At 66.8% G+C, this 99,712-nt stretch carries 96 protein-coding genes, 1 tRNA gene and 1 pseudogene; 32 read left to right on the top strand and 66 right to left on the bottom strand.

Features of this window, described 5'->3' with window-relative positions:
* Positions 1-110 precede the first annotated feature (110 nt).
* The 3 genes from LOC57_RS01740 to LOC57_RS01750 form a co-directional block, all read right to left on the bottom strand.
* On the bottom strand, positions 111-2,006 hold the full coding sequence (locus LOC57_RS01740) for a DEAD/DEAH box helicase (protein WP_269439668.1): 1,896 nt from the start codon (positions 2,004-2,006) through the stop codon (positions 111-113).
* Between the two features lie 365 nt (positions 2,007-2,371).
* Complete coding sequence (locus tag LOC57_RS01745; RefSeq protein ID WP_229957718.1) at positions 2,372-3,058, bottom strand: MOSC domain-containing protein; 687 nt, start codon at positions 3,056-3,058, stop codon at positions 2,372-2,374.
* Positions 3,059-3,067: 9 nt separating this feature from the next.
* Positions 3,068-4,357: a glycosyltransferase 87 family protein gene (locus LOC57_RS01750; RefSeq protein ID WP_227912750.1), complete on the bottom strand. Its 1,290-nt coding sequence runs from the start codon at positions 4,355-4,357 to the stop codon at positions 3,068-3,070.
* 155 nt (positions 4,358-4,512) lie between these two features.
* Between LOC57_RS01750 and LOC57_RS01755 the strand changes: the two genes are divergently transcribed.
* Both LOC57_RS01755 and LOC57_RS01760 read left to right on the top strand, forming a co-directional pair.
* On the top strand, positions 4,513-5,691 hold the full coding sequence (locus tag LOC57_RS01755) for an amidohydrolase (RefSeq protein ID WP_229957719.1): 1,179 nt from the start codon (positions 4,513-4,515) through the stop codon (positions 5,689-5,691).
* Positions 5,691-6,143 (top strand): hypothetical protein, encoded by a 453-nt coding sequence (locus LOC57_RS01760; protein ID WP_229957721.1) that lies wholly within the window; start codon positions 5,691-5,693, stop codon positions 6,141-6,143. The genes LOC57_RS01755 and LOC57_RS01760 overlap by 1 nt, the downstream gene beginning before the upstream one ends.
* A gap of 30 nt (positions 6,144-6,173) precedes the next feature.
* On the opposite strand, the gene LOC57_RS01765 is transcribed toward LOC57_RS01760, so the two are convergent.
* The gene (locus LOC57_RS01765) at positions 6,174-7,319 is read right to left on the bottom strand and encodes a cystathionine gamma-synthase (protein WP_227912747.1); all 1,146 of its coding nucleotides are present in this window, start codon (positions 7,317-7,319) and stop codon (positions 6,174-6,176) included.
* 64 nt (positions 7,320-7,383) lie between these two features.
* Complete coding sequence (locus tag LOC57_RS01770) at positions 7,384-8,763, bottom strand: cystathionine beta-synthase (protein WP_229957723.1); 1,380 nt, start codon at positions 8,761-8,763, stop codon at positions 7,384-7,386.
* A gap of 176 nt (positions 8,764-8,939) precedes the next feature.
* On the opposite strand from LOC57_RS01770, the gene LOC57_RS01775 reads away from it, so the two are divergent.
* Positions 8,940-9,920 (top strand): DNA-3-methyladenine glycosylase family protein, encoded by a 981-nt coding sequence (locus tag LOC57_RS01775; RefSeq protein ID WP_229957725.1) that lies wholly within the window; start codon positions 8,940-8,942, stop codon positions 9,918-9,920.
* A gap of 73 nt (positions 9,921-9,993) precedes the next feature.
* Positions 9,994-10,281 carry a putative quinol monooxygenase gene (locus tag LOC57_RS01780; protein ID WP_227912744.1) on the top strand — a complete coding sequence of 96 codons (288 nt, stop codon included), beginning with the start codon at positions 9,994-9,996 and terminating at the stop codon, positions 10,279-10,281.
* On the opposite strand, the gene amt is transcribed toward LOC57_RS01780, so the two are convergent.
* From amt to LOC57_RS01810, 6 genes are all read right to left on the bottom strand, one after another.
* Positions 10,278-11,870, bottom strand: a complete 1,593-nt coding sequence (gene amt / locus LOC57_RS01785; RefSeq protein WP_227912743.1) for an ammonium transporter — start codon at positions 11,868-11,870, stop codon at positions 10,278-10,280. The two genes, LOC57_RS01780 and amt, sit on opposite strands and share 4 nt — an antisense overlap.
* Before the next feature lie 266 nt (positions 11,871-12,136).
* Positions 12,137-13,360 (bottom strand): formaldehyde dehydrogenase, glutathione-independent, encoded by a 1,224-nt coding sequence (gene fdhA, locus LOC57_RS01790; protein WP_227912742.1) that lies wholly within the window; start codon positions 13,358-13,360, stop codon positions 12,137-12,139.
* A 207-nt stretch (positions 13,361-13,567) separates the two neighbouring features.
* Entirely contained in the window at positions 13,568-13,969 is a 402-nt protein-coding gene (gene trxA / locus LOC57_RS01795) for a thioredoxin (protein WP_227912741.1), read from the bottom strand.
* Between the two features lie 79 nt (positions 13,970-14,048).
* Positions 14,049-14,486: a MarR family winged helix-turn-helix transcriptional regulator gene (locus tag LOC57_RS01800; RefSeq protein ID WP_227912740.1), complete on the bottom strand. Its 438-nt coding sequence runs from the start codon at positions 14,484-14,486 to the stop codon at positions 14,049-14,051.
* 120 nt (positions 14,487-14,606) lie between these two features.
* Positions 14,607-14,688, bottom strand: a tRNA-Tyr gene (locus LOC57_RS01805).
* A gap of 138 nt (positions 14,689-14,826) precedes the next feature.
* Positions 14,827-15,159, bottom strand: a complete 333-nt coding sequence (locus tag LOC57_RS01810) for a hypothetical protein (protein WP_227925141.1) — start codon at positions 15,157-15,159, stop codon at positions 14,827-14,829.
* A gap of 133 nt (positions 15,160-15,292) precedes the next feature.
* Between LOC57_RS01810 and LOC57_RS01815 the strand changes: the two genes are divergently transcribed.
* Entirely contained in the window at positions 15,293-15,784 is a 492-nt protein-coding gene (locus tag LOC57_RS01815; RefSeq protein WP_227925144.1) for a YajQ family cyclic di-GMP-binding protein, read from the top strand.
* Positions 15,785-15,933: 149 nt separating this feature from the next.
* On the opposite strand, the gene LOC57_RS01820 is transcribed toward LOC57_RS01815, so the two are convergent.
* From LOC57_RS01820 to LOC57_RS01830, 3 genes are all read right to left on the bottom strand, one after another.
* A complete protein-coding gene (locus tag LOC57_RS01820) occupies positions 15,934-16,611 on the bottom strand; it encodes a histidine phosphatase family protein (protein WP_229957727.1) in 678 nt (225 codons plus the stop codon).
* 76 nt (positions 16,612-16,687) lie between these two features.
* A complete protein-coding gene (gene htpX, locus LOC57_RS01825; protein ID WP_229957729.1) occupies positions 16,688-17,560 on the bottom strand; it encodes a zinc metalloprotease HtpX in 873 nt (290 codons plus the stop codon).
* Positions 17,561-17,704: 144 nt separating this feature from the next.
* On the bottom strand, positions 17,705-18,976 hold the full coding sequence (locus tag LOC57_RS01830; protein ID WP_227925158.1) for an MFS transporter: 1,272 nt from the start codon (positions 18,974-18,976) through the stop codon (positions 17,705-17,707).
* A gap of 114 nt (positions 18,977-19,090) precedes the next feature.
* Between LOC57_RS01830 and LOC57_RS01835 the strand changes: the two genes are divergently transcribed.
* Positions 19,091-19,834 (top strand): MBL fold metallo-hydrolase, encoded by a 744-nt coding sequence (locus LOC57_RS01835; protein WP_229957732.1) that lies wholly within the window; start codon positions 19,091-19,093, stop codon positions 19,832-19,834.
* 85 nt (positions 19,835-19,919) lie between these two features.
* Here LOC57_RS01835 and LOC57_RS01840 read toward each other — a convergent pair whose 3' ends face one another.
* Together LOC57_RS01840 and LOC57_RS01845 are read right to left on the bottom strand one after the other, a co-directional pair.
* Positions 19,920-20,702 carry an esterase/lipase family protein gene (locus LOC57_RS01840; protein WP_229957734.1) on the bottom strand — a complete coding sequence of 261 codons (783 nt, stop codon included), beginning with the start codon at positions 20,700-20,702 and terminating at the stop codon, positions 19,920-19,922.
* Positions 20,699-21,490: an alpha/beta fold hydrolase gene (locus LOC57_RS01845; protein WP_229957736.1), complete on the bottom strand. Its 792-nt coding sequence runs from the start codon at positions 21,488-21,490 to the stop codon at positions 20,699-20,701. Before LOC57_RS01845 ends, LOC57_RS01840 begins: the two co-directional genes overlap by 4 nt.
* 158 nt (positions 21,491-21,648) lie before the next feature.
* Here LOC57_RS01845 and LOC57_RS01850 point away from each other — a divergent pair, with 158 nt between their 5' ends.
* Together LOC57_RS01850 and LOC57_RS01855 are read left to right on the top strand one after the other, a co-directional pair.
* Entirely contained in the window at positions 21,649-22,101 is a 453-nt protein-coding gene (locus LOC57_RS01850) for a Fur family transcriptional regulator (protein WP_227925162.1), read from the top strand.
* Between the two features lie 52 nt (positions 22,102-22,153).
* Positions 22,154-23,644 carry a catalase gene (locus LOC57_RS01855; protein WP_227912732.1) on the top strand — a complete coding sequence of 497 codons (1,491 nt, stop codon included), beginning with the start codon at positions 22,154-22,156 and terminating at the stop codon, positions 23,642-23,644.
* Positions 23,645-23,800: 156 nt separating this feature from the next.
* Here the strand turns inward: LOC57_RS01855 and LOC57_RS01860 are convergent, their stop codons facing one another.
* Genes LOC57_RS01860 through LOC57_RS01885 form a run of 6 tightly spaced genes read right to left on the bottom strand, consistent with a single transcriptional unit; the run spans position 23,801 to position 29,235 of the window.
* Entirely contained in the window at positions 23,801-24,691 is an 891-nt protein-coding gene (locus tag LOC57_RS01860; protein WP_331460625.1) for a prenyltransferase, read from the bottom strand.
* A complete protein-coding gene (locus tag LOC57_RS01865) occupies positions 24,688-25,122 on the bottom strand; it encodes a lycopene cyclase domain-containing protein (RefSeq protein WP_229957738.1) in 435 nt (144 codons plus the stop codon). Before LOC57_RS01865 ends, LOC57_RS01860 begins: the two co-directional genes overlap by 4 nt.
* Entirely contained in the window at positions 25,119-25,562 is a 444-nt protein-coding gene (locus LOC57_RS01870; protein ID WP_227912729.1) for a lycopene cyclase domain-containing protein, read from the bottom strand. The genes LOC57_RS01865 and LOC57_RS01870 overlap by 4 nt, the downstream gene beginning before the upstream one ends.
* Positions 25,562-27,253, bottom strand: coding sequence for a phytoene desaturase family protein (gene crtI / locus LOC57_RS01875; protein WP_229957740.1), 1,692 nt, complete (start codon positions 27,251-27,253; stop codon positions 25,562-25,564). Before crtI ends, LOC57_RS01870 begins: the two co-directional genes overlap by 1 nt.
* A complete protein-coding gene (locus LOC57_RS01880; protein WP_227912727.1) occupies positions 27,250-28,164 on the bottom strand; it encodes a phytoene/squalene synthase family protein in 915 nt (304 codons plus the stop codon). The genes crtI and LOC57_RS01880 overlap by 4 nt, the downstream gene beginning before the upstream one ends.
* 3 nt (positions 28,165-28,167) lie before the next feature.
* On the bottom strand, positions 28,168-29,235 hold the full coding sequence (locus LOC57_RS01885; protein ID WP_227912726.1) for a polyprenyl synthetase family protein: 1,068 nt from the start codon (positions 29,233-29,235) through the stop codon (positions 28,168-28,170).
* A 35-nt stretch (positions 29,236-29,270) separates the two neighbouring features.
* On the opposite strand from LOC57_RS01885, the gene idi reads away from it, so the two are divergent.
* Complete coding sequence (gene idi, locus LOC57_RS01890) at positions 29,271-29,792, top strand: isopentenyl-diphosphate Delta-isomerase (RefSeq protein ID WP_229957801.1); 522 nt, start codon at positions 29,271-29,273, stop codon at positions 29,790-29,792.
* Between the two features lie 89 nt (positions 29,793-29,881).
* Here idi and LOC57_RS01895 read toward each other — a convergent pair whose 3' ends face one another.
* A complete protein-coding gene (locus tag LOC57_RS01895) occupies positions 29,882-30,688 on the bottom strand; it encodes a glycosyltransferase family A protein (RefSeq protein WP_229957742.1) in 807 nt (268 codons plus the stop codon).
* Between the two features lie 92 nt (positions 30,689-30,780).
* Here LOC57_RS01895 and LOC57_RS01900 point away from each other — a divergent pair, with 92 nt between their 5' ends.
* Positions 30,781-31,422 (top strand): hypothetical protein, encoded by a 642-nt coding sequence (locus LOC57_RS01900; protein ID WP_227912724.1) that lies wholly within the window; start codon positions 30,781-30,783, stop codon positions 31,420-31,422.
* Positions 31,423-31,622: 200 nt separating this feature from the next.
* On the opposite strand, the gene LOC57_RS01905 is transcribed toward LOC57_RS01900, so the two are convergent.
* The 8 genes from LOC57_RS01905 to LOC57_RS01940 form a co-directional block, all read right to left on the bottom strand.
* Positions 31,623-32,813: a TerC family protein gene (locus tag LOC57_RS01905; protein ID WP_227912723.1), complete on the bottom strand. Its 1,191-nt coding sequence runs from the start codon at positions 32,811-32,813 to the stop codon at positions 31,623-31,625.
* 143 nt (positions 32,814-32,956) lie between these two features.
* Positions 32,957-33,583 carry a nucleotidyltransferase family protein gene (locus LOC57_RS01910; RefSeq protein ID WP_229957744.1) on the bottom strand — a complete coding sequence of 209 codons (627 nt, stop codon included), beginning with the start codon at positions 33,581-33,583 and terminating at the stop codon, positions 32,957-32,959.
* Positions 33,584-33,665: 82 nt separating this feature from the next.
* On the bottom strand, positions 33,666-33,968 hold the full coding sequence (locus LOC57_RS01915; protein ID WP_227912721.1) for a DUF4193 domain-containing protein: 303 nt from the start codon (positions 33,966-33,968) through the stop codon (positions 33,666-33,668).
* Between the two features lie 269 nt (positions 33,969-34,237).
* Positions 34,238-34,609 carry a YtxH domain-containing protein gene (locus tag LOC57_RS01920; protein WP_229957746.1) on the bottom strand — a complete coding sequence of 124 codons (372 nt, stop codon included), beginning with the start codon at positions 34,607-34,609 and terminating at the stop codon, positions 34,238-34,240.
* A gap of 103 nt (positions 34,610-34,712) precedes the next feature.
* Entirely contained in the window at positions 34,713-35,108 is a 396-nt protein-coding gene (locus tag LOC57_RS01925) for a DUF779 domain-containing protein (RefSeq protein WP_227912719.1), read from the bottom strand.
* A gap of 137 nt (positions 35,109-35,245) precedes the next feature.
* Entirely contained in the window at positions 35,246-36,769 is a 1,524-nt protein-coding gene (exaC, locus tag LOC57_RS01930) for an acetaldehyde dehydrogenase ExaC (protein ID WP_227912718.1), read from the bottom strand.
* A 138-nt stretch (positions 36,770-36,907) separates the two neighbouring features.
* Positions 36,908-38,353 carry a transcriptional regulator gene (locus tag LOC57_RS01935; RefSeq protein ID WP_229957748.1) on the bottom strand — a complete coding sequence of 482 codons (1,446 nt, stop codon included), beginning with the start codon at positions 38,351-38,353 and terminating at the stop codon, positions 36,908-36,910.
* 397 nt (positions 38,354-38,750) lie between these two features.
* Complete coding sequence (locus tag LOC57_RS01940) at positions 38,751-40,172, bottom strand: FAD-dependent oxidoreductase (protein WP_229957750.1); 1,422 nt, start codon at positions 40,170-40,172, stop codon at positions 38,751-38,753.
* A gap of 144 nt (positions 40,173-40,316) precedes the next feature.
* On the opposite strand from LOC57_RS01940, the gene rarD reads away from it, so the two are divergent.
* Positions 40,317-41,342, top strand: coding sequence for an EamA family transporter RarD (gene rarD, locus LOC57_RS01945; RefSeq protein WP_442860700.1), 1,026 nt, complete (start codon positions 40,317-40,319; stop codon positions 41,340-41,342).
* A gap of 170 nt (positions 41,343-41,512) precedes the next feature.
* Positions 41,513-43,054: an HNH endonuclease signature motif containing protein gene (locus LOC57_RS01950; protein WP_229957752.1), complete on the top strand. Its 1,542-nt coding sequence runs from the start codon at positions 41,513-41,515 to the stop codon at positions 43,052-43,054.
* Between the two features lie 126 nt (positions 43,055-43,180).
* On the opposite strand, the gene LOC57_RS01955 is transcribed toward LOC57_RS01950, so the two are convergent.
* The 3 genes from LOC57_RS01955 to LOC57_RS01965 are packed head-to-tail and all read right to left on the bottom strand — an operon-like array spanning position 43,181 to position 47,101.
* The gene (locus tag LOC57_RS01955) at positions 43,181-44,734 is read right to left on the bottom strand and encodes an APC family permease (RefSeq protein WP_229957754.1); all 1,554 of its coding nucleotides are present in this window, start codon (positions 44,732-44,734) and stop codon (positions 43,181-43,183) included.
* Entirely contained in the window at positions 44,731-45,627 is an 897-nt protein-coding gene (locus LOC57_RS01960) for a universal stress protein (protein WP_229957756.1), read from the bottom strand. Before LOC57_RS01960 ends, LOC57_RS01955 begins: the two co-directional genes overlap by 4 nt.
* 13 nt (positions 45,628-45,640) lie before the next feature.
* Positions 45,641-47,101 (bottom strand): flavin monoamine oxidase family protein, encoded by a 1,461-nt coding sequence (locus LOC57_RS01965; RefSeq protein ID WP_229957758.1) that lies wholly within the window; start codon positions 47,099-47,101, stop codon positions 45,641-45,643.
* Positions 47,102-47,495: 394 nt separating this feature from the next.
* Here LOC57_RS01965 and LOC57_RS01970 point away from each other — a divergent pair, with 394 nt between their 5' ends.
* Positions 47,496-48,173, top strand: coding sequence for a TetR/AcrR family transcriptional regulator (locus LOC57_RS01970; RefSeq protein ID WP_229957760.1), 678 nt, complete (start codon positions 47,496-47,498; stop codon positions 48,171-48,173).
* Between the two features lie 4 nt (positions 48,174-48,177).
* Here LOC57_RS01970 and gabT read toward each other — a convergent pair whose 3' ends face one another.
* Both gabT and LOC57_RS01980 read right to left on the bottom strand, forming a co-directional pair.
* Complete coding sequence (gabT, locus tag LOC57_RS01975; protein WP_229957762.1) at positions 48,178-49,533, bottom strand: 4-aminobutyrate--2-oxoglutarate transaminase; 1,356 nt, start codon at positions 49,531-49,533, stop codon at positions 48,178-48,180.
* Positions 49,534-49,579: 46 nt separating this feature from the next.
* Positions 49,580-51,010 (bottom strand): gamma-aminobutyraldehyde dehydrogenase, encoded by a 1,431-nt coding sequence (locus LOC57_RS01980; protein WP_229957764.1) that lies wholly within the window; start codon positions 51,008-51,010, stop codon positions 49,580-49,582.
* A gap of 148 nt (positions 51,011-51,158) precedes the next feature.
* On the opposite strand from LOC57_RS01980, the gene LOC57_RS01985 reads away from it, so the two are divergent.
* From LOC57_RS01985 to LOC57_RS02000, 4 genes are all read left to right on the top strand, one after another.
* A complete protein-coding gene (locus LOC57_RS01985) occupies positions 51,159-52,568 on the top strand; it encodes a PucR family transcriptional regulator (protein WP_229957765.1) in 1,410 nt (469 codons plus the stop codon).
* 78 nt (positions 52,569-52,646) lie between these two features.
* The gene (locus LOC57_RS01990; protein WP_229957766.1) at positions 52,647-53,276 is read left to right on the top strand and encodes a putative glycolipid-binding domain-containing protein; all 630 of its coding nucleotides are present in this window, start codon (positions 52,647-52,649) and stop codon (positions 53,274-53,276) included.
* A gap of 75 nt (positions 53,277-53,351) precedes the next feature.
* Complete coding sequence (locus tag LOC57_RS01995; RefSeq protein WP_227912706.1) at positions 53,352-53,780, top strand: hypothetical protein; 429 nt, start codon at positions 53,352-53,354, stop codon at positions 53,778-53,780.
* 7 nt (positions 53,781-53,787) lie between these two features.
* The gene (locus LOC57_RS02000; RefSeq protein ID WP_227912705.1) at positions 53,788-54,276 is read left to right on the top strand and encodes an HIT family protein; all 489 of its coding nucleotides are present in this window, start codon (positions 53,788-53,790) and stop codon (positions 54,274-54,276) included.
* A gap of 42 nt (positions 54,277-54,318) precedes the next feature.
* Here LOC57_RS02000 and LOC57_RS02005 read toward each other — a convergent pair whose 3' ends face one another.
* From LOC57_RS02005 to arsB, 5 genes are all read right to left on the bottom strand, one after another.
* On the bottom strand, positions 54,319-55,443 hold the full coding sequence (locus LOC57_RS02005; protein WP_229957768.1) for an ArsO family NAD(P)H-dependent flavin-containing monooxygenase: 1,125 nt from the start codon (positions 55,441-55,443) through the stop codon (positions 54,319-54,321).
* A 6-nt stretch (positions 55,444-55,449) separates the two neighbouring features.
* Positions 55,450-55,872, bottom strand: coding sequence for an arsenate-mycothiol transferase ArsC (locus LOC57_RS02010; protein WP_229957770.1), 423 nt, complete (start codon positions 55,870-55,872; stop codon positions 55,450-55,452).
* Positions 55,873-57,441: an FAD-dependent oxidoreductase gene (locus LOC57_RS02015; RefSeq protein ID WP_229957805.1), complete on the bottom strand. Its 1,569-nt coding sequence runs from the start codon at positions 57,439-57,441 to the stop codon at positions 55,873-55,875.
* Positions 57,442-57,503: 62 nt separating this feature from the next.
* A complete protein-coding gene (locus tag LOC57_RS02020) occupies positions 57,504-57,929 on the bottom strand; it encodes an arsenate reductase ArsC (protein ID WP_229957772.1) in 426 nt (141 codons plus the stop codon).
* Positions 57,926-58,984, bottom strand: a complete 1,059-nt coding sequence (gene arsB, locus LOC57_RS02025) for an ACR3 family arsenite efflux transporter (protein ID WP_229957806.1) — start codon at positions 58,982-58,984, stop codon at positions 57,926-57,928. The genes LOC57_RS02020 and arsB overlap by 4 nt, the downstream gene beginning before the upstream one ends.
* A gap of 164 nt (positions 58,985-59,148) precedes the next feature.
* Here arsB and LOC57_RS02030 point away from each other — a divergent pair, with 164 nt between their 5' ends.
* Positions 59,149-59,544 (top strand): ArsR/SmtB family transcription factor, encoded by a 396-nt coding sequence (locus LOC57_RS02030; RefSeq protein ID WP_229957774.1) that lies wholly within the window; start codon positions 59,149-59,151, stop codon positions 59,542-59,544.
* Positions 59,545-59,839: 295 nt separating this feature from the next.
* Here LOC57_RS02030 and LOC57_RS02035 read toward each other — a convergent pair whose 3' ends face one another.
* The 3 genes from LOC57_RS02035 to LOC57_RS02045 form a co-directional block, all read right to left on the bottom strand.
* Entirely contained in the window at positions 59,840-60,793 is a 954-nt protein-coding gene (locus tag LOC57_RS02035) for a polyprenyl synthetase family protein (protein ID WP_227912948.1), read from the bottom strand.
* 151 nt (positions 60,794-60,944) lie between these two features.
* On the bottom strand, positions 60,945-62,267 hold the full coding sequence (locus LOC57_RS02040) for a geranylgeranyl reductase family protein (RefSeq protein ID WP_229957776.1): 1,323 nt from the start codon (positions 62,265-62,267) through the stop codon (positions 60,945-60,947).
* Positions 62,264-62,986 (bottom strand): demethylmenaquinone methyltransferase, encoded by a 723-nt coding sequence (locus tag LOC57_RS02045; RefSeq protein WP_229957778.1) that lies wholly within the window; start codon positions 62,984-62,986, stop codon positions 62,264-62,266. Before LOC57_RS02045 ends, LOC57_RS02040 begins: the two co-directional genes overlap by 4 nt.
* 121 nt (positions 62,987-63,107) lie before the next feature.
* Between LOC57_RS02045 and LOC57_RS02050 the strand changes: the two genes are divergently transcribed.
* The 5 genes from LOC57_RS02050 to LOC57_RS02070 all read left to right on the top strand — a co-directional run bounded on the left by LOC57_RS02050 (position 63,108) and on the right by LOC57_RS02070 (position 68,022).
* A complete protein-coding gene (locus LOC57_RS02050) occupies positions 63,108-64,457 on the top strand; it encodes an isochorismate synthase (protein WP_227912699.1) in 1,350 nt (449 codons plus the stop codon).
* Positions 64,458-64,650: 193 nt separating this feature from the next.
* Complete coding sequence (locus LOC57_RS02055) at positions 64,651-65,430, top strand: basic amino acid ABC transporter substrate-binding protein (RefSeq protein WP_229957780.1); 780 nt, start codon at positions 64,651-64,653, stop codon at positions 65,428-65,430.
* Between the two features lie 154 nt (positions 65,431-65,584).
* A complete protein-coding gene (locus LOC57_RS02060) occupies positions 65,585-66,382 on the top strand; it encodes a basic amino acid ABC transporter substrate-binding protein (protein ID WP_227912697.1) in 798 nt (265 codons plus the stop codon).
* A gap of 81 nt (positions 66,383-66,463) precedes the next feature.
* Positions 66,464-67,249 carry an amino acid ABC transporter permease gene (locus LOC57_RS02065; RefSeq protein ID WP_227912696.1) on the top strand — a complete coding sequence of 262 codons (786 nt, stop codon included), beginning with the start codon at positions 66,464-66,466 and terminating at the stop codon, positions 67,247-67,249.
* 5 nt (positions 67,250-67,254) lie between these two features.
* Positions 67,255-68,022 (top strand): amino acid ABC transporter ATP-binding protein, encoded by a 768-nt coding sequence (locus LOC57_RS02070; protein ID WP_227912695.1) that lies wholly within the window; start codon positions 67,255-67,257, stop codon positions 68,020-68,022.
* Between the two features lie 156 nt (positions 68,023-68,178).
* Here LOC57_RS02070 and menD read toward each other — a convergent pair whose 3' ends face one another.
* The gene (gene menD, locus LOC57_RS02075; RefSeq protein ID WP_229957782.1) at positions 68,179-69,909 is read right to left on the bottom strand and encodes a 2-succinyl-5-enolpyruvyl-6-hydroxy-3-cyclohexene-1-carboxylic-acid synthase; all 1,731 of its coding nucleotides are present in this window, start codon (positions 69,907-69,909) and stop codon (positions 68,179-68,181) included.
* 153 nt (positions 69,910-70,062) lie between these two features.
* Between menD and LOC57_RS02080 the strand changes: the two genes are divergently transcribed.
* The 3 genes from LOC57_RS02080 (at position 70,063) to LOC57_RS02090 (ending at position 72,134) form a co-directional block, all read left to right on the top strand.
* Positions 70,063-70,353 carry an FmdB family zinc ribbon protein gene (locus LOC57_RS02080; protein ID WP_227912694.1) on the top strand — a complete coding sequence of 97 codons (291 nt, stop codon included), beginning with the start codon at positions 70,063-70,065 and terminating at the stop codon, positions 70,351-70,353.
* A 28-nt stretch (positions 70,354-70,381) separates the two neighbouring features.
* Positions 70,382-71,638 (top strand): formamidase, encoded by a 1,257-nt coding sequence (gene fmdA / locus LOC57_RS02085; RefSeq protein WP_227912693.1) that lies wholly within the window; start codon positions 70,382-70,384, stop codon positions 71,636-71,638.
* Between the two features lie 85 nt (positions 71,639-71,723).
* Entirely contained in the window at positions 71,724-72,134 is a 411-nt protein-coding gene (locus LOC57_RS02090) for an ACT domain-containing protein (RefSeq protein WP_227912692.1), read from the top strand.
* On the opposite strand, the gene LOC57_RS02095 is transcribed toward LOC57_RS02090, so the two are convergent.
* Positions 72,131-72,919: an SDR family NAD(P)-dependent oxidoreductase gene (locus LOC57_RS02095; protein ID WP_227912691.1), complete on the bottom strand. Its 789-nt coding sequence runs from the start codon at positions 72,917-72,919 to the stop codon at positions 72,131-72,133. The genes LOC57_RS02090 and LOC57_RS02095 overlap by 4 nt on opposite strands.
* 86 nt (positions 72,920-73,005) lie before the next feature.
* Between LOC57_RS02095 and LOC57_RS02100 the strand changes: the two genes are divergently transcribed.
* Positions 73,006-73,854, top strand: coding sequence for a helix-turn-helix transcriptional regulator (locus LOC57_RS02100; protein WP_227912690.1), 849 nt, complete (start codon positions 73,006-73,008; stop codon positions 73,852-73,854).
* Between the two features lie 109 nt (positions 73,855-73,963).
* On the opposite strand, the gene LOC57_RS02105 is transcribed toward LOC57_RS02100, so the two are convergent.
* Entirely contained in the window at positions 73,964-74,953 is a 990-nt protein-coding gene (locus tag LOC57_RS02105; protein WP_227912689.1) for an o-succinylbenzoate synthase, read from the bottom strand.
* 100 nt (positions 74,954-75,053) lie between these two features.
* Here LOC57_RS02105 and LOC57_RS02110 point away from each other — a divergent pair, with 100 nt between their 5' ends.
* A complete protein-coding gene (locus LOC57_RS02110; protein WP_227912688.1) occupies positions 75,054-75,962 on the top strand; it encodes a phosphatase PAP2 family protein in 909 nt (302 codons plus the stop codon).
* On the opposite strand, the gene LOC57_RS02115 is transcribed toward LOC57_RS02110, so the two are convergent.
* From LOC57_RS02115 to pdhA, 5 genes are all read right to left on the bottom strand, one after another.
* Positions 75,928-77,196 (bottom strand): MFS transporter, encoded by a 1,269-nt coding sequence (locus LOC57_RS02115; protein ID WP_229957784.1) that lies wholly within the window; start codon positions 77,194-77,196, stop codon positions 75,928-75,930. The genes LOC57_RS02110 and LOC57_RS02115 overlap by 35 nt on opposite strands.
* A gap of 40 nt (positions 77,197-77,236) precedes the next feature.
* A complete protein-coding gene (locus tag LOC57_RS02120) occupies positions 77,237-78,097 on the bottom strand; it encodes an MBL fold metallo-hydrolase (RefSeq protein WP_227912686.1) in 861 nt (286 codons plus the stop codon).
* 130 nt (positions 78,098-78,227) lie between these two features.
* The gene (locus LOC57_RS02125) at positions 78,228-79,973 is read right to left on the bottom strand and encodes a dihydrolipoamide acetyltransferase family protein (RefSeq protein ID WP_227912685.1); all 1,746 of its coding nucleotides are present in this window, start codon (positions 79,971-79,973) and stop codon (positions 78,228-78,230) included.
* Entirely contained in the window at positions 79,970-81,109 is a 1,140-nt protein-coding gene (locus tag LOC57_RS02130; protein ID WP_269440243.1) for an alpha-ketoacid dehydrogenase subunit beta, read from the bottom strand. The genes LOC57_RS02125 and LOC57_RS02130 overlap by 4 nt, the downstream gene beginning before the upstream one ends.
* A gap of 16 nt (positions 81,110-81,125) precedes the next feature.
* Positions 81,126-82,274, bottom strand: coding sequence for a pyruvate dehydrogenase (acetyl-transferring) E1 component subunit alpha (pdhA, locus tag LOC57_RS02135; RefSeq protein ID WP_227912683.1), 1,149 nt, complete (start codon positions 82,272-82,274; stop codon positions 81,126-81,128).
* A gap of 187 nt (positions 82,275-82,461) precedes the next feature.
* On the opposite strand from pdhA, the gene LOC57_RS02140 reads away from it, so the two are divergent.
* Both LOC57_RS02140 and LOC57_RS02145 read left to right on the top strand, forming a co-directional pair.
* On the top strand, positions 82,462-82,938 hold the full coding sequence (locus LOC57_RS02140; protein ID WP_227912682.1) for an Lrp/AsnC family transcriptional regulator: 477 nt from the start codon (positions 82,462-82,464) through the stop codon (positions 82,936-82,938).
* A gap of 39 nt (positions 82,939-82,977) precedes the next feature.
* The gene (locus LOC57_RS02145; RefSeq protein ID WP_227912681.1) at positions 82,978-83,835 is read left to right on the top strand and encodes an SDR family oxidoreductase; all 858 of its coding nucleotides are present in this window, start codon (positions 82,978-82,980) and stop codon (positions 83,833-83,835) included.
* 359 nt (positions 83,836-84,194) lie between these two features.
* Here the strand turns inward: LOC57_RS02145 and LOC57_RS02150 are convergent, their stop codons facing one another.
* The 7 genes and pseudogenes from LOC57_RS02150 to paaA all read right to left on the bottom strand — a co-directional run bounded on the left by LOC57_RS02150 (position 84,195) and on the right by paaA (position 89,397).
* Positions 84,195-84,443, bottom strand: coding sequence for a DUF6480 family protein (locus LOC57_RS02150; RefSeq protein WP_227912680.1), 249 nt, complete (start codon positions 84,441-84,443; stop codon positions 84,195-84,197).
* 155 nt (positions 84,444-84,598) lie between these two features.
* The gene (locus LOC57_RS02155) at positions 84,599-85,366 is read right to left on the bottom strand and encodes an enoyl-CoA hydratase/isomerase family protein (RefSeq protein WP_227912679.1); all 768 of its coding nucleotides are present in this window, start codon (positions 85,364-85,366) and stop codon (positions 84,599-84,601) included.
* Positions 85,367-85,375: 9 nt separating this feature from the next.
* The gene (paaE, locus tag LOC57_RS02160) at positions 85,376-86,545 is read right to left on the bottom strand and encodes a 1,2-phenylacetyl-CoA epoxidase subunit PaaE (protein ID WP_229957786.1); all 1,170 of its coding nucleotides are present in this window, start codon (positions 86,543-86,545) and stop codon (positions 85,376-85,378) included.
* Positions 86,546-86,547: 2 nt separating this feature from the next.
* Positions 86,548-87,051, bottom strand: coding sequence for a 1,2-phenylacetyl-CoA epoxidase subunit PaaD (paaD, locus tag LOC57_RS02165; protein WP_229957810.1), 504 nt, complete (start codon positions 87,049-87,051; stop codon positions 86,548-86,550).
* Positions 87,052-87,056: 5 nt separating this feature from the next.
* The gene (gene paaC, locus LOC57_RS02170; protein ID WP_229957788.1) at positions 87,057-87,875 is read right to left on the bottom strand and encodes a 1,2-phenylacetyl-CoA epoxidase subunit PaaC; all 819 of its coding nucleotides are present in this window, start codon (positions 87,873-87,875) and stop codon (positions 87,057-87,059) included.
* Positions 87,872-88,147: pseudogene (gene paaB, locus LOC57_RS02175) on the bottom strand (1,2-phenylacetyl-CoA epoxidase subunit PaaB); the annotation flags it as partial. The pseudogene paaB and the gene paaC, both read right to left, overlap by 4 nt.
* Before the next feature lie 260 nt (positions 88,148-88,407).
* Complete coding sequence (gene paaA, locus LOC57_RS02180) at positions 88,408-89,397, bottom strand: 1,2-phenylacetyl-CoA epoxidase subunit PaaA (protein ID WP_229957812.1); 990 nt, start codon at positions 89,395-89,397, stop codon at positions 88,408-88,410.
* Between the two features lie 230 nt (positions 89,398-89,627).
* Between paaA and LOC57_RS02185 the strand changes: the two genes are divergently transcribed.
* Positions 89,628-90,284, top strand: a complete 657-nt coding sequence (locus LOC57_RS02185) for a hypothetical protein (RefSeq protein WP_229957789.1) — start codon at positions 89,628-89,630, stop codon at positions 90,282-90,284.
* On the opposite strand, the gene LOC57_RS02190 is transcribed toward LOC57_RS02185, so the two are convergent.
* Positions 90,281-90,475, bottom strand: coding sequence for a helix-turn-helix transcriptional regulator (locus LOC57_RS02190; RefSeq protein ID WP_227912673.1), 195 nt, complete (start codon positions 90,473-90,475; stop codon positions 90,281-90,283). The genes LOC57_RS02185 and LOC57_RS02190 overlap by 4 nt on opposite strands.
* A gap of 2 nt (positions 90,476-90,477) precedes the next feature.
* Positions 90,478-90,900, bottom strand: a complete 423-nt coding sequence (locus LOC57_RS02195) for a hypothetical protein (protein ID WP_229957790.1) — start codon at positions 90,898-90,900, stop codon at positions 90,478-90,480.
* A 146-nt stretch (positions 90,901-91,046) separates the two neighbouring features.
* On the opposite strand from LOC57_RS02195, the gene LOC57_RS02200 reads away from it, so the two are divergent.
* The gene (locus tag LOC57_RS02200; protein ID WP_229957791.1) at positions 91,047-93,224 is read left to right on the top strand and encodes a S9 family peptidase; all 2,178 of its coding nucleotides are present in this window, start codon (positions 91,047-91,049) and stop codon (positions 93,222-93,224) included.
* Here the strand turns inward: LOC57_RS02200 and LOC57_RS02205 are convergent.
* The 5 genes from LOC57_RS02205 to LOC57_RS02225 form a co-directional block, all read right to left on the bottom strand.
* On the bottom strand, positions 93,221-94,273 hold the full coding sequence (locus LOC57_RS02205; protein WP_229957792.1) for a LacI family DNA-binding transcriptional regulator: 1,053 nt from the start codon (positions 94,271-94,273) through the stop codon (positions 93,221-93,223). The two genes, LOC57_RS02200 and LOC57_RS02205, sit on opposite strands and share 4 nt — an antisense overlap.
* Positions 94,270-95,730, bottom strand: a complete 1,461-nt coding sequence (locus tag LOC57_RS02210; RefSeq protein WP_227925245.1) for a GH1 family beta-glucosidase — start codon at positions 95,728-95,730, stop codon at positions 94,270-94,272. The genes LOC57_RS02205 and LOC57_RS02210 overlap by 4 nt, the downstream gene beginning before the upstream one ends.
* Positions 95,727-96,674 carry a carbohydrate ABC transporter permease gene (locus tag LOC57_RS02215; RefSeq protein WP_229957795.1) on the bottom strand — a complete coding sequence of 316 codons (948 nt, stop codon included), beginning with the start codon at positions 96,672-96,674 and terminating at the stop codon, positions 95,727-95,729. The genes LOC57_RS02210 and LOC57_RS02215 overlap by 4 nt, the downstream gene beginning before the upstream one ends.
* Positions 96,671-97,630 carry a carbohydrate ABC transporter permease gene (locus LOC57_RS02220; RefSeq protein WP_229957797.1) on the bottom strand — a complete coding sequence of 320 codons (960 nt, stop codon included), beginning with the start codon at positions 97,628-97,630 and terminating at the stop codon, positions 96,671-96,673. The genes LOC57_RS02215 and LOC57_RS02220 overlap by 4 nt, the downstream gene beginning before the upstream one ends.
* 104 nt (positions 97,631-97,734) lie before the next feature.
* On the bottom strand, positions 97,735-99,033 hold the full coding sequence (locus tag LOC57_RS02225; protein WP_227912666.1) for an ABC transporter substrate-binding protein: 1,299 nt from the start codon (positions 99,031-99,033) through the stop codon (positions 97,735-97,737).
* Positions 99,034-99,712 lie beyond the last annotated feature (679 nt).

Genomic DNA, 99,712 nt, shown 5'->3' on the forward strand with positions numbered 1-99,712 from the left:
CTCATCCGCCACCCCCCGCCCGCCCGCCCCCCTCCGGGGGGGCCCCCCTTCCTTGTGTTGCCCGGACCTAGTGCCCGGGCCGGCGCCGGAGTTCCGGCGCCGGGTGTTTCCTAGTCGCGGAAACGGGGCTTGCGGGCGCCGGTAGCGGCACTGTCCCGGAAGCCGCCTTCGCGCTTCTTGAACGGGCGGTCGCTGCCGCGGTCACCGAAGGACCGCTCGCCGTCGCGCTTCTTGAAATCCTTCTTGAAGCCGCCGCGGTCGGCACGGTCGTTGAAGCTGCCGCCTTCACGCTCGCGGGCCGGCTTGCGTCCCTTGTCCAGTTCCAGGTGGATCAGCTCGCCGCCGATCCGGGTGCGGGACAGGGCGCGCAGCTGGTCCTTGGACAGGTCTGCGGGCAGTTCCACCAGCGTGTGGTCGGCGCGGATGTCAATGCCGCCGATCTGTGCGGAGGACAGGCCGCCTTCGTTGGCGATGGCGCCGACGATGGAACCGGGAAGCACGCGCTGGCGGCGGCCGACGGCGATGCGGTACGTTGCATTGCCTTCGGTCAGCGGGCGCGTCGGGCCGCGGGAGCCGAAGCCGTCATTGCGGCCTTCGGAGCGCTCGCGCTGGCGGGCCGGGGCCACCGGGATTTCCTTCAGAAGCAGGTCGCGGCCGCCCTGGGCCATGACGGCCAGGGCTGCGGCAACGTCTTCGGCGGGAACGTCATGCTCGGCCAGGTACTTGGTCACCAAGCCGCGGAACACCGAGATGTCCTCGGAACCGAGGGTTTCGGTGATCTTTTCGGAGAACTTGGCCAGGCGCTTTTCGTTGACTACGTCAACGCTGGGCAGCTGCATGTGCTCAACCGGCTGGCGGGTGGCCTTTTCAATGGCCCGCAGCAGGTACTTCTCGCGCGGGGTCATGAACAGGATCGCGTCGCCGGTGCGGCCTGCACGGCCGGTACGGCCAATGCGGTGCACGTAGGACTCGGTGTCGTGCGGGATGTCGTAGTTGACGACGTGGCTGATGCGCTCGACGTCGAGGCCGCGGGCGGCAACATCCGTGGCAACCAGGATGTCGATCTTGCCGTCGCGCAGGGCCTCAACCGTACGCTCGCGCTGCTGCTGCGGGATGTCGCCGTTGATGGCGGCGGCGCTGTAGCCGCGGTCCTTCAGCTTGTCCGCCAGATCCTCCGTGGCAGCCTTGGTGCGGACGAACGCGATGACGCCGTCGAACTCTTCGGTTTCCAGGATGCGGGTCATGGCGTCCAGCTTGTGCGGGCCCATGACCTGCACGTAGCGCTGGCGGGTGTTGGCACCGGTGGTGGTCTTGGACTTGACCGTGACCTCGGCGGCGTTGTTCAGGTACTTCTTGGCAATCTTGCGGATGGCCGGCGGCATGGTGGCGGAGAAGAGGGCAACCTGCTTCTCGGCCGGAGTGGAGGAAAGGATCTGCTCCACATCTTCGGCGAAGCCCATGCGGAGCATTTCGTCGGCCTCGTCCAGCACCAGGTATTCCAGGTTGGACAGGTCCAGGGAACCCTTGGCGATGTGGTCGATAACGCGTCCCGGGGTACCTACGACAACCTGAGCGCCGCGGCGCAGGCCGGCCAGCTGGGGTCCGTAAGCGGATCCGCCGTAGACGGGCAGCACGGTGATGCCGTCCATGTGGACTGCGTAGGAGGTGAAGGCTTCAGCGGACTGCAGGGCCAGTTCACGGGTGGGGGCCAGGACCAGCACCTGGGTGTCCTTGGTGGCCGGGCGGCCGGCCAGCAGGGACAGGGCGGGGACGGCGAATGCGGCGGTCTTGCCGGTACCGGTCTGGGCCAGGCCCACGACGTCGCGGCCTTCAAGCAGCAGGGGGATGGTGGCTGCCTGGATGGGGGACGGCTTGACGTAGCCGACATCCTTCAGGGCTGACAGGACGCGCTCGTCCAGTCCGAAGTCACTGAACATCACTGTGTTCTCTTCGGCTTCGGGAGCGGCATTTTCAACGGTGCTGTTATCCAGCGGTGCTTCAGACAAGAGGGAATCCTCATTCAATCGGGGAACCACGCAACCAGGAGGCTGCAGGACGTAAGTCCGGCGCTGTTGCAATCCCAGGCAGGACTTTCCGTCACAGCTGTGGGCCGATTTCACTGGATTGTGTCTACGACCGGTGTGACGATTTCTTTGCCGGCGCTCCCCAAAAGATGAATCTGCCCGCAATTGAATGCGGGCCCCAACACAACGTACCTTGCGGTTTCGGTTCAAAACTCGATGATCCGCAGGAAAATAAGGGAATACCGGAGTGGGGGATGTTTTCCAGTGTACGGCATAACGGCTGCCGCTGCTTCGCAGGGGGCGGTGAGCTTGGGCACACGCTCCTGACGGAAGCTTTAGCCGCGCGGCTAGATAGCAGCCGGCACGGCCTGCACCCGATCCTTAGCTGCGGACTTCGCCGCCATGGTCCGCAGGACCTTCTGGATTTCGGGCGACAGTCTGATTTCACCTGCGATGCGGGAGGCCTCCAGCGCTTCAGCCTGCTGTTGGTCCAGGCCCCGGAAGACGTCCCGGACAGTGACGCCGTGCGCCGGCCTGGTCAGGACTTCGATCGGGTCTCCGGCGGCGATGCTGCCGCGGCGGCGGACCTGCAGGTATGTTCCCACCAGGCCTGCTTCGGTAAAGCGGTGCACCCAGTTAGGCACCTGCATGCGCTGCTGGAAATTCCGGCACGGGGTGCGGGGACAGGTTACTTCCACTTCCACGTCCGCACCGATCCGCCACCGTTCGCCAATCAGCGCGTCCGTGGCATCCAGTCCGGCGATGCGCAGGTTTTCCCCGAACAGCCCCGGCTCAATGCTGCGGCCCAGTTCCTGTTCCCAGTACTCGGCGTCGGCCTGCGAATAGGCGTAGAGGGCCTTCGACTCGCCGCCGTGGTGTTTCCTGCTGGCCTGCAGGTCCCCGGTCAGGCCCAGGGGATGGACCTTTACCGGCCCCTCCACGGCACGCTTGTCAATGGCGGTGACGCCGGTGGCGTCTTTAGTGGGCAGGAGGCCGTGCACCAGGCAAACGGCGAGCAGGGAACCGGTGGTCATGCCTGCAGTCTAGGGCTGCGGCTCCGTGGCACGCAGCAACTGCGGCGGGTCGTTGCGCCACCAGTTCCGGGACCGGCTCCCCCAGTAAGCGGCGAACCACCAGATCATCAGCCCCGCACCCCAGAACACGCCGGCACTGGAAGCCATCAGCCACGGTTCCGGCAGTTGGGAATCCAGGTTGGGGGAATCAAAGAGCTCACCGATGGTTTTGGGTGAGTACACGAAGATCACCAGCGAGCTCACCAGCAGCATCACGCCCGTGACCCGCAGCTTCCGGTGCCCCGGCCCCAGGTCCAGCAGGTTCCGGCCCAAAACCGGAATGAAAAGTGCCACCCATACCCAGTGGTGGGACCAGGACACCGGGGACATCAGCAGCATCAGCAGTGCCGTGGCCGCCAGGGCCGTGAACGTCTGCCCGCGGTTGCCGGCCATGCGGATGATGACTGCCGCGGCAGCGACGGCCAGGAGGGTGAGGATCAGCCAGGGCAGGTCCACGGGGAAGTCCGGGCCGCCGAAGTGCAGGATGGCGCCCTTGATGGAGAGGTTGTCCACATAGCCGGCGCCGCCGATCCGGGAGGTATCCGGCAGCAGCTCCAGCCAATACGTTTTGGATTCCCGGGGCAGAATGAGGAAGCCCAGGCCGAACGTTGCAAGGAAGCCGTAGGTCATGTTGCGCAGGCCCCGCCAGTCCCCACGAGCCAGGAAGTACAGGCCGAAGACCAGCGGGGTGAGCTTCAATCCGGCGGCCACGCCGGTCAGCAGCCCAGTGGGCCAGCCTTCCCGCTTGACCACGAAGTCGGCCATGATCAGCCCGAACAGAAGGATGTTGATCTGCCCGAAGGCCTGGGTTTCCCGCCAGGGACCGAGCAGCACGATGAACCCCGCCGCGAGCGTGGCAAGCGGACGCAGCCAGGGATGGCGCAGGACATCCATGGCGCCGGCCCGGTCGAAGACGTACCGGACGCCCCAGAGCGCGGTTGCCGCGGCTATGGCGATGGAGATGCCGGTAAAGATGTTCAGGCCGATGCCTTGCCCGAACGGAGCCAGCACCGCAAAAACCAGCGCCGCAAAAGGCGGATACGTAAAGAGGAGACTGCTGTCGGCGTCGTACTGCAGCGCCTTGGTGTACAGCTCGCCGCCGGCGTCCAGCACACTCTGTCCGCCGGTGAGGTAAACGCGGAAATCCAGTCCGTGGCGCGGCGAAACATCAAAAGCTGTCCATACGAGCAGCCCGGCTAGTGCCAGCGCCCCCAGGGTCGCAACGGTCCGCACGAAGGCGGATCGGTGGATCTGGCCCATTGTTCTCCTGTAAGCACTGCCGTCCGCGCTCGTGGCGCCGCATAGCGATATGGCGATATTGACTTATCCCAGTCTACCGGGCAACCCCTTCGGCCTGCCCCTGCCGGGGCAGGCGCTAGGCTGGCCGGAGAAGATTGAAGAGCGAAAGGTCCCCCATGTCTGACGCGTTGCTAGCCCTCACAAATGCCCATGTGGTACCGGTCACCGGGGATCCCTTTGACGGCACGGTGCTCGTTGAAGGCAGCCGGATCCGCGAGCTGGGCCCGGACGTCCGGGTGCCGGAGTCGGCGCAGGTGCTCGACGCCGGCGGGCAGTGGCTGCTGCCGGGGCTGGTGGACGCCCACACGCATCTGGGGGTCCACGAGGAGGGTGAAGGCTGGGCCGGCAATGACTCCAACGAAATGACGGACCCGGTGATGGCCGGCGTGCGCGCCCTCGATGCCGTTAACCCGTTCGACACCGGGTTCGACGACGCCCTGGCCGGCGGCGTGACCACCGCCAACATCAACCCCGGTTCGGGCAATCCGATCGGCGGGCAGGCCGTGGCCCTGCACACGCACGGGCGTTACCTGGAGGAAATGGTCCTGCGCGCGCCCAGCGGGTTGAAGTCCGCCCTGGGCGAGAACCCCAAGCGGATCTACAGCGAGAAGAAGCAGACCCCCTCTACGCGGCTGGGTACCGCCATGGTGATCCGGCAGGCGTTTATGGACGCGCAAAACTACATGGGCAAAGCGGACCCGGATGCCCGCGATCCGCACATGGAAGCCCTGGCCATGGTGCTCCGGAGGGAAATCCCGTGGCGGCAGCACGCGCACCGCGCCGACGATATCGGCACTGCCCTGCGGCTCGCGGACGAATTCGGCTACGACCTGGTGCTGGACCACGGAACGGAAGCGCATCTGCTGGCCGATGTCCTGGCCGAGCGCGGGGTGCCGGTGCTGATCGGTCCCCTGTTCACCACCAGGTCCAAGGTGGAGCTGCGCGGACGCAGCATGGCCAACCCGGGCAAGCTGGCCGCCGCCGGAGTGGAAATCTCCATCATCACCGACCACCCGGTGGTGCCCGTCAACTTCCTGATCTACCAGGCGGCGCTCGCGGTCAAGGAGGGGCTGGAGCGGAAGGAAGCACTGCGTTCGGTCACCATCAACCCCGCCCGGGTGCTTGGCCTGGCGGACCGGCTTGGCTCGCTGGAGCCCGGCAAGGACGCCGATCTGGTCCTCTGGAGCGGTGATCCGCTGGATGTGATGCAGCGTGCCATGCGAGTGTGGATTGGCGGCCGCGAGGTGTACCGCTACGATGCCGCAACCCGCGTACAGATTGTGGCGCCGCGCTGATGCGTCCCGGCAACACCCCTGCAGCGCCCGGCCCCCCCGGTGCATCACCCCGGACGCCCCCGCCGTCGATCATCCGCATTGCCGCCGCAGCCTGGCTGGGGGCGGCGGTCCTGCTGGCCGCGGCAGGGGTTTCCTTTGTTGTATCCGCCCGCACCCAGCACCAGGACAGCACGGCACTGACCATGCTGGGGATCCTTGTCCTGGCCCTGGCAGCGCTCAGCGCGTACAGCGTTCTCCGGCTGCGGGCAGGCAAGCGGAGCGCCCGTGAAACCCTCACCAGCATCGCTGCCATCGGCGGGTTCCCGCTGCTCTTCCGCGGCCCGGCTCTGGTGGCCGTGGGTCTGGTCCTGCTGGCCTGCGCCGGGCTGCTCTGGCTGCCCGCCAGCAACCGTTTCTTCCGGCTCCGGGACCCGAAGAAGCGCGGGCCCAAAGGCAGCCGGCCCCGCACCTGACGCCGGGCAGCGGCTAACCACCGACCGCGGCTACAGCCGCCCGAACGCCGAATCCAGGTCCGCGATGAGGTCCTCTGCGTCCTCGATGCCCACGGACAAACGCAGCAGGTTCTCCGGCACCGCCAGCTCGGTCCCCTTCACCGAGGCATGGGTCATTTCCGACGGGTAATTCATCAGGGATTCCACCCCGCCCAGCGACTCGGCCAGCAGGAACAGGCGCGTGGATTCGGCGACCGTCCGGGCGGCAGCCTCGCCGCCCTTGAAAGACACCGACACCATGCCGCCGAAGTCCTTCATCTGTGCCTTGGCCAGGTCATGGCCGGGATGTTCTTCGAGGCCCGGATACAGCACGTTTTCCACCGCCGGCTGGTCCCGGAGCCATTTCGCCACGGCCATGGCGTTGGCGGAGTGCCGGTCCATGCGCACGGCCAGGGTCTTCAGCCCGCGCGTGGTCAGCCAGGCCTCCATGGGTGCGGACACCGCTCCAACGGCAAACTGGATGAACCCGACCTTCTCCGCCATCGCGTCGTCGTTGAGGACCACCGCGCCGCCCACGGCGTCGGAATGCCCGCCGATGTACTTGGTGGTGGAGTGCACCACGACGTCGGCGCCCAGTGAGAGCGGCTGCTGCAGATAGGGGGAGGCAAAAGTGTTGTCGACAACCAGCAGCGCCCCGGCGTCGTGCGCCGCCTGGGCGGTGGCGGCAATATCGGAAATCTTCATCATCGGGTTCGACGGCGTTTCCAGCCACACGATTTTCGTGTTGCCTGCGGCGACGGCGGCCTGCACGGCAACGGCGTCGGACATGTCCACCGCCGCACTGGTGATTCCCCAGGCCCCCAGCACCTTGGTGATCAGGCGGTAGGTGCCGCCGTAGGCGTCGTTGCCCAGCACAATGTGGTCCCCGGGGGCCAGCAGCCCCCGGATCAGGGCGTCCTCGGCGGCTAGGCCGGAGCTGAAGGAAAACGCGTGCTTCCCGCCCTCCAGCGCCGCCAGCTGCTCCTGCAGCGAGTCCCGGGTGGGGTTGGTGCCGCGGCCGTACTCATAACCGTTCCGCAGCCCCCCGATGCCGTCCTGGGCGTAAGTGGTGCTCTGGTACAGCGGCGGAATGACTGCCCCCGTGGTGGGATCCGGGGCCTGCCCCGCATGGACGGCGCGGGTGCTGAAGCTGGTCATTGATTCCTCCTGTGCCGGCATGCCGGCGGGTTGGTGCGGAAAACCGCCGTCCGGCGGCGGCCGGTCAGAGGCTCAGGTACGAAAGCAGGTCGTGCCGGGTCAGCATGCCGATGGGCGCGCCGTCGGACGCCACCATCACGGCGTCGTCGTCCTGCAGTTTGGCGCGGGCCGAAGCCACTGAGTCTCCGGCGCCGACCAGGGCCGGGCGCGGACCCATGTGTTCGCTGATCCGGTCCGTGGGCTTGGCTTCACCACGGAAGAGTTTCTCCGTCAGCGAGCGCTCGTCCACGGAGCCGAGGACCTCGCCGAGCACCACCGGGGGTTCCTGCGAAAGCACCGGCAGGCAGGAGACCGCGTACTCATTGAGGATGGCAATCACGTCACGCACGGTCTCGTTCGGATGCGTGTGCACCAGGGCGGGCAGCGACCCGTCCTTCATCTCCATCACGTCCCGCACGGAGGCCTGCTCGCCGCCGTCCTGGAGGAACCCGTAGGAACGCATCCACTCATCGTTGAAGATCTTGCCCATGTAGCCCCGGCCGCTGTCCGGCAGCAGGACCACCACGACGTCGTCGGGTCCCAGGCCGCGGGCAGCCTGCAGTGCCGCGGTCACGGCCATGCCGGAGGACCCGCCCACCAGCAGGCCTTCCTCCCGGGCCAGGCGGCGGGTCATGGCGAAGGAGTCCGCGTCCGGCACGGCAACCACCTCATCGGGCACGGACCGGTCGTAGTTCGCCGGCCACATGTCCTCCCCCACCCCCTCCACAAAATAGGGGCGTCCGCTGCCGCCGGAGTAGACCGACCCTTCCGGGTCTGCGGCGATCACGCGCACCGGGCCGGAGGGCCGGTCCGCGGAGATTTCCTTGAGGTAGCGCCCGGTGCCGGTGATGGTGCCGCCGGTGCCTGCGCCGGCCACGAAATGGGTGACCCGGCCCTCGGTGTCCGCCCATATTTCCGGCCCCGTGGATTCGAAGTGGCTGGCCGGGGCGGACGGGTTGGAGAACTGGTCCGGTTTGTACGCCCCGTCGATTTCGCGCACCAGGCGGTCCGAGACGCCGTAGTAGGAGTCTGGACTGTCCGGGGCCACCGACGTCGGGGTCACCACCACTTCGGCGCCGTACGCCCGCAGCACGTCCCGCTTCTCCACACCCACCTTGTCCGGGGTGACGAAGATGCACCGGTAGCCCTTTTGCTGCGCCACCAGCGCCAGCCCGACGCCGGTGTTGCCACTGGTGGGTTCGATCACCGTTCCGCCGGGGCGCAGCTTGCCCTCCTGCTCCGCGGTGTCGATCATCTTCACCGCAATCCGGTCCTTCACGGACCCGCCCGGGTTCAGGTACTCCAGTTTCACCAGGACGGTGGCGCGGATCCCTTCGGTGACATTGTTCAGCTTCACCAGGGGCGTATTGCCGATCAGGTCCAGGACTGTGTTGGCGTACTTCATGTGACCCACGTTACTTCCAAACCTCCCGCTGTCCACCGGAGGCTACATACGGCGCCGCAAAACCCGGACAACGGTTCCCGGCCGGACGCAGGGCACGCGGCCTAGTAGCTAACACCACACCGCCGGGGCCCCGGAAGCAGCGCCGGAACGGGGGCGGTGCGTGCGACCATAGGGGCATGTCCTTCACTGCCGCTGCCGCGCCGCTGCAGTCGGTTCCCGCCGGCCCGGTGCGTTACTGGGACTCCCCCGCCCCGTACTGCCTGCATACCTCGCTGCGGATCCTGGTCCGGGGCAAGGGCGATCCCACCATCCGGCTCGCGCCCGGTTCGGCTTGGCTTGCGTTCCTCACCCCGGAGGGGCCGGCCACCCTGAACCTGCGCGAAGAACCCGCCCCCGCGCCGGGTGCACGCGTACGGGCCCAGGCCTGGGGCCCGGGCGCGGGATGGGCACTGGACTCGGTGCCCGCCCTGCTGGGCGAGCACGATGACTGGACGGAATTCGACGACGACGCCTTCTGCGCCACGCTGCCGCGCATGGTCACCGAGACCCGGCGCCGCAACCGCTCGCTGCGCCTGCCCAGCACCGGCCGCATCATGGACTCCCTGATCCCCGTGGTGCTGGAACAAAAAGTAACCGTGATCGAGGCTTACTACGCCTGGCGCTACCTGGTGAGCCGGTACGGCACCGACGCGCCCGGACCGGCACCGGCCGGAATGAAGGCCGCCCCCGCACCCGAGACCTGGCGGCGGATCCCCAGCTGGGACTGGCACAAGGCCCGGGTGGATCTATCCCGCTCCAGCACCATCCTGCGCGCCTGTTCACTGGCCTCCGGACTGGAGCGGCTGGCCGATGCCCCGCTGGGCGATGACCTGACCGCAAGGCTCTGCTCGGTTCCGGGCGTCGGAGTGTGGAGCGCGGCGGAGATTACCCAGCGCACCCACGGAGCACCGGACTCGGTCTCCGTGGGCGACTACCATCTGGCCGCCTATGTGGGTGCCGCACTGACGGGCCGCCGCACGGACGACGCCGGCATGCTGGAACTGCTCGAACCATGGCGCGGACACCGGCAGCGGGTGGTTCGGATGATCATGCTCAGCGGGTACCGCAAACCTGCCTACGGCCCGAAGCTTGCCCCCATGGACCACCGCCGGCGCTAGGAAAGTTCTGCCCGCTGCGAAGGCACCGCCTGCGCACCGGGCGCACGGCGCCGCGTCGGCTTAGGGTAGGGACATGACTGAAGCCAATGCCCCCATCAACCTCCGCGCCACCATGGTCCCCAATCCCGGTGAATACAACCGGGTGAAACTGGCGCTGGAGATCGCCATTGAGCAGGTCCGCACCGAACCGGGCTGCCTGCGCTACGAGATTGTTGAAGACTCCGAAGCGGCCATTGTGCTGGCCGAACAGTGGGCCACCCAGGAAGACCTGCAGCGCCACGCCCGCGGCGCCGCGCTGCAGGATCTGCAGGAATCCCTCAGCGCACTGCTGGCCGAGCCGCTGAAGGTGGAGCAGGTCTAGTACGGTGTGATGGCCAGCCGGTAGATCGAATCCGGCTCAGCGCCGAAACGTTTCAGGACTGCCACCACCGCTTCTTCGTGCTCCTCGTCCACAGCCGCCTGCACCCGCATCCGGTCGGCGAAATCGATCCGCCGCTTCTCGCTGCGGAAGGCTTCGGTACGGACCTTCCCGGTGTAGACGGCGGCGTCGGAGAGCTCGAGGGAGCGGGCACCGGCCATCAGCAGCGCGTCCCGCAGGCCGTCGATCCGGTCGGTGCTCACTACCGCGCTCACCAGGTGGTTGGGTACGGACTTGCGGGCGTCGACGGCGTTGCCGCCGTTCGCTGCGGCCCGTCCGGCAGTTGTGGGCCGGGTCGTGATGCCGCTGAGCGAGTACCCCGAGGCACCCTGCTGGACGCGGTCCAGGTCCTCCTGCTCCGGCCCGGGCTCGCGCAGCCCCATGGTGCGCGAAATGACCGCGGCGATGATCCAGCTGAGCACAAACGAGAACAGCACCACGCATACAATCGCCACCACCTGGTGCCACAGCAGGTTCCCGCCTCCGCCGGAAAACACGCCGTCCACGCCTGCCGGGTTTACTGAGTTGTCCCCGAAGAAACCCAGCAGGACCGAGCCGAGCACACCGCCCACAAAATGCACGGCGATCACGTCCAAGGCGTCGTCGTAACGCAGCAGGCGCTTGAGTTGAACGGCGAGCGCGCAGACCAAGCCGGCAATCAGCCCGATCAGCAGGGCCGCCCCGGTGCCGACAAACCCGGCACAGGGGGTAATGGTCGCCAGGCCGGCCACCGCGCCGGAGACGGCGCCCACCAAGGTGGAATGCCCGTCCCGCAGCCGTTCCACCACCAGCCAGGTCAGCATGGCCGCGGACCCGGCTATATGTGTGTTCATCAGGGCCTGAGCGGCAACATCATTTGCCTGCAAGCCGTCCCCGGCGTTGAAGCCGAACCAACCGAACCAGAGGATCCCGGCGCCCACCAGCATCAGGGGAAGGTTGTTGGGCGACGTTTTCAGGTTCGGCCACCCTCGCCTCCGGCCCACCACCAGCAGCACCGCGACGGCGGCAGCCCCGGCGGAAGAATGCACCACGATTCCGCCGGCCCAGTCCTGGGCACCGAGCTGGGCCAGCCAGCCCTTCGGGTGCCATAGCCACCGCGCCACCTGGGGGTAGACCAGGATCGACCATGCAGCCAGGAACACCACCCAGCCTGCAAAGCGCAGCCTGCCGGCGGTGGCACCGGTCAACAGCGCCGGCGTGATGATGGCAAACATCATCTGGTAGGCCACGAAGGCCAGCGCGGGAATGGTCACCCCCGCGGCCACCGTGTGGAACTGCGGAGTGTCGACGTCGATCAGCGCGAACGCATCAAACTCCCCCACGAGCGAATTGCCCTGGTTACTGAACGCCAGGGTGTATCCCACCAGCACCCACGTGAGACTAATGACCCCGAGGGGGATGATGTTCTGCATCATCATGGTCAGGACGTTGCGCACCGGCACCATCCCGCCGTAGAACAGCGCCAGCCCGGGGGTCATAAACAGCACCAGCCCGGCGCAGATCAGCACCCAGGCGGTATCAGCCCCGTTCACGTCCGGCTCCGGGAGGAGGTGTTATTGAGGGTTCCTCTGCAACGGCACATGACATCTCCGCTTCCAACTCGTGTACAGCCGTGGGCAAATGCGAGTGGTGGGGACCGGTTCGGCGTGGTGCCGAACCCGGGGCCTTTGGACCAAACGAGCGTACCGCCGGGCAGGGAAGCACCAGAAGGGCAGGAGACGCAAAAAGGAGCCGGCAGGCCTAATTGGCGCTGCCGGTTCCTTTCCCCGGGCTGTAAGCCCGCCTTTGCCTTCCTCGACTAGCTGTGCGAGCCCACCATGCCGTTGGGGTCGATGACGTACTTGCGGGCTGCACCGGAGTCGAACTCGCGGTAGGACTCCGGTGCCTGGTCCAGGCTGATGGGCGTGGCGTTGACCGCCTTGGCGATCTGGACCCTGTCATGGAGGATCGCCATCATCAGTTCCCGGTTGTACTTCATCACCGGACACTGCCCGGTGGTGAAGGACAGGGACTTGGCCCAGCCGGTGCCCAGGTCCAGGCTCAGGGACCCCTTCTGCGCCGCTTCGTCGATACCGCCCGGGTCACCGGTGACGTAGAGGCCTGGAATGCCCAGGGCACCGCCGGCCGCGGTGATGTCCATCAGGGCATTCAGGACGGTGGCCGGGGCTTCGGTGTCCGATCCGGAGCCGTGTCCGCGGGCTTCGAAGCCCACGGCATCCACGCCGCAGTCCACCTCCGGCACGCCGAGGATCTGCTCGATTTGGTCCTTGGGATCGCCCTGCGAAATATCCACCGTCTCGCAGCCGAAGCTGCGGGCCTGTGCCAGCCGCTCCTGGTTCAGGTCACCCACAATGACGGCCGCGGCTCCCAGCAGCTGGGCGGAGGCGGCAGCTGCCAGTCCCACCGGCCCGGCACCGGCAATGTATACGGTGGACCCAACCCCCACACCTGCGCTGACGGCACCGTGGTACCCGGTGGGGAAAATGTCCGAGAGCATGGTCAGGTCCATGATTTTCTCCATGGCCTGGTCCTTGTCCGGGAACCGCAGCAGGTTCCAGTCCGCGTAGGGAACCAGGGCGTACTCGGCCTGTCCGCCGACCCAGCCGCCCATGTCCACGTATCCATAGGCACTGCCGGGGCGCTCCGGGTTCACGTTCAGGCAGATCCCGGTCTTGCGTTCCTTGCAGTTGCGGCAGCGGCCGCAGGAAATATTGAACGGCACCGAGACCAGGTCTCCAACGTTGATGAATTCGACATCCGGTCCGGTTTCCACCACTTCGCCGGTGATCTCGTGGCCGAGAATAAGGTTGGGCGGAGCCGTGGTCCGGCCGCGGACCATGTGCTGGTCCGAGCCGCAGATGTTGGTGGTGACCACTTTCAGGATGGCCGCGTGCGGCAGTTTCCGGCCGATGTTGGCGGGATTCACCCCCGGCCCGTCTTTCAGTTCGAAGGTGGGATAGTCAATGTCCTGGACTTCCACTACCCCGGGTTCAATGTAGGCAACTCCCCGATTGGAACTCATGGCGGCCTCGCTGTCTTTCGTCGTCTCTGACTGGTTGCAGGACGTGCCTCCCCCGGGGCCTGCGCCCTTGGCAGCGAGGGTACAGCGGGCAGCACGACGGCGGTAGACAGTAGCAGTTGTGGATCTTTGCCTCAGCCTGCGGCGGGCGTTAAACGCTTAGCAGGCAGGCACCCTGACCGGGTACCTGCCTGCTGAAAACGGTGGGGACTAGCCCTGGGTGGGCTGCCCGTTGGAGCCGGCCGCTGCCTCGCGCTCCTGTGCGGCGATCTGCTCGTGCACGGCCTTCATGTCCAGGCCCTTCACGGCATCCACCAGTTCGCTGAACTGGCTCGCATTGAGTGCGCCGGGCTGGGAGAACACCAGCACCTTCTCGCGGAACGCCATAAGCGTGGGGATGGAGGTAATGCCTGCGGCGGCGGCCAGGCCCTGCTCCGCCTCGGTGTCCACCTTCGCAAAGGTAATGTCCTCGTGCTTCTGCGAAACCGAGTCGTACACGGGTGCAAACTGCTTGCACGGTCCGCACCAGTCCGCCCAGAAGTCCACGAAGACGATGTCGTTTTCCTCGATGGTTTCGGGGAAGGTTGCTTCGGTGATGTCGATAGTAGCCATACGCTCAACGCTAGCGGGGCGCTGGGACATTGTCTCTACTGTTCGCTGAACGGTGAAGGCCGTTCGGTGAAGGCCGCGGCTAGGCCCCGGGCAGTTTGCTCAGCCGCCGGATCACCGGCAGCGCTTGGGCCAGGGCGTTGCGTTCTTCCCCGCTGAGCTGCTCGAGGAGTGTTGCCATCAACGCGGTCCGGCTGCCGTTGGCTTCCCGCAGCTCCTTCGCTCCGACCGGGGTAAGGATGACCCGGACGCCGCGCGAATCGTGCGGGTCCGGGCTGCGTACCACCAGGCCCGCACCTTCAAGCCGGATGATCTGCTCCGTGGCGCTGGGCACCTTGACGCCCAGGTTCCGGGCAATTTCGCTCACCCGCAGGCCGTCACCGGCCGCCATTTTCAGGATGCTGACCTGCGTGGCGCTGAGGTTCGTCTCCGCATCCATGTTGCGGGCAATGTACAGTGCCAGCCGGAGGGACTCACGGAATTCGTCCGCAAGATCGTCCAGGGCGGGATCGGTCGTCATAGTTAGGTAGCCTAATATCTTGGGGAGCCGGATGCAAGGCCCGCCCCGTGGCACTGAGCATACAACGCGCACCCACAGAAAAACCCGCCCCCACCGTGACGGTGAGGACGGGTTAGTCGGTGGCAGATGAGGGATTCGAACCCCCGTAGGCGTTGCCAGCTGATTTACAGTCAGCCCCCTTTGGCCGCTCGGGTAATCTGCCGAACGTCTTCAAGTGAAGACTTTGTCCGCAGTATCTGCGGGCAAGACAACTTTACCGAAGATTCTCCGAAGTTACGAATCGGGCCAAAAATGCCGCTGAAACAGGGCCCTGCGGCGGTTCCCGCCCCTCGGCTCACGGCTACAGTCCGCGCAGGATCCTGGCCTCGAGCTGTGCATAGAATCCGTCCGCCTGTGTCTGGGTCACCGACCCCCACTGCACTGCGTTGAGCAGGTCCGCACGGATGCCGGCCAAACGCTCCTGCGTTCCCTGCGCGTGTGCGGTCCGGGGGTTGCCGGCGTCGGGGGTGGTGACGGGACTACTCTCCGCGGCCCGCGCGGGCGGGGCACCCGCCGTGCCGAGACCGGCAGCAGAAGCGGCCGCGAGGAAAGAGCCGGCCGCGGCGGTGCGGATCCGGACGGAGGCGGGACGGCGGAGGAACTGGCCGGAATAGGCCGTCGGTTTCTTTTCCACCCCCTCACCGTTCCGCACTTCAATGGGACAACACCGGGGATTGGCTGGATGATCGCTGGGAACCGAGCGCCCGAACCGCGGCGACCTACTACGCTAAGACACAGGAAAAGAGTCACCGACCCAAGGAGTTCCCATGGCAAGCGAGTCTACGTTCGACGTCGTCAGCAAGATCGATAAGCAGGAAGTGGCCAACGCGCTGAACCAGGCGCAGAAGGAAATTGTCCAGCGCTACGACTTCAAGGGCGTCGGCGCCGAGGTGGACTTCAGCGGCGAGAAGATCCTGATGAAGGCCAACTCCGAGGACCGCGTGAAGGCTGTCCTGGACGTGCTGCAGTCCAAACTGGTCAAGCGCGGCATTTCGCTGAAGTCCCTGGACGCCGGAGAGCCCTTCGCCTCCGGCAAGGAGTACCGGATCGAGGCCTCCATGAAGGAAGGCATCGCCCAGGACCAGGCGAAGAAGATCAACAAGCTGATCCGCGACGAGGGCCCCAAGGGCGTCAAGTCGCAGATCCAGGGCGACGAGCTGCGCGTCAGCTCCAAGTCCCGCGATGACCTCCAGGCCACCATGGCACTGCTCAAGGGCGCGGACCTCGACGTGGACCTGCAGTTCATCAACTTCCGCTAAAGCTCCAGGCAGTCCCGGATCCGGCCGGCACAGCGACGGCGCCTCCCCCTCTGCGGGGACGGCGCCGTCTGCGTTCCAGGGCTCCTGTGTTCCAGAACTCCTGTGCCCCAGAGCCTTACGCCCGTGTTCCAGAGCCTTACGCCCGTGTTCTAGAGCCTTACGTCTTCGGCGGCAGGACCGTCGTCGCCGTAGTCCTCCACAGATTCCCCGCCCACGGGCTCACCCATCCAGGTCAGCAGCTGCCACGGGCCCACGCCGCCGACGGCGGGCTCCGGCGCTTCCAGCACGGCGATGCCGGTGTTGCTCAGGGCGTTGCGGACAATGAAGTCCGGTCCCACGTTCTGCGCCCGGGCGGTGACCCACGTCCGGATCATCGCGCCGTGGCTGAAGATTACCGGCGCCCGCAGCCCGGCGGCGGCCAGTTCGCCGACGACGCCGTCAAAACGCGCCAAGGTGCCCGCGCCGTCCGGCCCGCCGGGCATCCGGGCCTCCGTCTCCCCGTTGACCCAGCGGTACACGGTTTTGAGGTAGGCGATGATCGAATCCCGGTCATTGCGCATCTCGAGGTCGCCGGCGGAAATTTCCCGCAGCCCGTCCCTGATCTCCACCGGCAGCCCCAGCGCGGCAGCCAGCGGCGCAGCGGTGAGCTGGGTGCGCACCAGGTTGGACGCGAAGACCCCGTCGATGGGCTCGTGCCCGAGCGCTTCCGGGAGCGCCGCGGCCTGCTCGAGCCCCAGCTCGGTGAGTCCGGGACCGGGGACGGCAGTGTCCAGGTAATGCTCCACATTGGACGGGGTCTGGCCGTGGCGGATCAGTATCAGGCGCATGCTCGAAGCCTACTTCGTCACTGGGTTGGGCTGGGCCGGGAGCCGGCAGGTTCAGGAACCGGCAGGCCGGGACCGGTCAGGAGCCCAGCGCGCGGCCGGCCATCCGTTCCAGGCGCTCAATCCGCTGATCCATCGGCGGATGCGTGGCCAGGAGGCCGCGGACGCCGGCGCGGAACGGGTTGGCAATCATCAGGTGGGCGGTGTTGGCCAGCTTCTGGTCATTGGCCGGCAACGGGGCGCGCTGGGTTCCGCTCTCCAGTTTGCGCAGGGCCGAGGCGAGCGCCAGCGGATCGTCCGTGAGCTTGGCACCGTCTTCGTCGGCGTCGTACTCCCTGGTCCGGCCGATGGCCATCTGGATCAGGGACGCGGCAAACGGGGCCAGAATGGCCATGGCGATGGCTGCCAGCGGGTTCGAGTTGCGGCGGTCGCCGCCGCCGAAGAAGAGCAGGAACTGGCCCAGCGAGGTGATGACGCCGGCAATCGCGGCGGCGACCGAGGAGGTGAGGATGTCGCGGTTGTAGACGTGCATCAACTCGTGGCCGAGCACACCGCGCAGTTCACGCTCGTTCAGCAGGGCCAGGATGCCCTGGGTGCAGCACACCGCGGCGTGCTGCGGGTTGCGCCCGGTGGCAAAGGCGTTGGGCGCCATGGTCGGGGAAACATACAACCGCGGCATGGGCTGGCCGGCCTTCGAGGAGAGCTCCCGGACAATCCGGTACATTTCCGGCGCCTGTGCCTCGGTCACCGGCACGGCGCGCATGGCCCGGATGGCGAGCTTGTCGCTGTTCCAATAGCTGTAGGCGGTGGTGGCCAGGCCGATGGCCAGGAAGATCCAGATGTACGCGGGGCTTCCCGTACCCGAGGACAGGATCGCCCCGATTCCCAGCAGCACGGCAAACAGCACACCGAACAGTGCGGCAGTCTTGAGGCCGTTGAAATGGTGATGCACGGGTACACAGTCCTTTCAACGCAGGCCGCTGCCGGCCTGCAGCTTCTACGGTAGGTCCGTTTAGTTCAACGCAGAACCATCCCGGACTGTTCCGCGCCGTTCTGCGTAGAACACGCCCCGGGCACCTGGGCGGGAGGAGCCGGCTCAGGGCTCGGGATGCAGGGCGTCGTAGCGGGCAAACCGCGGCTGGGTACGGGCCAGCACCCCCACCAGCGCCAGGCAGATCAATCCGCCGAGCACCGCGGCCCAGCCCTCCCCCAGGAAGGAAGCATCCACGCCGGCCACCAGGTCCCCCAGCCGGGGACCGCCGGCCACCACCACCACGAACACACCCTGCAGCCGTCCGCGCATCGCGTCGGGGGTGGCGGCCTGCAGGATGGTGGAGCGGAAGACGCTGCTGATCGAATCCGCTATCCCGGCGCACGCCATGGCAGCGGCCGCCGGGATCAGCCAGCGGGACGGGACCGCGCCGTCGTTGTGTCCGGCCAGGACCACCACGGCGCCGAAGGCCGATACGGACAGTGCCCACGCCGCCACGGACCACAGCACCGCCAGCCCCTGCCTGCGGACCAGCCCCAGCGGACCGGAGAACAAACCGGCCAGGAAGGCACCCACTGCCGTCGCGGCCAGCAGCACGCCCACCGTCGTCGCGCCGCCGCCGAGCGCCAGCGCCCCGATGGCCGGCAGCAGGGCCCGCGGCTGCGAGAAGACCATGGCGCACAGGTCCACCACAAACGTCATCCGGATGTTGGGGCGGGTGCCCAGGAACCTGAATCCCTCCAGCACCGATTTCAGCCCGGCTTTTTGCACCTCGCCTACCGGCGGCATGGGCGGCAGCCGGTACAGCGCCCACATGGCGGCAGTGAAGGTGACCACGTCAATGGTGTAGGTCCAGCCGTAGCCGACCCTGGCCACCAGCACACCGGCCAGCAGCGGACCGGCGGTCATGGCCAGGCCGAAGGTAATCATGCTCAGCGCATTGGCGGCCGGCAGCAGCTCGGGGCGGACCAGCCGGGGAATGATGGCGCTGCGGGCAGGCTGGTTCAGTCCGCCGGCGCCGGCATTGACGGCCACCAGGAAGTACAGCAGCCAGACGTTGCCCACTCCGGCCCAGGCCTGCGCGGCAATGCCGATGGTGCTGCCCCAGAGCAGCAGGGAGGAAACCAGTGCGACTTTCCGGCGGTCGTACGCGTCCACCACCGACCCGCCGTACAGCCCGGCCAGGACCAGCGGAACCAGGCCCACCAATCCGAGCAGGCCTACGTAGAAACTGGATTCCGTCAGTGCGTAGACTTCCAGGCTCACCGCCACGAGGGTGAGCTGGGTGCCGACGGCGGACAGCGCCGTTCCGGTCCAGAGGCGGCGGTATTCCGGGCTTTCACGCAAGGGGGTGAGGTCGGCGAGGAGTCTTGGCACCCCAGCAGTCTAGGGGCGCACCGGACAGATCCCGGCCATCACCCGCCCACATGAATAGCAAGCATGCTTAGGATGGAGGGCAGTCCACCGTTTCCACCCCAAGGAGGAACCGCAGTGTTTACCCGCAGCGTCGCCGACGGCATCCACCGCATTGAACACGCCTACGTCAACGTGTACCTGGTCGAGGACGACGACGGGGTGGCGGTGATCGACGCGGGACTGCCCGGAATGTGGCCCCACCTCACCGGAGCCCTGGACGAGCTGGGCTACGGCCCCGGAGACATCCGCGCCCTGGTGCTCACGCATGCCCACTTCGACCATGTGGGCACGGCGGCCCGGCTCCGGCAGGAGTACCGCACCCCCATCCTGGTCCATGATGCCGACCGCTACATTGCCGCCCACCCCTACGGCTACGAGCACGAGAACAACCGGTTCATGTACCCGGTGCGCCATCCCAAGGCCGTTCCGGTGCTGGGCGCCATGACGCTTGCCGGAGCCCTGAACGTGCGCGGCGTTACCGATGTGCACAGCCTCACCCGGGACTCCGGCGACGCCCTGCCCGGCAAGCCCCGGATCATCTACACCCCGGGCCATACCGCCGGGCACGTGGCCCTGCACTATCCGGACCGCGGAACGCTCATCAGCGGCGATTCCCTGGTGACCCTGGACCCCTACACCGGCGCGCGCGGCCCGCAGATCGTCTCCGGAGCCGCGACGGCGGACAGCGCCCAGGCCCTGGCTTCCCTGTCCATGCTGGCCGACACCGACGCTCCCCTGCTGCTGACCGGGCACGGGGAACCGTGGCGGGACGGATCGGCGGCAGCCGTGGAGCAGGCACTGGCCCGCGGGGCGTCCTGACTCCGTCCGGTTCCAGGTCCCGGGTTCAGCCCGGTTCCGGGTTCAGCCCGGTTCCGGCACTACAGCAGGGCACGACGGCGCCGGGCTAGCTTCCGGCGTCGTCCAGCTCCTGCTCGAGTACCTCAAGGAGCCGAGAGTCCCCGATGGGCCGAAAATGCCCCATGGTTTCCAGCTGGATGTTGCGTGCTCCGGCGAGGTGGCTGCCGGCCGGAATGTGCGGGTCGAAGCCGCTGTAGACCGAGGTGATCCTGCGGTTCACTTCCTGGTTGCGCAGCAGCTCCTGCAGGAACGGGTCCCGCGGGGAAAAGGCGCGGATGCTCGCCAGCGGAAACAGCCGGGCGTAAACGGATCCGGAGAACGGGGTGTTCACGGCGATCATCCGTTCCACCCTGCGGGCACCTTCGGGCAAGGTCATCAGGTGCTTGCCGATCAGCCCGCCCTTGCTGTGCGCCACCACCAGCACGCCGTGCAGGTCCTGTTCCACCAGGTAGCGCTCCACCAGCACAGCGGCGTCTTTGATGACACCGCGGTTGTAGCCCAGCGGGGCCACGGTGTGCACCGGATGCCCGCGCTCGAACAGATAGTCGGCCAAGGGGCGCAGGAACTGCCAGTTTTCGTAGACGCCCGGAATCAGCACCACCGGCACCTGCTGCGGTCCCCGGGGGTGCAGGTAGGCGGACGGGTCGCGGCGCAGGAAAAAGTTCCGGACCTGCCAGTAGGCCACGTAGGCGTAGTCCGAGGCCCAGCCTCCGGCTTCCCTGGCCCGGCGGAAGATCCGCCCCCGGCGCCGGGGGCGGACCCCGGCGCCGGGAGCTGCCCCTTCCAGCGTGGGCTCTGCACTGCCTTTTTCCCGCGGTTCCTGCGTCACCGGGAGGGAACCGCCGAGTGCAGCAGGGCGGCGGTCTCAACCGGACGGTTGTACATCATCACGTGCGGCTGGCCGGGCACTTCCGCCGTGCGGGTGCCGGGCCGGGCTGCGGCCAGCCGGGCCAGCCAGTCAGCGCGGACCACCGGATCCTTGCCTCCGCGCACCAGCAGCACCGGCGGCTGAACGCCCCGAATCCGTTCCTCCATCCGGTGCCGGATCATCACGGGCAGCGTCTTGAGGTACCAGCGCGGCCCCGCCCGGAACAGGTAGTCGGTGACCAGGATGGCATTGACCACCGGGGGTTCGCCCAGGCAGTCCTGCAGCAGCCGCAGCGCCTGCAGCGGCGCGGAACGTTCGGCGTCGTTGATGGTCGGACCCAGGAGCACCACCGATGACACGGCGTCGGGAGCGGCGAGCGCCATTTCGACCACCACCTGGCAGCCCATGGAGTGGCCCACCCACTGCGCGCCGCGGATACCGGCGGCCTCCAGCGCCTGAACGGCAATCCGCCCGAAATCCTCCATCTGCAGCTGCCGTTCCGGCTTGGGCGCTGTACCGAAGCCGGGCAGTTCCAGCGTGTGGACCGTGGCCGTGCGTGCCAGCTCCCAGATCAGCGGGCCGAAGTACCGTTCGGAGGCACCGATCCCGTGTACCAGCACCACCTCTGAACCGGAGCCGGGCCACGCCGGCGTCCCGGCGTCGTCGTACCGGCGGTACGTGCGCAGGTCCACCCGCGCATCGCCCACCGCCACACGCTGGAATTGTGTTCGTGCATCTGCTGCAGGCACGCTGCCCCGCTTCCCTGTGATGTTCCTGAAGGTGCTGTTCCCTAGGGTGGTGTTCCCAGGGTGGTGTTCCCTCTGCCTAGGCCCAGCGTACCGGGGCCGGCACAAGTAAGGCGGGACTTATTATGAGTAACTCAGAATAAGTGTGTACGATGAGTGCCATGACCGGGACAGCAGCAGCAGCAGAGGAGACCACCGCCAAGTGGTCCGCTGAGCTGCGCGCACACGGCCGCCGGGTCACCAAACAGCGCCTGGCCGTGCTCCGGGCTGTTGACTCCGCACCGCACACGGCAGCGGACGACGTCGCCGCAGCCGTCCGCGCGGAACTTCCGGACATCACGGTGCAGTCGGTATACGTGGTCCTCGCGGACCTGGCCGAGACGGGACTGGTCCGGAAAATCGAACCGCCCAACTCACCCGCCCGGTACGAAACCCGGGTGAACGACAACCACCACCACGCGGTATGCACCGGCTGCGGACGCATCGAGGACGTGGACTGCGCCGTTGGCCACGCCCCCTGCCTCACCCCCGGGAATACCCACGGCATGACCATCCAGATTGCCGATGTGCTCTACCGTGGGCTGTGCACGGACTGCGCCGCCGCAGCGTCCTAGCCCGCACCCCCAACTTCCTCCCTTTTTTGCCAGCACCAGAGAAAGAACCAGCATGTCCAACTTCACCACCACGCAGACCGGCACCCCGGTTGCCAGCGACGCACACTCGCTGAGCACCGGTGCCGACGGCGCCATTGCCCTCCACGACCGTTACCTGGTCGAGAAGCTGGCCCAGTTCAACCGGGAGCGGATCCCGGAGCGCATCGTGCACGCCAAGGGCGGCGGCGCATTCGGTGAATTCGTAGTTACCGAGGATGTCTCCAAGTACACCCGCGCGGCTGTCTTCGCCCCCGGCGCCGTCACCGAAACCGTCCAGCGGTTCTCCTCGGTGGCCGGCGAAATGGGCTCCCCCGACACCTGGCGCGACGTCCGCGGCTTCGCCATGCGTTTCTACACCACCGAGGGCAACTACGACATCGTCGGCAATAACACCCCGGTGTTCTTCATCCGCGACGGCATCAAGTTCCCGGACTTCATCCACTCGCAGAAGCGCCTGCCGGGCTCCGGCCTGCGCGATGCGGACATGCAGTGGGACTTCTGGACCAACTCCCCCGAGTCGGCCCACCAGGTCACCTACCTCATGGGCGACCGCGGCATCCCGCGCTCCTGGCGTGAAATGCCCGGCTTCGGCTCGCACACCTACCAGTGGATCAACGCTGCGGGCGAGCGTTTCTGGGTGAAGTACCACTTCACGTCCAACCAGGGCAACCACGAGATCACCGGCGCCGAAGCCGAGCGCATTGCCGGCGCCGACGCCGACTACTACCGCCGCGACCTGTACGAGAACATTGCCGAGGGCAACTTCCCGTCCTGGGACCTGCACGTTCAGGTCATGCCGTACGAAGACGCCAAGACCTACCGGTTCAACCCGTTCGACCTGACCAAGGTCTGGCCGCACGCGGACTACCCGCTGATCAAGGTGGGCACCCACACCCTGAACCGCAACCCGGAGAACTTCTTCGCGCAGATCGAGCAGGTTGCCCTGTCCCCCGCGAACCTGGTTCCCGGCATCGACGCCAGCCCGGACAAGATGCTGATGGCCCGCATCTTCTCCTACCCGGATGCCCAGCGCTACCGCGTAGGTGCCAACTACAACCAGCTGCCGGTGAACGCACCCAAGGCTCCGGTGAACAACTACTCACAGGACGGCGCCATGCGCTTCTCCTACAACAGCCCGGAAACCCCGGTCTACGCACCGAACACGCTCGGCGGCCCGGTGGCCGACGCAGCGCTGGCCGGCGCGGGCAGCTGGGAGAACGACGGCGCCCTGGTGCGTTCCGCGCAGACCCTGCACTCCGAGGACAGCGACTTTGTCCAGGCCGGTACCCTGTACCGCGAGGTCTACGACGACGCCGCCAAGGAACGCTTCCTGGAAACCATCACCGGTGCCATCTCCGGTGTGCAGCGCCCGCACATCCGCGAAGCAGCGATCCAGTACTGGACCAACGTTGACGCGACGCTTGGCGGGAAGCTGCGCCTGTCCCTGGCCCAGGGCGAAACCACGGCCAACGAAAAGGCCGAGTTTGTGGGCGTCGCGGAGTAACTGCTCCCTTCAGAAGCTGACGCCGGTTTCCGGCAGATCCGCGTAGACAGCAGCGGCCGGTCCCCTCGGGGGCCGGCCGCTTTTGCGTGTGCTGCTGCCTGCCGGGCTTCTAACCCGGCAGGGTTCTGGCCCGCCGGGTTCTTACCGGCTGGGTTCTTACCGGCTGGGCCAGTACCAGATGATCAGCAGCGTCACCAGGAAACCGGTGAGGAAGTTCAGTTTCAGGAACCGCTTCCACCCGGCGTTGGCGGCGGCGGAGCCGGCATCGGTAATCCCCATGAACGGCAGCAGGTTGAGGATGTAGGGCACGGCCAGGAGCCCGCCCAGCAGGGCCGGCCATGGGGTCATCAGCATCAGCAGGCCCGCAGCCAAATACGCGGCTGCGGCAAGCCGCACCACGGGCCGGGCGCCGAGCACGGTGGCGATGGACCCGATGCCGCCCTCCCGGTCCGGCACCACGTCCTGCACGGCTCCGAAGGCCTGGCTGGCCATTCCCCAGAGGAAGAAGGCGCCCAGCACGGCGCACAGGCCGGGGGTGAACACAGCCCCGGCAAGCACCAGTCCGTACAGGGCCGGGCTGACGAAGTGGGTGCTGGAGGTCATGGAGTCCAGGAACGGGCGCTCCTTGAACCGGAGGCCGGGAGCGCTGTAGGCAATGACGGCGAACACGCTGATGGCCAGCACCAGCCAGGACAGCGGGCTGCCCAGCAGCACCAGGGCGGCGAGGAAGGGCACGTTGGTGGCCAGTGCCGCCCAGAGGGTGACGCGGTGGAAACTGCGGTCCAGGACCGCGCCCTCCACACCGCCCTTGCGTGGATTGTGCAGGTCCGACTCATAGTCGAAAACGTCGTTAATGCCGTACATCGCCAGGTTGTAGGGCACCAGGAAATACAGGGTTCCAATCACCCATGCAGCGTCAATGCGTCCCGTGGTCAACAGGTACGCGGCAGCAAACGGGTAGGCGGTGTTGACCCAGGACAGCGGCCGGGAGGACACCAGCAGCATCCGCAGGGTGCTGCCGGCCGTTCGGGTGGAGCCGGTGCTCACGGATTCTCCTTAGGGGCAGGATGTGCGGTGTCCGGCGTTGATACAGTGCCCGGCGTTGATACAGTGCCCGGCGTTGATGCAGTGTCCGGCGTTGATGCAGTGCCCGGCCTTGGTGCGCCCGGTTCGGGGGCCCGGCCCGGCAAAAGGATCCACAGGGCGGGCAGCAATAGGACGGCCGCCAGCGGGTAGGCGAAGTCCTCGAGCGGAGCGGCACCCGCGAACGCGCCGGAAATGCGGTCATTGTTGTACCAAAACAGGCCCACGCGGATCATCATGTTGTCGAAGACCGCCGTCAGGGCCAGCAGGACGGCGGCCGTAACGGCCGCTGCCGCGGCGTAGAAGCGCGGCCGGCGGCGCCTGGCCAGCAGTGCTGCGGCGCATACTCCGGCGGCCGGCAGCAGGAAAAACGCGTTAAGGGTCCAGTACGTCATGGCTGCGGCCGCTCCGTCGGTTTACGCACCGGCTTGCGCCCTGGTTGCCCTGGTTGCCCGGGGTGCCCCGGTTGCCCGGGCGCGCGGCCCTGCATCCGTACGGCCGCCCGGTTCGCGCCCCGTTCCGCAGCGAGTCCGGCGGCCAGCCGGACCAGGCCGAAAACCACCATGGTCAGATAGCAGAGGAAGGCCAGGAAGAAGATCTCCTCCACGGGAAGGTGCGGGGCCAGGGCGAGGCCGAGCATAAACGGGGTCTCTCCGCGGTAGAAGATATCCGCGCCGATGCCGGCCAGGTCCCAAGCGGTAAAGAACAAGACCCCGAGGACCAGAACAATCCCGGCGCGGCGGGCATCGGCGAAAAAGAACAGCCGGAACCGGTGGTCCAGCAGGGCCATGCACCCCAGGGACAGCAGCAGGAAAAGCAGGTACAGCACTCCCATCAGGCGTCCTCCGCCCCAGATAGATCCAGTCCTGATGTTTCCAGTCCAGATGTTTCCAGTCCGGGGGAAGCATGTCCGGGGCCCGCAGCCGGCGCAGCAGCAGCAGCAGCAGACCACGGTGCCGGCTCGGGCAGCGCCTCGGTGCCCGTCTCCCCGCGCAGCCGCTTGAGCACCAGTTCGGCGCTGATCAGGCACATCGGCAGGCCGATGCCGGGCAGCGTGGACCCGCCGGCGTACAGCAGCCCGTCCACCTTCCGGCTGGCGTTGGTGCCGCGGAAAAAGGCACTTTGCTTAAGGATGTGCGCCGGACCCAGCATCGTGCCGCGCCACGAGTTTAGATCCGTCACGAAATCCTGCGGCCCCACCGTGCGGCGGATGATGATCCGCTCGGCCAGGTCGGGAATGCCGGCCCAGGCCGAAAGCTGGGCAATTACGGCGTCGGCCATTTTTTCGATCCGGGGGTCCCCCGCGCCGTCAATGCCGCCGGCGCCAAGTGACGGGTCGGACGGTACGGGTACCAGGACGAACAGGTTCTCGTGGCCGTCAGGGGCCGCATCCGGGTCCGTGGCGCTGGGCCGGCATACATACAGGGAGGCCGGATCCGGCACGGACGTTTCCTTGCCGAAGATCTTCCCGAAGTTCGCTTCCCAGTCCTTGGTGAACAGCAGGGTGTGGTGTTCCAGCTGCGGGAGCTTGCCCTGCACGCCCAGGTGCAGCAGCAGCCCGCCGGGACCGGGAACGCGGCGCTGCCAGTACCTCTCCGGGTAGGTCTGTAGTTCGGCCGGCAGCAGGGCGGTTTCGGTGTGGTGCAGATCCGCGGCCGAGACCACCAGGTCCGCGTCCAGGGACGCTTCGGCTCCCCCGGCGTCCCGGTAGCGGACACCGGCAACGCGTGGTTTGCGCCGGCCGGCGGCGGTGGTGCGGATACCGGTGACCTCTGCTCCGGTGAGGATCCGAACGCCCTCGGCGCGGGCCAGGTCGCCGATCACGGATACCATCCGGGCGAAGCCGCCCATGGGGTACAGCACCCCGTCAGCAAGGTCCAGCCGGCTCATCAGGTGGTACATGCTGGGCGTGGTGAACGGCGAGGAACCCAGGAACACAGCCGGGTAGCCCAGGATTTGCCGAATCCGCGGATCGGTGAAGCGTTTGGCCACGAAGGTGCTCAGCGGTTCGAGCAGCAGCCGGGCCAGCCGGGGTCCCCGGCGCAGCACGTCGGCGCGCAGCAGCGGGGCGAACGAGGCGAACGTGGAGTAGAGGAACCGCTTTTTCGCCATCGCGTAGACCTCTTCGGCGGACTCGAGGTACTCCACCAGGCGCGGTCCGGCGCCGGGTTCAAGGGATTCAAAGAGCGCAATGTTGGCCTCCCGGGTGGCAGCAATATCCACCGGTTCGGGCTCATCCTCGAACAGCACCCGGTAGCCGGGATCCAGCCGGACCAGGTCCAGCTGCGCTGCGGCGGAGGTCCCAAGCATCCGGAAGAAGTGGTCAAAGACTTCCGGCATCAGGTACCAGGACGGACCGGTGTCGAAGCGGAAGCCGCCGGTTTCCCAGCTGCCGGCACGGCCGCCGGTTTCGGGCTGCTTTTCCAGCACGGTCACCGAGAGGCCTTCGCGTGCCAGCAGCGCGGCAGTGGCCAGACCCGTGATGCCGCCGCCTATTACGACGGCGGTGCGCGGACTCGTGCTCATGGTTGCCTTCCGTTCGGGGCGGTTGGGGATACCGGCCGGGCGGCCACTTTGCGGGTCAGCAGCGCCCGGGCCGCTATCCGGGCCTTGACCGGATTGGGCACCCGGATGCGGGTGCTGCGCAGCTGCTCGGCCGGGGTGTCCCGGAGCCGGCGGGCGAGCTCGCTGAACAGGTCCTGGGCCAAAGCGACGGCGGCACGGCAGCCCGGCGGCAGCTGCGCCACCGCCGCGCCGGACACGATCAGGTCGGCGTCGATCCCGTCCAGGATCCGGTTCTTGTCCGCTTCGGTGAACGCCGCAACGGTAACGCCGGGGAAATAGCTGCGGCCCAGGGCCTCGAAGTCCTGCGCCAGGTCCCGGAGGAAGTTGACCTTCTGGAATGCCGCGCCCAGCCGCTGGGCGCCTTCCCGCAGCCGTTTGGCCTGGTCCTCGGGCAGGGAGATCCCGTACAGGAAGCACTGCAGGCACATCAGTCCTATGACTTCGGCCGAGCCGTAGACGTAGTCATTGAAGCTGGCCGCGGTGTGCTCTGCCTGGTCCAGGTCCGCCCGCATGGAGGCAAAGAAGGGGCGCGTGAGGTCCGTGCCGATGCCGGTCCCGCGGGCGGTTAGCGCGAAGGCGTGGACCACCAGGTTGGTGCTGTAACCGGTCCGGAGCGCACGTTCGGTGTCCGCTTCGAGTTCATCGAGCAGCACCCCGATCTCTGCGCGCGGAATGTGGGCCGCCGCAGCCACGCCGTCGACGATTTCATCGGCCAGCCGCACCAGCGCGTAGATGGTTTCGATTTGCATCCGGGTACGCGCGGACAGCAGCCGGGAAGCCAGCCCGAAGGATGTTGAATAGTTCCGGATCAGGACGGCCGAGGTCTGCCGGGACACAGTGTTGTAGAGGGCCAGCCCCTGTTCTGCTGCCACGTCCTAGCGTCCCCGGTTCACGGCGTCGTCAACGACGGCGGACAACGCGGCGCGCAGTCCAGGCGTCACGGCCGGGCAGTCCAGGTGCTGCCGTGCCCGGTCTGCGTATTCCTGCATCAACTCGCGGGCGTGGTCCCGGGCGCCGGAGGATACGAGCAGTTCGCGGGCACGGGCGGCATCGCGGACGGTGAGGTCGGGGTTGCCGATCAGCCCGGACAGTTCGGCCCATTCCGGCTTATCCGCCACATAGGAGACCAGCACGGTGCGCTTACCCTCGCGCAGGTCGGAGAAACTGGATTTGCCGGTGGCGCTTTCGGCGCCGAACACGCCCAGCAGGTCATCCACGACTTGGTAGGCGATACCGATGTCCTGTCCGTACAGGCCCAGAGTGGACACAACGTCGTCGGACGCCCCGGCAAGCACGGCGCCGGCCTGCAGCGGCGCCTCGAAGGAGTACACGGCGGTCTTCAGGCGTTCCATGTGCAGGATTTCGGAAATGGGCGGGGCACCGGGGTGGAAGGAAAAGTCGACGTCGATCAGCTCGCCTCCGGCGGAGGCAAAGACGGCGTCATCGAGGATTTCCGCCAATCGGAGCCGCAGGTCCGTGTCCACTCCGGCACTGTCCAGCAGCCGGAACGCACCGGTCAGGGCCAGGTCTCCGGCAATAACCCCGGCGGACAGGCCGCGGTGCCGTGCAGCGCCCTCCCCCGCGCCCGCTGATGCAGCCAGGTCCCGGTACACACCGGAAACATTGGAGTGGCCCCGGCGGGAGAAATCCAGGTCAATGACGTCATCGTGCACAATCAACGCCGTATGCAGCAGCTCGAAAGCGGCACCTACGTGCGCAGCGGCGCGGATGTCCGTCCCGCCAAGGTGCAGATAGGCGGTCAGCAGGCTGCGCGGACGCACCCGCTTCCCCCCGGCCGTGGAATCCTCCAAGGCCTGCCACAGGGACAGGTAGCTGGAGCCGAGCTTGACTGCCCGTTCCTTGGCCTGTTCGAAGAACCGGTTCAGGACTGCCTCTACCTGCTCCTGGCCGGTGTTCAGCTCGAGCGGGGGGTGCGTCTGCATAGGTAAAGTAAACACGTATGGGACGAGTGGAAGAAATGACAGGCCGCGCAGAACTGGTGGTTCTGGTTGACAATGACGGCCATGCGTTGGGCACCCGGGACAAGGCCGGGGTGCACACCACCGACACTCCACTGCATCTGGCGTTCTCCACGCATGTGTTCAACACCCGCGGCCAGCTGCTGGTGACCCGGCGCGCTCTGTCCAAGCTGACCTGGCCGGGAGTGTGGACCAATTCGTTCTGCGGCCACCCCGGCCCCGGCGAACCAAACGAGGACGCGGTCCGCCGGCGGGCGGAGCGCGAACTGGGCCTTCGGGTCCGCGATCTGACCCTGCGCCTGCCGGATTTCCGCTACCGCGCCGTGGACGCCTCCGGGATTGTGGAGCATGAAATCTGCCCGGTCTACACCGCTGTTGCCGACGCGGATCCGGTGCCGGCGGAGGACGAGGTCATGGACTGGCAGTGGGTTGACCCCGTGCCGCTGGTTGATGCGGTGCGGCTGACCCCCTGGGCGTTCAGCCCGTGGCTCGTGCTGCAGCTGCCCCTGCTCTACCCCTAGACGGGATTCCCCGGGCCTGCGGGCCAGGCACGGCGGCAACGGACTTCCGCGCTTCGCAGGGCACTCAAACCGTCTTCCTCCGTGCCCTTTCAGCCCCGGGCAACGCGCCTGCCCCAGCGCACCCACGGATATTCCGGCGGCCAGTGGGAGACGAGAGTGTGGAAGGCCCGGCGGAACCGCAGGGCCAGGTTGGCCCTGGTCTGTACGGCCCGCGGTGCCATCCCGACAACAAGGCTCCGGTCCCGCCTGCAGCGGCGGCCCTGACCCAAGTGGAAGCTCAGGCACACGTCGTCGTGCATCTGCGCATCCTCACGGTGCACCTGCCCGCTGACGTCCTGCCAGGTGCGTGCCCGCAGAGCCAGGTTGGACCCGAAAAACGGCCAGTGGGCCAGGGCCGATCCCATGGCCAGGTAGTAGGAGCCCAGATACAGGCGGGAAACCAGCCGTCCGGTGCGCGGGGACATTCCGTAGAACACCCCGGGCCCGCTGAGCACTTCCAAAGCCGGGTCCGCGGCGAACGATTCAGCTATTCTCTGAACCCAATCCCGGGGAAGCACGCAATCGGCGTCACATCGGGCAATAATCAGGTCCGGTTCCGGGACCGTCGCCGGGCCGGCTGCGGCACCTGCCGCAACTGTGTCCGCGCCGAGCGGGCCGGACGCGGCGTCGTACCCGGCGCTTGCCGCGGCCGGAATACCGGGCACCGGCTCAAAGACCACCCGGGCGCCGAAACGGCGCGCCGTTTCAGCGCTGGCATCGGTGCTGTTGTTATCCACCACCACGATTTCCCGCGGCGCGAGGCTCTGTCCGGCCAGTGACTGCAGGCAGGCTTCCAGCAGCGCGGCATCATTGCGGCATGGGATCACCACGGTAACGGGCGGAAGCACAGTGGACATGCGCCGAGTTTAGCGTGGGGCGGCTGTGGTCCCCGGTTCGCGGATCCCCGCGCCCCCTCCTGCCGCAGCCGCGGCCGGGCTACCGTATGAGGATGATCGATGCACTGCTCCGGCCGCCGGAGACCCGCGGGGAAGTCATTGCGGACGTGGTGCGTGCGCTGGGCATCCTCAGCGTGGCCGGCGCACTCCTGCTGCTGGGACCGGTGGAAACCGCCCTGTTCCTGCTGGTGCTGCTGGGGCTGCTGGTTGCCCGCAGCCTGGACGTGATTCCGGGATTCGACACGGCGTACGGCCTGGTGCTGCTGCTGGCGGCATGGAGCAGCGTGGCGGACCTGTATGCCCGCATCTCCTGGTGGGACCTGGCCATCCATTGCGCGGCCACGGGTGTTCTTGCCGCCATGTCTTACTTCCTGCTGGTCCAGTTCAACGCGGTCCCGGCCGTACGCCGTCCGCACCGCCCCTCGCGCTCCCTGCCGTTGGTTGTGCCCGTGCTGGTGCTCTCCCTGGGACTGGCGCTGAGTGTCCTATGGGAGATGGGCGAATGGTGGGGCAACGCCTTTGTCGACGGGAGTATCAACGTGGGCTACGGGGACACCATGGGGGACCTGGCCGCGGGCGGGCTTGGCGGACTGGTGTCCGGAGTCTGCCTGGGGATGGCGGTCCGCCGGGCGGGTGGACGGATGGCGGCGGCAGGCAGCATCCCGCGGCTGCACCGCCAGGAAACGGACCGCTAGAACGGACCGTCAGGGAAGGCTGAACCGGACCGGAAGTGCCGCCGGGAAGCCCCCGAGCCTTGCAGAAGCCCCGGAGCCTTGCGGAAACCCCCGAGCCTTGCGGAAGCCCCGGGAAGCCGCACAACAACGCCCGGGCAGCGGTGTCGCTGCCCGGGCGTTGTTGCCGTCCAGGCGGGTTGGGCCGGGACTGGTGCTGTTTCCTAGCGGGAGAGGTAGCGCTCGTGCTCGCTGTGAGCGCGGGCCACGGTTTCGCGGATCTCCCCGATGTCCTTGACCTTGTCGCGGTACTTGAGGTCCATCTTCAGGATGTCCTGCTCTTCGTCGCACAGTGCCTTGTACACCCGCTCGCGCTCGGCCGGATCGGCAGTGTAGGACAGGTCCAGGTAGGCGTCGGCATGGCGGCGGGCGTTGTTGACCGCCGTCATGGCCTTGCCTGCCGGGCTGACCAGGGAACCGATGACGGTGACCACCAGCACGCCGATGATGACGGAAAGGGACAGTGTGGTGGTGATTTCAATGACCGGTACATGCTCGCCGCCGTTGATGAACGGCAGGGTGTTTTCATGCAGGGCGTGCAGGACAAGCTTGACGCCGATGAAGGCCAGGATGGCGGCCAGGCCGTAGGTCAGGTAGATCAGGCGGTCCAGCAGGCCGTCGATCAGGAAGTACAGCTGGCGAAGGCCCATCAGGGAGAACGCGGTGGCGGTGAAGACAATGTAGACGTTCTGGGTCAGGCCGAAGATGGCCGGAATGGAGTCCAGCGCGAAGAGGATGTCGGTACCGCCGATGGCCACCATGACCAGCAGCATGGGCGTCAGGACGCGCTTGCCGTTCTCCATGGTGAACAGCTTGTCGCCGTCGTAGGAGTCCGAGGTGTGGAAGATCTTCCGGGCCAGCCGGATGATGAAGTTGTTGGCTTCGTCGTCGCCCTCGGTGCTTTCGGGCTTGAGCAGGTTTCCGGCGGTGATCAGCAGGATCAGGCCGAAGAGGTAGAAGATCCAGGAGAAGGAATTGATCAGTGCTGCGCCGAGGAAGATGAAGGCGGTGCGGGCAATCAGCGAGAAGACAATGCCGAAGAGCAGGACCTTCTGCTGGTCCTCACGCGGCACCCGGAAACTCGCCATGATGATCAGGAAGACAAACAGGTTGTCCACCGACAGGGCCTTTTCGGTGATGTACCCGGCGAAGTACTCCGTACCCATCTGGCTGCCGCCAAGGACAAACACGATGATGCCGAAGACTATCGCCACGCCCACGTAGATGGAGGACCAGATGGCCGCTTCCTTGAGGGTGGGGATGTGCGCCTTGCGGATGTGGAAGAAGTAATCAAAGGCCAGAAGGGCCAGGATGACCACAATGGTCACTCCCCAGACCATGGGGGAAACAGTCATGAGATGTCTGCTTTCGTAGGGTATGCCAAAGGAGCATAGGTCTCTCCCGCCAACCCTTGCGGGCGGCCGCGGAATCCGGCGGAGCGTCGGTGCTCCACGTGTTGACGGATATCTGCGTTTCGGGATACTCCCCTACGAAGTTTTCAGTCTAACAGGACAAGGTCCGCTTCGCTGTCTACGTCCCGCCCGTCGGCCAGGTCCGAGCAGTCAATTAAGTCCACCAGGTCCGGATGGGCGGCCAGGAAGTGCCGAGCTCCGGTATCGCCTGCATCGCCGTCATCAGCGGCTTCACCGGGTTCAAGGCTTCGGGCCGCCAGCGCCGCATCGAACAGCACCGGATGGCCGCGCCGCAGCCGGTCCGATCCCGGATCACGGTAACCCGCGGCGGTGATCCGGCCTGGCCTCCCGGCGGCCAGGAGCCGGGCGACGACGGCGGCGGTCAGGCCCGGCTGATCCACCAGGGCCACCAGCACCGCCCCCGGACACAGTGCCAGGGCTGCCGCAACGCCGCTGCGGTAGCTGGTACCCATGCCGCGCTGCCAGTCGGGGTTGAGCACCGGGCGGGCGTCCTGCAGTCTGGCCGCGGCCAGGATGTCTCCCCTGCCGGCGCCGAGCACGGCCACCACCGTGGCGCACCCGCCGTCCCGCAGCACCCGCACCTGGTGTTCAATCAGGGGTCGGCCACGGAACGGCAGCATCGCCTTCGGCCCCAGCCCCAAACGGGTGCCGGCACCCGCGGCAAGCAGCACCGCCGTCGTCGTTCCTGTCATTACCCGGCCACCCCCTTTCCAACACGCGGTTAAAGCAGGCAGCCGCCGGACCGGAGGAGGTGCGGCGGCAGGGAGAAGGCGCTTAGCCCTCGCAGTCCTTGCAGTAGGCCAGGCCGTTCTTTTCCACGGCCAGCTGGGAGCGGTGACGGACAAGGAAACAGGAGTTGCACGTGAACTCGTCTTCCTGGGGCGGCACTACCCGCACCAGCAGTTCTTCGCCGGAGAGGTCAGCGCCGGGCAGTTCGAATCCTTCGGCCGCTTCGGCTTCATCGACGTCAACTACGGCAGACTGCTTGTCGGTTCGCCGGGCCTGGAGTTCCTCGATGGAGGAGGTAGTGCCGGCATCTTCCTCAGTCTTGCGCGGTGCGTCGTAATCTGTAGCCATTTTCTCGGCTCACACTCCAAATCCGTTGTTGTGTTCTTTCCGGGCACTCGATACTAGCCGAACATAACGGACGTACCGTTGCGCGCTATTCCCATTTCCGGTTCCGCAGCGCAATTTTCGCTGGCGGCTGACGGTTCCGAGGATCCGCACGCGTCCCACGCCTACCCAACGTGCCCGGCACCCTGCGGGTTCCGGAATACACAAAACGCAACGGACAGGCAGACTTTCGTCCGCCCATCCGTTGCGTTGTGCTGCGTTTGGAGCTGAGCCTAGGCCTCCGGCTGCGGCTCGGCCGGCGACATCTTGTGCTCGCCGCCGTTGGTGAAGGAACCGTTGGCTCCGGCCGCAGAGGACCCTGCTGCGGAGCCGGTGCTGCTGCTTCCGGTGCTGCTGGAGCTGCTGCCGGCAGTGGATCCGGACCCGCTCGAGGAGCCCTTGACCTTGGAAGCAGCGTCCTTAGCGGCGCCCGTGACCTTGTCCTGCAGGCCCGGGGCCTTCTCCTTGGCCCAGTCGGTACCGTGGGACACGGTGTCCTGAACCTTGGGATCGTTCCAGAGCTTCATCAGCTTCTCGCGGCCGCCCTTGGAGCCGGCCAGGTAGCCTGCACCCAAGCCGGCCAGGAATACAAACTTCTTAACCATGGTCTTCCTCTTCTCCCGCCCTCACTGGGCCTCGATAAGTACCGTCCATCTGCACCCTACCGTGCAAAACGGCAGGTTCAACAGCCAGCTTACTATTTGCCGGCTAGCTGAACAGACGGGACCGGATGAGGAACCGTTTACCTTCGGGGGCCTCCACGGAGAATCCGCTGCCGCGCCCGGACACCACATCCACGGTCAGGTGGGTGTGTTTCCAGTATTCGAACTGTTCCCGCGACATCCAGAACTCCAGTTCGTCCCCGTCCAGATCGAAGACTCCCAGCAGCACGTCAGCGTCCCCGGTAAGGAACTCCCCTTTCGGGTAACACATGGGCGAGGAGCCGTCGCAGCAGCCGCCGGACTGGTGGAACATCAGCGGACCGTGCTGTTGCCGGAGGACGCGCAGCAGTTCCTGCGCTGACGGGGTGAGCGCCACCCGGGAGAAATCTTCCCCGGGCAGCGCCGCCGCCGCGTCCAGAGTGGAGACAGGTGCGGTATCCATCAGTACCCGATCACCACCCGGCCATCGACACTGCCTGCACCCAGTTGGTTCACTACTGCTGCTTGCATGCTGGCCATTCAATCCTCAATCCGATCGGAGGTAGGGCGTAACCCAGCGTAGGCGGGCCCGGCAGGTTCCTAGAAGAAGCCCTGCTTGTTTTCGGCGTAGCTGACCAGCAGGTTTTTGGTCTGCTGGTAGTGGTCCAGCATCATGGCGTGGTTTTCGCGCCCAATGCCGGAGGACTTGTAGCCGCCGAAGGCCGCGTGGGCGGGATAGGCGTGGTAGTTGTTTACCCAGACCCGGCCGGCCTGGATATCCCGGCCCGCCCGGTAGGCAGTATTCCCGTCCCGGGACCACACACCGGCACCCAGGCCGTACAGCGTGTCGTTGGCGATGGCCAGCGCTTCCCCGTAGTCGGAGAAACGGGTCACCGACACCACCGGGCCGAAGATCTCCTCCTGGAAGATCCGCATGCTGTTGCTGCCCTCGAAGACCGTGGGCTCAACGTAGAAACCGTCGGCCAGGTCGCCGTCGAGGATCCGCCGGGAGCCGCCAGCCAGGACCTTCGCGCCCTCCTGCCGGCCGATGTCCAGGTAGGAGAGGATCTTCTCCAACTGGTCATTGGAGGCCTGCGCGCCGACCATGGTGTTGGTGTCCAGCGGGTTGCCCTGCACCATCTGGGCAGTGCGGGCCAGGGCGTCGGCCATGAAGGAGTCGTACATGGAGTCCTGGACCAGCGCCCGCGAGGGGCAGGTGCAGACCTCGCCCTGGTTCAGGGCGAACATGTTGAAGCCCTCCAGCGCCTTGTCGTAGAAAGCATCATCGGCTGCCGCGACGTCGGAGAAGAAAATGTTCGGGCTCTTGCCGCCCAGTTCCAAGGTGACCGGAATGAGGTTCTGGCTGGCGTACTGCATGATCAGCCGGCCGGTGGTGGTCTCGCCCGTGAAGGCGATTTTGCGGATCCGGTTCGAGGAAGCCAGCGGCTTGCCCGCTTCCACGCCGAAACCGTTGACCACGTTCAGCACGCCTGCCGGCAGCAGGTCCGCAATAAGTTCCATCAGCACCATGATCGACGCCGGGGTCTGTTCCGCGGGCTTGAGAACGACGGCGTTGCCGGCGGCAAGCGCCGGCGCCAGCTTCCAGGTGGCCATCAGGATGGGGAAATTCCAGGGGATGATCTGGCCCACCACACCGAGGGGCTCATGGAAATGGTAAGCGGTGGTGTTGTCGTCGATCTGCGAGATCGAACCTTCCTGGGCCCGGATGGCGCCGGCAAAGTAGCGGAAGTGGTCCACCGCCAGCGGCAGGTCCGCCGCCAGGGTTTCCCGGACGGGCTTCCCGTTGTCCCAGGTTTCGGCCACGGCCAGCATTTCCAGGTTGGCTTCGATCCGGTCAGCAATCCGGTTCAGGACCAGCGCGCGCTCGGCCACCGCAGTCTTGCCCCATGCCCCAGCGGCCTTGTGCGCCGCATCCAGGGCCAGATCGATGTCCTCCGAGGTTCCCCGAGCCACTTCGCAGAACGGCTTGCCGGTGACCGGTGAAATATTTTCGAAGTACTGGCCTTTGACCGGGGCCACCCATTCCCCGCCGATCCAGTTCTCGTAGCGCGGTTTGAAGGTGACTTTGGCGCCTTCGGTGCCTGGCTGGGCATAAACACTCATCGTTGAGCTCCCTCTTCCGTGCGGTCAACCGTTGGACGGCGGCCGCGTGCTGGTCACAGGGGCGTAGCGGGCCGCCTGCGGATATTTTGAGGGTAGGCAGCACAACGTTGCATGTACGTTGCATAGGCGCGCTTCCAGTTACGTTCGGGCCTGGTATTGCCGGGCTGCTGACGAGCCTGCGGATCTCCCCCATGACCGGACCCCAAGCGGGCCCGGCCGGGGAACGCCCCGTTCACGGTTTAGTCCCGGCTCACGGTTCAGCCCCAGTTCACGGTCCAGCCCCAGTTCACGGTCCAGGCGCTCCAAGCGGGCGACGACGGCGGCCCTCCGCGGAGAGTCCGGCGGCAGCAGGCGCAGCAGAACAGCCCAGCCCTCGACGTCGTCCTCCGCTTCCTCCAGCTTGAGGTACTGGGCAAGGAGGTCCGGAGATGCGTCCGAAAGCATGGTTTCCCGCAGGACCGACGACACTTCGGCCCGGAGGCCGGACACAGCCGGAGCTTCGGAGCGCGGCAGCACCGGACCGGCATAAATGTTCAGCGCCAGGCGGTGGGCACCGTGTTCGAGGTAGCTGAGTACCTGCCGGGCATCTACCACCAGCTCCCGGGGCAGGCGGTAGGGCCGGGACTGGGGCACGAGCCCCTGCGGACCGTCCGCGAACCGCGCCAGCATGGCGCGCAGGCGCAGCATCTCGGCCCGGACCGTGGCTGGCGCTGCGGTCTCCGGATACGCCATGGCGGCCAACTCGTCGGCGGTGAGCCCCTGCGGGTTCAGCGCGAGCAGGGTCAGCAGTTCTGCGTGCCGGCCGCTGAGCTGCAGTGACGCTCCGCCCACGTTCAGGAGGGCATGGTCGCGGCCCAGGATCTGCAGGCTGTCACGGTACAACCCAGCGCGGACCGTTTCGAGCCGGCGCAGCCGCCGCCCGCTGCGGCTGCGCTCACGGGCTTCCAGCCGCTCAATCCGCAGGTGCGACTGGGCCGCGTCCACAGCGGCCTCAATCAGGGACAGGGTGTGCGGTGCTACGGCGGCCACGCCCCCGGTAATATCCACGACGCCGATTACCGTCCCCGAGTCCGGGTCCCGGACCGGAACGGCAGTGCAGTTAAAGGAATGGACCCTGCGGTTGAAGTGCTCGGCCCCGGCAATCTGGATGCCCGTTCCGCCGGCTAGTGCCGCGCCCGGGGCGCTGGTACCAATGGACGGCTCGGACCAGTCGGTGCCCGGCATGAAGTACATGCCCTCCGCGCGGCGGCGCAGGTCCTCGTCCCCCTCCACCCACAGCAGGCGGCCGTGCTGGTCCCCCACCGCCACCAGGAGCCCGCTGTCCGCTGCAGGCTGCACCAAGAGCCGCTGGATTACGGGCATCACCACGTGCAGCGGGTGAACCTTCCGGTACTCCCGCAGTTCGTCCGGTTCAAAGGCCAGGACAGGAGTGTCGACATCGGGGTTGCGGGAATAGCCGAGCGAACGCTGCCATGACTCGCGGACTGGCTCGCGCAGGAGGCTGGGTACCGGGCGGCCCGGGCTCAGCTGCTCGTGGGCGTGCAGGGCGGACTCCTGCCCGGTGACGCCAGCCGAAGTATCCACCGCTCCGCCTATCCACTCTGATTGGGAGAACCGCCGCAGGAAACCCGCGGGCCGGATGGTGGCAAGAGTACCTTCTGGGCCCGGCGGGCTCCACTGGTTTCCACCGCGTAACTTATTCCTGTGCTCCGGCCGGTCGCCGTGGGTCCAACGTCGCCGTGGGCGGGCGGGGCCGGCGTCGTCGTCGCCGGCGGGCGGGGCCGGGCCGGCGTCGTCGCCGTGGGTCGGGCGGGGATGCGGGGCCGTCGCCGGCGTCGTCGTCGCCGTCGGGAGCCGGCGGGTTGGCCGGCGTCGCCGTCGTCGTCGTCTGGCAGTGCACAGGGACGCGCATAGACAAAGGAGGGCCGCAGTCCGGCTGGACTGCGGCCCTCCTTTGCGGCCGGCTGGGCCGGCGATTCGCTTATTCGCCGCGGGAGATGCGGGTCATTTCCTCGCGGTCAACCACCTTGACGCGCTCGCGGACGAGTTCGGCAGCAGTCGAATCCGGGTGGATGTAGGAGGCGCCGAGGCTGCGCTCGTAGGCATCCAGCTTCAGCCAGCCCTCCCAGGTGGTGTACTTGACGCCCCGTTCCTCCAGCAGCTCGATGATGGAGGAGGGATCCGGGTGCGAGGCGGCGGGAAGGTTCAGCCGGTCCTCGAGCAGGAAGCCGATGGTCTCCAGCGCATCACCCTTGGTATGCCCGATCAGGCCCACCGGGCCGCGCTTGATCCAACCCGTGGTGTAGATGCCCGGGACGGGGGTGCCGTCTTCGTTGATGACGCGGCCGCCCTCGTTCGGGATCACGCCGCGGCGCTCGTCGTAGCCCACCTCGGGCAGCTCGGAGCCAAAGTAGCCGATGGCCCGGTAGACGGCCTGGACGGGGTAGTCGACAATCTCGCCGGTGCCGCGTACGTTGCCGGTTCCGTCCAGTTCCGTACGTTCGAACTTCATGCCCGTAACCTTGCCCGGGTTCGCGGCGTCGTCGTAAATCTCCACGGGGCTGTGCAGGAAGTGCAGGTGCAGGCGGCGGGAGGCGCCGGTGTCCTGCTCCTCCACCAACCAGTTGGTCAGGGTGTTGACCATGGTTTTGGTCTGGTTGTTCGTGCGGATCTGCTCATCAGAGCCCTCGTCGAATTCAAAGTCCTCGGGGTAGAGCACAATGTCGACGTCGCGTGAGTGCGAAAGCTCGCGCAGTTCCAGGGGCGTGAACTTCACCTGCGCCGGGCCGCGGCGTCCGAAGATGTGCACATCCGTCACCGGGGACTTCTTCAGGCCCTCGTAGACGTTCGCCGGGATCTCCGTGGTGAGCAGGTCATCGGCGTGCTTGGAAAGGATGCGCGCGACGTCGAGGGCTACGTTGCCGTTGCCAATCACGGCAACTTCCTTCGCGTCCAGCGGCCATTCACGCGGAACGTCCGGGTGCCCGTCATACCAGGAGACGAAGTCGGCTCCGCCGAAGGAGCCTTCCAGCTCGACGCCGGGCACGTTCAGGGGTGCGTCCTTGATGGCGCCGGTGGCGAAGATGATGGCGTCATAGAAGTGCCGGAAGTCCGTCAGCGTCAGGTCGCGTCCGTAGTTGACGTTGCCGAGGAAGCGGATGTCGCCGCGGTCCAGCACCTTGTGCAGGGCGTTGACGATGCCCTTGATCCGCGGGTGGTCGGGTGCCACCCCGTAGCGGATCAGGCCGTAAGGGGCGGGGTACTGGTCGAAAAGGTCAATGCTGACCTCAAAGTCCCGCTCGGCCTTGGTAAGGATGTCGGCGGCGTAAACACCGGCGGGGCCTGCACCGATAATGGCGACCCTCAAGGGACGCTGGGGGCTCTCCGCGGCTGGGTTAGTCACTGATAGTCCTTCTTCTCTTCGAAAGATCCGTAGGTGCGCAATTAACACACAGTTATTTATTCTAAATGCCGGGTTCCCCGCCGTCTAAACGGTTGCCCAAAGGCAGGCGGGAATAGGATCCGGGACTGGTGTGTTGATGCCCACGTGCCTTTCTCCAAGCCTGTCCCCGCCCTCCGCGGCGTGCGTAACGCCGAGCCCGACGCCGCACCCGCCCGCACTAACGTTTCTGCCGGTTCCTCAGGTTCTGCCGGGACTGGCCGCGAGAATCTTCCCGGCATCCTGTTTGGTGTTGCCGCCTATGGCCTCTGGGGGCTGCTTCCCCTGTACTTCATGGTGCTCAAGCCCGCCGGAGCGGTGGAGATCGTGGCCAACCGCGTGGTGTGGTCACTGGTGTTCTGCGCCATCCTGCTGACCGTGATGCGGGCATGGAAGCCCATGCTCGCCGCCGGCCGCAACCCGCGCATCGTGGGCACCCTGGGTGGAGCTGCCCTGCTGATTGCCGTGAATTGGCTGACCTATTCCTGGGCCGTCCTGAATGAACACGCCGTTGAAGCGGCACTGGGCTACTTCATCAACCCGCTGGTTTCGGTACTGCTGGGTGTCCTGGTGCTCAAGGAAAAGCTCCGCCCTCTGCAGTGGGCGGCCATGGGCGTGGGCTTCATTGCCGTCCTGGTGCTTGCCTTGGCCTACGGAAACATGCCTTGGATCGCCCTGGCCCTGGCGTTCAGCTTCGGGTTCTACGGACTGGTCAAGAAAGGCATCGGCTCCCGGGTCGACGCCGTTTCCAGCCTCACCATTGAAACCGCCGTGCTGACCCCGATTGCCGCCGCCGTCATGGTCTGGCTCGGGGTATCCGGCGCCGCCACGCTGACCACCAACGGGCCGGCTCATATGTGGCTGCTGATCGCTTCCGGCGTCATCACCGCCGTCCCCCTGATCTTCTTCGGCGCCGCTGCCCGCCGGCTGCCGCTTTCCACCGTAGGACTGCTGCAGTATCTGGCCCCCACGCTGCAGTTCATCCTCGCGCTAACCGTATTTAAGGAAGCCATGCCGCCGGAGCGGTGGGCCGGCTTCGGGCTGGTGTGGCTGGCACTCGTGATGCTGACCGTCGACATGATCGGCGGACCCCGGCGCAACCGCAAGCTGCGGGCTGCGGCGGCTGCCGCGTAGGAAGGCTGTCTGGGCGGGCTCCGAAGACAGGCCGCGTGCAGGACCACAGGTCCGCCCGGACGGCGACTAATCCTCCACAGGGGGGGCGTTCCGTTCCGGGGCAGGGAACTTCGTTCCCAAAGCCAGAGGACCGTGGTGTGTGCTGTGCCGCTTTAGGAGAGGCTGGTTCCATGACGGCGGAACCGGTAGAGGAGGCGGTGCGAGTGGCGCACTCCTCCACGGTGCACGGGACGGAGCTGGTTTCTGACGCCGAGGCGCTGCTCGAGGCGGCTCGCGGGCTGAGCGAGTCAATGGCCAATGACTGGAAGCTTGTGGACCTCGAGGAGGCCGTCGAAGCTGCTTCCGTCATTGAAGACCTGTCACGCATCACGCAGTACCTGCAGGTCGTCGTGGCCGGCACGGTCGACCGGCACCGTCCGGCCGACACCTATGGTGTCTCTTCGGACGAGCAAGCCGCGAGCGGAAAAGGCACCAACACTAGACGCCGCTTCCGCGAATTCCGCAGTACCGCCGATTTCCTTCGGGCCCGGCTGCGGATCTCGCGGGCCGAAGCGAAGCGCCGGCTGGGTCTCGCCGCTGCGATTCTGCCCACGAACACTCTCACGGGCCGTTCCCTACCACCTTCCTTTCCAAGAGTCGCCGAGTCATCTGCCGATGGTGTCCTGTCTGCAGCAGGTGTCGAACTCATCGTTCAGTCCCTGGAAGAGGCGCAACCACGGTTGCAGCCGGATCTGCTCGATTCCATGGAGAAGCAGTTAGTCGAGGTCGGGGCCCAGCAGGATCATGACTTTCTGCTCCGCACTGCACGGCATTGGCTCGCTCTCATCGACCAGGAAACCCCGCCCGGGGAGGAAGAACTCGCACGGTTCCAAGGGATTTTCGCTGGCCGTCGAAGGAACGGACTAAACCATCTGCACGTCTACTGCACGGACGAACAGCATGAGGCCCTCACAACCGCGATGAACGGCGGCGCGAACCCCCGCGTCGCTGCCCGCGAAGTTCCTTCGGCCGGCATTACGCCGTCGGATACTTCCTCGCGGCCGCCGGAACCAAGCCGCCCTCAGCAACTGCTGGAAGGACTTTTGGGGGCAATCCGAGCTGGCCTCGCTACCGGCGGGGTGCCCGCTTCAGGCGGTCTGCGCCCGCAGGTGATGGTGACTATCAGCCATGACGCACTGGTGGCAGGACTAGCTACCCGTTCCGAGGAAGGCATCCCTCCGTCCGATGGCACCTGCAAATCCTTCCCAATCCCTGGAGCAGCAGCCTTCTCCGGCCCAATCCGCGCAGAAGAGGTACGCAGGCTTGCTTGCGATGCCGATCTGATCCCCGCAGTGTTGGGGTCGGCGGGCCAGGTGCTGGACTTAGGCAGAGCGACACGGTTGTTCCCTCCGCACCTGCGCAAAGCCCTGCATGCGCGCGACCGCGGCTGTACGTTCCCGGGGTGTACTGTCCCCGGGCCTTGGACGGAGGCACACCACGTCACCTTCTGGGAGCGCGGCGGGGGTACCAGTATCCATAACGGAGCATTGCTGTGCTCGTTCCACCACCACCTGATTCATCAGGGGAACTGGCAGGTGTCGATGCAATCCGGCATTCCCTGGTTTCGGCCTCCGGCCTATGTGGATCCGGACCGGGAGCAGCTGAGGAACACCTACTTCCACCCGGAGGCAGGTTCCCAACCCGGTTCGGTAAATAAACTCCGGGTTCGGTGAATAGACCCCGGGTTCGGTGCAGAAACCCCGGGTTCGGTGCATAAACTTCGGTGAATAAACACAGGAACGCCGCAACCGGGGGGAGTTGCGACGTTCCTGCGGACTGTGGGAGTTCCAGAGGAACTTTTACGCAAGTTCCGCCGGAACCGGTTCAGCGACTCCCTTTCGCAGTGTTTCACCGCGGAAGAACCCCGGATTGGCCTTGTACATGATGAGCATCAGCACCGCTCCGAGAAGGATTACGCCCATGCCCAGGACGAATACCAGCCCAATCCCGGCCACGGAGGACCCGGAGCCGTAGGAGGGGTCCATGGAGTCACTCGCGGTCTTGAAAAACATGACGAACAGGATCACTCCTCCCAGCAGCGGGGACAGGAATTTCAGCAGGAAGCTGCGCACCGAGCTGAAGGCCTCGGCGCGGAAGAACCAGACGCAGGCGAGCGCCGTGATGCCGTAGTAGAAGCAAATCATCAGGCCCAGGGCGGTGATGGTGTCCCATAGTGCGTTCTCGGAGACCACCCGCGTGAAGGCATAGAACCCTGCTGCTGCCAGCGCGGCCACCACGGTGGCATACCCCGGAGACTTGTGCGCCGGGCTGATCCTGGCGAACTTGCCGGGAAGCGCCCGGTAGTGCCCCATCGCGAGCAGCGTCCGGGCCGGTGAGACGAAGGTGGACTGCAGCGACGCAGCGGAGCTGCTGAGGATGGACAGGGACATCAATATGGCAAACGGCCCCATGACCGGACCAGCCAGGACGGCAAAGATGCTCTCTTGGTTGTCCGGATTGCCGGCCCCGAGTTCCCCCTCCCCCACCCCGGCGAAGGCAAGGGTTGCCAGGGCAACCATCATGTAGATCAGGACAATCACGAACACAGTCACGGTGGCTGCCCGCCCCGGGGTTTTGTCCGGGTTGCGGGTCTCCTCGTTCATGGTCAGCGTCACGTCCCAGCCCCAGTACACAAAGATGGACAGCGATACTCCGGCAGCGAATGCGGAAAAGGACTCCACGGCGAAGGGGTTGAACCAGTCGGCGGTGATGGCGGTGGCATCAAAGGCCGTTCCGTTAGCCACGTGGATGAACGCCGCCACGGAGAACCATCCCAGAACCAGCAACTGGAAACCCACCAGCACGTATTGGAAGGCCTTGGTGGTTTCGATCCCCCGGTAGGAGATCCAGCAGGCACCGGCAATAAACAGGCAGGTGGTGAGGATGTTCAGCGGCAGGTTGGTGGTCAGGTCCGCCAGGGAGTCGTTCCCCGTGACCTGTGCGACCAGCAGATAGAAGAAGTCCACCGCCACGGCCGCCAGGTTAGACAGCACAATGATCGTTGCTGCGATCAGACCCCAGCCGCCCATCCAGCCCACCCATGGCCCGAACGCCCGGGTGGCCCAGGTGAAGGACGTGCCTGAGTCCGGCATCGCGTTGTTTAATTCGCGGTAGCCCAAGGCCACCAGGATCATGGGGATGAACCCGACCAGGAAGATCGCAGGGAGCTGGACACCCACCTCGGACACCGTGGGGCCCAGGCCGGCGGTGAGCGTGTAGGCGGGGGCTATGCAAGAGATGCCGATGACGACGGCGCCCAGCAGGCCCACGGAGCCGGATTTCAAGCCCTTGCGGCTCAGGCCATTTCCGCCTTCGTCTCCGCGGGCGGGCACTACTGCACTGCTGGAGCTCATTGGATCTCCTCTGTTGTGTGTTGTGGACCGCCGGCAGGATGAGCCCCGTCGTTGCGGGGGATAACCACCATGGGTACGGGAAGGCTGCGAAGTACCTTGCTGGCCGTAGTGCCCAGGAACAGCCGGTGGTTCTGGGCCAGCCGGCTGGAGCCGATAAGCATGATTTCGCCCTTGTCGAAATCCAGTTCGTCAATAGCGTTTTCTATGGTCCTCCCGTGGGCTACCACTGCGCTGACGGGACAGCGGCCGCCCGCGAGCGCTTCCGCTTTGGCCTGGGCGGCCTTGGCATGGCGGGACGCTTCCGCCATGGCTTCGTCTTTCCCGGCCGGCGCGTCCAGCGCCACCAGTGACACCAGCCGCAGCGGCAGCGAACTGCGTGCGGCTGCCTCCACCGCGGCGTCGAGCACGTCCTGCGCGCCGGGACGGCTGCCGATGCCGCAGGTGATCCGGGTCAGCGGCGCAGTGCGGCTGTACCCCTTCGGGGCCAACGCGACCGGTACGGAGGAAGCATGGAGGAGGGCATTCGCGACGCTGCCGACAGTGAAGCGCTGGAAGATGCTGTTGCCGGCGGCACCCACCACTATGAGTCCGGCATCGAGATCCTCCGCAGCGTCCATGAGGCCCTGAGCGTCAGAGTCAGCCCGCCGGATCTCTGCATCGGCGTGGACATCCGCAGGCACCAAACCCAGGGCCTCGGTGCGCCAGGCCTCCAGCTGCTCGTCGAGCAGGTCGGTGTAGCCGCGTTCCGGGGGATAGACGGCGGTGTAGGGCGAGGGTTCAGGAGCAACCAGAACCAGGTCCAGTCCGGCGTGCTGGGTTCGGGCCAGCACACCCGCGAGGTTCAGCGCATCCCGGCCCTGTTCATTGGCCGTGTATCCGACGACGTAGCGCACAGTGGTGCCCCTTTCAGCCTTGACCGTCTACGGCCAGGATTTTGTGTGCCGTTCCCTGGCCCATTCGCACCGCGCCGTCTACGTGCTGGTAGCCCTCGGCTGCGAGGTCGGAGCAGGACCAGTAGATGGGGCCCACCGGGGTGAGCTGGTCCTTCCCGTAGCGGTGAAGGCCGCCCAAGTCGTAGCTGGCCGCGTAGGCGCCCCGTGTCCATTCCTCCGAGCCCCAGTCGGACTCGTAGTAGACCTCCGGCTCCAGTGCCTCCTCGCCCAGGAACGCGGCGATGGAGGAAAGAATCGCCCGGCGGCGGTCCTGGGCTGACAGTTCAAACATTCGGTCCGCCTTTTCATCGGAAACAAAACCGACGAGGGTGCCGCGCGGGTCCTGGTGGTTGGTGTTGTCGTAGACCTCCTGCACCAGTTCGCCCGCTCCGAAGCAGGTGCCGGAGAGCCCTTTGTCCCGCCAGAACGGAGTGCGGTATACGGCGTGGACCTTGATGACCAGGCCCAGGGACTGGTGCTGGTGCATCTGGTGCTGCCGGCGCGGCAACGGCGGTTTAAAGGAGACCCGGGAATAGAGGTTCGGTGGCACGGCCATCACGGCATACCGGGCGTGGACGGTGACAGATTCGGCAACTGCTGTCACAGCCGTCGTGCGAATCGGGTCCGTAATCGCCGTCGTGCCCGTTTCGCCGTCCTGCATTGTGCCAGTTCCGCCCTCGTGCGTGCCCCCGGCCGTGCCGCTGCTTTCACCGGGCCAGCGCATGAAACGCACCGGGTTGGACAGGAACACGTCCCCGGCCAGGTCCTCTGCCATCCGTTCGGATACCTGCTGCATACCTCCGGCGACGCGGCGGTCCAGGATGAAGTCCTCATCCACCAGGTTCGAGAAGGAACCGGCGGACGCTGCCATGAGTACTGCCTGCAGAGCGGAGAAAGCGTGGGCCGGTTTCGTCAGCATTCCCCCCGCTACGAACAACCCGATGTTGTTGCAGGCCTCTTCATCCGCGGACTGCGCCCGCAGCCAGTGGTGGAAGGAAACGGTGTCGAGTTCCCGTGCTCTGGGATGATTCCACGGTGCGGCGGGGTCGGTTTCCGCGGCCAGCGCATCCAGGATCTCGATCAGGCGAAGCATTTCCTTTTCGGTCTGCTCTCCCACCGGAAACATATCCCCGGTGTAGGTGCGCCGGGTTCCGTCCGCCGAAATGTAGACCGATTCGCCCTCGCGGTAGCGTTCAAAGGTTCCCAGGCCCAGCTCTTCCACCAGCGCGGACAGGGCGGTTTGGTCCGGGGAAATCCACTGGCCGCCGATTTCGAGCATCGCCCCGTCGATGGTGTCCGTCCAAGTCCGGCCGCCCACACGGTCACGCGCCTCAAGGACTGCCACACTGAGCCCGCCGGCCTTCAGGGCCCGGGCAGCGGACAGTCCGGACGGTCCGGCCCCAATGATCACAACGTCGCGTTCCAGCGTTTGCACAGATTCCTTTCCCTGCGGCCGGGAGCGGCCGCGTACCGCCGCGTGCAGCAACGGATGCGGAGCTGCACGGGTGCGGTAAATGAATGGTGTTCATTTATTGAGTGGAACTGTAGCGTCCGTCACACGGAAGGGGAAGGGGTTGTGTGAATATTAAGGGTCAGGGGTTTGCGGCTCAGCCGGTCGTCTGGCAGGCAGCGCAGCTAGTCCGGCAGGCAGGCAGCGCAGCCAGTCTGGCAAGCAGGCAGACAGCGCAGCTAGTCCGGCAGACAGCGCAGCTAGTCCGGCAGGCAGGCAGGCAGGCAGGCAGGCAGGCACAGTTGCATGCGGCATGGCAGTGCACGGCAAGAACATTGCACGGCACTGCACTTCTTGGGGAAGGACGGAACGGGAGCGGATGACAGGGCAGGTACCCGCACGGCGCGGAGCGGGACGTCCCGCCAACCGCGTGCTGACGCCCGGGAAAATTACAGCCGCGGCCTTGGCCGTCATCCGCGCCAAGGGCTATGACGGGCTGACAATGTCTGCCCTGGCCCGGCGCCTGAGTGTGGCTCCCTCGGCCCTGTACAACCATGTGGAATCCAAGGCTGAAGTCCTGCAGTGGATCCAGGACTACGTAATGTCGGGGGTGGACACATCCTGCTTCAGCGAGCTTCCCTGGGAGGAGGCGGTCCGGACCTGGGCACGTTCCTACCGCGATGTGTTCGCCCGGCACACACCGCTGATTCCGGTGATCGCCGTCCTGCAGGTCCGCGGCGCGCCCCGGACCCTGGCAATGTACGAAGTTGTCACCGAGGGTTTCCTCCGCGCGGGCTGGCCGCAGGAACACATCGTGCCCGCCATTGTGGCACTTGAGTCCTTTATCTACGGCTCGGCGTACGACGCCGTGGCGCCGCAGGACATCTTTGACACCGGTGCCCTCGCTCCGGACAGTCCGCTGTTCACGTCCGCGGTGCAGGAGCAGTTGGGCCGGAAAGAAGGCCGTGCCGCCGATACGGCGTTCGACGCCGGGCTGGATGCCCTGGTGACAGGGCTCAGCCGGCAGGCCGGTGTGGCCTGCCGGCAAGACCGCTAAAGGGTCAACCTTGCGCGCGGACCGCTGCCTCCAGTACATCGAGGCCGTCAAGCAGCAGTTCGTCGCCGATGGTCAGCGGCGGCAGCAACCGGATGACGTTGCCGTAGGTACCGCAGGTCAGCACAATGACGCCCTCGCGCAGGCAGGCCGCAGCCACCGCTTTGGCGGCAGCGGCGTCGGGCTCCATGGTCCCCGGGATGACGAGCTCCACGGCAAGCATGGCCCCGCGGCCGCGCACGTCTCCGACCGCGCCGGACTCCGCGGCCAGCGCCCGCAGCCGGGGCAGCACCAGCTCCTCGATGTGCTTCGCCCGGCCGGCAAGGTCCTGGGCCACCATGGTGTCCATGGCGGCCAGCGCGGCGGCGCAGGCCACCGGATTGCCGCCGTACGTCCCGCCGAGGCCGCCGGGATGCACGGCGTCGAGCAGCTCCGCGCGGCCGGTCACGGCGGATAGCGGCATGCCGCCGGCAATGCCCTTGGCCATGGTGATCAGATCCGGAACCACGCCCTCGTGCTGGACGGCGAACCACTCACCCGTCCGGCAGAAACCGGACTGCACCTCGTCGGCAATAAAGACCACGCCGTTGGCACGCGCCCACTCTGCCAGCCGGGGCAGGAAGCCTTCCGCCGGGACGATGAACCCGCCCTCGCCCTGGATCGGTTCAATCAGCAGGGCGGCGAGCTGGTCGGCGCCGATTTGCTTCTCGATGGCGAGGATCGCCCGGTCCGCGGCTTCGACGCCGGTGATGGCAGGGTTTTCCTCCCGGTACGGGTAGCTCATCGGCATCCGGTAAATTTCCGGGGCGAACGGACCGAAACCGGTTTTGTACGGCATGGCCTTCGCGGTCAGCCCCATGGTGAGGTTGGTGCGCCCGTGGTAGGCATGGTCGAAGGCCACTACGGCGTTGCGTCCGGTGGCGGACCGGGCAATCTTCACCGCGTTCTCCACCGCTTCGGCACCCGAGTTGAACAGCACGGTGCGCTTTTCGAAGTCCCCAGGCGTCACTTCGGCCAGCCGTTCGGCTACGGCTACGTAGCCCTCGTACGGGGTGACCATAAAGCAGGTGTGCGTGAAGTGCGCGGCCTGCGCCTGCACGGCAGCGACGACGGCGGGATCGGACGCACCGACGCTGGTCACGGCAATGCCGGAACCGAGGTCGGTGAAGGCGTTGCCGTCCACGTCCAGGATGATCCCGCCGTCGGCGTCGGCTGCGTACACGGGGACGCTGGAGGCGACCCCCTTGGCCACCACTGCGGCACGGCGTGCCTCCAGGGCAGCGGACTTCGGGCCCGGGAAGGAACCGCTGATCCGGCGTTTCTGTTCCAGCCGGTAGCTGGGGGCGGTGACGGAAGTGCTCATGATGCTGCCTTTCAAAAATGTGCCGTAGGGGTTGGAGACGCGGGACTCAGGCGTCCAAGGCGGTCATCACGTGCTTGATCCGGGTGTAATCCTCCACCCCGTACATGGACAGGTCCTTGCCGTAGCCGGAGCTCTTGAAGCCGCCGTGCGGCATTTCGGCGGTGAGCAGGATGTGGGTGTTGATCCAGACCGCACCGAAGTCAAGGTCCCGGGACAGGCGCATGGCCCGGCCGTGGTTGGTGGTCCAGACGCTGGAGGCGAGCGCATATTCGACACCGTTGGCCATTTCCACGGCCTCGTCTTCGCTGCCGAACCGCTGCACGGTGATGACCGGGCCGAAGGTTTCCTTCTGCACAATGTCATCGTCCTGGCGGGCACCGCTGATGACAGTGGGCTCGAAGAAGAACCCCTTCGCCCCGGCCCGGCGTCCGCCGGTTTCCACCTTGCAGTGCGCCGGAAGCGCATCAATGACCGCGTTCACGGCGTTGAAGTGGTTGATGTTGTTCAGCGGCCCGAAGTAGTTGTCTTCGTCGTTGTCGCTGCCGGTTTTCAACCCGCGGGCCGCTGCCACCAGCTTCTCCACCAGGGCGTCATGGGCGGAATCTTCCACGAGCACGCGGGTGATGGCTGTGCAGTCCTGCCCGGCGTTGAAGAAGGCGAACTCGGCCACTGCCTGCGCGGTGCGGTCCAGGTCGGCGTCGGCGAAGACCACGGCCGGTGCCTTGCCGCCCAGTTCAAGGTGCGCGCGTTTCAGGCCCTTTGCCGCACCGGAGGCCACGGCAATGCCGGCCCGCACCGAGCCGGTGATGGAAACCAGGCCGGGTACGGGGTGCTCGACCATCAGGGCGCCCGTTTCCCCGGTGCCCAGGACCACATTCAGCACCCCGGCAGGGAAGATGTCCTGCACCAGCCGGGCCAGGACCAGCGTGGATTCCGGCGTGGTGTCGGAGGGCTTGAGCACCACGGTGTTTCCGGCAGCCAGAGCGGGGCCGATCTTCCAGACGGCCATCAGCAGCGGATAGTTCCACGGGGCCACCTGTGCGACGACGCCGATGGGTTCACGCCGGACAAAGGAGGTGTGCCCCTCGAGGTATTCCCCGGCGGACTTGCCCTCCAGCAGCCGGGCGGCACCGGCGAAGAACCGGAGCTGGTCCGCCCCCACGGCCACTTCCTCCGCGGCAATCAGCGAGCGGACCTGCCCGGTGTTGCGGTGCTGGGCTTCCACCAGCTCCTCGGAATTGGCTTCCAGGGCGTCGGCCAGGCGCAGCAGCAGGAGCTGGCGCTCGCTGGGCGTGGTGCGCTTCCAGGTCCGGAACGCAGTTGCGGCGGCATTCATGGCGGCATCGACGTCGGCCTCCACCGACACCGGCGACACAGCCACCACCTCGCCGTTGGCGGGGTTCACGATGTCCAGCACCTCCGTTCCGCGGGAGGAGACGAATTCGCCGTTGATGAAGTTCTGCAGTATCTGCGCCATGCCGGGGTCCTTTCGGAAACGGGCCGGGCGTGCACCCGGGATACCCCAAACGTACTGTGCGGTCCGGATCACATCCAGAGCCATCCGCACAGACAGACTCCGGAGTAACGGTGCAGTTGCCCAACGGCTTCGCTCCTATAGTGGAGCCATGTCGATCACTCTTCCGGATCTGCTGGCCGCCGGCGGACTGAACCTCACCCGCCACGGTTCCGCACCGTTGTCGGACCGGCCCATCCAATGGGTGGCGGTGACCGAACTCGAGGACCCCTCCCCGTTCCTTGGCGGAGGCGAAGTAGTGCTAACCACCGGACTGCGGCACAGCAGCGTGGCTGCCCAGCGGCGTTTTGTGCAGAGCGTGGATAAGGCCGGCGCCCTGGGCATCGGCTTCGGTACGGGGCTGAGCCACGGCACGGTGCCCGGTCCGTTGCTGGCGGAAGCGGACCGCAGAGACCTGCCCGTTTTCGAAGTGCCTTACGACACCCCCTTTATGGCGTTGGGGAAGCTGGTGGCCGATTCGCTTTCGGCCGAGCATGTGACCCACCTGCACCAACTGCTTTCCGCACACCAGGTGCTGGCCGAAGCGCTGCTCAGCGGCAAAGGGCTTCCCCGGCTGCTCACCGAGCTGTCCCGCCTGGTGGCGGCCGAGGTGGCCCTGTTCCAATACGGAGCACCGGTCTTTGCCACCGCGCAGCCGGACTCGTCCTGGCGTCGGATACCCGTTGCCACCGGGATGCGCGACCGCTGTACCCTGGCCATCGCGGAACCCTTTGTGCAGCCCGACGTCGTGGCCTACGCCTCCAGCCTGATTGGCGTGGAACTTAGCAACCAAGCAGCACGCCGGGCCAGCAGCCGAAAGGTCACCGGGCAGCTCCTGGGCGACGTAGTGGAGGGGAGACTGGCCGGGGCGGACGCCGCCGTCCGGCTCCGGTCCGCCGGCATCGACACGTCGCAGAGGCTGTTGATCCTGCTGGTGGAGGCCGCCTCGGGACAGGTCCGCGGCCTGCCGGCCCTGCCGCTGCCGGCAATGTTCGACGGCGCCCCCACCGGCGTGTACGGCAAGCGCCTGGCAGTGGTGGTTCCGGCTTCTGACGGGCCCAGGCTGGCCGAGGCGCTCAGCTCCTTCCTTTTTGGCGCCGGACTCACGGCCAAGGTGGGAGTGGGAGGCGCGTACACGGAACCGGGAGGACTGCGCTGGAGCTACTACGAGGCCCGCGAGGCGCTGCAGCGCGGCGCGGCCGTCAACGAACCGGAGCGCCTCAGCCTCACGTCCCTGCTGATGGCAGGCCGGGATGTTCCGCTGGCCGATCTGGCCGCGGAAGCACTGGGCCCGCTGGAAGCCTTCGACAACCGGCACGGAGCCCAGCTGCTCCCTACCCTGGACACCTATCTGGCCCTCAACGGATCCGTGGCCGCTGTAGCCGCGGATCTGAACCTGCACCGCAACACTGTGCGCTACCGGCTGGCACAGATCGCGGAACTCACCGGCTACGACCCGGCCGTCACTGCCGACCGCGTCCACCTCTTCCTGGCCCTGAGCGTCCGGCGGCTGGGCGGCTGAAGCTGGCCCGCTGATTCCAGGCAACCGGGTCGGCAGCCTGATTCCGGGCAGGTAGGCCCGCACGGTTAACCTGTAGGGATGACCTTAACCGCGCAGGCCAGGACTATCCGCTGGCAGGGACTGGATGATCCGGAGCGCACGGACACAGCTGTGGTGTCCTTCCGGGAGCGGGAACTTGCTGCCGCCGGGACCTCGGTGACCCCCGGGTACACGGTTACCTGGACGCTCTCCACCATCCCGGGCTGGGTGACCCGGCATCTGTCGGTCCGTGTGAAGGGCAACGGCTGGGCCCGGACGCTGCTGCTCGAACGCAGCACCGAGGGCCGGTGGACAGCGGAAACCACGGCCTCCGGCAACACCGGCCTGCCCGCTCCGGGGCTGGAGGATCCGCGCAGCTTGGACGAGGCCCAGGACGCCGATCTGGGACTGTGCCCGCTGACCAACACCATGCCCATCCTCCGCCTGGACCTGCTGAACGGGTCCGCTCCCCCGGATGAAACGCAGCTGACCATGGCGTGGGTGGAGATCCCCAGTCTGCGGGTGCTGCCCAGCCGGCAGGTCTATTCGCAGGTGAGGCCCTATTCACCGGAGTCCGGGCGCGCCGTCGTGCTCTACAGTTCCGATACCGGCGGGTTCACCGCCGAACTCGAGGTGGACGCGGACGGCGCAGTGCTCAACTACCCGGGCCTGGCGGCCCGCCTGTCCTAGCGCGGTGGTGCACGGCCGCCGCCGCGTCCCCGCTAGGATTGGAATACATCCACTCACCGCACGCTTGGAGACCACATGAGTGAAATTTTCCTTGATCGATTCCGCGCCCTGGTCCCCAAGTACCTGGAGGACAACTGGCGTGAAGAGGACGGCATCCCCGAGCACGAACTCGATGCCATGCTCGCCGCCCATGATTTCAACATCCCGCTGGTGCTGCGCGAGTTCTACCTCGCCGTGGGCGGGTGCGAGGACCTCATGGAGGCATTCCACTTCTTCTGGGATCCGGATGAGCTGGAAATCGAAGACGGGTACCTGCTGTTCCTCGAAGACGAGGATGAGAAGTTCGTCTGGGGCATCCGCGAGGACCAGCTGGACGTTCCCGATCCCATTGTGTGGCGCCGCAACAACGCCCGCGGGGACTGGCAGAGCGAAGAAGGCACCCTGAGCGAATATGTCCTGGACATGTTCGAGTGGATTTTCGAAGAGGACGAAGACGAGGACTGAGGCTTTAATGAAGGAACTGTCGAGCGAAACCGCCTGGACCAGCCACGCACCGGAGGGCTATGAATGCCCGTTCTGCGACATGGCCTCCGGGGAGTTCCGGTTTCCCGGCAACCTCTGCGAGCCCGGGGACCTCGTCTACTCGGATGATCTGGTGCTGGCCTTCATCGCCTCCCACGGTTTCGACCCGGAGCCCGGCCATGTCCTGGTCACTCCCCGCGCCCATTACGAGCTGCTGTATGAACTGCCCGACGACGTCGCGGCCCGGATCATGTTGGTGACCCGCGACATGGCGGTCGCCATCAAGAAGGCCTGGCACCCGGACGGCGTCACCACCCGGCAGCACAACGAGCCCGCCGGCAGCCAGCACGTGTGGCACTACCACCAGCATGTGCTGCCGCGTTGGACCAATGACGGGCTGTATTTCACCCCAAAGCGGCCCATCGTGCCGCCGGCCGTCCGTGCCCGGAAAGCCGCGGAGCTGCGCGCCGTCCTGTAGGGAAGGCTGTCCTAGTAGGGGCGCCGGCTTTTGGGGGCCGTCCTACCTGCCCGAAATCTTCGCCACAGTGTCCCGTGCCGTCGCGCCGACGCCGATGAGCGTGGCTGAGGCAGATCCGGTCCAATCCCCGTATCCCAGGAAGAACAGATCGGGGCCGTCGACTGAGCGGGTGCGCAGCCGGGCATCCGTAGCCGGAACACCGTTGCGGATAGCCAGGCCGAGGGGCCTCAGGTGCTGCAGGTCCGGCCGGAAGCCGGTGCACCAAATAACCGCATCAGCGCGGAGCTTCTCCCCGTCCTCCCATTGCACCCCCTCCGGGACAAAGCGGAAGAACATCGGCCGGGCCTTCAGCAGGCCGGCGTCGCGGGCTTTCCGCACCGCGGGAACGGCAACAATGTCACCTATGTCGGCGATACCGGCTGGTGCAGGCTCTCCCGCCGCGAGGGCTTTGCTGCGGCGTGTGGCGATAGAGAACAATGCCCGGCCGTCGACGTCGTCGGGCAGGTAGCGCGGCGGATGCCGCGTCACCCAAGTCACCGACGACGTTGGGGCGAGATCCGCGGCGATCTGCGCCCCCGAGTTGCCGCCGCCCACCACCACTACGTTTTGTTCGGCGAAAGGCTCCGGTCCCCGGTAGCCGGCGGTGTGCAGCTGCCGGCCGGTGAACTGCTCGCTGCCGGGCACCGCAGGGATGTACGGGGTAGCCCAGCTGCCGGTGGCGTTGATGATCGCCCGGCTGGCCCACTGCCCGTGGTCGGTGTCAGTGAGGTAGCCGCCGTCAGTGAGGTAGGCGCCGCCGTCGATCCTCCGCACAGCGTCGACCCGGACGGGCCGGTACACCGGCAGGTCATAGCGGGCCTCGTAAGTGCGCAGATACTGCGCAACATGCTCCGCCGAGGGGTTGCCTTCACCCGTCCAGGCGGGCATCTGGTAGCCGGGCAGGGAGCTGTAGGCAGCCGGGGAGAACAGTTCCAGGCTCTTCCAGTAGTGCTGCCAGGCACCGCCGGGCTGTCGGTTGGCGTCGAGGATGGCGAAGGTGGGCGCTGGCCCGGACCGGCCGGTGGCCTCGTCCCGCCGCAGGCGGTTCAGGTAGTAGCCTGCAGCGAGACCGGCCTGGCCTCCCCCGATCACCAGGACATCGACATCCCGGGACTGGTTTTCAGTCATAGGGGCTCAGTCGCCCTCGGCACCGGTGAGGTCGCGGTGCAGCTGACGGACCCTGCGCTGGATGTCGTCGCGGACCAGGCGCATCCTGTCCATTCCTTCGATGCCGCGTTCGGAGGGTTCGTCGGTGTCCCAGTTCTCGTATCGGGTGCCGGCCGGGACGGTCACGGCTGCTTCGCGGCCAAGGGTCACGACGACGTCGGCCGCCCGCAGCGCCTCGTCCGTCACGGCCTTCGGGGTCTCGGCGCTGATGTCGATACCGAGTTCGGCCAGCGATTCCGCTGACTGGGCATTCAGTGCCGTACCGGGTTTGGTCCCGGCCGAGCGCACGTCCACGGTTTCACCGGAAAGGTCCTTCATCAGCCCTGCCGCCATCTGCGACTTGCCTGCGTTTTTCACGCAGATGAACAAGACGCTCGGTGTACCCGGCATTCAGTCCCCCTGTTCCGCGGAGCGGCCATGCTTCAGTCCGGTGGGAATACCCAGGAACGCCGGTTCGGGTGTGCTGCAGCAGGAGGATGCCGCCGGTGCGGTTTCCTCTGCTGCCGCAATGCCGGCATCCGTCCCGCAGCACGACGCCGAGGAAGACGCCGCGGGGGCCGCGGAGACAGGTTCCGGTGCCCCGCAGCAGGACGACTCCGCTTCCGTGGCCGGCACAGGCTCCGGCGCGGCTCCGCAGCAGGAAACGGACACGACTGAACCCGCAACGGCCGGTGCATCACAGCTTGACGCTGTGTCGCAGCTGCCGCCGAGATCGGTGGAGCAGACTCCGGTTTCGGGCAGGACCAGCTGCACGTCGTCGGCAGCCTGCTGGTCTCCTGCCAACGCCGCCGCAATGGAGCGGACCTGCTCGTAGCCGGTGGCCATCAGGAATGTGGGTGCCCGGCCGTAGGACTTCATGCCCGCAACGTAGAAATCCTTCTCCGGGTGGGACAGCAACTGGGCGCCGTGCGGTGCCACGGTGCCGCAGCTGTGGAACTCGGGATCGATCAGCGGCCCGAGCCCCCGCGGGGCCTCAACCGACGGGTCCAGGTCCAGCCGGATTTCGCGCAGCATCTCCAGATCCGGGCGGAAACCGGTGGCCGGAACCAGCAGGTCCACGTCAAGCTGCTTCCCGCCGTACGGCGTAGTGCCAACTACCGACAAGGTGTCTGAGGTTTTGAAGCCGGTGATGGTGAAGGCCGTGTGCAGCTCGATTCGTCCGTCCGCCACGAGGGTACGCAGCCGGCTGCCGAGCGCCCCGCGGGCGGGCAGGCCGTCCAGGTCGCCGCCGCCGTAGACATTGGCAGCGGAGGCGCTGCGGATGGCCCAGCTGATCCGGGTTCCCGGTTCCTGCTCGGCCAGTTCCCCCAGTGCCAGCAGGGTATTCGCAGCCGAGTGGCCGGCGCCCACCACCAGGACATGCTTTCCGGCGAACCGGGAACGGTCGCGGCCAACTACGTCGGGCAGCGGGCGGGTGATCAGCCCTGCCGCGACGGCGTCCGCTTCCCCGACAGCCGGCAGTCCGGCCTGACCCAGCGGGTTCGGCGTTTGCCAGGTGCCGGAGGCATCAATGACGGCGCGGGCCCGGTAGTCGGTAACGGTTCCCTCGGCATCTTCGACCCGGAGAAGGAACGGGCTGTCCTCCCGGCCACCGGTGCGCGTTTTGTCCAGGCCTTCGCGGCTCACAGCCACAACCCGGGTGGAGGTGTGCAGCGAAGCGGCAATCCCGGGGACAGCAGCAAGCGGCCGCAGGTACTGCTCCTCCAGTTCGGCACCCGTGGGCAAGGCCTCGGCATCCGGCTCCTGCCACCCGGTACCGGCGAGCAGACGGCGGGCGGCGGCGTCGACGTCGTACCGCCACGGCGAGAACAGCCGGATGTGCGCCCAGGACGCAACCGCAGCCGCAGGCGTTGCACCGGCCTCGAAGATGACCGGCGTCAGTCCGCGCTCAATCAGGTGCGCGGCAGCTGCAAGGCCCACGGGGCCTGCACCGATCACGGCGACGGGAAGTTCGGACATCTCAGTGTTGTCAGTGTTCTCAGTGGTGTCAGGCACGGGTGTTTCCTCTTCGGTGCGGGTGGTTACTTCGCGTGGAGCAAGTCTTCGATCAGGGCGGAGATCCGGGCCTTGATTTCGTCCCGGATGGGCCGGACCGCCTCAACGCCCCGTCCGGCAGGGTCCTCGAGTTTCCAGTCCTCGTAGCGTTTGCCCGGGAAGATCGGGCAGGCATCGCCGCAGCCCATGGTGATCACGACGTCGGAGGCCTGCACGGCCTCGGTGGTCAGGACCTTGGGCAGCTCGGCGGACATGTCGATCCCGTCTTCGGCCATGGCCTCCACGGCTGCGGGGTTGACCGAATCGGCGGGTGCTGAGCCGGCAGAGCGGACCTCGATCCGGCCCTTCCCCAATGTGCGGAGGTAAGCGGCGGCCATCTGCGAGCGGCCGGCGTTGTGCACGCATACGAACAGGACAGAGGGCTTGGTTTCGGTGGCTTTGGGGGTGCTCATCGGTTCGTCATTTCTTGAGATGCGGTGACTGGAGAGGCAGCGGCAGGCCAGTATTTCTTCTGCGCCCGGAGTGCGGCGTAGACCAGGGCAACCAGGACGGGAACTTCGATCAGGGGCCCGACGACGCCGGCCAGCGCCTGCCCGGAGGTCACCCCGTAGGTGCCGACTGCCACGGCGATGGCCAGTTCGAAGTTGTTTCCGGCGGCTGTGAACGCCAGCGTAGTGGTGCGCGGGTAGCCCAGCTTCAGGACCTTGCCCAGCAGCATGCCCACACTGAAAACCACCACAAAATAAACCAGCAGCGGCAGGGCAATCCTGGCCACGTCCAGCGGATGGGAGGTGATTCCATCGCCCTGCAGGGCGAACAGCAGCACGATGGTGAACAACAGGCCGTACAGGGCCCACGGTCCGAGCTTCGGCAGGAAGGTGCCTTCGTACCAGTCCCGGCCCCGGGCCCTTTCGCCCAGGGTGCGGGTGAGGAAACCGGCCAGCAGCGGGATGCCGAGGAAGATCAGGACACTGAGTGTGATGGCCCAGAAGGAGAACCCGACGCTGGTGGTTTCCAGGCCGAGCCAGCCGGGCAGCACCTGAAGGTAGAACCAGCCCAGGGCGCCGAACGCGAGGACCTGGAACACGGAATTGATGGCCACCAGCACGGCGGCGGCTTCGCGGTCCCCGCAGGCCAGGTCATTCCAGATCATCACCATGGCGATGCAGCGCGCCAGGCCCACAATGATGAGGCCGGTCCGGTACTCGGGCAGGTCCGGCAGGAAGATCCAGGCCAGCGCGAACATAAACGCCGGTGCGGCCACCCAGTTAAGGATCAGCGAGGTGACCATCAGCTTCCGGTCCGCCACCACCTTGGAGGTTTCGTTGTATCGGACCTTGGCCAGCACCGGATACATCATCACCAGCAGGCCGACGGCGATCGGCAGGGACACGTTGGAAACCTTCACCGAGTCCAGTGCCGGGCCGATGCCTGGAACCAGCCGGCCCAAGAGCAGTCCGGCTGCCATCGCGGCGAGGATCCACACGGGCAGGAAGCGGTCCAGCATCGACAGCCGGGCGGTGACCGGGCCGGTCTGGGGTGGTGCGGCGGGGGTGCTCACGAAACTCCTCAGAGATTTGGGGCGACACACATCGAGCAATATCGATGGGTATCGATTTCGAGTATTCCCGCAGGCATCGACGAATGTCAATCCGAGTGCATAATGGACGGGTGACCACTGTTCAGACCGCTTTCACCCCTGCGTCCGATGTGTTCGAAGCGTCCGATGTGCCCGATGTGCCCGATGTGTCTGAAGCCTGCTGCACGCCGCTGACCAAAGAGGCGCTCAGCGCCGAGGACGCCCAGCGGTTTGCCCAGCTGCTCAAGGCTGTTGCCGAACCGACGCGGCTGCGTCTGGTCTCACTGATTGCGGCGCAGGAGAACAAGGAAGCGTGTGTCTGCGACCTGACTGAGCCGATCGGCCTGGGCCAGCCGACCATTTCCCACCACCTGAAGATTCTGGTGGATGCCGGAATCCTGCGCCGGGAAAAGCGCGGCGTCTGGGCTTACTACTCCATCATTCCCGGCGCGCTCGAACGGGCGGCTGCCGTTCTCGCTCCACGGTAGGCATGATGCCGTCCGGACCCGGTGCCGAACCCGGTGCGTTACCCTCCGGGCCCTCACGGTGCAGGACTGGCCAGCGGTGCGCGGGATCTATGCGGAAGCAATTGCCGCCGGCCGGGCCACCTTCGAACGCCGGCCGCCGGACTGGAAAAGCTTCAATTCCACCCATCTGACCGAACACACAGGATTCTCGCGTGTGCCGGAGAAGAGACCGTGGGGTGGGCGGCAGCCGCACCCTGCTCCTGGAACGGCGCAGCGGCAGTGCCGGCGCAGACGCCGGCTAAGCCCCGTGGTTCACTTACACCTCGCGGTTCACCACTGCACGGGCAAACGAGACCAGGGCTTCCTTCACCACGGAGTCGGGCAGCGGAGCGAGGGCCGCCACGGCGTCTTCGGACCAGCTGCGGGCCACGGCCCAGGACTCTTCCGTCACCGGGCTGTTGCGCAGGGCGGCCACGGCTTCGGCCAGGGCCTCGTCCGAGGACAGGTCCCGCTCCACCAGGGCCAGCGCTGCTGCGGCATCGGCATCGCCGGCAGCCGCTGCACGGCGCAGCAGCAGGACGGGAAGCGTGGGCACGCCCTCGCGCAGATCGGTACCCGGGGTCTTCCCGGACTTTTCCTGCATACCGGTCACGTCAATCACGTCATCGGCCAACTGGAAGGCAATGCCCACCTTTTCGCCGTATTCGACCATGATGTCAATGACGTCCTGGCCGGCTCCTGAGAACAGCGCACCGAACTGCCCGGAAGCGGCGATCAGCGAACCGGTCTTGTCCGCGATCACGGACAGGTAGTGCTCCAACGGGTCCTGGCCCTCGGCCGGGCCCATGGTTTCATGCAGCTGCCCCATGCACAGCCGTTCGAATGTGTGAGCCTGGATAGCCAGGGCCGGTCCGCCAAGCGCGGAAACCAGGCTGGAAGCACGGGCAAAGATCAGGTCGCCGGTCAGCACCGCCACGGAGTTGCCCCAGATCTCATGTGCTGTGGGGGCGCCGCGGCGGTAGGGAGCCTCGTCCATCACGTCATCGTGGTAGAGCGTGGCCAGATGCGTCAGTTCCACGACGACGGCGGACTGGATGACCTTGTCCCCGGCTTCCTCCCGGCCGAGGTGGGAGGCCAGCAAGGTCAGCAGGGGCCGGATCCGCTTGCCGCCGGCTTCCACCAAGTGCCGGGAGGTGGTGTCGGCGAACGGATCAGAGTTCGCAACGGCCTCGCGCAGCCGCACCTCCACCTGTTCCAGGGAGGCGACCATGGAAGGCCCAAGCCTGGGATCCTCCGCCAGCAGCGCGAACCCCGGGGGCAGTGTGGAAGTGCTCGACCCGGACTCCGGGCTGGTGTTGGTGGATTCAGTCACTGTTCAAGACTAACTATTCGTCGGAACGGGTGGGCAAAGAGGCGAAACGTCAGGGGCGCCGGGGTGACAAACGGGAAGGTTCTCCCTGGTTGCCTGCCGCCGGAACGAGCATTTCCAGTAAGGCAATCACTCTATCCTCAATGCCCTTGGAGTTGCGGTCCGTGAGGTTGGCCAGCATCCGCACCACAAAGCGCATCAGCACGGGGATGGGCATTCCGGTGCGCAAAGCCAGCTTCATGACCGCAGGTTTGCCGATCATCGAGGCAAAAATGCGGCCCAGGGTGAAGTGGCTGCCCCACTCGTCCCGGATGTGCCTTGCGTAGGCCTGGAGTTCGACGTCGAACGCGGCCCGTGAGGAGAGCAGCCCGGGATCCAGGGATGCCCCCTGGCCTTCGATGATGTGTTCGGCCGCGAAGCGGGCGGATTCCATGGCGTAGGAAATGCCCTCACCATTGAACGGGCTGACCATCCCGCCGGCGTCACCCAGCAGCAGCAGTCCGGGTGAATAGTGCGGAGTTCGGTTGAAGCCCATCGGCAGGGCAGCGCCGCGGATTTCTCCCACCTGGTTCTCCGGGGTGAATCCCCACTCGGCGGGCATGCCCGCGGTCCAGTCGCGCAGGACCTTGCGGTAGTCCAGTTTCCCGAATTCCTTCGAGGAGTTCAGGATGCCCAGGCCCACATTGGAGGTGCCGTCCCCCACGCCGAAGACCCAGCCGTAGCCGGGCAGCGGGTTGCCGGCGGCGTCGGGCAGCTCCAGCCAGCCTTCCATCCAGTCATCGTTGGTGCGTGGGCTCTCGAAGTAGGTGCGGACGGCCACGCCCATGGGCCGGTCGTCCCGCTTTTCGATCCCGAGGCTCAGCGCGGTGCGGGTGGAGTTTCCGTCAGCGGCCAGCACGACGTCGGCCAGGAACGTACGCTCCTCACCGGTGCGCCGGCCGTTCCCGTCCAGGACGTTGGCGACAACGCCTTCCACGCGTCCGTCCTCGCCGCGGACGGCTGACGTGACGGAGTGGTGTTCAAGGATTTTTGCGCCGGCTGCCTGCGCGTGCCGGGCCAGGGCTTCGTCGAAGCCGAGGCGGGTGCGGATCAGCCCGTAGTCGGGGAAATCCGAAAGCGCCGGCCAGGGCAGCTCAATCGTCCGGCCGCCGGCAATCAGCCGCAGGCCCTTGTTCCGGCGCCAGCCCTCGGCTTCCTCATGCGGCAGGCCGAGCAGTTGGATTTCACGCACGGCCCTGGGCGTCAGCCCGTCGCCGCAGACCTTTTCGCGCGGAAAGGCAGTCTTCTCAAGCACGGTGACATCCACCCCGGCCGAGGCGAGGTAGTAGGCGGCCGTGGAGCCAGCGGGGCCGGCTCCGACAATCAGGACCTTCACTTCGCCGGAGATCCCCCGGACTTGGCAGCGGGCTTCACGGCGCGGTGCACAGCCACAATGCCGCCGGTGAGGTTGCGGTAGGCCACATCCTCCCAGCCGGTCTCGGCTATCCAGGCCGCCAGTCCGTCCTGGTTCGGCCAGGCCCGGATGGATTCGGCCAGATAGACGTACGCGTCCGGGTTGGAGGCCACCTTGCGGGCGATCGAAGGCAGTGCCCGCATGAGGTATTCGGTGTACATGGTCCGCCATACCGGGAGGACCGGGGAGGAGAACTCCGCAATCACCAGGCGGCCGCCGGGCTTGGTCACGCGGAGCATTTCGCTCAGGGCCTTCTTCGGCTTATTCACGTTCCGCAGCCCGAAGGAGATGGTGGCGGCGTCGAAGGAGTTGTCCTCGAACGGGAGGTCGGTGGCGTCGCCGGCCACGAACTCGATATCGGGGCGGCGGCGCTTGCCAACCGTGAGCATGCCGATCGAGAAGTCGCAGGCCACGACGTCGATCCCGGCGTCGGCGTAGGGCTCGCTGGAGGTGCCGGTGCCGGCGGCCAGGTCAAGGACCCGCTGTCCGGGCACGGCGCCGACGGCGTCCACCACGATTTTGCGCCAACGGCGGGTCTGCCCAAGGGACAGCACGTCATTGACGACGTCGTATTTAGGTGCCACGTCATCAAACATGGCAGCAACTTCATCCGGGCGTTTTTCCAACGATGCGCGGTTCACCCTGTCATTGTCTCAAAGAATAGGGATGCCGCCGAACCGCCCCGCGGCAGTGTCTCCTTGCTCTCCCCTGCGGGCCGCCGGTAACGGGCGCGACCCGGCGGCGGAGTAATGTGGAATCACTATGACCACCCTGCGTTCTGTGACAGTGCCTGTCGGTGAGCTTTCCGCCACCATCGGCCTCCTTGAGTATCTGGTTCTTGACGAGCAGCTGTGCTGGATCCGGCAGCAGGAAGGACTGGTCGGCTTCGGCGAAGCTGCCCGTTTCACCTCCACCGGTCCGGAACGCTTCAGCCTGGCCGAGCAGTGGTGGCGCTCCGTCCTGGCCTCCGCAGACGTCGAGAATCCGCTGTCGTTTGCGGGCACCGGACTCGTGGCCTTCGGCTCCTTCGCCTTCTCCAAGCGCTCCCCCTTCCAGTCCCGGCTGATCGTTCCCGAGGTGGTTGTGGGGCTGCGCGATAACGAGTCATGGGTGACCTATACAACCGCGGACCCCGACGCCGAGCTGTCCGAGGAGACGGCGAAGGCCGCCCTGGCCCGCTACCTCGAAGACCTGCCGCTGTACCGCGAGCATGATCCGGCGGACCGGATTGTGCCCGGAATGCTCAGCGAGTCCGAGTGGAAAAACGCCGTGGCCCGTTCCGTGGCCCACATTGCCGCCGGAGACCTGAGCAAGATTGTCCTGGCCCGGGACATTGCCGTGGAACTGGGCAGCCCCCTGGTGGCGTCCCAGGTGCTGCGCGAACTCGCCGTCCGGTACCGCGACTGCTGGACCTACTCTGTGGACGGGCTGATCGGCTCCACGCCGGAGATGCTGATCCGGGTGCAGGACGGCACAGCGCAGGCACGCGTCCTGGCCGGAACCCTGGACCGGGCCACCGCCCCTGCCGGAGACCCGGATTACGCGACGCGGGTACTGGCCGGATCCGACAAGCAGCAGCACGAGCACCAGATCGCCATTGACTCCCTGACCCGGGCACTGGAGCCGTTCACGTCCTCCATGACCTCCCACACCGAGCCGTTCGTACTGGAACTGCCCAACGTATGGCACCTCGCCTCCGATGTCAGCGCCGAACTGGCGGCCGACGGTTCCGGCATGGTCCCCACTCCGCTGACACTGGTGGAGGCAGTGCACCCCACGGCAGCAGTCTGCGGATTCCCCACCAGTGTGGCCGGAGAGTTAATCAGTGAGCTTGAACACATGGACCGCGGTCCGTACGCGGGCCCGGTCGGCTGGATGGACGGGGCCGGAAACGGTGAATTCGGGATTGCCCTGCGCGGAGCCGTTATTGAAAACCCCACCCGGGTCCGGCTTTATGCAGGCTGCGGAATCGTTGCAGGATCCAATCCTGCCGCGGAACTGGAGGAAACCTGGAGTAAATTCCGGCCCATGCTCGAGGCCCTCAGCTTGGACCGCCCGCGAGCTGTTGCGCAGCGAAGCGGCGACCTGGCAGCTGCTCCCGCAGCATCCTGAACCGGCCCGGCAGCACCTTTGAACCATCCCCGGGTGGGGCATTGCATAACCGTTTGGTTCGTTGCATAAATTTGCATTGGGTAGAATAGAAACTCGGAAGCTGCCGTTGTGCCTGTTTCCACCTGCTGCCGCTTCCGGAGACGGTTAGTTTCCCCCTGCGGCTTCAACCCACGACCAAAGGTTTCCAATCGCCATGCTGCACAAAGCCCGCACCGCCGTCGTCGCCGTCCTGGCCGCCGGCGCGCTGTCCCTGACCGCCTGCGGCGGGGGGACCGAAGAAGAATCCGGTCTCGGCCTGGTCAACGAAGGCTCCCTGACGGTCTGCTCCAACGTCCCGTTCGAGCCGTTTGAATACGTGGTCGACGGCGAGTACACCGGATTCGACATTGACCTCACCCGCGAAATCGCCACCGGAATGGGCCTGGACTACCAGGTGCAGAACGTCGGCTTCGACGGACTGCAGAGCGGCACCGTCCTGGCCGCCCGCCAGTGCGACATGATCGCCGCCGCCATGACCGTCACCGAGGAGCGCGCGGACAAACTGGCCTTCTCCGACCCGTATTACGACTCCCTGCAGTCGCTGCTGGTGAAGTCCGGCTCCTCCATCGCGTCCGTGGCTGACCTCGACGGCAAGAAGGTGGGCGTCCAGCAGGGCACCACCGGTGAGTCCTACGCACGGGACAACGCTCCCGAGGGCGCCGAGATCATGTCCTTCCAGACGGACGCCGAACTGTTCCAGTCCCTGCAGGCCGGCGGCGTTGACGCCGTGCTGCAGGACCTGCCGGTCAACCAGGACCACACCGAGGACGGCAAGTTCACCGTCAGCGCCACCTTCGAAACCGGTGAGGTCTACGGCTTCGCAATGAAGAAGAAGGGCACCGAAGAGCTGACCGCCGAGGTCAACAAGCAGCTCTCAACCCTGCGGGAGAACGGTAAGTACCAGGAGCTCTACGACAAGTACTTCGCGCAGTAGCTCCACTTCCGCACCGCAAGGGCCCGGCGGCAAAGTAGCCGACATGTTACCGAAATATGCGGTACGTACGCTCTAGACTGCATCCCAATACCAGCAAAGGGTGAGCCGGGCCACACAGGCCCGGCTCACACCGTCCGACGTAAGGTTGTAACTCATGTTGCGTAACACCCGCACTGCTGCCCTGGCCTTCCTGGCCGTGGGTGCCCTCTCGCTGACCGCCTGCGGCGGCGGTTCCAATGACGATGCCGGGTCCTCCGACGCCGGCAACGAGTTCAACCTCGTGTCCGACGGCGCGCTGACGGTCTGCTCGGATATCCCCTATGCACCCTTCGAGTACGAAGAAAACGGGGAGTACACCGGGTTCGACATGGACCTGATCCGCGAGATCGCCACCGGTATGGGGCTGGAACTGGAAGTTCAGGACGTGGGTTTCGACGGCCTGCAGAGCGGCACGGTCCTGGCGGCCGGCCAGTGTGACCTGGGTGCCAGCGCCATGACCATCACCCCGGAACGGGAAGAAAAGCTCGGTTTCTCCGAGCCGTACTACGACTCACTGCAGTCCCTGCTGGTTCCGGCCGATTCGGACACCAAGGCACTGGAGGACATGTCCGGCAAGAAGCTGGGTGTCCAGCAGGGCACCACCGGCGAGGCCTACGCCCGCGACAACATCCCCGACGACGTCGAAATTGTTTCCTTCCCCAGCGACGCGGAACTGTTCCCCGCCCTCCAGTCCGGCAACGTGGACGCCGTCCTGCAGGACCTGCCGGTGAACCTCGGCCACACCGACGACGGTGCCTTCACCATTGCCGAGAAGTTCCAGACGGACGAGTCCTACGGTTTCGCGATGGAGAAGGAGAACACCGAACTCATCTCCGCGGTGAACGAGCAGCTGTCCGAACTGCGCGAAAATGGTAAATACCAGGAGATCTACGACAAGTACTTCACCGAATAAGCCCAGAACCATCAATGCTGTGCCGTCCCGGGCGCCAAGGCCCGGGACGGCCCGTTTTCTCTTCTCCGGAAGGCTCCACCCTTGAAACCCTCCACCCGCAGACGCCTGGTCCAAGGCGTCCTGTACGCCGTCTTTGTCCTCGCGCTGGCAGCCGTTGTGCTGCTGGCCGACTGGGAGGCCATCGGCGAGAACTTCTTCGACCCCGAGGTGGCCCGCGAGGCCTTCCCGACCATCATCACGGTCGCCGTGAAGAACACCATCATCTACACGGTGATCGCGTTTGCCGGCGGCCTGCTGCTGGGCCTGGTTTTGGCCCTGATGAAGCTCTCCCCCGTAGCCCCCTACCGTTGGGCCGCCACGGTGTACATCGAGCTTTTCCGTGGCCTTCCGGCGCTGCTGGTGATTTTCGGTTTCGCCTTCGCCGTACCCATTGCCTTTGACTGGCGGCCCCCGGGCGGCAGTGCCGGCGCCGGCCTGCTGGCCCTCATCATCGTTTCGGGCGCGTACATCGCCGAAACCATCCGCGCCGGTATCCAGGCGGTTCCCGCCGGGCAGGCTGAAGCGGCCCGCTCGCTGGGCATGAGCCCGGCCTGGACCATGGTGTCCGTGACCCTGCCCCAGGCTTTCCGGATCATCACGCCGCCGCTGACCAATGAACTGGTCATCCTGATCAAGGACACTTCCCTGCTGTTCATTGCCGGCATGGCCCTGCAGGACCGTGAGCTGACCACCTTCGCCCGCGACTCCGTTTCCCAGACGGCCAACGCGACGCCGCTGGTCCTGGCCGCCCTGATGTACCTGATCATTACGCTGCCGCTCACCCAGCTGGTGGCAAAGCTTGAACGACACAACCAGAGAGGCAGGTAGCAGCCATGAGCGTCGAGAAGAACAGCGCCGTCGATAAAAACAGTGCCCCTGCCATCGAGGTCCGCAACCTTCACAAGTCCTTCGGCAGCAACGAGGTCCTCAAGGGCATCGACTTCCACGTGGACCAGGGCGAAGTGGTCTGCGTGATTGGCCCGTCCGGTTCCGGCAAGTCCACCCTCCTGCGGTGCGTGAACCGCCTGGAGGATCCCACCAGCGGCACCATCATGGTGGAAGGGGTAGACATCACCGATCCCGACACGGACCTGGACAAGGTCCGCACCCGGATCGGCATGGTCTTCCAGCAGTTCAACCTCTTCCCGCACCTGAACGTGCTGCGCAACCTCACCCTGGCCCAGCGCCGGGCCAAGCGCCGCGGCAAGTCCGAAGCCGAGCAGGTGGCCAAGCGGAATTTGGCCAAGGTGGGACTGGCGGACCGTGAAGGCGCCTTCCCCGGCCAGCTTTCCGGCGGACAGCAGCAGCGCGTAGCCATTGCCCGCGCACTGTCCATGGATCCGGACATGATGCTCTTTGACGAGCCGACGTCCGCCCTGGACCCCGAACTGGTAGGCGACGTGCTGGGCGTTATGCGTCAGCTCGCCGAAGAAGGCATGACCATGATGGTCGTGACGCACGAAATGGGCTTCGCCCGCGAGGTTGGCGACCGCGTGGTCTTTATGGACGGCGGCGTCGTGGTGGAGCAGGGACGCCCCGAGGATGTCCTGGGCAACCCGCAGCACGAACGCACCCGTGCCTTCCTCTCGAAGGTCCTCTAGGACTTAAGGGCCTCTAGGACTTGGGGGCCTCTGGGACTTGGGGGCCTCTGGGACTTCTCCAGACCTTCCACTCAGCAGCATCGAACGGCCCGCACCTGGAGGTGCGGGCCGTTCTTTTTTGTCGTCAGGAGCAGGTCAGTTTGTTCCAGGAGCAGGTCAGCGGCGCAGGGACGCCGCGACCGCGTCTTGGACCCGGGCGTGCAGGTTCCGGAGCATGTCCCGGGCCACGCGCACTTCCAGCACGGACCGGCCGGCCACCGGCGCCGCCAGTGCCGCTTCGAGCTCAGCGGCTGATTGGAGCAGCTGGTGCCGCACCCCGTAGCCGGCGCACAGTGCGGCCAGGTCGGCCCGGTGCGGGGTGCCGAAGAAACGCTCCACCAAGGCGGTATATTTCGGGTCCTCGCCCAGCGCGCCGTGTTCGAGAACCGAGAAGATGCCGCCGCCGCCGTCGTTGAGCACCACTATCTGCAGGTCCGGCTCATCCTCCCCCGTCCCCAGGAGCAGCGCACCGGCGTCATGCAGGAAGGTCAGGTCCCCCACCAGCAGGCGGGTCGGGATGCCGCCCGCCAGCGCAATGCCGGTGGCCGTGGAAATGGTCCCGTCGATGCCGGCCAGCCCCCGGTTCGCGTACACATCCAGCGGATGCCAGTCCGGGGCAGCAACCAGGTCCATGTCCCGGATGACGTTGGAGGAGCCGAGGACCAGGTTCGCGTCCGCGGCGTCCCAGACCAAATCGGCTACGTGCAGACCGGTCAGTTCAGCCTGCCCCTCCAGCATGTTGGTGATGGTGCTACGCGCCGCTTCCGATGCTGTCTGCCAGGCCTCGAGCCAGCCGGGTGCTCCGGCGCCGGCAAATTCGAAGAGCCCGGGAATGTCGTTGATGATCGTTTCAGGCCGCCGTCCCGGCGTGAACCAGTTCACCGGGCGGGGCAGGTACAGCGCCTTCTCCACGTCGGTGCGGGCCAGCAGGGCAGCCACCGGCCGGGACAGGGTGGGGCGGCCGAAGACCACCACGCGTTCGATCTCCGGCCCAAGCTCGGCGAGCAACAGCCGGTACGCGGAAACGGCGTTGGGCCCAAAGCGCGCGTTGGAGGACGGTTCGGCGAGCAGCGGCAGCCCGGCACGTTGGGCAAAGACGGCGGCGAGTTCCCCCGCGCCGTCGCCGGCCACCACTACGGTGCGGTGCGTCCCCGGAACGGGCGGATCGGTGGCGGGAACACGGTCCTCCGCCGGGACGGGAGCTACGACGGGCAGTGTTTCCCGGACATCCGGGGCGTTGAGGAACAGCGGGTCGGTGTCGCGGGGGGTCAGCGGGTCGCGGAACTGCAGGTTGATGTGCACCGGTCCCACCGGGATGCCGGTCCCCAGCCGGGCCAGGGCGGCCGAAATGGCTCCGGCCGGGTCTGTGCCGGCTTCCACATCCTGAGCTGCCACGGGGAAGCCGGCAAAGATGCCCGGCTGTACCGTGGTCTGGTTGGCGCCGGTGCCGTGCAGTTCGGCAGGCCGGTCCGCGGAGAGCACCACCAGCGGGACACCTGCGTGGTGGGCCTCCATCACAGCCGGAACCAGTTCACCCACAGCGGTGCCCGAGGTGGTCACTACGGCTGCGGGGCGGCGTCCGCCGCGCGCCAGGCCAAGGGCTGTGAAACCGGCCACCCGCTCGTCGATCCGCACATGCACGTGCATCCGGCCCTGCAACTGCGCTTCGGCCAAGGCGTAAGCCAGCGGTGCGCTGCGTGATCCCGGGGCAATTACGACGTCGTGCACCCCGGCCGCCGCGAGGGCGGCGACGGCGGAGCGGGCGGCCTGCAGGGAACTCAACCCACTTCCGTCAATCGGTTCGGGGCTGCTGGCTGCGGGCTCAGGGCGGTGCGAAGATCCGGTCACCCTTCCATCCTAGGGTTCGGCGTCACCGGATGCGGTGCGGGCCGTCCACCGTTGACGCGCATCCCGGCCGTTCTTAGGCTGTCGGGCAAGCCGGAGCGGCACCGAACTTAAGCTGCCTCGGGCGTTTTCCGCAGCTGCCCGAGAAGGGGACCCATGCCGCTCTACTCCTACCGCTGCCCGGACTGTAGGGAATTTGATGTCTTCCTCGCGATGGGCGAAGCCACCGGCTTCATCCCCTGCCCCATCTGCGGACACGCGGCTCAGCGCCGGTTCACGGGCCCGCATCTGTCGCATGCCTCCGGCAGCGCCTACCGCCTGCTCGAAAAAACGGAGCGCTCGGCCTCGGAGCCCGGCGTCGTCGCCGTACCCGGGACCGAAGCTGCCGCCCCACGCGCCACAACGTCCGCGAACCCGCTGCACCGCAAACTTCCCCGGCCCGATTAGCTGCACCCGCCCACCCCAAGGAGAGACCATGCCAAAGACCGTCTTTTCCCTCGATTCCACCAGGACGTTCGAAGACCAGGAGAGACTCGGCCACAACCGCTGGCATCCCGAAATTCCCCCGGTCGCGGTGGTGCGGCCCGGCGATTCCTTCCGTGTGGATTGCCGGGAATGGTTCGACGGCGCCATTCACAACGACGACTCAGCCGAGGACATCCTCAACGCTCCGCTGCTCGCCGTCCATAAGCTCAGCGGCCCGTTTGCCGTCGAGGGCGCCAGGCCCGGCGACCTGCTGGTGGTGGACATCCTCGACGTCGGGCCCATCCCGCAGGAGGACAACGGCCCGCTGGCCGGACAGGGCTGGGGCTATACCGGGATTTTCGCCCGGGAAAACGGCGGCGGGTTTCTTACCGACCAGTTTCCCGACGCATACAAGGCCATCTGGGACTTCACCGGCCAGCGCGCCACCTCCCGGCACGTGCCCGGAGTGTCCTTTACCGGGCTGATCCACCCCGGCCTGATGGGCACCGCTCCCTCGGCGGCGCTGCTGCAACGGTGGAACCAGCGCGAGGGCGCACTGATCCAGACCGACCCGTACCGGGTGCCGCCGCTGGCGCTGCCGCCGGAGGCCGGGCACGCAGTGCTTGGCGGACTGCCCCAAAGCGAATGGGACAGGGTGGGGGCGGAGGCTGCCCGGACTGCGCCGCCGCGGGAGAACGGCGGGAACCAGGACATCAAGAACCTCTCCAAGGGCAGCAGGATCTTCTATCCCGTATTTGTGGACGGCGCCAATCTGTCCGTCGGGGACCTGCATTTTTCGCAGGGCGACGGCGAAATCACCTTCTGCGGGGCCATCGAGATGGGCGGCTTCATAGACCTGCGGGTGGACCTGATCCGGGGCGGGATGGACACCTACGGAGTGGGCGAGAATGCCATCTTTATGCCCGGCACCGTGGAGCCCCAGTTCTCCGAATGGCTCGCGTTCTCCGGCACTTCGGTAACGCTCGACGGAGAGCAGCGCTACCTCGATTCTCACCTGTCCTACCAGCGCGCCTGCCTGCACGCGATCGACTACCTGACCAAGTTCGGATACTCCCCCGAGCAGGCGTACCTACTGCTGGGCGCCGCCCCGATCGAGGGCCGGCTCTCCGGCGTCGTGGACATCCCCAACTCCTGCGCCACGGTCTACCTACCCACCGCGATCTTCGACTTCGACGTGCGGCCCTCCGCTGCCGGCCCGGTCCGGATCGACCCGGGCATCGGCGCGCCGCATGCGGCCAACCCGTGACGCGCGGCCTGTCTGGCAGGATGATGGGGTGCGATTAGCGCGGCCCTACGGGGGCCTTCCGCACGAAGTGAATCAGGATGCTTCCATGACCCTTCCTGCCCCCGCTCCTTCAGTGGAGCTGCACGTGCTCGCCGGCAACTACGTGATTGCCAGGCTTTCCCCCGCCGCGGAGGCGCCCGCCGGTCTCCTGGCTGCGGCGCCCCCGGACGGATTCGTTTCGATCACCCGGACGCCGCAGGAGCTTTCGATTGTCTGCCCCGCGGCGCTGGCTCCGGCAGATGCCGAAATTGATGGAACCTGGGCCGCTCTTTATGCCTCAGGCCCCATTCCCTTCGGCTTGACCGGAGTGGTGGCCTCCCTGGTTGCGCCGCTTTCGGCCGCCGGCTGCCCGGTGTTTGTGGTCTCGACCTTCGACGGCGACATCCTCATGGTTCCCTCACCGCAATTCGATCAGGCCCGCGACCTGCTGCGGGCAGCAGGTCATACGCTTCCCTAGGCCCCGGCCCCGCCGTCGACCGGGATTATTGCCCCGGTAACGTAGGACGCCCGGTCGCTGAGCAGCCAGGCGGCGACCTCGGCAATCTCCTCCGGTTCGGCCAGCCGGCCGAGCGGAACCGATGCCACTATCGACTTGACGACCCCGGGAGCAGCCTCCTCCCACGTATCGATCATTTCCGTGGCCGTACCCCCCGGGGTGATCCCGTTGACCCGGATCCCCTCGGGGGCCAGGTTCACGGCGGCAGTCTCCGTCAGGCTGTTCAGCGCCCGCTTCATGGCGCCGTAGGCGGGGAGGGTGGGGTTCGCCCGCCGGCTGCCGATGCTCGATGTGTTCACGACTGCTCCGCCGCCGCTTTTCCGCATGAGCGCGGCTTCGGCGTTCAGGGCAATCCAATGTGCCCGGAAATTTACCGTGTACTGCTCCTCAAGGTCCTCATCGGTGATGGTTTCCACGCTGCCGGGCGGCTGGATGGCGGCACCGTTGTTGAAGGCGCCGTCCAGCCGCCCATGCAGTTCCCCGACGTGGTCCAGCGCGGCACGGATGCTTGCCGGGTCCGCCAGATCCATCCGAACGGCGTCCGCCACGCCGCCGTCGCGCCGGATACCGGCCACAATGCGGTCCAGGGCTCCGGTGCTGCGGGCAGCGAGCACGACGGCGGCGCCTTCCCGGGCGAAGAGGCGTGCGGCCGCGGCCCCGATGCCCCGGCTGGCACCAGAAACGAAGACGACCTTGCCGGCAAGCAGTCCGAGGGATGGGGCTTCAATGGTTTTTGTTTGTGTCATGTCCACAGCTTTCCGCAGGCCCGGAGCCGGAAACAGGCACAGACTGTACTACTCTCCACCGGCGTCGGACGGGCACACTTAGGGGCATGGATAAGCAGGAACTTGGAGCATTCCTCCGCAGCCGCCGGGAGCGGCTCCGCCCGGAAGACCGCGGCCTTCCCCCAGGTCCCCGCCGGCGCGCCCCCGGGCTGCGCCGGGAGGAGGTCGCGGTGCTTGCACACATCTCCACCGAGTATTACGCGCGCTTGGAACAGGGGCGGGCACCCCGGCCATCGGCCGAGGTCCTGGCCGGGATAGCCGGGGCACTTGGACTGACGGATGCAGAATCCATGCACCTGCACGCCCTCGCCGGCACGGCACCCCTGCATCGCGGGATGCACCGCCGGGACGTCCGCCCCAGCATCCTGGCGCTCCTCGACCGGCTTCCCCAGACGGCCGGGTTCGTGGTCTCCGCGGCGTTTGAGGTCCTCGCCTGGAACGACCTCGCAGCCGCCCTGATGGAGGACTACGCCAAACTCGATCCCGCGGACCGCAACCTTGCGAGGAAGGCGTTCCTTCGTCCCCGGACCGAGGAGGACCTATACGGCATCAGCGACGGTGCGGAATTCCGGCAGACCGCGGTTCGGCGGCTCCGTTCGGCTCTGACCCGGTATCCGTCTGATCCGTCAGTCAGGGACCTGGTCCGGGACCTGCAGGAAGGCAGCCCCGAGTTTGCCCGGTTGTGGGACCGGCACGACGTCCAGTATGTGCCCACCCTGCGGAAAACCTTCCGCACCGCCATCGGGGATATCACCGTCGACTGCGACAGCTTGGATATGGCGGACCGTGACCAACAGCTGGTGCTCTACAGCGCCCCGGCGGGGTCCCGGGATGCGGACAATCTTGCCCTTTTGGGCTTGATCGAAGACCCCCAGCTCCCGGCCCCCGGGATGTAACGGGAAGGGTAACGGCACGAGCCGGACCTGCGTGCGTGCACTGTCGGTCCGGTGATCCTGTCGGTGCACGCCCCGGCTGTCAGAGGCGGCCGGGCAGAAGAATCGCCACCTAGGCGCGTCGGGCCAGCAGCCCGTGCACCCGCTCCAACCGGTCCAGCCACCACCGGGTGCGTTCCGCAGGGGCTGCATAGCGTTCCAGCAGTTCCTCGGACACCGTCACGTCCCGCACGGCCAGGGCGCCGCCGTCGGGCAGCAGGGATTCCCCGGTGACGTCGCCGGCCATCAGCGAAAGGGTGCCCAGCCCGCAGGCGTAGGGCAGCTCGGGCAGCGCGGCGGCCAGGGCGACGCCGGTGCGGATGCCCACTGAGGTGTCGATGGCGGAACTCACCACGGCGGGCAGCCCGGCCTGCCGGACTATGTCCACAGCCCGGCGCACCCCGCCCAGCGGCGCGGCCTTGATGACGATCAGGTCCGCGGCGTCTTCGCGGGCAACCTTCAGCGGGTCGGTTTCCTTGCGGACACTTTCATCAGCGGCAATAAGCACCGGCACCTCACGGCGGCGCAGCTCGGTCCGCACCGCACGCAGCCCGTCAATCCCGGCTACGGGCTGTTCGGCATATTCCAGCCCTGCCTCGGCCAGCCGGGTCAAGGTTGCGACGGCGGTGGGAATGTCCCAGCCGGCGTTGGCGTCCACGCGGATTCCGGCGTCGGGCAGCAGCCGCCGCACCTCGGCCACGCGGGCCAGGTCCTCTTCCGGGGACTGGCCGGCCTCCGCCACTTTCACCTTCACGGCGGATACCGTGCCGAAGCGGGCCAGCACGGCCTCCACCTGGTCCACAGGCACTGCGGGAACGGTTCCGTTTACCGGCACCGCATTCCGCACGGGTTCCGGGTAACCCAGCTCGGCGGCTTCCAGGGCCGAGGCCAGCCACGGCACGGCTTCGGCATCCGCGTACTCCGGGAAGGGGGAGAATTCGCCCCAGCCTGCGGGCCCCTGCAGCAGCAGGGCCTCACGGTGCAGGATGCCGCGGAACTTTACCCGCATGGGAATGGATACCACACGCGCACCGGCGCGCAGGGCAGGGAAATCGGTACTCATCCAGTTCGGCACCATGCCAGCCTACGCTTGTGGAGTTTTAGGCCGCCGCGGTGAAGGCAGGCTCAGGCAACGTTCACGATGATGTGGCAATCTGGAAGCAATGGATACTCGCAACTTGCTGGCACAGCGCTCCCGTGCCCAACGTCCGGCTGCGCATAATCCGGCGCTCTTCCTTTTTGCCGCCCTTGTATGTGCCGCCGGCGTTGCCGCCACCTACTGGTTCTTCGTCCGCACCACCACCGGCCAACTGGCCGACGAATCCGCGTTCAAGGAAGCCGAACTGATCGCCCTGGGCAACCATCTGCCGGTCATCTCGTTCCTGGACAACCTGCCGCTCATCTCGGTTTTCATCGCGGTGATAGTGGTGGTTTTCGTGACCATCCTGCGGCATCGGATTTCCCCTGCCGTGATTGCCCTGGGTACGTTCGCTGCAGCCAACATCAGCAGCCAGCTACTCAAACGCACCGTGCTGGACCGTCCCGACCGGGGCGTGGTGACCCTTGATTTCAACTCGCTTCCTTCCGGCCACACCACCCTTGCCGCCTCCGCCGCGGCGGCGGTCTTCCTGCTGGCCTCCCCGCGCTGGCGCCCGCTCGCGGCGCTCTTCGGCGGCAGCTACGCCATCTTGGCGGGGGCAGCCACGTTCCTGAACCTCTGGCACCGCCCGTCCGACGTCGTCGCCTCCCTGCTGGTGGTGGCGGCCTGGACGCTGGTGGGCGGCCTGGTCATGATGCGCACCAACCCGGAATGGAACTGCTGGCCGGCCACCGGCCCGGCCCAGGGGCAGGCGAAGGTCATTGCCGTGCTGTGCGCCGTGCCCGGCATCCTGGCCACCGCGGTGAGCCTGGGCCTGTACTTCTACGCCCGGTGGGATTCGGCCCCCGTGGCCACTGCCGCGCCGCTGTATTTCTGGGCAGGTCTGGCGCTGATTGTCGGAGTCGGTTTCCTGATCAGTGCCCTGGCCTGCTGGCTGTTCAGCCAGCAGGCGGGGGACCCTGCCCGACGCTAGCGGCTGCCCGGGCCTTGCGCCCGGGCACCCAGCGCCACAGCACCGCCGCTCCCAGCAGCCCAAGTACGGCGGTAGCCCCGATTCCCGCCGACAGCGAGACAAGGGCGGTTACGGCCGCGAGCAGTCCCGGCCCGCCCATGGTTCCAAGGTCCGCGAGCAGCCGCCAGATGCCCAGGAACTGCGGGCGACCCGGCGAGGGAGAAAAGTCGGCGCCAAGGGTCATCACAATGCCGGAGCCTATACCGTTGCCAAATCCGATCAGCAGAGCCGCCAGCAGCAGCCCGGTGGGTCCGCCGGCCAGCGGCAGCAGGCCCAGCCCCGCTCCCATGATCAGCATGCACGGCACAGCCACCGAGCGCCTGCCCCAGGTATCCATGGCCTTGCCCGCGGGATAAAAGATCAGCATGTCGATGGCGCCCGATAGCCCGTAGATCAGTGCCGTGGCGGTGGGATCCAGTCCAATGTGCTGGGCCCACAACGGAATCACTGCCTGTCTGGTGGCCCGGACCGCGGCGATCAGCAGCACCCCGATGCCGATGGTCCGGAACACCCGGGCGTGGCTGCGCAGGATGCCAAGGACCGTGGGTGCAGGGGCATCTTCCGGTCCGCGGCCAGCCGGCCCGCCCGGCCCTCCGGACCCGCTGGAACCGCCGGAACCGCTTGAACGGAGGGCCAGATCCGGGACCTGGAAACTGAGGATGCCTGCCCCGACGGCGGCCACGGCACCCACCCAATAGGCGCCCTGGGTGCCCAGGAAGTGGATGGCCCCGGCAGCGGCAAACGGACCGATAAAAACGCCGATCCGGTTGACGCCGCCCAGGGTGGACAGCGCCCGGGCACGGAAATGCAGGGGCACCGCCTCGGTGAGATAGCTCTGCCGGGCCAGGCCAAACACCGAGCCGGCCATCCCGACCATAAACACGGCCACGGCAAAGACCCACAGCACCGGTACGGCTGCTGCCAGGACCATGGCCAGGGCGCACCAGGCCGAGGCAGCCACAAGCGCCCATTTCTCACCGAACCGCGTGGTGACCACGGTGGCAGGCACATTGGTCAGCAGCGAGCCGACCCCGGTAAGGGTGATGAGCAGGGCAGCCAGGGCAACGGTGGCGCCGAGGCCGCGGGCGGTGATCGCCACCACCGGCAGGATGGCGCCGGTTGCCAGCCCGTAAAGCAGGGTGGGGCCGTAGGCAGGAACGGCTATGGTTCGAAGGCTGAAATCTTCCGCTGGCACGGCCCCAGACTATCCCCGCACCGGCTGCCGGACAGTGCTGTTACTTCTTCAGCCACTTCCACCGGGCAAGGGTGCGAAGCCGCGTCAGCAGCGCCCGCGACTGTTCGGGCCCGTACGGAAGGATGGGGATGGCCTTGGTCATGTCCACCGATGCCTGGTCCATGGCGCTGCGGGTCACGGCGACCGCGGTGCGCATCTTGTTCATCTGGGTGGTCACGAAATCCACCGTGACCGGTGAGCCGTGACCGGGAATGAACACCGTATACAGGTCTTCCAGGGCGGTGATCTTGCCCAGCGTGCGGATCCAGTCCTTGGGGAAGGAATCCTCGAACTGCGGGTCCGCTCCCTGCTCCACCAGGTCTCCGGTGAACAAGACGTCGCCGGCTCCGACCAGCAGGTCGTGGTCCGTGTGTCCACGGCCCAGGTGGAACAGGGTGACGGAGATGCCGCCCAGATCCAGGTCCACTGGGGCCTCATCCACCAGCTTTGTGGGCTCGGCAATTTCCGTGTGTTCACCCATCCCGGCAGCCATCTCGGGCTCGGCGTCGGCCGCCTGGGACCGGTGGGTGTTGCCGTTTTCGCGAATGCTCGCGGCGCAGCCGGCGGTGGCCCAAATGTCCTCCACACCGTTGGCCAGCATCAGGGCGTTGCCGAAATAGTGGTCGAAGTGCGCATGCGTGTTCACCGCCGTCAGCGGCAGGTCCGTCAACTGCCGGGCGGCGTCGTAAATTTCCTGTGCCATGCCGGGGCCGGCTCCGGTGTCAATGAGCAGGGCCCGCTCGTCGCCCACCACCAGTCCGGTGTTGACGCTGTAAGCGGTGTTGCTGCGCACCCAGATGCGGGGCGCAACCTCCTGCCAGCCCAGCTGGCCGGTTAGATGCTGCTGCGGTGTTTCGGTCATGTCAGGGATCCCTTCGCCGGCCCTACCAACCTATCGCGGACGGGTTGTGCGCGGCACGTATTACGGGGCAGTGGTTACAGGCCAGTCGTTACAGGTCAGTCGTTACAGGTCAGTCGTTTCGGATTGGCAGCTACAGGTCGGCCAGCACCCGGGCCGGGTTTTCGACGGCGTCGGCCACGTACCGCAGGAATCCGCCGGCAGTGCCGCCGTCGCAGACCCGGTGGTCAAAGACCAGGGTCAGCTCCGTCATTTTGCGTACAGCCAGCCGGCCGTCAACCACCCACGGTTTGTCGATAATGCGGCCTACGCCGAGGATGGCCGATTCGGGGTAATTGATGATGGCGGCGCTGCCGTCCACGCCGAACACCCCGTAGTTGTTCAAGGTGAAGGTGCCCGAGGTCAATTCGGCAGCGGTGGCGCGTCCCTCCTGTGCCGCAGCGGTCAGCCGGCGGATTTCGGTGTCCAGCTCGCGCGTTGACAGCGAATCGGCGCGCCGTACCGCGGGCACCATGAGCCCCCGCGGAGCCTGCACCGCTATGCCCAGATTCACTCCGTCGAAGGCCTCGACCGCCGCTTCGGCTCCCCCGCGGAACGCTGTCCCTGAGGCTGCGCCCGGGCGGGTGCCGGACTGTCCACCGGGACGGGCGCCGGCGCCTGCAGATTCCGCAGCCGCTTCCCCGGCCGGAACGTAGCGGGTATTCAGCTCCGGGTAGCGGGCCAGCCCGGCCAGGGTGAACCGGGCCAGGAAGGACAGCAGCGACGGAACGCCCTGGCCGTCCCGCGCCAGGTCGGCACGCAGTTCCACCAGGGCGGTCGCGTCCACGTCCACCCAGACCGTGGCCTCGGGGATCTCGGTGCGGCTCCGGCTGAGGGTCGCGGCTGCCGTGCGGCGCAGACCCCGTAGAGGGGTGCGGCTGGTGATGGCCAGTCCGGTCCGGGGATCCCGGGGTCCGGCCGGTATTGTGGCCGCCGTGCCAGCCGCAGGGGCCAGCGCCGGGGCCGGGGCAGGGGCCAGCGCCGGGGCCGGGGCAGGGGCCAGCGCCGGGGCAGGGGCCAGAGCAACCGCCGTCGGGGCAGCAACCGCCGCCGGGGCAGGGGCCACGGGCACTGAGGCGATGATGCCCGCGACAGGACCGTTGGCCGGCATCCCGCCCGGAACAGACTTGGCTGCCAGGGCCGATTGGACGTCGCGTCGCAGGATCAGGCCGTCCGGTCCCGTCCCGGTGAGACCCGTCAACCGCAGACCTGCGTCCCGGGCCATTCGGCGCACCAGCGGCGAGATGCAGCGCGGAGCTTCAGCGCCGGGATGCTGCTGCGCCGATCCGCCGGCGGCGCCGCGCTCCGCGGGGTTCGGCCCACCGGCTCGACGCTTGGGTGCGCGGGTACGCCGCGGCGCCCGGTCTGCTGCCGGGGTGCCGTAGCCGATCAGCACGTTTCCGGAACCGGCCTTTTCCTCCTGCCGGTAGGCCTCCCCCGCTGCGGAAGCCGCCGCTTCCGCAGTTCCCACCGCCGCAGCGGTTTCCAGTCCGGCAGCAGGCGCTGTTTCCAGTCCGGCAGCAGGCGCTGTTCCCAGCCCGGCTGAAGCGGCATTCGCGGTGTCCCCCTGCGACGGCTCTGCGGCCAACCGCCCCGCAGGAGCGGTATCCACCGAAATCAGGGGACGGCCGACGTCGACGCTCTCTCCCGCGCTGCCGTGCAGCTGCGCCACCCGCCCGGCGAACGGGGACGGAACCTCCACCAGGGACTTGGCTGTCTCCACCTCCGCCACTGGCTGGTCCACCGCCACGGTGTCGCCAACCGCAACGAGCCAGTTGACCAGCTCAGCTTCGGTAAGGCCCTCGCCCAGGTCCGGCAGCAGGAAAGTACGCACACTCATCGCGGCCCTCCCGCCTCTGCGCGGGTTTCCGTCTCGACGGCCCCCTCGTCACCGGCGTCCCCCTCGTCCCACTGCAGCTCGTCCACGGCCTCCAGGATCCGGTCCACGCCGGGCAGGAACCAGTGCTCCAGCTTCGGCGCAGGGTAGGGCACGTCGAAACCGGTCACCCGCAGCACCGGGGCGGCAAGGGAGTGGAAGCAGCGTTCCTGCACGCGCGCCGCAATTTCGGAGGCGACAGACGCGAACCCCGGTGCTTCGGCAATCACCACGGCCCGCCCCGTCCTGCGCACCGAGGCATCCACGGTGGCGTCGTCATACGGGACGATGGAGCGCAGGTCGATCACTTCCAAGGACCGCCCTTCCGCTTCAGCGGCAGCTGCGGCGGCCAGGGCTGTGGAGACCGACGGCCCGTAGGCAATCAGGGTGGCGTCCGTTCCGGAACGTGCAACGGCGGCCGTGCCGATGCCGCCGGCTGCCTCGGTCCCGGTCCGCACGGCATCATCGGCGGCGCGGCGCAGTGCCGGCAGATCAACGGTTTCCTTCGCCCAGTAGAGCTTTTTGGGTTCCAGGAAGACCACCGGGTCGTTGAGCCGCACCGCGGCGCGCAGCAGCGAATACGCGTCCGCGACGGTGGCCGGGGCCACCACGGTGAGGCCCGGGGTGTGCGCATAGTAGGACTCGGAGGAATCGCAGTGGTGTTCCACTCCGCCGATTCCGCCGGCGTAGGGAATCCGGATCACCAGCGGCAGCTTTACCTTGCCGCGGGTGCGGTTGGACATTTTGGCCGCATGGCTGACCACCTGCTCAAACGCCGGGTAGGCAAAGGCGTCAAACTGCATTTCCACCACCGGCCGCAATCCGTTCATCGCCATGCCCACGGCCATGCCCATAATGCCGGATTCGGCCAACGGGGTGTCGAAGCAGCGGTCGGTGCCGAAGCGGGCCGTCAGGCCGTCGGTGATCCGGAAGACCCCGCCCAACGGACCCACGTCCTCCCCGAAGACCACCACCGCGGGATCGGCGGCCATCTCGTCCGCGAGCGCCGCGTTGAGCGCCTTCGCAAAGGTCAGGGGGCCGCCGTCGGTCTCCGGTGCAGGCACCCCTGCGGGCCGGGCCTGCGTGCTGGTTGCTGCCATGGTGTGCGCCTTTCGGTCAGCCGCGGTCAAGTTCGCTGCGCAGCAGCCGGGCCTGCTCGGCCAGTTGCGGGGTGCGCCGGGTATACACGTGTTCGAACAGCTCCTGCGGGTCGGGAACGACGTCGGCGTTCAGGCCGTCGCGCATGGCGGCGGCAACCGCTTCGGCGTCGGCCGCGAGCTCGGTTTCCCGTGCATCGTCCAACAGCCCCAGTCCGCGCAGGTAGGTCCGGGTCCGGGCCAGCGGGTCCCGGGGCACCCAGTCCTGCACTTCTTCCGCGGTTCGGTACCGGGTGGCGTCGTCAGCATTGGTGTGCGGCTGCATCCGGTAGGTATGCGCTTCCACCAGGGCCGGGCCGCCGCCTTCCCGCGCCCGCTCCACCGCTGCGCCCAGGACGGCAAGGAGGGCCGCGACGTCGTTGCCGTCCACCCGCTCCCCCGGCATCCCGTACCCCACGGCTTTGTGCGCCAGGGAAGGTGCCACGGACTGGTTCCGCAGCGGCACCGAGATGGCGTACTGGTTGTTCTGGATAAAGAAGACCACGGGGAGGTGGAATACGGCGGCGAAGTTCAGGGCCTCGTGGAAGTCCCCCTCGCTGGTGGCGCCGTCTCCGCACAGTGCCAGGACCACAGTGTCCTCGCCCTTCAGCTTGGCTGCGTGGGCAACACCGACGGCGTGCAGCAGCTGCGTGGCGAGCGGGGTGGCCTGCGGTGCCACCCGGTGTTCATACGGGTCGTAACCGCTGTGCCAGTCCCCGCGCAGCAGGGTCAGCACCTGCAGCGGGTCAACGCCTCGGGACATGACGGCGACGCTGTCACGGTACGTGGGAAAGAGCCAGTCCTGGTCCCGAAGCACCGCGGCGGCGGCAACCTGGCATGCTTCCTGCCCGTGCGATGAGGGGTAGACGGCCATCCGCCCCTGGCGCACCAGCGCGTTGGCCTGGTCATTGATCCGCCGTCCGGTCACCAGCTGCGCGTACGCGTCCAGCAGGGCGTCTCCGGCGGGCAGAAGGTAGCTCGGGTGCACAGAGGCAGTGCCGTTGGCGTCGATCAGCTGCACCGGGGTGTCCGACGGGAGCAGGTTCTGCACAGCGGCGCCGGATGCGGCGTCGGGCACGCCGTTGGAGGAGGGGGCCGCCTGGGGCGGACGTCCGGGAGAGATGGTCATTACGAGCCTCCGTCCTTCAGTGCCCGCAGCGTCATTGCACGCGGGAACTTCTGTCTTGCCAGTATGCTGACCGGCGCGCAGGCATAGCCAGCATCCGCGGAAATCTTGGACGCATTGGACGGCCGGGAGTAATCTGATGGACACCTTGCAAATGTGACGCAGATTACTTGGGGAGAGCGTGGACATTATGGCAGCTACACCGGCAACCACAGCAACACCGAAGCCAACACAGGTGCTGGACGATATCGACCGGAAGATCCTGGCCGTCCTGAGGTCCGACGGCCGGGCGTCTTTTACCGCCGTGGCCCAGGCCGTGCACATTTCCCGGGCGCACGCCTATTCGCGGATCGCACGGCTCACCGACACCGGTGTCCTCAGCCGATTTACCGCCCTGGTGGATCCGGAAAAGGCCGGACTGGGCTCCTCCGCCTATGTCACCCTGAAGGTCCGCCAGCATGCCTGGCGGGAATTGAAGGACCGGCTCGTGGATATCCCGGAAATCCACCACATCGCGCTGGTGGGCGGTTCCTTCGACGTCATTGTGCTGGTCCGGGCCGAGGACAACGTCCACCTGCGGCGGGTCATCTTCGACCAGCTGCAGTCCATGCCCGGGGTCCTGGATACCCAGACGTTCCTGGTCTTCGAGGAACGCGACACCCGCTAGGACAAACGGCCCGCCGCCGGGACGCCTTACGCTGGGCGGATGACTTCCGCTGCCGTACCGTCCGCTGTCCCGTCCTCCGCTGTCCCGTCCTCCGCTTTCCCGTTGTCCGGACGGACCGCCGTCGTCACAGGTGTCAGCAGGCGCAGGGGCATCGGCTACGCCATTTCGTCCCGGCTGGCCGCCATGGGTGCCAACCTGTTCGTGCAGCACTATGCCCCCAACGACGAGGCCCAGCCGTGGGGTGCCGATTCGATCGACGACCTGCTGCGGGAGCTGCGCGGAAAACTGGTCGGTGATGCCCGGCTCGACCATGCGGGGATGGACCTGGCCCCGGCCGACGGCGCCCGGCAGCTCGTCGACGCTGCCCGGGACGCATTCGGACACGTGGACATCCTGGTCTGCAACCATGCAATGAGCGGCAGCGACGGGCGCCTGCTGGAGATGACGCCGGAGAAGCTGGACGCGCACTGGCAGGTGAACACGCGCTCCACCCTGCTGGCCACGCGGTACTTCGCCGAACAGCATGACGGACGCCCCGGCGGGCGGGTGATCTGGCTGACCTCGGGACAGTCCCAGGGGCCCATGCCTGCGGAAATCGCCTACGCGACGTCGAAGGGGGCACTGGCCGGGATCACGGCCTCGGTGGCTGACGACTTGATTGGCCGCGGCATAGTCCTCAACACCGTGAATCCGGGACCGGTCAACACCGGCTACCTCGACGACGCCACCAGGGACCGGCCCTCGGAGGAACTGGAGGCCGTGCTGGCCCACTTCCCGGGCGGCCGGTTCGGGGAACCCGACGATCCGGCGCGGCTCGTCGCCTGGCTGGTGAGCGACGAAGGCCGGTGGATGGTCGGCCAGGTACTGAACACCGAAGGCGGCTTCCGCCGCTGGTAAATGTTGCGCTCAAACCTAGACGGGCTGGCGCCCGGCAGAGGCAACCGCCGTGGCCAGGACTGAGTTAACGACCGTTTCGGAGCGGACAGATCCCAGTTCCTGCCGGAGTGCAGGGTGCTCCAGCAAATAGCTGAGGACATACGCGGACCCATACGGCTCAATGCACCTACACAAAGCCGCAGAATGAGCCATCCGGCACCGGGGCGGAACGGCGGCACGGGCGCCTCCGGGTGCCGTTCCACCAGTTCAAGCCGGTCTGAAACGGCCCGGTCTACCAGAGGGTGGAGGCAAACATGGCCGCGGCATACGACGGCGCCGGCAGCAACTGCTGCAGGCGCCGTGGTGCCGCGGGGGCGGGGTCAGTTCTCGTCGTGGCCCTGATCGGTGCTCATCTGGTCTTCTGCGGGAGGGGTTTCTCCCGGGGGAACACCGCCGCCGGGCTCCAACCCGGTGATGTTGCCATCCAGGGGATCCGGGTTGGTGCTACCGGCTTTCGCCTCGCTGTGCTCATGGTTGCCGGTGCCCTCCTGGGTCCCGGCGCCCTTTTGCGCGTCCTTGGGCTTGTCCGGATTAGCCGGATCGTTGTTCGGGTTGTAGCTGTCGGCCATGTTCCGCCTCCTGGTCTGTTTCCTGGTCCCGGCAAGCACGGTTGTAAGCATGCTTACGAGTTCTCTTCCAACCTAGCCCGGTGCGTGCCGCATCACAAGCCGGGACGCAATCCCCGGTGCTTCCGTGCGCTTCCGGACGGGATCCGGGACGCCGCTCAGCGCCGGAACACCGGCTTGCGCTTCTCCTTGAATGCTGCGAATCCCTCAGCGTAATCCGGTGTCCTGCTCAACCGCTCCTGCACCTCGTTTTCGGCATCGAGCGCCTCCCAGAAGCCCAGCCGCCGGTCCCGGATCTCCGCCACCAGCGCCTTGGAGGCCAGCAGCGCCCGGGCGGGACCGGCCGCTGCCCGCGCTGCGGCTTCCCGGGTTTGTGCGAGCAGGCCGGCAGGTTCCAGGGCGCGGCTGAACAGGCCGCCCGCCACTGCTTCGGCGCCGCTCATCAACTCGGCGGTGTAGATCAGGTCCAGGGTGCGGTGCGGGCCGAGCCGTTCGGTGAAGAGCCAGTGCCCGCCCGAATCCAGGGCCGCCCCCAGGTTCGCGAACGGCGAGCCGATCTTCGCGTCGGCGGCTACGTAGACGACGTCGGTGGCCGCGAGCAAACCCAGGCCAACCCCGAGGCAGGCGCCCTGCGCGGCAGCGAAGGTTGGCGCCGGGAAAGCGGACATTTTCCGCAGCAGCGGTTTTACGCCCTCCACCAGGTAACCCCGCGCATCATCATCCGCAGGGTTTACCCCGGAGATGTCCCGGCCGGCACAGAAACTGCGACCCTCCCCGAGCAGCAGCAGTGCGCGCACACCGGCCGCCGCGGCGTCGTCGTAGGCCCGTCCCAGCTCACCCAGTGCCTCGAAATCCAAGGCGTTGAGTTTCTGCGGGGCGTTCAGCAGGACCTCGGCCACCCCGTCCCTGATGCTCAGCTCGATCATCGGTGCCTCCTAGGCGTCGTAGTCCACGTTGACTTCGGTGCTGGTGGGCCGGCTCTGGCAGGTGAGCACGTAACCGGCTGCAAGCTCTTCCGGTTCCAGCGCGTAGTTCTCTTCCATCTCCACGGTGCCGGCCACAAGCTTGGCGCGGCAGGTCCCGCAGACGCCGCCGGCACAGGCGAACGGCACGTCCGGGCGCACCCGAAGGGCTGCATTCAGGATCGATTCCCGGGCATGGACCGGACTGGAGACCGACCCCTGCAGCCCGTCCAGCCGGAAGGTGATGCCGTAGTTTTCGCCCGAGCTGTCCGGCACAACGGGACGGCCGGATGAGCCTTCCGGCCGGTCCGGACGGCCGGTGGTGAACAGCTCGAACCGGACTTTGGTCGGATCGACTCCGCGTGCGGACAAGGCATCGCGGCACAGCTGAACCAGCTCGAACGGCCCGCAGAGGAACCATTCGTCCACAGCATCGGCCGGCAGGACCGTACCGATGAGTGCCGTGAGTTTCGCGGCGTCGATCCGGCCGGAGAGCAGCGGAGAAATGCGCTGTTCACGCGACAGCACGTGGTGCAGCGCGAACCGGGACGGGTAGCGGTCCTTCAGGTCCGCCAGCTCTTCGAGGAACATCACGTCCATGGCGGCCTTGTTCGCGTAGACCAGGTCAAAGCGGGTGGTGGCCGAAGAGGCCAGGATGGTCCGGGCAATGGCAATGACCGGGGTGATGCCGGAGCCGGCGGCCACGGCGGCAAACACCTGCCCCTCAACCTGCTGGTGTGCCGGCATGTCCGCCCGGCCGCCGCTGTATGCCGCGGAAAGGGCGGCGGGCAGGGAGCGGGACGTGAAGCTGCCGGCCGGACTCATCACGTCCAGTACATCCCCGGCCAACAGGTGCTCGTTGGCCCAGGAGGAGAACAGTCCGCCCAGGTCCCGTTTAATTGCCACCCGCAGCTCCCCCGGGCGTGGCTCGGCGCAGATGGAGTAGCTGCGCCGCAGTTCGGTGCCGTCCAAAACCTTGCGCAGGGCAACATACTGCCCGGGCAGGTAGTGGTACGAATCCACCAGGTCCGGCGGCACCGCGAAAGTGACCTCGACGGCGTCTTCAGTCAGCCGGTGGACGGCCGCGACGGTCAGCGGATGGAAAACGGCACGCCGGGCGGGGGCGGCGGGAAGGACGGACATCTTCAGAGCACCTTGAAGTAGTCGAACGGTTCACGGCAGTCGCCGCAGACCCACAGCGCCTTGCACGAGGTGGACCCGAAGCGGGTCAGTTCGCGGGTATTCAGCGAGGCGCACTGCGGACACTTCACGCTCAAGCCCACCCGGACGGGGCCGGCCGCGGCGCGTCCGGACGGCGGGGCGATGCCGTAGGCGTCCAGCTTCGCCTTGCCGGCACTGCTCATCCAGTCGGTGGTCCACGCCGGGGCCAGCTCCAACCGGACCTGCACTCCGGTGTATCCGGCCCGGTGCAGGGCTGCGGTGACGTCCTCGGTGATGGCGTCCATGGCCGGGCAGCCGGAATAGGTGGGGGTGATGGCCACCTGGACCCCGGCCCCGGAAACCTCCACCCGGCGCAGGACCCCCAGGTCCTCGATGGTCAGCACGGGAATCTCCGGATCACACACCGTGGCGGCCACATCCCAGGCCGCCGCTGCGGCGGGGTCTGCCGAGCGCAGGGCGGATTCCATCACGCTCACCACGTGGCACCCGGGTGTTCACGGGCCAGGACCTGCATTTCCGCGAGCATATAGCCGAGATGCTCGCTGTGCCGGCCCTGCCGTCCGCCGCCGGGCGCGGGCTGGACCATGGGCACCTCCAGCTCGGCCTCCCGGAGCACGGCGGAAATGTTGCGTTCGAAGGCCGGTTTGAGGGTGGACGGCAGCACGGCCCGGTCCCCCAGGGCGGTAACCAGGGCGTCGTCGTCGAACAGTTCACCCACGTAGGGCCAGGTCAGTTCCAGCGCCCGGATCATCCGGCGCCGGGACTCGTCGGTGCCGAGCCCCAGCCGCAGCACCCACTGGGCACTGTGGTCGCGGTGGTAGTCCACTTCCTTGACCGCCTTCGCTGCGATGGCGGCCAGGGTTGCGTCAGCACAGTGCTGCAGGGCGCTGTACAGCTCAAACTGGTAGAAGGAGACGGCGAACTGCCGGGCAATGGTCCGGGCGAAGTCACCGTTGGGCTGCTCCATCAAGTGCGCAGAGCGGAACCCGGATTCCCCGCGCCAATAGGCCAGGTCATCCTCGGTCCGCCCGTCGGCGCTGCCGGCGTAGGTCAGGAAGGATCGGGCATGGCCCATCAGGTCCAGGGCTATGTTGCCCAGCGCCACGTCCTCCTCAAGTTCCGGGGCACGGGAAATCCACCAGCCGAGCCGCTGGGCCAGCACCAGCGCGTCGTCGCCCAGCCGCAGCGCATATTCGGCCACATCGGCGGGTGCACGGGTTCCGGCGGCGGCAATGTCTTCCGGGCGCAGGGCGTTGCCCGGGGTAATCCGGGTGGCGCTGTCCGAGCTCACAGGTGCTTCACCCCTTCGGATTCCGTGTAATAGGTGGCGTGCCGGTAGTCCTTGCCCTGCGGGGACTCGAAGAACTGCCCCTTCGCGTCCGGGTCGCTGGCAATGATGGCCGACGCCGGGACCACCCAAAGCGAGACGCCCTCGTTCCGCCGGGTGTAAAGATCGCGGGCGTTCCGCACGGCCATCTGGGCATCGGGGGCGTGCAGGGACCCGGCATGGACGTGCGACAGGCCGCGGGAGGAACGGACAAAGACTTCCCAGAGCGGCCACGCACCGGCCGGGACGGCAGGCTGCGGGGCAACTGGAGCCGCGGCGGCAGGCTGCGGGGCAACTGGAGCCGCGGCGGCGGGCTGCGGGGCAACTGGAGCCGCGGCGGCAGGCTGCGGGGCAACTGGAGCCGCGGCGGCGGGCTGCGGGGCAACTGGAGCCGCGGCGGCGGCAGTCTCAGTCGCGGGGGCCGCCTGAGTCTCCGTGGCAGCCTGAGCGGCGGGACGGGAGCCGTCGTCGCCGGTTGTTGATCCACCAGTCATGGCTATGCCGCTCCTTCCCGGGACTGCCGGGCCGGCTGCCGGGCGGCGTAGGCCGCAGCGGCCTCACGGACCCAGGCGCCGTCTTCGTGCGCTTCGCGGCGGCGTGCCAGCCGCTGGGAGTTGCAGGGGCCGCGGCCGGCGAGGACCTCACGGAACTCGTCCCAGTCCAACGGCCCGTGCTCCCACTTGCCGCTTTCGTCATTGAAGCGGATGTCCAGGTCCGGCAGCGTCAGGCCCAGCACCTTGACCTGTTCCACGATCATGCCCACGAACCGGGAGCGCAGTTCGTCGTTGGAGAAGCGCTTGATGTTCCAGGCCATGGACTGGCGCGAGTTGGGGGAATCGTCGTCGGGCGGGCCGAACATCATCAGCGATGGGGCATACCACCGGTTGATCGCATCCTGGGCCATTTCCCGCTGAGGCTCGGTGCCGCGGGCAAGTTCCAGCAGGATCTCGAAACCCTGCCGCTGATGGAAGGATTCTTCCTTGCAGATCCGAACCATGGCCCGGCCGTACGGTCCGTAGGAGGCGCGGCATAGCGGGACCTGGTTGCAGATGGCCGCGCCGTCCACCAGCCAGCCGATTGCCCCCATGTCCGCCCAGGTCAGAGCGGGATAGTTGAAGATCGACGAGTAGCGGGCCTTGCCGGCAATGAGGTCTTCGGTCATCTGTTCCCTCGGCGTGCCCAGGGTTTCAGCTGCGGAATACAGGTACAGTCCGTGTCCGGCTTCGTCCTGGACCTTGGCCATCAGGATGGCCTTGCGCTTGAGCGAGGGCGCCCGGGAAATCCAGTTCCCTTCCGGCTGCATCCCAATGATTTCCGAGTGTGCGTGCTGGGAGATTTGCCGCACGAGGGTTTTCCGGTATGCATCCGGCATCCAGTCCCGCGGTTCCACCCGTGTGTCGGCGGCGATCAGCCTGTCAAAGTGTTCTTGCCCGCCGGAACCGCTTCCGGTCTCCGCACTGAGAGCTGTCCGGCCCATATTTTCCATGCTCATCATCCCGACCCCGCTCATCCCAACCGCACTCGTCCCAACCGCGTTCGTCCCAACCGCACCCGGTGCAACGCGCCGCAGGCATTGAATCCCCGCCTCAGTGGACGGCAGTATTGCTACCGACCGTATTATTTACCGACCGTTCGTTCAGAATATGGAGAGTGGATACGAGGGTCAAGACCCTGTGGAAAACTGAACACAGAGAGTTCAACGCGGAGAGGATTGACATGGGTACCCCCGAACCCGATGCCGGGCGCCGGATACCGGGCGCCCCTGCAGGTGCTGACCCGGGCGGGGCTGACCCTGCAGGTGCTGACCCGGCCGGTGTTGGTCCGGCCGGTGCTGCCCTTCCCGGACCGCGGCCCGAGGACCGGGAGGAACGGCCGGCCGTTCGTTCGGCAGCGGTGGTCATTGTGCCAACGCTCCTGGGACTGCTGGGCTTTTTCGCCGTGGCGGCCGCGGTGACCTCCGATGCCGCTACCGTCAACGTCACTGCGCCGGGCCTGCTGCTGGCCTTCACCGCCCTGGTTGTTGCCGGGGTCAGCCCGCTCTACGCACGCAATCCCACCTGGCGTTCCCTGCGGCGTCCGGCCCTTCTCCTGGCAGCCTGCCTGGTGGTGGAAGCCGTCCTCCTGCTGGCTGCACCGCACTTGGTCCTGTTCTCGCTGCCGGCACTTCCGCTGGCCCTGGCAGGGGGCACCGTCCTGCTGGGCACCAGCCTCTGGGGGCAGTTCCGCAAGGGCCCGGCGCCGGAACCGGCACTGCTCCCCCGCCGCGAGATGCCGCCGCGGCCCTTCACCTCGACCCTCCTGGTCGTGGCGGTGAACTGGCTGCTTTTCCTCAGCGTGGGAGCGCTGTGCGCTTGGTTGCTGCTGGGCGACTAGCCCCCGGGCAGGAACAGGTCTTCAATATGCCGGCCCAACACGCGGGCCAGGCTAAAGGCCAGCGGCAGGGACGGATCAAATTTGCCCTTCTCGATGGAAATCACCGTCTGCCGGGAGACCCCCAGGCGTTCGGCCAACTGCACCTGTGATAGTCCCAGGCGCAGCCGCTCCTGGGCCACGCGGTTCTCCATGCCTAAGAATTCCGGTGCCGGGCAACGGCATAACGCAGTGTCCAGGCCCCCAGCCCGGCCGCACAGTACAGCGGCAGCGGCTCGGCCCAACCTGCCACTGCCTGCACCACCACTCCGGCGGCCAGCAGCACTATCAGGTCCGTGAATGCCGCAGCTGCGGCATCCCGCGTCCAGGAGCGTTCGACGTCGGCGGCTGAGTCCGTGTCCAGCCGGCGGGTTTCCCCGGCGTTCAGCACCAGCATCCAGAACGCCGCCGCCGCCACCGGGCCCACCGCCGCGGCGAAGACCGGCACATACAGCGCCGGGTCCCCACCGGTCCGCAGCGCCGCGACCCAGCCAAGGAGCGCACCGGCGGCCGCACCACTTGCTGCGGCCGCACCAATCGTCAGGAGGCGGGTGCGGCCGCCCTTCGTCTCGGAAGTCATGGCCTGGAGCATGCCATGCCGACTCCGGAGATGTAAAGCGTGCTTTACATCCCCGCCCGCTGACGCCGGGGGTCCGCGGGCTAAGCCGCGAGCATAACGCCAGCGCGGTCCTTCGACGCCGCGGCCCGGATGGATATATTCGAAGCATGACTACTCCCCAGCCCCCGGTTGCCAAGAAAGTCCCGACTGAACGCACCCACCACGGTGACACCTTCATCGACAACTATGAGTGGCTGCGGGAGAAGGAAAACCCCGAGGTGGTTGCCCACCTGACCGCGGAGAATGCGTACGCCGCCGAGATCACGGCCGATCAGGAGCCGCTGCGCGAGGAGATCTTCAACGAGATCAAGAACCGCACTGAGGAGACGGACCTCTCCGTTCCGGCCCGCAAGAAGGGCTGGTGGTATTACACCCGCACCGAAGAGGGCAAGCAGTACGCCATCCACTGCCGCACCGCCGCCCAAGACACCGGGGACCTCGACGCCGACTGGACGCCGCCCGCCGTCCTGCCGGGCGTCCCGGTGGAAGGCGAACAGATCCTCGTGGACGGGAACGTGGAAGCCGAAGGCAAGCCGTTCTTCTCCCTGGGCGGACTGGCCGTGACCGAGGACGGCAACCTGCTCGCCTACTCCGAGGACAACGCCGGCGACGAGCGTTTCACCCTGCGGATCAAGAACCTGCGCACCGGGGAGCTGCTCCCGGACACCATTGCCAACGTTTTCTATTCGCTGGCCTTCGCCCCGGACGGCACCCGCGTCTTCTACACCGTGGTGGATGATTCCTGGCGGCCGTACCAGATCAAGGCGCATACCCTGGGCACCCCGGTGGAGGACGACGTCGAGATCTACCAGGAAGACGACATTGCCATGTGGACCGGCTTCGACCTCTCCGCAGACCGCAGGCAGCTGCTGATCGGCATTAGCAGCTCCGAATACAGCGAATACCGCGTGCTGGACTTCGCCGATCCCACGGACACGGTCCGCACCCTGATTCCCCGCAGCGCACACATCCTTTACGAGGCCGAGCCGCTGACCCTTGACGGCCGCCGCCAGTACCTCCTCACGCACAACCGCGGGGCGCTGAACTCCATGCTTTCGCTGGTGGACGAGGCCGAATTCGACAAGCCCCTGGACGAGCAGCAGTGGCGCACCGTGATCGCCCACGACGACACCGTGCGGGTCAACGGCGCAGCCGTCACCGCCACGCATGTGCTCGTCTCGGTGCGGAAGGACACCACCGAGCGGGTGCAGATCCTCCCGGTTGACGGCCTGGGCACCGGCGCGCAGGGTTCCCCGGTGGAACCGGCCTTCGACGAGGAGCTCTACACCGCCAACCTGGCCAACGCAGAGTTCGACTCCCCGATCATGCGGCTCAGCTACACCTCCTTCCTTACCCCGCCGCGGGTCTACGACTACGTGCTGGCCACCGGCGAATTGGAGCTGCGTAAGGAAACCCCGGTGAAGGGCGGCTACCGGTCCGAGGACTACGTAGCCGAACGTGATTGGGCGACGGCGGCGGACGGCACCCGCATTCCGCTCTCCGTCATCCGGCGGGCGGACCTGCAGCGGGACGGCAGCAACCCGGCCCTGGTCTACGCCTACGGCAGCTACGAAATGAGCATGGACCCGGGGTTCAACGTAGCCCGGCTCTCGCTCCTGGACCGCGGAGTGCTGTACGTGGTGGCGCATGTGCGCGGTGGCGGAGAAATGGGCCGCTCCTGGTATGACAACGGCAAGAAGCTGCACAAGAAGAACACCTTCACCGACTTCGTGGATGCCACGGACGCGGTGGCGGCGTCCGGGTGGGCGGATCCGGACCGGATCGCGGCCATGGGCGGCTCGGCCGGCGGCCTGCTGATGGGCGCCGTCGCGAACCTGGCGCCGCAGAAGTACCGCGCCATCGTGGCGCAGGTGCCGTTTGTGGACGCGCTGACCAGCATCCTTGACCCTGATCTGCCGCTCTCGGCCCTGGAATGGGAGGAATGGGGCAATCCCATCACCGACCCCGAGGTTTACCGGTACATGAAGGAATACACGCCCTACGAGAACATCCGGGCCGTGGACTATCCCAAAATCGCCGCCGTCACCAGCTTCAATGACACCCGTGTGCTGTACGTGGAACCGGCCAAGTGGGTGGCCCAGCTGCGCGAAACCACCACCGGCAGCGAGCCTATTGTGCTCAAGATCGAAATGGACGGCGGCCACGGCGGGGCTTCCGGGCGGTACGAGGCCTGGAAGGACCGCGCCTGGGACTACGCATTCATCCTGGCCGCCCTGGGCGCCCGGGACCTGCTGCCGGCGGCCAAACGGGAGAACGCCGCCTAGGCGGACTGCCGGATGACCAGTTCCGGCGGGTAGATAGCCGGTTCCAGGCGCGAACCGGGCTCCTCGATTTCGCGCAGCAGCATTTCGGAGGCGCGCCGTGCCATCTCGACCATCGGGTTCACCACCGTGGTCAGCCCGGGCTTGCTCGAGGCGGCCAGCTGGTGGTTGTCATACCCCACCAGCGCCACGTCCCCGGGAACCGACAGGCCCCGCTCACGCAGGACGGTCAGCACACCCAGGGCCATGAGGTCCGACGCCGCGAAGATGGCGTCAATCCCCGGATCGGCGTCCAGCAGCCGGGCCGCTGCCGCTGCGCCGCCTTCGGTGGTGAAGTGCCCGGACTCCGCCCCGGCAGAGACCAGCCCTGCCTCAGCGAGCCCGGCACGCCAGCCCTCCGTGCGGTCCTGCGCGGCGGTCATGTCCGCCGGTCCGGTCACCGTGGCGATCCGGCGGTAACCGCGGCCGGCTAGGTGCCGCGCCGCGAGCAGTCCGCCGGTGTAGTTGTCCGTATCCACGAACACCAGTCCCTGGCGGCCATGCCACGGCCGGCCGATGAACACGGCCGGCAGCGGCGCGTCCGCCAGTTCGATTTCCAGGGCGTCCGCCTTGTGGTGCGAAACCACAATGGCCCCGTCCACGTGGCCGCTGCGCAGGTACCGGATGATCTGGCCCGCTTTCTCCCCCTTCCGGGCCATCAGCAGCACCAGCTGCACCTCGGTATCCGCCAGCGACTCGGTGATCCCGTTGAGGGTCATGGCGAAGAAGGGATCCACCAGGACCCGGCCGTCCGGTTCGGGAATCACCAGGGCAATGGAGTCGGCGCGGCTGGTGGCCAGCGAGCGGGCCGCCCGGTTGGGGGTGAAGCCCAGCTCTCCGATAGCGGCGTCAATGGCCGCCTGCGTCCGGGCGCTGACCCGGGCCCCGCCGTTGATCGCCCGCGACACGGTGGAGCGGGAGACGCCGGAAAGCGCCGCCACATCTTCCAGCGTGGGACTGCTGCGGCGGGGCTTGACCTGCGTTCCGCGGGTGCCCTGGTTGAGGGAGCTCACTGAATCGACGATACGACATCCGGTGCGGCCGCGGAGGACCTTTCCGGCAGGGCATTGGTGCGTGCGGTTTCGGCGAACCACCGGGCGCTGGCCTTCGGCGTGCGGACCTGGGTCTGGTAGTCCACATGGACAATGCCGAACCGCTTGGCGTAGCCCCAGGCCCATTCAAAGTTATCCATGAGCGACCAGGCAAAGTAGCCGCGGACGTCGACGCCGTCTGCTGCCGCATCGCGGACAGCCTGCAGGTGCGCTTCGATGAACCCCAGCCGGTCCTCGTCCTGGACCACGCCGTCAACCACAACGTCGTCGTCGAACGCGGCGCCGTTTTCCGTGATGTACAGCGGCACCCCGGCGGGCCCGGTGTAGTCGCGCTGCAGCCGGAGCAGGAGGCGGTGCAGGCCCTCGGGCTGGATTTCCCACCCCATGTTGGTCACCGGCAGTCCGCGGGGCACGGAGTAGACCCCGTCCGCGGCGGGATACGGGCTGGCCGACGGCCGCGAAACGGGTGCCTCGGTGCTCCGCAGTGTGGCCGGACGCGTCTTGGTGACGGCCTCGCCGTGGTAATAGTTCACGCCCAGGAAATCGACCGGTGTGCTGATGACCGCCATATCCCCTTCGCCGATGTGCTGTCCCAAACCGTATGGGGCCAGATCAGCGAGGACGTCCTCGGGATAACTGCCGCGGAAAACCGGGTCTGCGAACACCCGGTTGAACTGCCCGTCGATCCGGCGGGCGGCGTCCACGTCGTCGGGGTTCTCAGGATCCAGCGGATCCGCGACGGTGAAGTTCAGGGTCAGGCCCACGTCCAGGGACGCATCGCGGGCCTTCAGCTCCTGCGCGGCAAGTCCGTGGCCGAGCAGCAGGTGGTGGTTCGCGGCCACGGCCAGGGACCGGTCCTGCAGTCCGGGTGCGTGCTCGCCGCTTGCGTAGCCGAGATAGGCGGAGCACCAGGGCTCGTTCAATGTGGTCCATGCCTTCACCCGGTCCCCCAGGGCGTCATGGACGCTCAGGGCGTACTCGGCAAAGCGGTAGGCAGTGTCGCGGTTGGCCCAGCCCCCGGCGTCCTGCAGCGCCTGCGGCAGGTCCCAGTGGTAAAGGGTCAGCCAGGGCTTTATTCCGGCGTCGAGCAGTTTGTCAGTGAGCCGGCTGTAGAAGTCCAGGCCGGCCGGGTTCACTGCGCCGCCGTCGGGCCGGATCCGCGCCCAGGAGGTGGAGAAGCGGTAGGAAGCCAGGTTCAGCGACTTCATCAGGGCCACGTCTTCATCAAGGCGATGGTAGTGGTCGCAGGCGACGTCTCCGTTCTCGGCGTTGACCACTGCGCCCGGGACCCGGCTGAAGGTGTCCCATATGGAGGCCTTGCGGCCGTCTTCCCACGCGCCACCTTCGATCTGGTAGGCGGCGGTGGCCGCCCCCCACAGGAATCCCGTGGGGAAGTTTCCGTTGGTGTGCTGCGTCATCCCTTAACCGCTCCCTGCATAATTCCTGCAACCAGGTGCCGTCCTGCAACGGCGAAAACAATAAACAGCGGAATGGTGGAGAGCACCACTCCGGCAAGGACCACCGAGTAGTCCACGAAACGAGCCGACTGCAGTTGCGCCAAGGCCACCGGCAGCGTCGGATTCTGCGCGTTGAGCACAATCAGGGGCCAGAAGAAGTTGGTCCATGTGGCAACGAAGGTGAACAGTGCCAGCATGGCGGCAGCCGGTCGGGCGGCCGGCAGGGCCACGTGCCAGAACGACTGCCACATGTTCGCGCCGTCCATCCGGACGGCTTCAATCAATTCGTCCGGCAGGGCGTCCTGGAGGTACTGGGTCATCCAGAACACGCCGAACGCGGTGACGAGCCCGGGAATGATGACGGCGCCCATGGTGCCGGTCCAGCCGAGTTTGGACATCACGATGAACAGCGGAATGACGCCGAGCTGCGTGGGAACGGCCATGGTGGCCACCACGAAGACCAGCAGCACCTTCGAACCCTTGAAGCGCAGCTTGGCGAAGGCGAAGCCGGCCAGGGAGGAGAAGATCACCACGGAGGCCGCCGTCACTGTGGAGACCAGGACGCTGTTGCCCAGGGCCCGCCAGAACGGGATGGTGTCGAGCACTGTTGCGGCATTGGCAAAGAAGTTACCGCCGGGGATCAGCGGCACCCCCTTGGCAATTGCGGTGCTGTCGTGGCTGGCGACCAGGACGGACCAGAGGATCGGCAGGGCTGAGCCCAGGATCACTGCTCCGAGCAGCCCGTAGGTGAGGAAGCCGGGCCGCTTGTTGTACCCGCCCGTCTTCGCCGCCCGGACATTGACCCGTCCCGGACGCTGGTCCTGCCCGCCGCGGTCACGGCGTCGCTTGGCTGCTTCGGCGGCCTTGCGGCCGGCGGTCTGTTCGACCATGGGTACGGAAGTCATTTCCGTCCTCCCTGGGTGGCGATGCGTCGGGTGATGAAGAAGTTCAGTGCGGCGATGACCACGATGATGACGAACAGCAGCCAGGCGACTGCGGAAGCACGTCCCAGGTTGCGCTGACCCCAACCCAGTTCCCAGATGTAGATCGTCAGGGTCTGCCATTGGCGGTCTGCACCGCCGAGCCCGTATGTGTCGAAGACGCGGGCCTCGTCGAAGATCTGCAGTCCGCCGATGGTGGCGGTGATGACAACGAATATGACGGTCGGGCGCAGCATGGGCACGGTAATGGAAATGAACTGCCGCCAGCGGCTGGCGCCGTCGATAATCGCGGCCTCGTACATGTCCCGCGGAATCGCCTGCATGGCGGCCAGGAAGATCAGCGCGTTGTAGCCGGTCCAGCGGAAGTCCACCATGGTCGCAATCGCGACGTGGCTGGCCAGGGAGTTGGCATGCCAGGGAATGGCCGGGAGTCCCATGGAGGTCAGCGCACCGTTGATGGCACCCGACTGGTCAGCAAAGAGGTTGCCGAAAATCAGGCCCACAGCTACGGGGGCAACGATGTAGGGCACGAGCACGCCCATGCGCCAGAAGGTCTTGGCGCGGAGGTTGGCATCCAGGACAGCAGCAATGGCAATGGCCAGAATGATCTGGGGCACTGCGGAGATCAGGAAGATGCTGAAGGTGTTGCCCACCGCATTCCAGAAATACGGCTGGGAGAGCACAAAGGTGAAGTTCTCGACGCCGGTGAAGCCCTGGTTGCCGCCGATCAGGTTCCAGTTGTGCAGGGAAACCCATCCGGTGTAGATCAGCGGGAACAGCCCAACAATGGCGAAGATGATGAAAAACGGTGAAACGTAAAGGTACGGGGAGACTTTGACGTCCCAGCGGGCCAGCCGGCTGCTGAACCCTAACCGCCGTACCGGCGTCCGCGCTGCCGGCGGCTTGACGGTGACAGCCATGGCTGACTTCCTAACGTTCAAGGGGGAAGAAGTTGGGTCCGGTGCCTGCAGCGCCCTCCTGCGGACTACACACAGTGGCAGCCGCAGGCACCGGAGGTTAGGGGCTACTGCAGGGCGTCGACGCTGGCGACGAACTTCTCCCAGGAGGAGTTGGCGTCATCGGTCTTGAGGACATCCACCCGGTTCAGTGCCTGGGCCATGTTGGTGTTGATGGTGAAGTAGTTCGGACCCTTGAACGGAGTCATGGTGACCGCGTTGGCCCGGTCCACCAGGATCTTGCCGACCGGTGCGTCATTGAAGAATTCGTTTGTGGAATTCAGCAGGGTGTCGGACTCGTAGGCCTCAGTCTGGCTGGGGAAGGTGCCCTTGGCTTCGAAGGCCTTGATCTGCTGTTCAGGGGCGGTGAGCCACTGGGCCAGCTTGATGGCCTCTTCCTGGTTCTTGCCCTGGGTGGGGACGGTCAGGTAGGAACCGCCCCAGTTTCCGCCGCCGCCCGGGAATACGTTGGCAATGTCCCAGCCTTCAACGCCGGCCGCGTTGCCTTCGATGCTGCCCAGCATCCAGCCCGGGCAGAGGGTGGTGGCAAAGGCGCCGCTCTGGAAGCCCGCCTCATAGTCATCGGACCACTGTTCCAGGTGGGCGGACAGGTCCTTGTCTACGGAGTTCTCGAGGACCTTGGTGTAGATCTCCTTCACTTCCGGGTTCTCGGTGGCAATGACTTTGCCGTCATTTTCCTCGTAGGCGTTCTTCACCTGGTTGATCTGGCCCTGGTAGACGGCCATGGCCGAGTCGTACCACGCGGCGTCGGACTTGGCGGTGAACTGCTCGCCAACCTCGAAGTAGTGGTCCCAATCGCCCTCGAGCAGCTTGGCAACTTCCTCGCGGTCGGTCGGCAGGCCGGCAGCGGCGAAGAGGTCCGCCCGGTAGCAGACGCCTTCCGGACCGACGTCGGTGCCGTAGCCGATCAGCTTGCCGTCAACTGTGGCGTCTTCTTCTTTCCAGTCCAGCCAGCGCCCTTCGACTTCCGGGCTGGCAAGATCCGCGAACTGGTCCGAATACTGCTTCAGCTCCGGCAGCCAGTCAACTTCGATGCCTTCAATGTCCGACAGGCCCGACCCGGCTGCCAGCTTGGTGTTCAGGTTGTCATGCGCGTTGTCGGAGGTAGCCTTCTTGTCGTGCACGATCTTCACGTTCGGGTTGGCGGCCTCGTACTCCTTGAAGAGATCCTCGTAGCCGAACTCGTTGAACGTGCTGACGCTGAGCGTCACCTTTCCGTCATCTCCTGATGCTCCGTCGTCGCCGCCTCCGCAGGCGGTGAGCAGAAGGGCTGCGGCTGCGACCGATGCGGCAACCGCGGGACCCCGGCGGCGTGCGCGGCCTGCCGATGTGGGTTTGGTACTCATTGCTGACTCCTTTGTCGGATTACGAGTGCACGAGTGCGTGGCGGGTGTTTACGCGCCTGCCGTGCGGTTGCCTAACGGATGCGCCCGGGTGCCTGCTCCGGCGGTTGTGCCGGCGGTGTGGGAGCGCTCCCACAAGCGATGCCTAAATGCTGATGTGTGGTGCATCACATGTCAAGTGGGAGCGCTCCCACGTTTCACGAAAACTCGCGGCAACCGGGTATAACCGGAGGTCAGGGGCAGGTAAGGCAGGCTCGGGTTACCGGATTGTTATCTGGATCCCCGCTCCTGCCATGCCCGGAAGTTGGCCCTCCGCCCGCACCCCCGTCTTGATCGAGCTTCCCGCGAAGATCCCACGTAGTGGTACGGATGTTCCCTGTTGGGGTTTCAGGCGCCCTCCAGTCCCGGCGTGTGGGAAGTTCTGCGGCCGGGTGCCGGTGGGCCCGTTTGGCCGGACATCCCTCCCGACCGCGCGGTCCCTACCAGCGCGCCCATTTCCCCGGCCCTGACGCCGTGGCGGCCCGAAACTGCCGGGACTCACGGGCACAACGCCGGCACCATGGCGGCCGTCTAGATCAGCTGCCCCGGACGCGCAGAAGGCCCGGACGCGGGGGGGGGGGGGGGGGGGGGGGGGGGGGGGGGGGCGCGCATAGGCGGGGGGGGGGGGAAGGCCACCCGCCCG

Origin of the sequence: Arthrobacter sp. zg-Y750 (assembly GCF_020907365.1) — a bacterium.
Lineage (GTDB): Bacteria > Actinomycetota > Actinomycetes > Actinomycetales > Micrococcaceae > Arthrobacter_B.

Excerpts from the sequence above, each read along its gene's own strand:
- LOC57_RS01745 (WP_229957718.1), bottom strand. The coding sequence starts at position 3,058 with ATGACCACCGGTTCCCTGCTCGCCGTTTGCCTGGTGCACGGCCTCCTG.
- LOC57_RS01750 (WP_227912750.1), bottom strand. The coding sequence starts at position 4,357 with ATGGGCCAGATCCACCGATCCGCCTTCGTGCGGACCGTTGCGACCCTG.
- LOC57_RS01755 (WP_229957719.1), top strand. The coding sequence starts at position 4,513 with ATGTCTGACGCGTTGCTAGCCCTCACAAATGCCCATGTGGTACCGGTC.
- LOC57_RS01760 (WP_229957721.1), top strand. The coding sequence starts at position 5,691 with ATGCGTCCCGGCAACACCCCTGCAGCGCCCGGCCCCCCCGGTGCATCA.
- LOC57_RS01765 (WP_227912747.1), bottom strand. The coding sequence starts at position 7,319 with ATGACCAGCTTCAGCACCCGCGCCGTCCATGCGGGGCAGGCCCCGGAT.
- LOC57_RS01770 (WP_229957723.1), bottom strand. The coding sequence starts at position 8,763 with ATGAAGTACGCCAACACAGTCCTGGACCTGATCGGCAATACGCCCCTG.
- LOC57_RS01775 (WP_229957725.1), top strand. The coding sequence starts at position 8,940 with ATGTCCTTCACTGCCGCTGCCGCGCCGCTGCAGTCGGTTCCCGCCGGC.
- LOC57_RS01780 (WP_227912744.1), top strand. The coding sequence starts at position 9,994 with ATGACTGAAGCCAATGCCCCCATCAACCTCCGCGCCACCATGGTCCCC.
- fdhA (WP_227912742.1), bottom strand. The coding sequence starts at position 13,360 with ATGAGTTCCAATCGGGGAGTTGCCTACATTGAACCCGGGGTAGTGGAA.
- trxA (WP_227912741.1), bottom strand. The coding sequence starts at position 13,969 with ATGGCTACTATCGACATCACCGAAGCAACCTTCCCCGAAACCATCGAG.
- LOC57_RS01800 (WP_227912740.1), bottom strand. The coding sequence starts at position 14,486 with ATGACGACCGATCCCGCCCTGGACGATCTTGCGGACGAATTCCGTGAG.
- LOC57_RS01815 (WP_227925144.1), top strand. The coding sequence starts at position 15,293 with ATGGCAAGCGAGTCTACGTTCGACGTCGTCAGCAAGATCGATAAGCAG.
- LOC57_RS01820 (WP_229957727.1), bottom strand. The coding sequence starts at position 16,611 with ATGCGCCTGATACTGATCCGCCACGGCCAGACCCCGTCCAATGTGGAG.
- LOC57_RS01850 (WP_227925162.1), top strand. The coding sequence starts at position 21,649 with ATGACCGGGACAGCAGCAGCAGCAGAGGAGACCACCGCCAAGTGGTCC.
- LOC57_RS01855 (WP_227912732.1), top strand. The coding sequence starts at position 22,154 with ATGTCCAACTTCACCACCACGCAGACCGGCACCCCGGTTGCCAGCGAC.
- LOC57_RS01865 (WP_229957738.1), bottom strand. The coding sequence starts at position 25,122 with ATGACGTACTGGACCCTTAACGCGTTTTTCCTGCTGCCGGCCGCCGGA.
- LOC57_RS01870 (WP_227912729.1), bottom strand. The coding sequence starts at position 25,562 with ATGGGAGTGCTGTACCTGCTTTTCCTGCTGCTGTCCCTGGGGTGCATG.
- crtI (WP_229957740.1), bottom strand. The coding sequence starts at position 27,253 with ATGAGCACGAGTCCGCGCACCGCCGTCGTAATAGGCGGCGGCATCACG.
- LOC57_RS01885 (WP_227912726.1), bottom strand. The coding sequence starts at position 29,235 with ATGCAGACGCACCCCCCGCTCGAGCTGAACACCGGCCAGGAGCAGGTA.
- idi (WP_229957801.1), top strand. The coding sequence starts at position 29,271 with ATGACAGGCCGCGCAGAACTGGTGGTTCTGGTTGACAATGACGGCCAT.
- LOC57_RS01895 (WP_229957742.1), bottom strand. The coding sequence starts at position 30,688 with ATGTCCACTGTGCTTCCGCCCGTTACCGTGGTGATCCCATGCCGCAAT.
- LOC57_RS01900 (WP_227912724.1), top strand. The coding sequence starts at position 30,781 with ATGATCGATGCACTGCTCCGGCCGCCGGAGACCCGCGGGGAAGTCATT.
- LOC57_RS01905 (WP_227912723.1), bottom strand. The coding sequence starts at position 32,813 with ATGACTGTTTCCCCCATGGTCTGGGGAGTGACCATTGTGGTCATCCTG.
- LOC57_RS01910 (WP_229957744.1), bottom strand. The coding sequence starts at position 33,583 with ATGACAGGAACGACGACGGCGGTGCTGCTTGCCGCGGGTGCCGGCACC.
- LOC57_RS01915 (WP_227912721.1), bottom strand. The coding sequence starts at position 33,968 with ATGGCTACAGATTACGACGCACCGCGCAAGACTGAGGAAGATGCCGGC.
- LOC57_RS01920 (WP_229957746.1), bottom strand. The coding sequence starts at position 34,609 with ATGGTTAAGAAGTTTGTATTCCTGGCCGGCTTGGGTGCAGGCTACCTG.
- LOC57_RS01925 (WP_227912719.1), bottom strand. The coding sequence starts at position 35,108 with ATGGATACCGCACCTGTCTCCACTCTGGACGCGGCGGCGGCGCTGCCC.
- exaC (WP_227912718.1), bottom strand. The coding sequence starts at position 36,769 with ATGAGTGTTTATGCCCAGCCAGGCACCGAAGGCGCCAAAGTCACCTTC.
- LOC57_RS01950 (WP_229957752.1), top strand. The coding sequence starts at position 41,513 with ATGACGGCGGAACCGGTAGAGGAGGCGGTGCGAGTGGCGCACTCCTCC.
- LOC57_RS01955 (WP_229957754.1), bottom strand. The coding sequence starts at position 44,734 with ATGAGCTCCAGCAGTGCAGTAGTGCCCGCCCGCGGAGACGAAGGCGGA.
- LOC57_RS01970 (WP_229957760.1), top strand. The coding sequence starts at position 47,496 with ATGACAGGGCAGGTACCCGCACGGCGCGGAGCGGGACGTCCCGCCAAC.
- gabT (WP_229957762.1), bottom strand. The coding sequence starts at position 49,533 with ATGAGCACTTCCGTCACCGCCCCCAGCTACCGGCTGGAACAGAAACGC.
- LOC57_RS01980 (WP_229957764.1), bottom strand. The coding sequence starts at position 51,010 with ATGGCGCAGATACTGCAGAACTTCATCAACGGCGAATTCGTCTCCTCC.
- LOC57_RS01985 (WP_229957765.1), top strand. The coding sequence starts at position 51,159 with ATGTCGATCACTCTTCCGGATCTGCTGGCCGCCGGCGGACTGAACCTC.
- LOC57_RS01990 (WP_229957766.1), top strand. The coding sequence starts at position 52,647 with ATGACCTTAACCGCGCAGGCCAGGACTATCCGCTGGCAGGGACTGGAT.
- LOC57_RS01995 (WP_227912706.1), top strand. The coding sequence starts at position 53,352 with ATGAGTGAAATTTTCCTTGATCGATTCCGCGCCCTGGTCCCCAAGTAC.
- LOC57_RS02000 (WP_227912705.1), top strand. The coding sequence starts at position 53,788 with ATGAAGGAACTGTCGAGCGAAACCGCCTGGACCAGCCACGCACCGGAG.
- LOC57_RS02005 (WP_229957768.1), bottom strand. The coding sequence starts at position 55,443 with ATGACTGAAAACCAGTCCCGGGATGTCGATGTCCTGGTGATCGGGGGA.
- LOC57_RS02010 (WP_229957770.1), bottom strand. The coding sequence starts at position 55,872 with ATGCCGGGTACACCGAGCGTCTTGTTCATCTGCGTGAAAAACGCAGGC.
- LOC57_RS02015 (WP_229957805.1), bottom strand. The coding sequence starts at position 57,441 with ATGTCCGAACTTCCCGTCGCCGTGATCGGTGCAGGCCCCGTGGGCCTT.
- LOC57_RS02020 (WP_229957772.1), bottom strand. The coding sequence starts at position 57,929 with ATGAGCACCCCCAAAGCCACCGAAACCAAGCCCTCTGTCCTGTTCGTA.
- arsB (WP_229957806.1), bottom strand. The coding sequence starts at position 58,984 with ATGCTGGACCGCTTCCTGCCCGTGTGGATCCTCGCCGCGATGGCAGCC.
- LOC57_RS02035 (WP_227912948.1), bottom strand. The coding sequence starts at position 60,793 with ATGGTCGCCTCCCTGGAACAGGTGGAGGTGCGGCTGCGCGAGGCCGTT.
- LOC57_RS02050 (WP_227912699.1), top strand. The coding sequence starts at position 63,108 with ATGACCACCCTGCGTTCTGTGACAGTGCCTGTCGGTGAGCTTTCCGCC.
- LOC57_RS02055 (WP_229957780.1), top strand. The coding sequence starts at position 64,651 with ATGCTGCACAAAGCCCGCACCGCCGTCGTCGCCGTCCTGGCCGCCGGC.
- LOC57_RS02060 (WP_227912697.1), top strand. The coding sequence starts at position 65,585 with ATGTTGCGTAACACCCGCACTGCTGCCCTGGCCTTCCTGGCCGTGGGT.
- LOC57_RS02070 (WP_227912695.1), top strand. The coding sequence starts at position 67,255 with ATGAGCGTCGAGAAGAACAGCGCCGTCGATAAAAACAGTGCCCCTGCC.
- LOC57_RS02080 (WP_227912694.1), top strand. The coding sequence starts at position 70,063 with ATGCCGCTCTACTCCTACCGCTGCCCGGACTGTAGGGAATTTGATGTC.
- fmdA (WP_227912693.1), top strand. The coding sequence starts at position 70,382 with ATGCCAAAGACCGTCTTTTCCCTCGATTCCACCAGGACGTTCGAAGAC.
- LOC57_RS02090 (WP_227912692.1), top strand. The coding sequence starts at position 71,724 with ATGACCCTTCCTGCCCCCGCTCCTTCAGTGGAGCTGCACGTGCTCGCC.
- LOC57_RS02095 (WP_227912691.1), bottom strand. The coding sequence starts at position 72,919 with ATGACACAAACAAAAACCATTGAAGCCCCATCCCTCGGACTGCTTGCC.
- LOC57_RS02100 (WP_227912690.1), top strand. The coding sequence starts at position 73,006 with ATGGATAAGCAGGAACTTGGAGCATTCCTCCGCAGCCGCCGGGAGCGG.
- LOC57_RS02105 (WP_227912689.1), bottom strand. The coding sequence starts at position 74,953 with ATGAGTACCGATTTCCCTGCCCTGCGCGCCGGTGCGCGTGTGGTATCC.
- LOC57_RS02110 (WP_227912688.1), top strand. The coding sequence starts at position 75,054 with ATGGATACTCGCAACTTGCTGGCACAGCGCTCCCGTGCCCAACGTCCG.
- LOC57_RS02120 (WP_227912686.1), bottom strand. The coding sequence starts at position 78,097 with ATGACCGAAACACCGCAGCAGCATCTAACCGGCCAGCTGGGCTGGCAG.
- LOC57_RS02125 (WP_227912685.1), bottom strand. The coding sequence starts at position 79,973 with ATGAGTGTGCGTACTTTCCTGCTGCCGGACCTGGGCGAGGGCCTTACC.
- LOC57_RS02130 (WP_269440243.1), bottom strand. The coding sequence starts at position 81,109 with ATGGCAGCAACCAGCACGCAGGCCCGGCCCGCAGGGGTGCCTGCACCG.
- pdhA (WP_227912683.1), bottom strand. The coding sequence starts at position 82,274 with ATGACCATCTCTCCCGGACGTCCGCCCCAGGCGGCCCCCTCCTCCAAC.
- LOC57_RS02140 (WP_227912682.1), top strand. The coding sequence starts at position 82,462 with ATGGCAGCTACACCGGCAACCACAGCAACACCGAAGCCAACACAGGTG.
- LOC57_RS02145 (WP_227912681.1), top strand. The coding sequence starts at position 82,978 with ATGACTTCCGCTGCCGTACCGTCCGCTGTCCCGTCCTCCGCTGTCCCG.
- LOC57_RS02150 (WP_227912680.1), bottom strand. The coding sequence starts at position 84,443 with ATGGCCGACAGCTACAACCCGAACAACGATCCGGCTAATCCGGACAAG.
- LOC57_RS02155 (WP_227912679.1), bottom strand. The coding sequence starts at position 85,366 with ATGATCGAGCTGAGCATCAGGGACGGGGTGGCCGAGGTCCTGCTGAAC.
- paaE (WP_229957786.1), bottom strand. The coding sequence starts at position 86,545 with ATGTCCGTCCTTCCCGCCGCCCCCGCCCGGCGTGCCGTTTTCCATCCG.
- paaD (WP_229957810.1), bottom strand. The coding sequence starts at position 87,051 with ATGGAATCCGCCCTGCGCTCGGCAGACCCCGCCGCAGCGGCGGCCTGG.
- paaA (WP_229957812.1), bottom strand. The coding sequence starts at position 89,397 with ATGGAAAATATGGGCCGGACAGCTCTCAGTGCGGAGACCGGAAGCGGT.
- LOC57_RS02185 (WP_229957789.1), top strand. The coding sequence starts at position 89,628 with ATGGGTACCCCCGAACCCGATGCCGGGCGCCGGATACCGGGCGCCCCT.
- LOC57_RS02190 (WP_227912673.1), bottom strand. The coding sequence starts at position 90,475 with ATGGAGAACCGCGTGGCCCAGGAGCGGCTGCGCCTGGGACTATCACAG.
- LOC57_RS02195 (WP_229957790.1), bottom strand. The coding sequence starts at position 90,900 with ATGACTTCCGAGACGAAGGGCGGCCGCACCCGCCTCCTGACGATTGGT.
- LOC57_RS02200 (WP_229957791.1), top strand. The coding sequence starts at position 91,047 with ATGACTACTCCCCAGCCCCCGGTTGCCAAGAAAGTCCCGACTGAACGC.
- LOC57_RS02210 (WP_227925245.1), bottom strand. The coding sequence starts at position 95,730 with ATGACGCAGCACACCAACGGAAACTTCCCCACGGGATTCCTGTGGGGG.
- LOC57_RS02215 (WP_229957795.1), bottom strand. The coding sequence starts at position 96,674 with ATGACTTCCGTACCCATGGTCGAACAGACCGCCGGCCGCAAGGCCGCC.
- LOC57_RS02220 (WP_229957797.1), bottom strand. The coding sequence starts at position 97,630 with ATGGCTGTCACCGTCAAGCCGCCGGCAGCGCGGACGCCGGTACGGCGG.
- LOC57_RS02225 (WP_227912666.1), bottom strand. The coding sequence starts at position 99,033 with ATGAGTACCAAACCCACATCGGCAGGCCGCGCACGCCGCCGGGGTCCC.